Origin of the sequence: Nonomuraea sp. NPDC050536 (assembly GCF_044457685.1) — a bacterium.
Classification (GTDB): domain Bacteria; phylum Actinomycetota; class Actinomycetes; order Streptosporangiales; family Streptosporangiaceae; genus Nonomuraea.
Genome location: NZ_JBITHD010000018.1, coordinates 1 through 110,551, shown reverse-complemented (window position 1 = coordinate 110,551; position 110,551 = coordinate 1). Strand labels below are relative to the sequence as shown.

The 110,551-nt window shown below is 69.5% G+C and carries 113 protein-coding genes and 1 pseudogene (1 of these 114 cut by a window edge); 61 read left to right on the top strand and 53 right to left on the bottom strand.

Annotated elements, in window-relative coordinates:
- The 5 genes from ACIBHX_RS38855 to ACIBHX_RS38835 all read right to left on the bottom strand — a co-directional run.
- A protein-coding gene (locus ACIBHX_RS38855; protein WP_397072453.1) for an Ig-like domain-containing protein crosses the window boundary here: on the bottom strand, positions 1-181 show its 5' end (the start). The gene continues 1,004 nt to the left of window position 1, outside the view; 181 of the gene's 1,185 nt are visible here — the first part of the coding sequence; the start codon lies at positions 179-181; the stop codon falls past the left edge of the window.
- A 72-nt stretch (positions 182-253) separates the two neighbouring features.
- The gene (fahA, locus tag ACIBHX_RS38850) at positions 254-1,357 is read right to left on the bottom strand and encodes a fumarylacetoacetase (protein ID WP_397072452.1); all 1,104 of its coding nucleotides are present in this window, start codon (positions 1,355-1,357) and stop codon (positions 254-256) included.
- A complete protein-coding gene (locus tag ACIBHX_RS38845; protein ID WP_397072451.1) occupies positions 1,354-2,109 on the bottom strand; it encodes a hypothetical protein in 756 nt (251 codons plus the stop codon). Before ACIBHX_RS38845 ends, fahA begins: the two co-directional genes overlap by 4 nt.
- Positions 2,106-3,266, bottom strand: a complete 1,161-nt coding sequence (locus ACIBHX_RS38840) for a homogentisate 1,2-dioxygenase (RefSeq protein ID WP_397072450.1) — start codon at positions 3,264-3,266, stop codon at positions 2,106-2,108. Before ACIBHX_RS38840 ends, ACIBHX_RS38845 begins: the two co-directional genes overlap by 4 nt.
- Before the next feature lie 77 nt (positions 3,267-3,343).
- Positions 3,344-3,973 (bottom strand): IclR family transcriptional regulator, encoded by a 630-nt coding sequence (locus tag ACIBHX_RS38835; RefSeq protein ID WP_397072449.1) that lies wholly within the window; start codon positions 3,971-3,973, stop codon positions 3,344-3,346.
- Positions 3,974-4,083: 110 nt separating this feature from the next.
- Between ACIBHX_RS38835 and ACIBHX_RS38830 the strand changes: the two genes are divergently transcribed.
- From ACIBHX_RS38830 to ACIBHX_RS38820, 3 genes are all read left to right on the top strand, one after another.
- Positions 4,084-4,683 (top strand): hypothetical protein, encoded by a 600-nt coding sequence (locus ACIBHX_RS38830; RefSeq protein ID WP_397072448.1) that lies wholly within the window; start codon positions 4,084-4,086, stop codon positions 4,681-4,683.
- 39 nt (positions 4,684-4,722) lie between these two features.
- The gene (locus ACIBHX_RS38825; protein WP_397072447.1) at positions 4,723-5,832 is read left to right on the top strand and encodes an NAD(P)/FAD-dependent oxidoreductase; all 1,110 of its coding nucleotides are present in this window, start codon (positions 4,723-4,725) and stop codon (positions 5,830-5,832) included.
- A 71-nt stretch (positions 5,833-5,903) separates the two neighbouring features.
- Positions 5,904-6,335 carry a hypothetical protein gene (locus ACIBHX_RS38820; RefSeq protein ID WP_397072446.1) on the top strand — a complete coding sequence of 144 codons (432 nt, stop codon included), beginning with the start codon at positions 5,904-5,906 and terminating at the stop codon, positions 6,333-6,335.
- Here ACIBHX_RS38820 and ACIBHX_RS38815 read toward each other — a convergent pair.
- On the bottom strand, positions 6,322-7,557 hold the full coding sequence (locus ACIBHX_RS38815) for an MFS transporter (RefSeq protein ID WP_397072445.1): 1,236 nt from the start codon (positions 7,555-7,557) through the stop codon (positions 6,322-6,324). The two genes, ACIBHX_RS38820 and ACIBHX_RS38815, sit on opposite strands and share 14 nt — an antisense overlap.
- A gap of 149 nt (positions 7,558-7,706) precedes the next feature.
- Between ACIBHX_RS38815 and ACIBHX_RS38810 the strand changes: the two genes are divergently transcribed.
- From ACIBHX_RS38810 to ACIBHX_RS38795, 4 genes are all read left to right on the top strand, one after another.
- Positions 7,707-9,107, top strand: coding sequence for a fatty acyl-AMP ligase (locus tag ACIBHX_RS38810; RefSeq protein WP_397072444.1), 1,401 nt, complete (start codon positions 7,707-7,709; stop codon positions 9,105-9,107).
- Positions 9,100-12,558 carry an MMPL family transporter gene (locus ACIBHX_RS38805; protein WP_397072443.1) on the top strand — a complete coding sequence of 1,153 codons (3,459 nt, stop codon included), beginning with the start codon at positions 9,100-9,102 and terminating at the stop codon, positions 12,556-12,558. Before ACIBHX_RS38810 ends, ACIBHX_RS38805 begins: the two co-directional genes overlap by 8 nt.
- Positions 12,559-12,585: 27 nt before the next feature.
- Positions 12,586-12,774 (top strand): hypothetical protein, encoded by a 189-nt coding sequence (locus tag ACIBHX_RS38800; protein ID WP_397072442.1) that lies wholly within the window; start codon positions 12,586-12,588, stop codon positions 12,772-12,774.
- Positions 12,775-12,870: 96 nt separating this feature from the next.
- Positions 12,871-14,148, top strand: a complete 1,278-nt coding sequence (locus tag ACIBHX_RS38795; RefSeq protein ID WP_397072441.1) for a hypothetical protein — start codon at positions 12,871-12,873, stop codon at positions 14,146-14,148.
- A 33-nt stretch (positions 14,149-14,181) separates the two neighbouring features.
- Here ACIBHX_RS38795 and ACIBHX_RS38790 read toward each other — a convergent pair whose 3' ends face one another.
- From ACIBHX_RS38790 to ACIBHX_RS38780, 3 genes are read right to left on the bottom strand one after another with little or no spacing between them, the layout of a single operon-like run.
- On the bottom strand, positions 14,182-15,336 hold the full coding sequence (locus ACIBHX_RS38790; protein WP_397072440.1) for a helix-turn-helix domain-containing protein: 1,155 nt from the start codon (positions 15,334-15,336) through the stop codon (positions 14,182-14,184).
- Positions 15,337-15,387: 51 nt separating this feature from the next.
- On the bottom strand, positions 15,388-15,588 hold the full coding sequence (locus tag ACIBHX_RS38785) for an EF-hand domain-containing protein (protein ID WP_397072439.1): 201 nt from the start codon (positions 15,586-15,588) through the stop codon (positions 15,388-15,390).
- A gap of 29 nt (positions 15,589-15,617) precedes the next feature.
- The gene (locus tag ACIBHX_RS38780) at positions 15,618-16,460 is read right to left on the bottom strand and encodes a LysR family transcriptional regulator (RefSeq protein ID WP_397072438.1); all 843 of its coding nucleotides are present in this window, start codon (positions 16,458-16,460) and stop codon (positions 15,618-15,620) included.
- A gap of 68 nt (positions 16,461-16,528) precedes the next feature.
- Between ACIBHX_RS38780 and ACIBHX_RS38775 the strand changes: the two genes are divergently transcribed.
- The 3 genes from ACIBHX_RS38775 to ACIBHX_RS38765 are packed head-to-tail and all read left to right on the top strand — an operon-like array spanning position 16,529 to position 20,177.
- The gene (locus ACIBHX_RS38775) at positions 16,529-17,509 is read left to right on the top strand and encodes an aldo/keto reductase (RefSeq protein WP_397072437.1); all 981 of its coding nucleotides are present in this window, start codon (positions 16,529-16,531) and stop codon (positions 17,507-17,509) included.
- 44 nt (positions 17,510-17,553) lie between these two features.
- On the top strand, positions 17,554-18,486 hold the full coding sequence (locus tag ACIBHX_RS38770; RefSeq protein WP_397072436.1) for a nucleoside hydrolase: 933 nt from the start codon (positions 17,554-17,556) through the stop codon (positions 18,484-18,486).
- A 29-nt stretch (positions 18,487-18,515) separates the two neighbouring features.
- Positions 18,516-20,177: an alpha-amylase family protein gene (locus ACIBHX_RS38765; protein WP_397072435.1), complete on the top strand. Its 1,662-nt coding sequence runs from the start codon at positions 18,516-18,518 to the stop codon at positions 20,175-20,177.
- Here ACIBHX_RS38765 and ACIBHX_RS38760 read toward each other — a convergent pair.
- Positions 20,164-20,754: a TetR/AcrR family transcriptional regulator gene (locus ACIBHX_RS38760; protein ID WP_397072434.1), complete on the bottom strand. Its 591-nt coding sequence runs from the start codon at positions 20,752-20,754 to the stop codon at positions 20,164-20,166. The two genes, ACIBHX_RS38765 and ACIBHX_RS38760, sit on opposite strands and share 14 nt — an antisense overlap.
- Before the next feature lie 67 nt (positions 20,755-20,821).
- On the opposite strand from ACIBHX_RS38760, the gene ACIBHX_RS38755 reads away from it, so the two are divergent.
- Entirely contained in the window at positions 20,822-21,556 is a 735-nt protein-coding gene (locus ACIBHX_RS38755; protein ID WP_397072433.1) for an SDR family NAD(P)-dependent oxidoreductase, read from the top strand.
- A 281-nt stretch (positions 21,557-21,837) separates the two neighbouring features.
- Here the strand turns inward: ACIBHX_RS38755 and ACIBHX_RS38750 are convergent, their stop codons facing one another.
- Positions 21,838-22,755, bottom strand: a complete 918-nt coding sequence (locus tag ACIBHX_RS38750) for an NADP-dependent oxidoreductase (RefSeq protein ID WP_397072432.1) — start codon at positions 22,753-22,755, stop codon at positions 21,838-21,840.
- Between the two features lie 80 nt (positions 22,756-22,835).
- Here ACIBHX_RS38750 and ACIBHX_RS38745 point away from each other — a divergent pair, with 80 nt between their 5' ends.
- Positions 22,836-23,195 carry a winged helix-turn-helix transcriptional regulator gene (locus tag ACIBHX_RS38745; protein WP_397072431.1) on the top strand — a complete coding sequence of 120 codons (360 nt, stop codon included), beginning with the start codon at positions 22,836-22,838 and terminating at the stop codon, positions 23,193-23,195.
- On the opposite strand, the gene ACIBHX_RS38740 is transcribed toward ACIBHX_RS38745, so the two are convergent.
- From ACIBHX_RS38740 to ACIBHX_RS38720, 5 genes are all read right to left on the bottom strand, one after another.
- Positions 23,177-23,587: a VOC family protein gene (locus tag ACIBHX_RS38740; protein WP_397072430.1), complete on the bottom strand. Its 411-nt coding sequence runs from the start codon at positions 23,585-23,587 to the stop codon at positions 23,177-23,179. The genes ACIBHX_RS38745 and ACIBHX_RS38740 overlap by 19 nt on opposite strands.
- Positions 23,588-23,600: 13 nt before the next feature.
- Positions 23,601-24,341 (bottom strand): cytochrome d ubiquinol oxidase subunit II, encoded by a 741-nt coding sequence (locus tag ACIBHX_RS38735; RefSeq protein WP_397072429.1) that lies wholly within the window; start codon positions 24,339-24,341, stop codon positions 23,601-23,603.
- Between the two features lie 10 nt (positions 24,342-24,351).
- Positions 24,352-25,599 carry a cytochrome ubiquinol oxidase subunit I gene (locus tag ACIBHX_RS38730; protein WP_397072428.1) on the bottom strand — a complete coding sequence of 416 codons (1,248 nt, stop codon included), beginning with the start codon at positions 25,597-25,599 and terminating at the stop codon, positions 24,352-24,354.
- 97 nt (positions 25,600-25,696) lie between these two features.
- On the bottom strand, positions 25,697-26,365 hold the full coding sequence (locus ACIBHX_RS38725; protein ID WP_397072427.1) for a response regulator: 669 nt from the start codon (positions 26,363-26,365) through the stop codon (positions 25,697-25,699).
- Positions 26,362-27,507, bottom strand: a complete 1,146-nt coding sequence (locus tag ACIBHX_RS38720) for a sensor histidine kinase (RefSeq protein WP_397072426.1) — start codon at positions 27,505-27,507, stop codon at positions 26,362-26,364. Before ACIBHX_RS38720 ends, ACIBHX_RS38725 begins: the two co-directional genes overlap by 4 nt.
- 46 nt (positions 27,508-27,553) lie before the next feature.
- Between ACIBHX_RS38720 and ACIBHX_RS38715 the strand changes: the two genes are divergently transcribed.
- On the top strand, positions 27,554-27,763 hold the full coding sequence (locus ACIBHX_RS38715; protein ID WP_397072425.1) for a hypothetical protein: 210 nt from the start codon (positions 27,554-27,556) through the stop codon (positions 27,761-27,763).
- Here the strand turns inward: ACIBHX_RS38715 and ACIBHX_RS38710 are convergent.
- Both ACIBHX_RS38710 and ACIBHX_RS38705 read right to left on the bottom strand, forming a co-directional pair.
- Complete coding sequence (locus tag ACIBHX_RS38710; protein ID WP_397072424.1) at positions 27,760-28,776, bottom strand: fatty acid desaturase family protein; 1,017 nt, start codon at positions 28,774-28,776, stop codon at positions 27,760-27,762. The two genes, ACIBHX_RS38715 and ACIBHX_RS38710, sit on opposite strands and share 4 nt — an antisense overlap.
- A 64-nt stretch (positions 28,777-28,840) precedes the next feature.
- On the bottom strand, positions 28,841-29,314 hold the full coding sequence (locus ACIBHX_RS38705) for a MarR family winged helix-turn-helix transcriptional regulator (protein ID WP_397072423.1): 474 nt from the start codon (positions 29,312-29,314) through the stop codon (positions 28,841-28,843).
- A gap of 211 nt (positions 29,315-29,525) precedes the next feature.
- Here ACIBHX_RS38705 and ACIBHX_RS38700 point away from each other — a divergent pair, with 211 nt between their 5' ends.
- Positions 29,526-30,824: an FAD-dependent monooxygenase gene (locus ACIBHX_RS38700; RefSeq protein WP_397072422.1), complete on the top strand. Its 1,299-nt coding sequence runs from the start codon at positions 29,526-29,528 to the stop codon at positions 30,822-30,824.
- On the opposite strand, the gene ACIBHX_RS38695 is transcribed toward ACIBHX_RS38700, so the two are convergent.
- Genes ACIBHX_RS38695 through ACIBHX_RS38685 form a run of 3 tightly spaced genes read right to left on the bottom strand, consistent with a single transcriptional unit; the run spans position 30,743 to position 35,708 of the window.
- Positions 30,743-33,541, bottom strand: coding sequence for a BTAD domain-containing putative transcriptional regulator (locus ACIBHX_RS38695; protein WP_397072421.1), 2,799 nt, complete (start codon positions 33,539-33,541; stop codon positions 30,743-30,745). The two genes, ACIBHX_RS38700 and ACIBHX_RS38695, sit on opposite strands and share 82 nt — an antisense overlap.
- Before the next feature lie 9 nt (positions 33,542-33,550).
- Positions 33,551-34,693, bottom strand: coding sequence for an amidohydrolase family protein (locus ACIBHX_RS38690; protein WP_397072420.1), 1,143 nt, complete (start codon positions 34,691-34,693; stop codon positions 33,551-33,553).
- Between the two features lie 49 nt (positions 34,694-34,742).
- Positions 34,743-35,708, bottom strand: a complete 966-nt coding sequence (locus ACIBHX_RS38685; protein WP_397072419.1) for a LacI family DNA-binding transcriptional regulator — start codon at positions 35,706-35,708, stop codon at positions 34,743-34,745.
- Between the two features lie 102 nt (positions 35,709-35,810).
- Here ACIBHX_RS38685 and ACIBHX_RS38680 point away from each other — a divergent pair, with 102 nt between their 5' ends.
- The 4 genes from ACIBHX_RS38680 to ACIBHX_RS38665 are packed head-to-tail and all read left to right on the top strand — an operon-like array spanning position 35,811 to position 39,206.
- On the top strand, positions 35,811-36,692 hold the full coding sequence (locus ACIBHX_RS38680; RefSeq protein WP_397072418.1) for an ABC transporter substrate-binding protein: 882 nt from the start codon (positions 35,811-35,813) through the stop codon (positions 36,690-36,692).
- Complete coding sequence (locus ACIBHX_RS38675) at positions 36,689-37,762, top strand: amino acid ABC transporter permease (protein ID WP_397072417.1); 1,074 nt, start codon at positions 36,689-36,691, stop codon at positions 37,760-37,762. Before ACIBHX_RS38680 ends, ACIBHX_RS38675 begins: the two co-directional genes overlap by 4 nt.
- A complete protein-coding gene (locus ACIBHX_RS38670; RefSeq protein ID WP_397072416.1) occupies positions 37,759-38,505 on the top strand; it encodes an amino acid ABC transporter ATP-binding protein in 747 nt (248 codons plus the stop codon). Before ACIBHX_RS38675 ends, ACIBHX_RS38670 begins: the two co-directional genes overlap by 4 nt.
- Positions 38,502-39,206, top strand: coding sequence for a type 1 glutamine amidotransferase (locus ACIBHX_RS38665; protein ID WP_397072415.1), 705 nt, complete (start codon positions 38,502-38,504; stop codon positions 39,204-39,206). Before ACIBHX_RS38670 ends, ACIBHX_RS38665 begins: the two co-directional genes overlap by 4 nt.
- On the opposite strand, the gene ACIBHX_RS38660 is transcribed toward ACIBHX_RS38665, so the two are convergent.
- Positions 39,184-40,434, bottom strand: a complete 1,251-nt coding sequence (locus tag ACIBHX_RS38660; RefSeq protein WP_397072414.1) for an FAD-dependent oxidoreductase — start codon at positions 40,432-40,434, stop codon at positions 39,184-39,186. The two genes, ACIBHX_RS38665 and ACIBHX_RS38660, sit on opposite strands and share 23 nt — an antisense overlap.
- Positions 40,435-40,498: 64 nt before the next feature.
- On the opposite strand from ACIBHX_RS38660, the gene ACIBHX_RS38655 reads away from it, so the two are divergent.
- From ACIBHX_RS38655 to ACIBHX_RS38630, 6 genes are all read left to right on the top strand, one after another.
- On the top strand, positions 40,499-41,086 hold the full coding sequence (locus ACIBHX_RS38655) for a TetR/AcrR family transcriptional regulator (protein WP_397072413.1): 588 nt from the start codon (positions 40,499-40,501) through the stop codon (positions 41,084-41,086).
- Between the two features lie 82 nt (positions 41,087-41,168).
- Positions 41,169-41,765, top strand: a complete 597-nt coding sequence (locus ACIBHX_RS38650) for a sulfite oxidase-like oxidoreductase (RefSeq protein WP_397072412.1) — start codon at positions 41,169-41,171, stop codon at positions 41,763-41,765.
- Positions 41,765-42,475 (top strand): ferredoxin reductase, encoded by a 711-nt coding sequence (locus tag ACIBHX_RS38645; protein ID WP_397072411.1) that lies wholly within the window; start codon positions 41,765-41,767, stop codon positions 42,473-42,475. Before ACIBHX_RS38650 ends, ACIBHX_RS38645 begins: the two co-directional genes overlap by 1 nt.
- A gap of 1 nt (position 42,476) precedes the next feature.
- Entirely contained in the window at positions 42,477-42,740 is a 264-nt protein-coding gene (locus ACIBHX_RS38640; protein WP_397072410.1) for a DUF6510 family protein, read from the top strand.
- Positions 42,737-43,405, top strand: coding sequence for a YoaK family protein (locus ACIBHX_RS38635; protein WP_397072409.1), 669 nt, complete (start codon positions 42,737-42,739; stop codon positions 43,403-43,405). Before ACIBHX_RS38640 ends, ACIBHX_RS38635 begins: the two co-directional genes overlap by 4 nt.
- Positions 43,406-43,415: 10 nt before the next feature.
- Positions 43,416-43,916 carry a GNAT family N-acetyltransferase gene (locus ACIBHX_RS38630; protein ID WP_397072408.1) on the top strand — a complete coding sequence of 167 codons (501 nt, stop codon included), beginning with the start codon at positions 43,416-43,418 and terminating at the stop codon, positions 43,914-43,916.
- Here the strand turns inward: ACIBHX_RS38630 and ACIBHX_RS38625 are convergent.
- From ACIBHX_RS38625 to ACIBHX_RS38605, 5 genes are all read right to left on the bottom strand, one after another.
- The gene (locus ACIBHX_RS38625) at positions 43,913-44,125 is read right to left on the bottom strand and encodes a hypothetical protein (RefSeq protein ID WP_397072407.1); all 213 of its coding nucleotides are present in this window, start codon (positions 44,123-44,125) and stop codon (positions 43,913-43,915) included. The two genes, ACIBHX_RS38630 and ACIBHX_RS38625, sit on opposite strands and share 4 nt — an antisense overlap.
- A 72-nt stretch (positions 44,126-44,197) precedes the next feature.
- A complete protein-coding gene (locus ACIBHX_RS38620; protein WP_397072406.1) occupies positions 44,198-44,857 on the bottom strand; it encodes a response regulator in 660 nt (219 codons plus the stop codon).
- The gene (locus ACIBHX_RS38615) at positions 44,854-46,092 is read right to left on the bottom strand and encodes a sensor histidine kinase (RefSeq protein WP_397072405.1); all 1,239 of its coding nucleotides are present in this window, start codon (positions 46,090-46,092) and stop codon (positions 44,854-44,856) included. Before ACIBHX_RS38615 ends, ACIBHX_RS38620 begins: the two co-directional genes overlap by 4 nt.
- A gap of 16 nt (positions 46,093-46,108) precedes the next feature.
- Entirely contained in the window at positions 46,109-46,693 is a 585-nt protein-coding gene (locus ACIBHX_RS38610) for a hypothetical protein (protein WP_397072404.1), read from the bottom strand.
- Positions 46,694-46,778: 85 nt separating this feature from the next.
- Positions 46,779-47,348 carry a TetR/AcrR family transcriptional regulator gene (locus ACIBHX_RS38605; protein ID WP_397072403.1) on the bottom strand — a complete coding sequence of 190 codons (570 nt, stop codon included), beginning with the start codon at positions 47,346-47,348 and terminating at the stop codon, positions 46,779-46,781.
- Positions 47,349-47,395: 47 nt separating this feature from the next.
- Between ACIBHX_RS38605 and ACIBHX_RS38600 the strand changes: the two genes are divergently transcribed.
- Both ACIBHX_RS38600 and ACIBHX_RS38595 read left to right on the top strand, forming a co-directional pair.
- Positions 47,396-48,541, top strand: a complete 1,146-nt coding sequence (locus ACIBHX_RS38600) for a cytochrome P450 (protein ID WP_397072402.1) — start codon at positions 47,396-47,398, stop codon at positions 48,539-48,541.
- 59 nt (positions 48,542-48,600) lie between these two features.
- Positions 48,601-48,963, top strand: a complete 363-nt coding sequence (locus ACIBHX_RS38595) for a YciI family protein (protein WP_397072401.1) — start codon at positions 48,601-48,603, stop codon at positions 48,961-48,963.
- A 6-nt stretch (positions 48,964-48,969) separates the two neighbouring features.
- Here the strand turns inward: ACIBHX_RS38595 and ACIBHX_RS38590 are convergent, their stop codons facing one another.
- Positions 48,970-49,143, bottom strand: coding sequence for a ferritin-like domain-containing protein (locus ACIBHX_RS38590; protein WP_397072400.1), 174 nt, complete (start codon positions 49,141-49,143; stop codon positions 48,970-48,972).
- A gap of 103 nt (positions 49,144-49,246) precedes the next feature.
- Positions 49,247-50,041 (bottom strand): alpha/beta fold hydrolase, encoded by a 795-nt coding sequence (locus ACIBHX_RS38585; RefSeq protein ID WP_397072399.1) that lies wholly within the window; start codon positions 50,039-50,041, stop codon positions 49,247-49,249.
- 229 nt (positions 50,042-50,270) lie between these two features.
- Between ACIBHX_RS38585 and ACIBHX_RS38580 the strand changes: the two genes are divergently transcribed.
- From ACIBHX_RS38580 to ACIBHX_RS38565, 4 genes are all read left to right on the top strand, one after another.
- Complete coding sequence (locus ACIBHX_RS38580) at positions 50,271-51,017, top strand: GntR family transcriptional regulator (protein ID WP_397072398.1); 747 nt, start codon at positions 50,271-50,273, stop codon at positions 51,015-51,017.
- Positions 51,018-51,201: 184 nt separating this feature from the next.
- Positions 51,202-51,348 (top strand): hypothetical protein, encoded by a 147-nt coding sequence (locus ACIBHX_RS38575; RefSeq protein WP_397072397.1) that lies wholly within the window; start codon positions 51,202-51,204, stop codon positions 51,346-51,348.
- Positions 51,349-51,469: 121 nt separating this feature from the next.
- The gene (gene phoA, locus ACIBHX_RS38570; protein ID WP_397072396.1) at positions 51,470-52,810 is read left to right on the top strand and encodes an alkaline phosphatase; all 1,341 of its coding nucleotides are present in this window, start codon (positions 51,470-51,472) and stop codon (positions 52,808-52,810) included.
- Between the two features lie 169 nt (positions 52,811-52,979).
- Positions 52,980-53,759, top strand: coding sequence for an SAM-dependent methyltransferase (locus tag ACIBHX_RS38565; RefSeq protein WP_397072395.1), 780 nt, complete (start codon positions 52,980-52,982; stop codon positions 53,757-53,759).
- Positions 53,760-53,891: 132 nt separating this feature from the next.
- On the opposite strand, the gene ACIBHX_RS38560 is transcribed toward ACIBHX_RS38565, so the two are convergent.
- On the bottom strand, positions 53,892-55,325 hold the full coding sequence (locus ACIBHX_RS38560) for an MFS transporter (RefSeq protein WP_397072394.1): 1,434 nt from the start codon (positions 55,323-55,325) through the stop codon (positions 53,892-53,894).
- 94 nt (positions 55,326-55,419) lie between these two features.
- Here ACIBHX_RS38560 and ACIBHX_RS38555 point away from each other — a divergent pair, with 94 nt between their 5' ends.
- Entirely contained in the window at positions 55,420-55,998 is a 579-nt protein-coding gene (locus ACIBHX_RS38555; RefSeq protein WP_397072393.1) for a TetR/AcrR family transcriptional regulator, read from the top strand.
- A 182-nt stretch (positions 55,999-56,180) separates the two neighbouring features.
- Here ACIBHX_RS38555 and efeB read toward each other — a convergent pair whose 3' ends face one another.
- From efeB to ACIBHX_RS38530, 5 genes are all read right to left on the bottom strand, one after another.
- Positions 56,181-57,389: an iron uptake transporter deferrochelatase/peroxidase subunit gene (gene efeB / locus ACIBHX_RS38550; RefSeq protein WP_397072392.1), complete on the bottom strand. Its 1,209-nt coding sequence runs from the start codon at positions 57,387-57,389 to the stop codon at positions 56,181-56,183.
- Complete coding sequence (gene efeU / locus ACIBHX_RS38545) at positions 57,386-59,377, bottom strand: iron uptake transporter permease EfeU (protein WP_397072391.1); 1,992 nt, start codon at positions 59,375-59,377, stop codon at positions 57,386-57,388. Before efeU ends, efeB begins: the two co-directional genes overlap by 4 nt.
- A 73-nt stretch (positions 59,378-59,450) precedes the next feature.
- On the bottom strand, positions 59,451-59,693 hold the full coding sequence (locus tag ACIBHX_RS38540) for a hypothetical protein (RefSeq protein WP_397072390.1): 243 nt from the start codon (positions 59,691-59,693) through the stop codon (positions 59,451-59,453).
- A gap of 68 nt (positions 59,694-59,761) precedes the next feature.
- On the bottom strand, positions 59,762-60,292 hold the full coding sequence (locus ACIBHX_RS38535) for a copper resistance protein CopC (protein WP_397072389.1): 531 nt from the start codon (positions 60,290-60,292) through the stop codon (positions 59,762-59,764).
- 47 nt (positions 60,293-60,339) lie between these two features.
- Positions 60,340-60,825 (bottom strand): MFS transporter, encoded by a 486-nt coding sequence (locus ACIBHX_RS38530; RefSeq protein WP_397072388.1) that lies wholly within the window; start codon positions 60,823-60,825, stop codon positions 60,340-60,342.
- Between the two features lie 53 nt (positions 60,826-60,878).
- Between ACIBHX_RS38530 and ACIBHX_RS38525 the strand changes: the two genes are divergently transcribed.
- The 5 genes from ACIBHX_RS38525 (at position 60,879) to ACIBHX_RS38505 (ending at position 64,538) form a co-directional block, all read left to right on the top strand.
- Complete coding sequence (locus tag ACIBHX_RS38525) at positions 60,879-61,088, top strand: hypothetical protein (protein ID WP_397072387.1); 210 nt, start codon at positions 60,879-60,881, stop codon at positions 61,086-61,088.
- A complete protein-coding gene (locus tag ACIBHX_RS38520) occupies positions 61,058-62,371 on the top strand; it encodes a glycoside hydrolase family 1 protein (RefSeq protein WP_397072386.1) in 1,314 nt (437 codons plus the stop codon). Before ACIBHX_RS38525 ends, ACIBHX_RS38520 begins: the two co-directional genes overlap by 31 nt.
- A gap of 9 nt (positions 62,372-62,380) precedes the next feature.
- Positions 62,381-62,686: an antibiotic biosynthesis monooxygenase family protein gene (locus tag ACIBHX_RS38515; RefSeq protein ID WP_397072385.1), complete on the top strand. Its 306-nt coding sequence runs from the start codon at positions 62,381-62,383 to the stop codon at positions 62,684-62,686.
- A 62-nt stretch (positions 62,687-62,748) separates the two neighbouring features.
- Entirely contained in the window at positions 62,749-64,248 is a 1,500-nt protein-coding gene (locus tag ACIBHX_RS38510) for an alpha/beta hydrolase (RefSeq protein WP_397072384.1), read from the top strand.
- Positions 64,245-64,538 (top strand): STAS domain-containing protein, encoded by a 294-nt coding sequence (locus ACIBHX_RS38505; protein ID WP_397072383.1) that lies wholly within the window; start codon positions 64,245-64,247, stop codon positions 64,536-64,538. The genes ACIBHX_RS38510 and ACIBHX_RS38505 overlap by 4 nt, the downstream gene beginning before the upstream one ends.
- A gap of 12 nt (positions 64,539-64,550) precedes the next feature.
- Here ACIBHX_RS38505 and ACIBHX_RS38500 read toward each other — a convergent pair.
- Positions 64,551-65,054: pseudogene (locus tag ACIBHX_RS38500) on the bottom strand (sigma-70 family RNA polymerase sigma factor); the annotation flags it as partial.
- A 93-nt stretch (positions 65,055-65,147) separates the two neighbouring features.
- Between ACIBHX_RS38500 and ACIBHX_RS38495 the strand changes: the two are divergent.
- The 4 genes from ACIBHX_RS38495 to ACIBHX_RS38480 all read left to right on the top strand — a co-directional run bounded on the left by ACIBHX_RS38495 (position 65,148) and on the right by ACIBHX_RS38480 (position 67,839).
- A complete protein-coding gene (locus ACIBHX_RS38495; RefSeq protein WP_397072382.1) occupies positions 65,148-65,966 on the top strand; it encodes an FAD-binding oxidoreductase in 819 nt (272 codons plus the stop codon).
- 172 nt (positions 65,967-66,138) lie between these two features.
- On the top strand, positions 66,139-66,333 hold the full coding sequence (locus ACIBHX_RS38490) for a hypothetical protein (protein WP_397072381.1): 195 nt from the start codon (positions 66,139-66,141) through the stop codon (positions 66,331-66,333).
- A 254-nt stretch (positions 66,334-66,587) separates the two neighbouring features.
- Positions 66,588-67,286: a MarR family transcriptional regulator gene (locus tag ACIBHX_RS38485; protein ID WP_397072380.1), complete on the top strand. Its 699-nt coding sequence runs from the start codon at positions 66,588-66,590 to the stop codon at positions 67,284-67,286.
- A 13-nt stretch (positions 67,287-67,299) separates the two neighbouring features.
- On the top strand, positions 67,300-67,839 hold the full coding sequence (locus ACIBHX_RS38480) for a hypothetical protein (RefSeq protein ID WP_397072379.1): 540 nt from the start codon (positions 67,300-67,302) through the stop codon (positions 67,837-67,839).
- On the opposite strand, the gene ACIBHX_RS38475 is transcribed toward ACIBHX_RS38480, so the two are convergent.
- Positions 67,834-69,180, bottom strand: a complete 1,347-nt coding sequence (locus ACIBHX_RS38475) for a PLP-dependent aminotransferase family protein (RefSeq protein ID WP_397072378.1) — start codon at positions 69,178-69,180, stop codon at positions 67,834-67,836. The two genes, ACIBHX_RS38480 and ACIBHX_RS38475, sit on opposite strands and share 6 nt — an antisense overlap.
- Before the next feature lie 47 nt (positions 69,181-69,227).
- On the opposite strand from ACIBHX_RS38475, the gene ACIBHX_RS38470 reads away from it, so the two are divergent.
- The 8 genes from ACIBHX_RS38470 to ACIBHX_RS38435 all read left to right on the top strand — a co-directional run bounded on the left by ACIBHX_RS38470 (position 69,228) and on the right by ACIBHX_RS38435 (position 76,816).
- Positions 69,228-69,962 (top strand): metallophosphoesterase, encoded by a 735-nt coding sequence (locus ACIBHX_RS38470; protein WP_397072377.1) that lies wholly within the window; start codon positions 69,228-69,230, stop codon positions 69,960-69,962.
- A gap of 18 nt (positions 69,963-69,980) precedes the next feature.
- Positions 69,981-71,033, top strand: coding sequence for a sensor histidine kinase (locus tag ACIBHX_RS38465; RefSeq protein WP_397072376.1), 1,053 nt, complete (start codon positions 69,981-69,983; stop codon positions 71,031-71,033).
- Positions 71,030-71,671 carry a response regulator gene (locus ACIBHX_RS38460; protein ID WP_397072375.1) on the top strand — a complete coding sequence of 214 codons (642 nt, stop codon included), beginning with the start codon at positions 71,030-71,032 and terminating at the stop codon, positions 71,669-71,671. The genes ACIBHX_RS38465 and ACIBHX_RS38460 overlap by 4 nt, the downstream gene beginning before the upstream one ends.
- 75 nt (positions 71,672-71,746) lie before the next feature.
- Positions 71,747-73,621 (top strand): multicopper oxidase family protein, encoded by a 1,875-nt coding sequence (locus ACIBHX_RS38455; protein ID WP_397072374.1) that lies wholly within the window; start codon positions 71,747-71,749, stop codon positions 73,619-73,621.
- Between the two features lie 88 nt (positions 73,622-73,709).
- The gene (locus ACIBHX_RS38450; RefSeq protein WP_397072373.1) at positions 73,710-74,084 is read left to right on the top strand and encodes a hypothetical protein; all 375 of its coding nucleotides are present in this window, start codon (positions 73,710-73,712) and stop codon (positions 74,082-74,084) included.
- Between the two features lie 5 nt (positions 74,085-74,089).
- Positions 74,090-75,256, top strand: a complete 1,167-nt coding sequence (locus tag ACIBHX_RS38445; RefSeq protein ID WP_397072372.1) for a sensor histidine kinase — start codon at positions 74,090-74,092, stop codon at positions 75,254-75,256.
- Positions 75,253-75,882, top strand: a complete 630-nt coding sequence (locus ACIBHX_RS38440; RefSeq protein ID WP_397072371.1) for a response regulator — start codon at positions 75,253-75,255, stop codon at positions 75,880-75,882. Before ACIBHX_RS38445 ends, ACIBHX_RS38440 begins: the two co-directional genes overlap by 4 nt.
- Position 75,883: 1 nt before the next feature.
- The gene (locus tag ACIBHX_RS38435) at positions 75,884-76,816 is read left to right on the top strand and encodes a phosphotransferase enzyme family protein (RefSeq protein ID WP_397072370.1); all 933 of its coding nucleotides are present in this window, start codon (positions 75,884-75,886) and stop codon (positions 76,814-76,816) included.
- Between the two features lie 68 nt (positions 76,817-76,884).
- On the opposite strand, the gene ACIBHX_RS38430 is transcribed toward ACIBHX_RS38435, so the two are convergent.
- Positions 76,885-77,514, bottom strand: a complete 630-nt coding sequence (locus ACIBHX_RS38430; RefSeq protein WP_397072535.1) for a DUF998 domain-containing protein — start codon at positions 77,512-77,514, stop codon at positions 76,885-76,887.
- Between the two features lie 259 nt (positions 77,515-77,773).
- On the opposite strand from ACIBHX_RS38430, the gene ACIBHX_RS38425 reads away from it, so the two are divergent.
- Positions 77,774-78,211 (top strand): hypothetical protein, encoded by a 438-nt coding sequence (locus ACIBHX_RS38425; protein ID WP_397072369.1) that lies wholly within the window; start codon positions 77,774-77,776, stop codon positions 78,209-78,211.
- On the opposite strand, the gene ACIBHX_RS38420 is transcribed toward ACIBHX_RS38425, so the two are convergent.
- Positions 78,199-80,064: a DNA/RNA helicase domain-containing protein gene (locus ACIBHX_RS38420; protein ID WP_397072368.1), complete on the bottom strand. Its 1,866-nt coding sequence runs from the start codon at positions 80,062-80,064 to the stop codon at positions 78,199-78,201. The two genes, ACIBHX_RS38425 and ACIBHX_RS38420, sit on opposite strands and share 13 nt — an antisense overlap.
- A 372-nt stretch (positions 80,065-80,436) precedes the next feature.
- Here ACIBHX_RS38420 and ACIBHX_RS38415 point away from each other — a divergent pair, with 372 nt between their 5' ends.
- Both ACIBHX_RS38415 and ACIBHX_RS38410 read left to right on the top strand, forming a co-directional pair.
- The gene (locus ACIBHX_RS38415) at positions 80,437-80,667 is read left to right on the top strand and encodes an alpha/beta hydrolase (protein WP_397072367.1); all 231 of its coding nucleotides are present in this window, start codon (positions 80,437-80,439) and stop codon (positions 80,665-80,667) included.
- A gap of 228 nt (positions 80,668-80,895) precedes the next feature.
- A complete protein-coding gene (locus ACIBHX_RS38410) occupies positions 80,896-81,684 on the top strand; it encodes a WD40 repeat domain-containing protein (protein ID WP_397072366.1) in 789 nt (262 codons plus the stop codon).
- 103 nt (positions 81,685-81,787) lie between these two features.
- Here ACIBHX_RS38410 and ACIBHX_RS38405 read toward each other — a convergent pair whose 3' ends face one another.
- From ACIBHX_RS38405 to ACIBHX_RS38390, 4 genes are read right to left on the bottom strand one after another with little or no spacing between them, the layout of a single operon-like run.
- Positions 81,788-82,579 (bottom strand): ABC transporter permease, encoded by a 792-nt coding sequence (locus ACIBHX_RS38405; protein ID WP_397072365.1) that lies wholly within the window; start codon positions 82,577-82,579, stop codon positions 81,788-81,790.
- Positions 82,576-83,448 (bottom strand): ABC transporter permease, encoded by an 873-nt coding sequence (locus ACIBHX_RS38400; RefSeq protein WP_397072364.1) that lies wholly within the window; start codon positions 83,446-83,448, stop codon positions 82,576-82,578. The genes ACIBHX_RS38405 and ACIBHX_RS38400 overlap by 4 nt, the downstream gene beginning before the upstream one ends.
- A gap of 7 nt (positions 83,449-83,455) precedes the next feature.
- Positions 83,456-84,664 (bottom strand): ABC transporter substrate-binding protein, encoded by a 1,209-nt coding sequence (locus ACIBHX_RS38395; RefSeq protein WP_397072363.1) that lies wholly within the window; start codon positions 84,662-84,664, stop codon positions 83,456-83,458.
- Positions 84,665-84,701: 37 nt separating this feature from the next.
- Positions 84,702-85,751, bottom strand: coding sequence for an ABC transporter ATP-binding protein (locus tag ACIBHX_RS38390; RefSeq protein WP_397072362.1), 1,050 nt, complete (start codon positions 85,749-85,751; stop codon positions 84,702-84,704).
- A 128-nt stretch (positions 85,752-85,879) separates the two neighbouring features.
- Between ACIBHX_RS38390 and ACIBHX_RS38385 the strand changes: the two genes are divergently transcribed.
- Both ACIBHX_RS38385 and ACIBHX_RS38380 read left to right on the top strand, forming a co-directional pair.
- On the top strand, positions 85,880-86,599 hold the full coding sequence (locus tag ACIBHX_RS38385) for a FadR/GntR family transcriptional regulator (protein WP_397072361.1): 720 nt from the start codon (positions 85,880-85,882) through the stop codon (positions 86,597-86,599).
- A 4-nt stretch (positions 86,600-86,603) separates the two neighbouring features.
- Positions 86,604-87,332: a cache domain-containing protein gene (locus ACIBHX_RS38380; RefSeq protein WP_397072360.1), complete on the top strand. Its 729-nt coding sequence runs from the start codon at positions 86,604-86,606 to the stop codon at positions 87,330-87,332.
- A gap of 24 nt (positions 87,333-87,356) precedes the next feature.
- Here the strand turns inward: ACIBHX_RS38380 and ACIBHX_RS38375 are convergent, their stop codons facing one another.
- Positions 87,357-88,403 (bottom strand): magnesium transporter CorA family protein, encoded by a 1,047-nt coding sequence (locus tag ACIBHX_RS38375; RefSeq protein ID WP_397072359.1) that lies wholly within the window; start codon positions 88,401-88,403, stop codon positions 87,357-87,359.
- Between the two features lie 192 nt (positions 88,404-88,595).
- A complete protein-coding gene (locus ACIBHX_RS38370; RefSeq protein WP_397072358.1) occupies positions 88,596-91,661 on the bottom strand; it encodes a DUF3427 domain-containing protein in 3,066 nt (1,021 codons plus the stop codon).
- 97 nt (positions 91,662-91,758) lie between these two features.
- Here ACIBHX_RS38370 and ACIBHX_RS38365 point away from each other — a divergent pair, with 97 nt between their 5' ends.
- Together ACIBHX_RS38365 and ACIBHX_RS38360 are read left to right on the top strand one after the other, a co-directional pair.
- On the top strand, positions 91,759-92,646 hold the full coding sequence (locus ACIBHX_RS38365) for a phosphorothioated DNA-binding restriction endonuclease (RefSeq protein WP_397072357.1): 888 nt from the start codon (positions 91,759-91,761) through the stop codon (positions 92,644-92,646).
- A gap of 370 nt (positions 92,647-93,016) precedes the next feature.
- On the top strand, positions 93,017-94,579 hold the full coding sequence (locus ACIBHX_RS38360; protein WP_397072356.1) for an alpha/beta hydrolase: 1,563 nt from the start codon (positions 93,017-93,019) through the stop codon (positions 94,577-94,579).
- Positions 94,580-94,606: 27 nt separating this feature from the next.
- Here the strand turns inward: ACIBHX_RS38360 and ACIBHX_RS38355 are convergent, their stop codons facing one another.
- Entirely contained in the window at positions 94,607-94,888 is a 282-nt protein-coding gene (locus tag ACIBHX_RS38355) for a hypothetical protein (RefSeq protein WP_397072355.1), read from the bottom strand.
- A 162-nt stretch (positions 94,889-95,050) separates the two neighbouring features.
- Here ACIBHX_RS38355 and ACIBHX_RS38350 point away from each other — a divergent pair, with 162 nt between their 5' ends.
- From ACIBHX_RS38350 to ACIBHX_RS38335, 4 genes are read left to right on the top strand one after another with little or no spacing between them, the layout of a single operon-like run.
- Positions 95,051-95,656, top strand: coding sequence for a CGNR zinc finger domain-containing protein (locus ACIBHX_RS38350; protein WP_397072354.1), 606 nt, complete (start codon positions 95,051-95,053; stop codon positions 95,654-95,656).
- 10 nt (positions 95,657-95,666) lie between these two features.
- Complete coding sequence (locus ACIBHX_RS38345; protein WP_397072353.1) at positions 95,667-96,281, top strand: beta-ketoacyl synthase N-terminal-like domain-containing protein; 615 nt, start codon at positions 95,667-95,669, stop codon at positions 96,279-96,281.
- Positions 96,248-96,415, top strand: coding sequence for a phosphopantetheine-binding protein (locus ACIBHX_RS38340; protein ID WP_397072534.1), 168 nt, complete (start codon positions 96,248-96,250; stop codon positions 96,413-96,415). Before ACIBHX_RS38345 ends, ACIBHX_RS38340 begins: the two co-directional genes overlap by 34 nt.
- Before the next feature lie 26 nt (positions 96,416-96,441).
- Positions 96,442-97,515 (top strand): branched-chain amino acid aminotransferase, encoded by a 1,074-nt coding sequence (locus tag ACIBHX_RS38335; protein ID WP_397072533.1) that lies wholly within the window; start codon positions 96,442-96,444, stop codon positions 97,513-97,515.
- 350 nt (positions 97,516-97,865) lie between these two features.
- On the opposite strand, the gene ACIBHX_RS38330 is transcribed toward ACIBHX_RS38335, so the two are convergent.
- Positions 97,866-98,732, bottom strand: coding sequence for a S1 family peptidase (locus tag ACIBHX_RS38330; RefSeq protein WP_397072352.1), 867 nt, complete (start codon positions 98,730-98,732; stop codon positions 97,866-97,868).
- A 317-nt stretch (positions 98,733-99,049) separates the two neighbouring features.
- Positions 99,050-99,316: a hypothetical protein gene (locus ACIBHX_RS38325; protein ID WP_397072351.1), complete on the bottom strand. Its 267-nt coding sequence runs from the start codon at positions 99,314-99,316 to the stop codon at positions 99,050-99,052.
- 192 nt (positions 99,317-99,508) lie between these two features.
- Between ACIBHX_RS38325 and ACIBHX_RS38320 the strand changes: the two genes are divergently transcribed.
- Positions 99,509-100,513, top strand: a complete 1,005-nt coding sequence (locus ACIBHX_RS38320; protein ID WP_397072350.1) for an alpha/beta fold hydrolase — start codon at positions 99,509-99,511, stop codon at positions 100,511-100,513.
- Between the two features lie 84 nt (positions 100,514-100,597).
- On the opposite strand, the gene ACIBHX_RS38315 is transcribed toward ACIBHX_RS38320, so the two are convergent.
- The 4 genes from ACIBHX_RS38315 to ACIBHX_RS38300 form a co-directional block, all read right to left on the bottom strand.
- Positions 100,598-101,155 (bottom strand): caspase domain-containing protein, encoded by a 558-nt coding sequence (locus ACIBHX_RS38315; protein WP_397072349.1) that lies wholly within the window; start codon positions 101,153-101,155, stop codon positions 100,598-100,600.
- Positions 101,152-101,496: a hypothetical protein gene (locus ACIBHX_RS38310; protein ID WP_397072348.1), complete on the bottom strand. Its 345-nt coding sequence runs from the start codon at positions 101,494-101,496 to the stop codon at positions 101,152-101,154. The genes ACIBHX_RS38315 and ACIBHX_RS38310 overlap by 4 nt, the downstream gene beginning before the upstream one ends.
- A gap of 1,158 nt (positions 101,497-102,654) precedes the next feature.
- The gene (locus tag ACIBHX_RS38305; RefSeq protein ID WP_397072347.1) at positions 102,655-105,486 is read right to left on the bottom strand and encodes a TrlF family AAA-like ATPase; all 2,832 of its coding nucleotides are present in this window, start codon (positions 105,484-105,486) and stop codon (positions 102,655-102,657) included.
- 1,078 nt (positions 105,487-106,564) lie between these two features.
- Complete coding sequence (locus tag ACIBHX_RS38300; protein ID WP_397072346.1) at positions 106,565-107,107, bottom strand: hypothetical protein; 543 nt, start codon at positions 107,105-107,107, stop codon at positions 106,565-106,567.
- A 930-nt stretch (positions 107,108-108,037) separates the two neighbouring features.
- Here ACIBHX_RS38300 and ACIBHX_RS38295 point away from each other — a divergent pair.
- Positions 108,038-108,328 carry a hypothetical protein gene (locus tag ACIBHX_RS38295; protein ID WP_397072345.1) on the top strand — a complete coding sequence of 97 codons (291 nt, stop codon included), beginning with the start codon at positions 108,038-108,040 and terminating at the stop codon, positions 108,326-108,328.
- A 342-nt stretch (positions 108,329-108,670) separates the two neighbouring features.
- On the opposite strand, the gene ACIBHX_RS38290 is transcribed toward ACIBHX_RS38295, so the two are convergent.
- Positions 108,671-109,354 carry a hypothetical protein gene (locus ACIBHX_RS38290; RefSeq protein ID WP_214325945.1) on the bottom strand — a complete coding sequence of 228 codons (684 nt, stop codon included), beginning with the start codon at positions 109,352-109,354 and terminating at the stop codon, positions 108,671-108,673.
- Positions 109,355-110,551: the final 1,197 nt, after the last annotated feature.

Here is a 110,551-nt window from a genome sequence, read left to right as displayed (position 1 = left end):
CGAGCACCTGGTTGAGTGTGCCGCCTCTGGTGTGCACGACCAGGCCGCGGTCGGGCCTGGCGTGCTTGGCGTCGAAGGCCGGGTAGACCGCGACGACCGGCTGCGAGGGCCGGGGCGCCTCGGCCGACACCGAGGAGCAGCCCGTGATCAGCAGAAGGCCGAGGAGAAGGGCGTGGCGCATCGCTCTCCTGCTCTCTTGGGGACGGGGTCTCCAAGCGTAGCGGTGAGCGACGCTATAAGCACGCTGAGTAACTTATCGGATGGTTCCGGAAACTTCCCCCAACGTGAGGTCGCCGGCGGTGGCTCGGATGGTGACCGTGTCGCCGTCCTGGAGGAAGCCCCGGGTCTCGCCGCTGGACAGCTTGATCGGGTCGGTGCCGTTCCAGGTCAGCTCGATGAGCGAGCCGCGTTCCTCGCGGTTGGGCCCCGAGATCGTGCCGCTGGCGAACAGGTCGCCGGTGCGCAGGGAGGCGCCGTTGACGGTCATGTGGGCGAGCATCTGGTCGGGCGTCCAGTACATGCTCGCGTACGGCGGGCGGGACACGACTTCGCCGTTGAGCGAGACCTCGAGCGCGATGTCGAGCCCCCAGTCGGCCCTGCGGCGCAGGTAGTCCAGCGGCTCGGGGTCCTGGGCGGGCCCGGGCACGCGCGGCAGCGCCTCGAGCGGGGTGATCCACGGCGAGATCGACGTGGCGAACGACTTGCCCAGGAACGGCCCGAGCGGCACGTACTCCCAGGCCTGGATGTCGCGCGCGCTCCAGTCGTTGAGCAGCGTCACCCCGAACACGTGGTCCTCGAACGCGCCGGCGGGCGAGCCGAGCTCGGAGGGTACGCCCACGACGAAGCCCAGCTCGGCCTCGATGTCGAGCCGCTCGCACGGGCCGAACACCCCGGCCCTCAGCTGCCCGTGTGGCCTCCTGACAGGGGTGCCCGACACGACGACGGTGCCCGAGCGGCCGTGGTAGCCGATCGGCAGGTGCCGCCAGTTGGGTGTGAGCGGCTCGGAGTTGGGCCGGAAGATCTTGCCGATGTTGGAGGAGTGGTCGATCGAGCAGTAGAAGTCGACGTAGTCGGCCACCTCGAACGGCAGGTGCAGCGTGACCTGGTCGAGCGGGATCAGGTGCTGCTCGGTGACGGAACGGTCGTCGGTGAGCTTGTTCTGGATCAGCACCCGCGTGTCGTGCCAGGCCTGCCGTCCGCGCGCCATGAAGGGGTTCAAGGAAGGCGCCGAGAACACCTCGTCGTGCAGCGCCGCGGCCAGGTCGAGCACCCGGTCCTCGAACCGCACGCCGACTCGTGGCGACTCCCCCCGCCGCGAGAACACGCCGTAAGGCAGGTTGTCGATCCCGAAACTCATATGACCCCCAATGTCGTCAGATCCTCGATGGGCGTGCTCGTGCTGCACGACCCGTAGCTGACCAGCAGCTGCCTGGCGCGCTTGGTGGTCTCCTCCGGTACGGCCAGCGCCAGCCGTACCAGGTACCCCACATCCGTGGTGCGCAGGACGGTCACCGGGTCGCGTCCCTCGACGGCCTCGCAGACGCCCAGCACCAGGTTGAGGAAGCCGTGCCGGTCGACGCCGAGCGAGGGGTCGAAGTGGCGCACGGCGTGGTGCAGACCCGCGGTGGCCTTGAACGGGATGTCGTTGTCCACGCAGAACCGGATGAAGGCGCCCAGGTGCTCGACCGTCGGGAAGGCGTCGGCGGTCAGCCCGCCGCAGCGCACCTTCAGCCCGGCGCCGTCGGGCAGGCCGGTCACGGGCTCGTCCGGCGGCACCTCCAGGAACAGGCGGACCCCGGCAGGAGGGCGCAGCCCGGGAGTGCGGGTCTCGACGAAGTCGACCGGCAGGTCGGAGTAGTCCGGCAGCTCGGGCGTGTCCACGATCAGCCCGATCCTGTCGGGCACCGGCTCCGAGCGGCGCAGCGAGTCCAGGCGGCTGGCCGGGCACAGGAAGCGGTGGGTGAGCACCGGGTGGGCGCGCTCCTGGTCGCGGCGGTGGCGTTCCAGCGCCTGGTCCATGGGCAGCGACGTGGGCGGGAACAGCCCGGCGTCGTCGACGAGGGCATCGAAGAGGCCGGAGGCCTCGGGAGCGCTGAACTGGGCGCTCATCGGGCCCAGGTCCAGGCGTAGCCGGGGTCCTCGCAGGACAGCGCGCCCTGGCCGAGGTCGAGCGGCCGGAAGGTGTCGACCATGACGGCCATCTCGCTGGTGTCCTTGGCCCCCGCCTCGATGATCGCCTCGACCGCGCCCGGCTGCGGACCGTGCGTGAATCCCGCCGGGTGCAGCGAGATCGAGCCGACGTCGATCCCGGATCCCTTGCGGGCGGAGTAGTCGCCGCCCACGTAGAACATGAACTCGTCGGAGTCCACGTTGTGGTGGTTGTAGGGGATCGGCACCGCCTCGGGGTGGAAGTCCAGCGGCCGCGGCATGAACGAGCACACCACGAACCCGGGCCCCTCGAAGGTCTGGTGGACGGGCGGCGGCGCGTGCGTCTTCTTCACGATCGGCTCGAAGTCGCTGATGTTGAAGGCGTACGGATACAGGTACCCGTCCCAGCCGACCACGTCGAAGGGGTGGTTGCGGTAGACCAGCCGCGTCAGCCCGCCGCGGGTGCGGACCACGACCGGCACCTCCTCGCCCTCGACGGTGAACGGCTCGGCGGGGGTGCGCAGGTCGCGCTCGCAGTAGGGGGCGTGCTCGAGGAACTGGCCGTACTGCGACAGGTAGCGCTTGGGCGGCCTGATGTGCCCGGCCGCCTCGATGGCCAGCACGTTGACCTGCCCGTCGGGCACCCAGCGGTGGATGGTGCCGGTCGGGATGACGATGTAGTCGCCCTCGCCGGCCTCGATCACGCCGTAGGTGGACTCGAAGCGGACGCGGCCGCTCTGGATGTAGACGCACTCGTCGCCCATGGAGTTGCGGTACAGCTCGCTGGGCTGGTCGCTGGTGGCGTACGACAATCGGACGTCGCCGTTGCCGCCCAGCAGCATCCGGCCGCTGACCAGGTCACCGGCGGACTTGAGGTCCTGGGTGCGGAAGTGCCGGGGCGAGAGCGGCAGGTTGGGCTCGAGCCGGGAGTCGGTCGGCGACGTGACGGATTCGGCCTTGATGATCGCCGTGGGCAGGTAGCGGTGGTACAGCAGTGACGAGTCGGACGAGAAGCCCTCCTCGCCCATCAGCTCCTCGGCGTACAGTCCGCCGTCGGGCCGCCTGAACTGCACGTGACGCTTGCGGGGAACCTCGCCGACGACGCGGTAGTACGGCATGAGCCCTCCAGGAACATCCGATTATCGGACAGATATGTCCTCTATATGTACAACCGTCGTCCATCGCCTGGGAGATGTCAACCAAGCGCGACCGTGAGCTCCGCGGCCGCCGCCACCACGCGCGAGCCCGTGGCCTCGTCCAGCGGGCCGAACGTCACCACTCCGACTGAGGCCTCCAGCCACGGCAGCCCGGTCACCGGCGCCGCGATCCCGCGCGCTCCCTCCTGCAACTGCCCCTCGGTGACCAGGTAGTCGGCCCGCCCCTCGCGCAGCGCCAGGATCGCCCGGCCCGCGGCCCCCCTGGCCAGCGGATGGCGCGATCCCTCCCGGTAGGCCACGTGCATGTCGGTCCACGACGGCTCCACCACGGCCACGGCCAGCCCGTCGTCGCCCTCGGCCACGGTCAGGTGCGCGGTCGCCCCCACCTCCTCGGCCAGCCGCCGCAGCGTCGGCACCGCCGCCGCCCGCAGCAGCGGCTGTACGGCTTGCGCCAGCACCAGCAACCCGAACCCGAGGTGCACCCGCCCCTCGGCGTCCCGCCGCGCGAACCCCTCGTTCATGAGCGTGGTCAGCAGGCGGTACACCACCGGGCGGCTCAGCCCCAGCTCGGTGCTGAGCTCGGTGGGCGTGCGCCCGCCCTTGCCGTCGGCGAGGAGCCTGAGCAGTTGGAGCCCGCGTTCGAGCGTCTGAGCGGATTCTGCGGCCATGGCACCAAGTATGTAGTGACGCTCCGAGGTGAAAGGGGTACGTACCGGGTTAGGCAGACCTGGGGGTAAAGATGCGGCAAATGTGGCTCCTCCTACTCGGGGGAATGGCCATGTGCGTGTTGATCCCCGTCTTCCCCACCGTGGGGGCGCAAACCGCATATATGGTGCGGGACACCCCCTTCCAAAGGCTGGATCCCAGCCCGTCGAGCCTGATCGTCCAGGACACCTTCTACCTGACCCAGGGCATAGCGGTGAACGACCGGCTGCTGCCCGTCGAAGCCGACGTCACCTTCCAGCCCGGCGACCTGGCGGCCGGCATCCGCCTGGACGGCAACGGCTGGCTGAGCGGGGTTCCGGCGCGTGCGGGCACGTACTCGGCCCCCGTACGGCTGTGCCGGGCCGCGGAGTGCGTCGATGAGCGCATCACGCTCGTCGTGCTCAGGAACGTGCCGTGGGAGCCGGGCGAGCTGACCTTCCCCGGCCGGGTGGGCAGGCCCTTCGACGGCGAGATCGCGGTCAACGGCGGCCCGCAGGGCGTGCCCGCCACCTACACGGTCACCGACGACCAGGCGCTGCCCGACGGCGTGTCGATCGGCCCCGACGGGCACGTCGGCGGCGTACCCAGGAAGCCCGGCGTGTCCCAGGTGCCGGTCAGGATCTGCGTGGCGGGCAACTGCGCGGGGGTGGTCGTGACGCTCATCGTCGTCTGAGTCTTGCGGCGCGAGCCCCCGACCGGTCACGGTGGTCCCATGAAATCGGTCATTGTGGTCGGAGCGGGCATTTGGGGTTCATCACTGGCATTGCGCCTGGCCGAGTCGGGCTGGCGGGTGACGCTTGTCGAGCAGCACACGCCGGGCCACGTACGGCAGGCCAGCGCGGGCGAGACCCGGCTGATGCGCTGCGCCCACGGCACCGACGACTGGTACGCGCGGATGGCGTGGAAGGCCAGGGACGGCTGGCGCCGGCTGGGCGAGCGGGCCGGGGAGGGCCTCTTCCACGAGGCGGGCCTGGTCTGGTTCGCCGGAACCCACGACGGCTGGGAGAGCGACAGCGCCAGGGTGCTGCGCAAGCTGGACATCCCGTGCGAGGTACTCGATCCCTCCGACGGCGCCCGCTTCTTCCCCGAGTTCCGCGGCGACGACCTGGCGTTCCTGCTGTATGAGCCGCATGCCGGGGTGCTCAGGGCGCGCCGCGCCACCCAGGTCACCGCCCGCCTGGCCAAGGCAGCGGGGGTCGAGCTGGTCAGGGCGCGCGCCACGCCCGCCGACGGCGCGGCCGTGGAGGTCGACGGCGAGGTACGGCGGGCCGACCGGGTGGTGTGGGCGTGCGGCGCGTGGCTGCCCGGGCTGTTCGACGTGCCGATCAGCGTGACAAAGCAGGACACGCTGCACTTCGCGGTGCCGCCCGCCTGGGTCACGCCCGGCACGCCCGCCTGGTGCGACTACGACTCCTCCACTTACGGGCACGGCGACGTCGACGGGGTGGGGATGAAGGCCACCTCGGATCAGGAAGGCCGGCCGTACGAGCCGGAGGACGGCGAGCGCGCCGTGGACGCGGAGAGCGTCGAGCGGTCCAGGGAGTACCTGGCACGCAGGTTCCCGTCGCTGGCGGGGGCGCCGGTGTTGTTCAGCCAGGTGTGCCAGTACGCGCTCACGCCGGACGCCGAGTGGATCATCGCCGAGGCGGCGCCGGGGGTGTGGCTGCTGGGCGGCGACTCGGGCCACGGGTTCAAGCACGCCCCGGTGCTGGCCGAGTACGTGGCGGGGATCCTCGACGGTACTCACGAGCCGGAAGCGCGCTTCGGGCTGCACGAGCGGCTGCCCGCCCGCGGGCTGCGGACGAGCGGACTGATCGGGTAGGGCCTGCCTCACCTGCGATTCGGGGGACGGCGGGCATGATCCGGACGGCCTCGCAGCCGGAAACTTAAGTCATGAAGCAACTCACCGCAACAGCGCCCCCCTCCGTCCAGGCCGCCTCAACGCTGTGGCTGGTCGCGGTCGGGGCAGGGGTCTTCGAGACGCTCCTCGCCGTGACCGGCGGCAACCTCAGCCCCGGCGCGCTGATCACCGGGGTCGGGATCCGGCTGGTCGTGTTCGCTACCGCGATCTTCCTGGCCCTGCGGCTGCGCGTGGGCAAGAACTGGGCGCGCGTCAGCCTGGCCGTCCTGCTGGGCTGCCTCGGCACGCTTTCGCTGGTCATCGGGCCGATCAAGGAGCTGATGGCCGGGGAGACCGTCGGCCAGATCGTGGCCACGATGGGCCCGTGGTTCGCCGGCAGCCGGGCGCTCCACCTGACGGCCGTGCTCGGGGCCATGCTGCTGATGTTCCAGCCGCGGGCCAACGAGTACTTCAGGAGGTCGTGACCGGGGCGCGCAGGTTGCGTACGCCGGGAGACAGCAGGGCCGCCAGCGTGGAGACCACCACCAGCGCGGCGCAGCCGAGCAGGGCGGCCTGGGTACCGACCATGGCCGCCACCGGACCGGCCAGCATCAGCCCGATCGGGCCGAACATCAGCGACCCCAGCGCGTCGTAGGAGCTCACCCGCGACAGCGACTCCGGCGGGATCTCCCGCTGCATCGTCGTCTGCCACAGCACGCCGAACACGTCGAAGCACACGCCCAGCACGAACGACCCCGCCACCAGCAACGGCAGCGGCGCCCCCACCCCCAGCAGCACGTACGGCAGAGCCGTCGGGAAGCACAGCAGCACTCCCACCAGGATCGGCCGCCTGGGCCGCACCCGCAGGGAGACGATCACGCCGACGATCGTGCCCACGGCCTCGCCCGCCAGGAACGCCGACCAGGCGGCGGGACCGCCCAGGCTCTCCTTGGCGATCAGCGGCCCGAGCACGCCGTGCCCGGCCTGCAACGCCATCACCAGGATCGAGAACTGCGCGACGACCACCCAGATCCACTGCCGCGAGGCGAACTCGCGCCACCCCTCACGCAGGTCGGCGATGACCGAGTGCTTCTCGCCCGCCACCTGCTCGCCGGACTCCAGCCGCAGGCACGCGATCAGCACGGTCGCCGTGGCGAACATCAACCCGCTCACCATGAGCGCCCACCCGCCGCCGAACAGCACCACCGTGCCGCCGCTCAGCACCGCGCCCGCCACCCTGGAGGTGTTGGCGCCCAGCCCGAGCAGCGCGTTGCCGGTCTGCAGCCGGTCGGAAGGCACGACCTCAGGAATGATCCCGGTCAGCGCCGGGAACAGCACGGCCATCGACGCGCCGCTGACGCCCGCCGCGGCGGCCAGCGCGGGCAGCGGCGTCCACCCGGATAGCAGCATCGCGCCCAAGGCGAAGAAGGCCAGCGCGTTCATCGACTCGCCGACCATCATCACCCGCCGGCGCGGGAAGCGGTCGGCGATGACGCCGCCCACCAGCATGAACACCACCATCGGCAGCGCCTCGGCGGTCAGCACCACCGACAGCGTGGTCGCATCCGCGCCGGGCAGGCCCAGGATGCCGAACGCCAGGGCGACGGGGGCGAACGCGCTGCCCAGCACGGAGATCGTGCGAGCGGTGAGCAGCAGGCTGAACCGGCGATCCCGGAGCAGCCCGAGATCGCGGACATAGCTGTTCACCTGGCACGCCCCCCTTGCGAATGCCCCCATTCTGGCGGAATCCACGTGGGGTGTCGCCTCAATATCTGTCACACCGGTAACAAGACCGATCGAGCTTTTCGCAGGGGTTTGGCAAGAATCGAGCGCTTTCCTGCCGTAGTTTGCAACGCATGCCTGACGCACTGATCGCCCAGGTGACGCGGTGGGCGCGCGAGTTACCCGACGAGCCCGCCTACGTCTTCGTGGACTATCTGGGCGACGGTATGCGGCACACCCTGACCTGGCGCCAGGCCGACCTCAGGGCGCGGGCGCTGGCGGTACGGCTGCGCGAGCTGGCCGAACCCGGGGATCGCGCGGCCATCATGGCCCCGCAGGGACTGGACTACGTGGTGGCCATGCTCGGCGCCCTGTACGCAGGGATCGTGGCCGTGCCGCTGTTCACGCCCGACCTGCCCGGGCACGCCGAGCGGCTCTCGTGCGCCTACGCCGACGCCGACCCCACGCTCGTGCTGACCACCACGGCCGCGCTGCCCGCCGTCGAGGAGTTCGCCTCGCCCAAGCACGTCGTGCTGCTCGACACCGTCTCCGACCTGCTGGCCGACGAATGGCAGGGGCATCCCGCCGGTCCGGACGACCTGGCCTACCTGCAGTACACCTCCGGGTCCACCAGGTCGCCCGCCGGGGTGGAGATCACCCACGGCAACATGGCGGCCAACGCCGCGCAGCTGTGGGAGGCGTTCCGGGCCAGGCCGCGAACCTCGGTGGCGGTGCTGTGGCTGCCGCTCTTCCACGACATGGGGCTGGTCTCGATCGTGGCCATGCCCATCGTGGGCGGCAACCACGCCGTGTTCATGGACCCGGTGGCCTTCGTCATGCGGCCCGTGCGCTGGCTGCAGCTGCTCGGCGAGCACGCCGACGCCTACACCGGCGCGCCCAACTTCGCCTACGAGTACACCGCCGCCCGCGTCAGCGACGCCGACAAGGCCGGGCTTGACCTGTCGGGCGTTCAGGTCATGCTCAATGGCGCGGAACCGGTACGGCCCGGCACCATCGAGGCCTTCGACGCCGCCTTCGCCGAGTGCGGGCTGCGCCCCCAGGCCCACACGCCCGCCTACGGGCTCGCCGAGGCGACCGGCTTCGTCGCCGCGATGGAGCGTGACGCCCGCCCGCTGGTCACCGACTTCGACAGGGATTCGCTGCGGGCCGGGCACGCCGTGCCGTACACGATCGGCGCGCGCAGCACGCTCGTCTCCTGCGGCCGCCCCACCGGCCAGACCGTGCGGATCTTCGGCGAGTACGGCGAGGCCAGGCCGGAGGGCGAGGTCGGCGAGATCTGCGTCCGCGGGCCGAACGTGGCCCGCGCCTACTGGCGGGACCCGGTGCGGACGGCCGAGGTGTTCGCCGGGGGCTGGCTGCGGACCGGGGACCTGGGAGTGATCCACGACGGGCAGCTGTACGTGACCGGGCGGATCAAGGACCTGGCCATCGCGGGCTCGGTGCCGCGGACCTCCAGCGGGAAGATCGCCCGGCGCGCGTGCCTGCGGGACTACCTGGAGGGCGCGTTTGTTTGAGACGGCCGGCCGTATCGTCTACCGGGGTCGGTGGACGCTGCTCGTCGTGAGCCTGGCCGTCGCCGTGCTGGTCGCGCCGTTCGGGATGGAGCTGTTCGGGCGGATGGCCGACGGCGGGTTCGACGACCCTGCCGCCGAGTCGACCACCGCGGCGCACTGGAGCAAGGACTGGTACGGCGGCAGCGCGCCCGACGTGGTCGTGCTCTACCGGCATCCGCTGGTCAAGGTGAGCGATCCGCGGTTCAAGCGGGCGGTGCACGCCTCGCTGCGGTCCCTGCCTGGGGTTTATGTCGAACAACTGGCGACATATTGGACTACGGGGTCTCATGAGCTGAAATCTCGTGATGAGCACTCCACCTACGCGCTGGTCACGCTGCGCGGCGACAAGCAGGCCTCCTTCGCCGCCATCAAGGACCAGCTGAAACACGTCCAGAACCTCGACGTCTCGGTGGGCGGCTCAGTGCCGCTGACCAAGGAGCTCAACGACCAGACCGCCGCCGACCTGGCCCGCGCCGAAGCGATCTCCATGCCGGTGCTGCTCGTGCTGCTGGTCATCGTCTTCGGCAGCCTGGTGGCCGCCGGGCTGCCGCTGGTCGTGGGGGCGTTCGCCGTCGTGGGCGCGCTCGCGCTGCTGCGGCTGCTCACCGAGCTCACCCAGGTTTCGGTGTTCTCGCTGAACGTGGTCACCATGCTCGCGCTCGGGCTGGCCGTCGACTACTCGCTGTTCGTGCTGAACGCCTTCCGCGAGGAGATCAGGCGCGGATCGACCACCGAGCAGGCCGTGGTGCACACCATGGCCACGGCCGGCCGTACCGTCGCCTTCTCGGGGTTGACCGTGGCCACGGCGCTGCTCGGGCTGTTGCTGTTCCCGCAGATGTTCCTGCACTCGATCGGGCTCGGCGCGGCCGCCGTCGTGCTGGTGGCCATGCTGTCGGCGCTGGTCGTGCTGCCCGCCGTGCTGTCCGTGCTGGGGCCGCGGGTGGACGCGCTGCGGATCACGCCCGACTTCGGCTTCGCCCGCGGAACGTTCTGGCACGGGATCGCGTCAAGCGTGATGCGCCGCCCGGTGCTCTACCTCGGGATCGTCACGCTGGTGCTGGTCTCGCTGGCCATGCCGTTCCTGCACGTGAAGTTCGGCCAGGTCGACCATCGGGTGCTGCCCGTCGCCTCCGAGAGCCGGCAGGTCGCCGAGACCATCGACCGCGACTTCGCCCGCAACTCGATGGCCACCATCGACGTGCACGTGCTCATCGAACGCACCTTCAGCGAGAAACCCGCCACGCCCGGGCCGATAGGCCAGGGCCACACGCCGATCAGCGCCGTCACGACCATCACGCCGCTCGACGCCAAGCCCTTCGCCGACCGCCTGCGCAGGCTCCCCGGCGTCGACGGCGTCGACCTCGCCGGCTTCTCCCAGGCCAACGGCGCGGTACGGCTGGCCGTCCGCTACTCCTACGACCCGACGTCCACCCAGGCGCAGAACCTGGTCACGCTCATCCGGTCGATGAAGCTCGAGCCGAACGTGCGGCAGGTCGTGGTCGGCGGCTCCACGGCGGCCCAGATGGACCTGCTGGCCAGCCTGCTGCGGACGCTGCCGTGGATGGCGCTGGTCGTCGGCGGGGCCACCTTCGTGCTGCTGTTCGCCGCCTTCGGGTCCTTGCTGCTGCCGCTCAAGGCGCTGCTGATGAACGTCCTGTCCATCGGCGCCTCCTTCGGCGTCATCGTCTGGGCCTTCCAGGACGGCCACCTGGCCACGGCCCTCCGCTTCACCTCCACCGGCACGATCGAGCCCACGGTCACGGTCCTCATCCTCGCGGTCGTCTTCGGCCTGTCGATGGACTACGAACTCTTCCTCCTGTCGCGCATCCGCCACGAGTGGCTCCGCACCGGCGACAACACGGTCGCCGTCGCCCGCGGCCTCCAGCAGACGGGCGGCGTCATCACCAGCGCCGCGCTCCTCCTCCTGGTGGTCATCGGCGCCTTCTCCACCGCCGGCATCACGATCGTCAAACTCCTCGGCGTAGGCATGTTCGTCGCCATCGTCATAGACGCCACCCTCGTCCGCGCCCTCCTGGTACCCGCCACCATGCGCCTCCTCGGCCCCGCCAACTGGTGGCTCCCCCCCTTCCTCCGCCGCCTCCACCACCACCTCCCCACCCACACCCCTCCCACCTCCACCCCCGCGCTCGCCACCTCCACCCCCGCCCTAGCCACCCCCGCCGTCGCCACCCCGACTGCCGCGCGTGCCACCCTCACTCCCGCGGTCGCCACCTCCAACCCCGCGGTCGCCACCTCCAACCCCGCCCCCGCCCTACCCGTCCCCACTCCCGCCCGCCGCACCCCGCCCCTCTCCGCTCCACCCCGCCCCCCAGCCCTAGGCGCCACACCAAACTCCGCAACGCCAAGCCCCACCTCCCCAGGCACCCCACCGGCAAGCAGAGGCGCCGCCCCACCAGGCGCCGGGTCGGCGAGCAGGGACGACGGTGAAGGTCGGCGCCCTGCTACGGCGAGCCCCTCGGGACCCGGCGCGCCCGCTCGCGTCGCGCCTGGGGCTACGGACGCCACCGCTGGGGACGCTGCCCCACCCGGCACCGGGGCTGCGAGCAGGGGCGCCGCACCACCGGGCGCCGGGTCGGCGGGCAGGGGCGTCGGTGGAGGTCGGCGCCCTGGTACGGCGAGTTCCCCGGGGTCCGCACCTGGGCTACCGGCAGGGGCGCCGGGCGTCGGGCGCGGTGTCATCGGGGACGCCGCACCGGACCCGAGGGCGCTGGGATCTATGCGCTCCGCGTCATCGGGCGGCGGGGTGGTGAGTGGGGACGTCGGTGATGGTCGGCGGCTGGGTGCGGTGAGTGGTCAGCGGCGCAAGGTGGTCAAGCCGAACCCGAACGGGCCCGGGTGGCACTGGGCCGAGGAGCCTGAGACAGATGCGGATGGCGACACGCCATCGATGCCGAGCAACGCGGCACGTCAGGCGGACGACGCTGTGCGCACGGAGGCCGCAGGGGAGGGTGCGGCGGGGCCGACGGCGCTGGAAGAGGAAGAGTCCGCGCGAGGGCCAGGGGTGACGTGGAATGGGCGGCCGGCCGTGTTCGGGCTGGACACCGACCCGGTGCCCGTCTCCTTCGAAGACACCGAGCCGATCCCGAATGGCCACCCCAAGCGCAGAATCCCATACGCGGCCGAGCCAACCGAACCCAACCCGCCAGAGTCCGTCTCTCTCCCACCCAAGCCCCCAGAGATAGCCACCCCCAAGGAGTCCGGGAGATCCACGCCCAGGACGGCCGGGGGCGGGGGTACTACGCCAGCCGGGGTTGAGGGGGGTGGGCCGGTCGAGTCCCACACGGGCACGGCGGAGGGGAACGGGTGGGTGAAGGTGGGGGTTGGGCGGGCTCGGGTGGTGAAGGCCAATCCTGAAGGTCCGGGGTGGGTGTGGGTGGAGGTGGACTCGTGAGCGCCTCTGTGGTGGTCGGCGGGCGGGATGGTGCTGGTGGTGGGCCTGGCCGGGTTCATCACGACGCTGGACAACACCGTCGTGACCGTGGCGCTGCCGAGTATTCAGCGTGATCTGAGGGCGGAGCTGACCGCGCGGGAACTGGGGGGCGCGGCTGCTTGCCGTACCGGAATATCGCGAGAAGGCGGCGCAACTCGGGAGGCGACTGCGGGTTGAAGACGGGGTGAAGAATGCGATCGACTGCGTTGAACGTAGCTGATCATCCGGATATTGTGCGAAGTGCCCCGCGATCACCCCCTTGGAGTCAACGCCATGCGCTTGAGGCCGATCCTGGTCATCGGACTGACGCTTTCGCTGCTCGGGGTGGGTGTGCCCGCCTGGTCGCAGGACGACCCGAAGAGCTGCAACGACCTGATGGCCGACGGCACCCCGGCGTACGTGATGTGCCGCTGGATGGCCACGCCGGACCAGGTGGAGGACATCGTCCGGTTCTGGAGCAACAACGACAACCAGAACATGCAGGCGGCGAACCCGCCGACGGGATACCACGCGGACTGCTCGGACCCGGCCAACACCTGCCCGAACGACACCCCGGACAGTGAGGCCCACGGCGACGGCGACCCGGACGTGCCGGGCGCCGAGGACGGCGGCACGCCGGAGTGCGCCAACGGCGACCAGTGCTTCGTGGACCCGTCGGAGGTGTCCAAGCAGGACCTGGCCAAGGCGGAGAAGACCACCGGCGGGCAGGCGGTCAAGGCCGCCGCGTCCAACGGCATGCGGGTGTGGATCGACACCGAGCTGGCCGACGACTGGAAGGCCGGCAAGCTGGACGAGGCGGTCAAGGAGCTCGCTCCGCTGGCCTACCAGGACGGGGTCGTGGGGGTTCGCTTCGCCACGCAGCTCGGCTACAACCAGACCTTCACCGACGCGGACGAGCTGGACAAGTTCGTCGCCGAGGCCTCGGCCGCGCTGCGCAAGACGCTGCCGGGTAAGCGGCTGGCGGCGCACACGGTGATGCCGGTGTTCGGGTGCGGGGCCAACGACGCGTGCAAGACCGCGATGACCGAGAAGTACCCGCTGCTCAATCCCGACCGGGTGGGCGCCTGGCTGGCCAAGGGGCAGCTCGACCAGCTCGCGCTCGACAGCGGCACCGACTACTCCACCTGGAAGATCGACACCGCGACCGCGCAGCGCAACCAGTGGATCCAGGTTCGGGCTCACGCCTGGGACGCCTACGCGCAGATCGCCGCGGAGGACGCCTCCTTCGCCGCCGCCCAGCCCTCCCAGGACGCCGCCCAGCCCTCCCAGGACGCCACCAAGGCGATCACCGCCCGGATCGCCACGCCGCTCCAGGACGCGGGCGCGTCGTCGGTGACGCTGTGGACGCGCTGGCAGGACCAGCAGGGTCAGGTCCACCGGGCCTACGGCGAGAAGTGGGGCGCCAACGCCACCTGGGACCAGCTGAAGAAGCTCACCGCGGTGCACGCCCGCCTGGCCACGATCTACGATCCCGCCAACCCCGAGGCCGACCAGGCCACCGACCTGAAGAACCTGTCCGCGGTCTTCGGCCAGGTGCTCATCCACGTCTGAGAAAGACCCGGGCGCGGATCGGGGAGGAGCGGCTCAGGCTGTTCCGTCCATGACCGACTGGCGGGCCCGCAGCACGATCTCCAGCTCGAAGCGGATGTCGGGGTCGGCGAGCTGGTCACCGTACAGCTCCTCCAGCTGGCGCAGCCGGTAGCGGACCGTCTGCGGGTGCACGTGCAGCCTGGCCGCGACCTCGCCCGCGCCGCGGCCGTGCCGCAGCCAGGCCAGCAGCGTCTCGGCCAGCCGGTCCTGCTGGGTGGGCCGCAGGTGCGCCAGCGGCGCGAGCCGGGTCCTGGCCAGCACGCTGACCAGCTCCTCGTCCTTGAAAAGGATCAGCGTGGCCATGTGGTCCGTGCAGCGCACCAGCCCGCGCGGCAGCACGCCGCGCCGCGACAGCTCCAGCGCCTCACCGGCCCACCGCAGCGACGTCGCCGCCTCGAGCAGTGGTACGGCCGGCCCGATCGCCGCCCGCATGCCGTGCAGCGCGACCTCCAGCATCCTGGCCTGCCCGGGACCGGAGGGATCGGGCACGAGCACGCACTCCTGACCGGCCAGCACGTCGGGGGAGAGCGCGAGCTGGCGCTGCGGCCCGTCGAGCGAAACGCACGCCACGGTCTTCGGCAGCCGCCAGTTCGCCGCCTTGGCCATGTCCGCGATCGCCTCCAGCGCGGCGGGCGGGCGGGTCAGCAGCAGGTCGAGCAGGCGGGCACGGCGGCGCTCCATCTCGCCGGCGGCGCGCGCCTTGGCCTCGTCGAAGCCCTCGGCGGCGGCATCGGCCAGCTCGTCCAGGTAGATGAAGATGGCCTCGCCCAGGTCGTAGAGCGACTGGGGAGACAGGCCGAGCGGCTCGGCGAAGTCGGTCAGGCGCCGCCAGCCCACCCGCGCGCCCAGGCGCAGCGCGGTCTGCAACGGCTCCAGGTTGCGTCCCTCGGCCGCCTCGCCCCGGCCGATCATGCGGAACGGCTCAGGGTCCCAGGCGGCGTCGGGGTTCTCGACGCGGTCGAGGAAGCCGTCGATGGCCTGCTCGACGGCCATCCTGATGACCTTGATGTAGATCTCGTCGGACGGGCGGGCGTACTCGGGGATGCGGTTCTGGATCTCCTTGATCACCTCGGCCGAGACCCGTGCGATGCCCGCCCTGAGCGTCTGCACGATGTCAGCAGGTGTCCGGGTGTCGCTCCTGATGCCCATCGTCCCTCCTGCGGCCCATTGTGACCCAGGCGACAGAAGATTTGTATGGGTTCACTTACCGAGGAATGCCGAGAACTCCTCCAGATCGATCAGGCCGTCGCCGTCCTTGTCGAGCTTGCTCACCCCTGCCTGGGCGGCCTCCCGCGTGATCGGCTGCCCCAGCACCTCCATCAACCGCACCAGCTCGTCAGCCGAGATCCGCCCATCGGAGTCGGCGTCGACCAGGTCGAACGTGATCGCGTAGTCGCTCATGCGTCAGACGATAGTGGCGACAAAAGGTGCTATGTCAGTGTTTCGAGGAAGGCGGTTACCTGCGGCCGCCGATCGCCCCTGCGCCAGGCGATCGCCAGCTCGCTCGGCCCCAGGTCGGTCACGGGCCGGTACACCAGACCCGGCCGCTCGTAGAGCCGCGCGTTCCCCTCCGAGACCAGCACGACGCCCATGCCGCCGGTCACGGCCTCGAACGTCTCCTCCGCCGAGGTGACCGTCGTGCCGACCTTGACGTCGCTGTTGCCGAGCCAGAAGTCGCGCCTGGCCCCCGCCGAGGCGGGCAGCGCCACGAAGGGCTCATCCGTCAGCTGCCGGAAGAGCAACTCCTCGTGTACGGCCAGCGGATGCCCCTCCGGCAGCATGACGCCGCGCGGCTCGGTGGACAGCACCCGAATCTCCAGCCCGTCGGGCGCGGGAAGCCACAGGAACGCCACGTCGGAGGTGCCGTCGAGCAGCCCCGCGCTGGCGTCGTCCCACCCGACCAGCCGCAGCGAGACCTCCCAGCCGGGCATCCGCTCGCGGAAGCCCCGCATCGCCCGCTGCTGCAGCCCCCGGCCGACGGCCGTCTGCAGCCCGACCACCAGAGTCCCCGTGGGCGCCGCCGCCCTGGCCTCCTCCAGACCGCGGTCCCAGCGGTCGAGCAGCTCCCTGGCGGTGGGCAGCAGCGTCTCGCCCTGCCTGGTCAGCGCCATGCCGGAGTGGACGCGCTCGAACAACTGGAAGCCCAGCTGCCGCTCCAGGGCACGCAGCTGCTTGGACAGGGCCGGCTGCGAGACGAACAGCCGCTCGGCCGCCCGGGTCACGTTCAGCTCCTCGGCCGTCGCGACGAAGTACCGCAGGTCCCGCAGATGCACCTCCATAACCATCGGTTATACCAAGGGGTCTTGGACCTGGCACTCCATCGAGCCGCACGATGGACCCCATGAAGACACGTGAACTTGGCAACTTGCAGGTGCCGGCGCTGGGCTTCGGGGCGATGGTGCTCTCACCCGGCGTGTACGGCGAGATCGACGACGTGCGGGCCGAGACCGCACTCAAGGCGGCGATGGACGCGGGCGCCACCCACGTCGACACCAGCGACGCCTACGGCCCCGACGGGCACAACGAGCGGCTGGTCGGACGGGCGATCAAGGGGCGGCGCGACGAGGTCGTCGTGGCCACCAAGTTCGGCCTGGCGATCCCCGCGGGCGAGGACAGCAGGTCCTTCCCCGTCGGCTACGAGTTCGGCGAGCTGCGGGTGAACGGCGAGCCGAGGATGGTACGCGGCTACGCCGAGCGCAGCCTGCGCAACCTGGACACCGACGTGATCGACCTGTATTACGCGCACTACCCGGACCCGGGCGTGCCGATCGAGGAGACGGTGGGCGCGATGGCCGAGCTCGTCGGCGCCGGCCTGGTCAGGCACCTCGGATTGTCGAACGTCACGGCCGAGCAGCTGCGCAGCGCGCACGCCGTCCACCCGATCGCGGCCGTGCAGAACGAGTGGTCGATGTGGCGGCCGGTCGACCCTGACCTGCTCGCGGCCGCCCGTGAGCTGGGCGTGGGGATCGTGGCGTGGAGTCCGCTGGGCAACGGCTTCCTCACCGGGACCGTGCGCAGCCTCGGCGCGGGGGACTTCCGGCACCACGCGCCCCGCTTCTCGGCTGAGAACCTGGCACGCAACAACGACCGTTACGCGCCGATCCGCGACCTGGCCACCGCACTCGGCATCACGCCCGCCCAGCTCGCCCTGGCCTGGCTGCTGCACCAGGACGAGCACGTGACGGCCATCCCGGGCAGCCGCACGCCCGCCCACATCGAGGAGAATCTGGCGGCGGCCGACATCACCCTCCACCCCGACACCCTGTCCCGCATCGACGACACCCTCACCCGCTTCCAAGCCCTCGGCGGCACCCTCCTGTGACGCGGGCCGATCTTGGGTACGAAACACGGAGAAAGGGGGATGGGGTGTCTGTACCGGTCATCATCGACTGCGATCCGGGGCACGACGATGTTTTCGCGATCTGGCTGGCGGCCGGGCATCCCCGCATCGACCTGCGGGCCATCACCACCGTGGGCGGCAACGGGCGGCTGGAGCACACCACCTACAACGCCCGGGTGGTGACGGGGCTGGCGGGCGTCACCGGGGTGCCGATCGCTGCGGGAGCCGATAGCCCGCTGGTGCGGGCGCTGGAGCCGGCGGAGTGGATCCACGGCTCCAACGCGCTCGGCGGCCCCGACCTGCCCGAACCCACCGTGGGCCTCGATCCGCGGCCGGCCGTCGAGCTCATCAAGGACACCCTGGACGCCTCCCTCGAACCGGTGACGATCGTCGCGACCGGGCCGCTGACGAACATCGCGCTGTTCCTCCGGGCGTATCCGGACCGCTGGCCGAAGGTCAGGGAGATCGTGTGGATGGGCGGCTCGACCGGGCGGGGCAACGTCACGCCGTACGCGGAGTTCAACAGCTGGTCGGACCCGGAAGCGGTGGCGATGGTGCTCGACAGCGGGCTGCGCTTCACCATGGTCGGCCTCAACGTCACCCACCAGGCGTTGATCACCCCGGCGGTGATCGAGCGCATCGCGGCCATCGGCAACACGACGGCCGCGTTCGGCGTGGAGCTGCTGCGCTACTTCAATGCCAGTTACGAGATCGACCAGGGCATGCCGGAGGGGCCGCTGCACGACCCGGTGGCCGTCGCGCTGGCGGCCGAGCCGGAGCTGGTCGAGACGGTGCACACCCGGCTCGACGTCGAGCTGCGCGGGACCGAGACGGCGGGCGCGACCAGCGTGGACCTGCTCGACAAGCTCAAGCGCGAGCCGAACGCCCATGTCGCCGTCGGTCTGGACGTCGGCCGCTTCTGGGATCTGGTGGTGGACGCGCTCGCAGCGCTGTCATGAGAAGCGCCTGAGCGGGTAGCTGGGGCGCCATGCGACTCACCTGCACCTCGGACCTGTGGTGGAAGAACGCGGTGATCTACTGCCTGGACGTCGAGACGTTCAAGGACGGCGACGACGACGGGATCGGCGATTTCCGCGGTCTCACCCAGCAGATCGACTACCTGGCCGGGCTGGGCGTGACGTGCCTGTGGCTGATGCCGTTCTTCCCGACGCCCAACAGGGACGACGGCTACGACATCACCGACTTCTACAGCGTCGACCCGCGGTTAGGCACACTGGGCGACTTCGTGGAGTTCATGCGGACGGCGCGGGACCGCGGGCTGCGCGTCATCGCGGACCTGGTCGTCAACCACACCTCCGACCGGCATCCCTGGTTCCTGGACGCCCGATCCAGCCGCGACTCCCGCTACCGCGACTGGTACGTCTGGTCTGATCGGCCGGAGCCGGATGACCCGTCGCAGATCGTCTTCCCCGACAAGGAGAACAGCATCTGGCAGTTCGACGACCAGAGCGGCCAGTACTACCTGCACTCCTTCTACCGGCACCAGCCCGACCTCAACGTGGGCAACCCCGAGGTACGCGACGAGATCGCCAGGATCCTCGGCTTCTGGATGGAACTCGGCCTGTCCGGCTTCCGGGTGGACGCGGTGCCCTTCCTCATCCAGAACGTCCATCCCCAGCTGGCCAGCCCGCACGAGTTCCTGGCAGACCTGCGGGCCTTCATGACCAGGCGCTCGGGCGGGTCGGTGCTGTTAGGCGAGGTCAACGTCCCCTACGAAGAGCTGACGGAATACTTCGGCGCGGGGCTCGGCGACCAGCTCACCATGTGCTTCGACTTCATCGGGATGCAGCGGGCATGGCTGGCCATGGCCCGCTCGGAGGCCGAGCCGCTGGCCCAGGCGCTCAGGGAGCGGCCCACCCCGCCCAAGGACTGCCAGTGGGCGGTCTTCCTGCGCAACCACGACGAACTGACCCTGGACAAGCTCACCGAAGCCGAGCGCAAGGAGGTCTTCGACGCCTTCGGCCCCGAACCGCGCATGCAGATCTACGGCCGCGGGCTGCGGCGGCGGCTGCCGGGCATGTTCGGCGGTGACCTGCGGCGGATCAAGATGGCCTACAGCCTGCTGTTCTCCCTGCCCGGCACGCCCGTGGTGTTCTACGGCGAGGAGATCGGCATGGGCGAGAACCTGGATGCCGAGGGCCGCATGGCGGTCCGGGTGCCGATGCAGTGGTCGCGGGAGGGCGGCTTCAGCCAGGCGGAACCCGAACGCGACATGCCCGAGGGCGCCTTCTCCCCGGCCCGGGTGAACGTCGCCGACCAGAAGCGCGACGGCGACTCGCTGCTGCGCTGGTTCCAGCTCCTCATCGAGCGCTACCGGGAGTGTCCCGAGCTGGCCTGGGGCGCGCACACCGTGCTGGAGTCCGGCCATCCCTCGGTCCTGGCGCACCGCTGCGACGCCGACGGCGCCACCGTGCTCGCCGTGCACAACCTGTGCGACACGGCCGCGGAGATCGATCTCACGCTGGACGGGCTGGACGGGCAGATCCTCACCGACCTGCTGATGGACGGCCGGCTCGAGGTCGGCGGCGACGGCGGAGTCCACATTCCGCTGACCCCGCACGGCTGCCGCTGGTTCCGCGCCTCCGAACCGGAGGTGCCGCCGGAGGACGCCTCGATCAAGGCCCGGTAGGCCAGGCGTTCATCGCCAGGTCGGCGACCCGTTCCAGTGACTCGCGGGAGGCGCCGTCGCGGGACTGCTGTGACATGCCCTGGATCACGGTGGCGTAGAAGTCGGACAGCGACACCGGGTCGGTGCCGGCGGGGAGCCGTCCGGCCTGGACGTCAGCCTCGATCCGGGCGCTCAGCCGTGCCCGCGACTTCGCCCTGAACGAGCGCAGCAGCTCCTCGGCCTCTTCCGACTCCGGACCGCAGTTCTCGGCGCCGGAGACGACCAGGCAGCCCGGTGGGTGCCCGGGGTCGGTGAACTCGGCCGCCGTCTCGCGCAGCACGCGCTCGATGGCGGCCCTGGCCGTGGGCTCCTCGGCCAGCGCGCGGTCGGTGAACGAGCCATAGGTGGCGCCGTAACGGGTCACCGCCTCCTCGAACAGGCGCAGCTTGTCGCCGAAGGCCGCGTACAGCGACGGTGGCCGGATGCCCATGACCTGGGTCAGCTCGGCCACCGAGGTCGCCTCGTAGCCACGCCGCCAGAACGCGTGGATCGCGCTCTCCAGCGCCGCATCCCTGTCGAAGGCCCGCTGTCTCGCCATGGACACATTCTATAGCGGTCGCTATGTTACGGTTTCTGTATCAATCGCTAAAGAAAGGTGTGACGCGATGAAGACCGCTCTTGTCACCGGTGCCGGCCGGGGAATCGGCCGTGCGACCGCGCTCAGGCTGGGCGCCGACGGCTTCCGGGTCGCTGTGAACTACGCCAGGGACGCCGAGTCCGCCAAGCAGGTCGTGCAGGCCATCGAGGAGGGCGGTGGCCAGGCCTTCGCCATCCAGGCCGAGCTGGGCGTCGAGGGTGCCGTCGAGTCGCTGGCCACGCAGCTCGAGCAGGAGGTCGACCGGCTCGACGTGCTGGTCAACAACGCTGGCATCGCCGAGCAGCGGCGCCTGGAGGAGGAGACCGCCGAGGGCTTCGACCGGGTCTTCGCCGTCAACGTGCGCGACCTGTTCTTCCTCACCCAGCGCCTGCTGCCGCTCATCCCCGACGGGGGCCGCATCGTCAACCTCACCTCGGGCGTCGCGCGGATCGCCTTCCCTGAGGGGATCGCGTACGCCATGACCAAGGGGGCGGTGCAGACCTTCACCCTCGCCCTGGCCAAGCAGCTCGGGCCGCGCGGCATCACGGTCAACAACGTGGCGCCCGGGATCATCGACACGCCGATGAACGCGCCCTGGCTCCACGACAGCCCCGAGGTCGAGGCCTACGCCGCCGGCCGCCACGCCCTCAACCGCATCGGTCACCCGGACGAGATCGCCGACGTCGTCGCCTTCGCCGCCGGCGATGCCTCCCGCTTCATGACCGGCACCACCATCGACGCGACGGGCGGCGGCAACCTGTAGCTCTCTCTGTCGTGTAGGGCTTCTCCATGAAAGGCTTCCTGATGTACGGCGAGGCCGCCGCCGCCGGCCGCCCGCCGCACTTCGCCTGAGGACCCGCGCCCGGCGCTTCCGGCGAGTCGGTGCCAGTTCCCCGCCGTCACGGCGCTTCGTCCTCGTAGCACCCCGGCCGAAGGTTCCCGCCGTACAGGGCAATCCGTCCTCCTGGCACCCCGGCGGAAGCTTCCCGTCGTACAGGGCGCTACCCCGGTCGAAGCTTCCCGCCGTACGGGGCGCGTGGGTTTCTAGATGCGGACTCCGAGCTTTCCCAGGGTTCCGGTGGTGAAGTCGGCGACGGCCTTGGGGGCTTCGGTGAGGTCGTAGACCGTGGCCAGTGCGACCTTCAGCCGACCGGCGGCCGCCTCGGTGGCCAGGCGGCCGAGGGTGTCCTGGTTGGGGTCGGACATGATGGTCGTGGCCTTGATGCCGGGGACGTCCGGGACGAAGTGGATCGTCGAGGTGAACCGGCCGCCGGGGACGAGGAGCCCCGCCACAGCCGCGCCATCACCGGCGAGGTGCAGGGCCGCGTCCACGCCGGCCGGCGCGACGGCGCGTACCTGCGCCTCCAGGTCGGCGTGGTCCACCACGTGCGTCGCGCCGAGGCCGGTCACGAACTCGGCCTCGGCACCCGCCCGGGCGGTCGCGACCACCGTGACCCCGCGCGCGACCAGGAGCTGGATCGCGATCGAGCCCACGCCACCTGTCGCCCCTGAGACCAGCACGATCTCCCCCGCGGCGGGCGCCACGGCATCGACCGAGTTGAGCGCGGCCGTGCCCGCAAGACCCAGCGCCCCGGCGCGAGCGTGGTCGAGCCCCGCCGGGATCTTCGCGATCCCGTAGGCGGCGGGCACCGCGACGTACTCGGCGAAGCCGCCCTGCCCCAGGGTGGGTCGCGCCACCACGCCGAAGACCTCATCGCCCGGCGCGAACTCCGTCACCTCTGGCCCGACCTCCGCGACCACGCCCGCGAAGTCCTTGCCCATCGTGACGGGGAACTCGTACTCGTAGGCCCCCTGCAGCATCCCGGCGTGCGACGCCAGGTCGAAGCCGTTGACCGACGAAGCGGACACCTTGACGAGGACCTCACCGGGACCCGGCACGGGAACGGCCTGCTCGGTCACGGCGAGAGGTTGGCCGAACGCCTCGAATGTCACTGCACGCATGATTCGGTACCACACTTTCTGTTCGTTAGTTACTCGATGAGAGTGTGGGGCATATGCTGGGTGACGTGGAAGAAGGCACTTTGACCCGCGTAACGCACAACGATGTTCGCTGCGAGCTCCGTGACGTGCTCGACCGCGTGGGCGACAAGTGGAGCGTGCTGGTCATGGACCTGCTCGGCCACGGGCCGCGACGCTACTCCGAGCTCCAGCGCCACATCGAGGGCATCTCCCAGCGGATGCTGACGCTGACGCTGCGGAGCCTGGAGCGCGACGGCCTGGTGACCAGGACGGTCACGCCCACCTCGCCGCCGCGCGTGGACTACGCGCTGACGCGGGTGGGCGAGACCCTGTCGGTCGAGGTCGGCTCGCTGCTTCGCTGGGCCGAGCGGCACCGCGAGTACGTGGCCACCTCACGCACGGCCTACGATTCGTCCTCCTGACTCCCCAGTTCCTGGAAGAGGGTCAATTGGAGCCCTGCGGGCCCCTCGAGGCGGGAGTTCAGCGAGTTCCACGGGGTCCTGGTCGGCGGGGCGACCACGGTCGCGCCCGCCTCCTCAAGCCGGTCCGTGGTGACCGTAGAGTCGTCCACCTCGAAGGCCACCCGGATGTGCCCGGCCACCCTGCGCCCCACCTCGACCTCGTCGATGTAGGCCGCGTGGCGCGGATCGGTGATCTCCAACGTGGCCCTGCCCGCCTCCAGGATCGTCACCCTGCCACCATCGGGCGAGGAGAACGCCCCCCGCTCCGGCATGCCGAGCGCGTCCCGGTAGAACGCCAGCGCTTGCTCGTAGTCCTCGGCCGTCACGACAAGCCGCAGTTCACGTACCTTCATGCAGCGAACGCTCTCACAGGTACGACGGCCCGGTCACCCTGCCCCTGAACGTCCACCACACCCACGCCTGCGAGGCGACCAGGAACGGCACGATCGCTATGATCACCGGCGCCAGCCAGGCCCCCGGCGCCCCCGGCGCCAGCGGCAGCCGGAGCCCGGCCAGCACCCCCACCAGGACCAGCCCCGCGGCCGTCAGCGCGTAGGTGCGCACCTCGCCCGCCCCGCCCGACAGCACGGCGGCCCTGCGGCGCAGCGGCCCCCGCAGGCGCAGCGCCGCGAAGGACAGCCCGTGCACCCCGAACAGTGCGGCCACCACCACCGCGGGCAGCAGCGCGACGGGCCCGTGGATGCCGAGCAGCACGTCGCCAAGCAGCGAGCCGATGCTCAGTGCCAGCCCCCAGCTGCCCGCCACGACCGCGCCGTCCCAGAATCCCTGCCAGCGGGCCCCCGCCAGCCGCCCGCGCAGCCACAGCCCCATGTCCCGCACGACCCAGGCCAGCACCAGCGTCACCACGACGACGAAGTTCTCGCTCAGCAGCCGCCCCTCCAGCTGCGGGAACAGCCCGGCGAGCACGCCGCCGGCGGCCACCAGCCACACCTCGTTGCCCAGGAAGAACGGCGCGATCGCGGCGATCACCTCGCGCCGCTCCGCGGGCCCACGCCCCAGGTACGGCAGCAGCATCCCGACCCCGATGTCGGCCCCGGCCAGCACCAGGTAACCCAGTACGAAGAAGGCCAGCACGAAAGTCTCCATTACGTACTCCTCAGAAGCTCAGCGCCGGAGCCGGCGCCTCGACCTGACCGGTGGTCCCCAGCGCGACGGCGTCGGGGCCGCGGCGCGCCGTACGGGCCAGCAGCCAGTAGTTGACCAGGATCAGCACGCCGAACACTGTCACGAAGCCGGCCAGCGAGAACCCGACAGGAACCCCGGGGGTCATCGCGTCGGAGGTCTTCAGCAGCCCGTAGACGGCCCACGGCTGGCGCCCCATCTCGCGGAACATCCACCCGGCCAGCATGGTGACGAACGGGACGGGGATCATCGCGGTCAGCAGCCAGTGCCAGGCACGGAACCTGCGCACGACCGGCCGGATCAGCATCAGCAGGAAGCTGGGAATCAGCACGAACAGCATCACCCCGAACAGGATCAGCATGGTCATCGACCCGCCCTGCACCCAGCCCGACGGCGGCAGGTAGTCGCCGGGGCCGTAGCGGGCGATCATGTCGGCCTGCGCCTGCGCCATCCGGTCCGCGCTGCCGACGTAGGTGGCCAGCTTGGTGGGCTGCAACGTGTCGAAGCCGATGCCGCCCATGGTCGCGGTGAGCAGCAGCGCGGGCAGCGCCACGCCGATCCCGATCCGCAGCGACTTGCGGAAGAAGTCCTGCTCGGGCGTCCGCTTGCGCAGGTGCCTGGCGCTCACCCCGGCCATGAACAGCCCACCCAGGACCAGCGCCCCGGACAGGATGTGGCCGAAGGCGACCAGCGCCGCAGGGTTGGACACCACGGCGCCGAAGTCGGTCACCTCCAGCGTCCTGCCCGCCACCCGGTAGCCGACCGGGTGCTGCAGGAACCCGTTGGACACCATGATCCAGAAGGCGCTGGCGTAAGCCGTCAGCGTGACGATCCAGATCAACGCCAGGTGCGCCCACCGGTTCAACCGGTTCCAGCCGAAGATCCACAGCCCCAGGAACGTCGACTCGATGAAGAAGGCCACCAGCGTCTCGATCGCCAGCGAGGCGCCGAACACGTTCCCGGCGAACTCGGTCAGCCCGCTCCACGACAGCCCGATCTGGAACTCCATCACCAGCCCGGTCGCGATTCCCATCGCGTAGTTGATCACGTACAGCTGGCCCCAGAAGCGCGTCATCCGCTCGTGCACCGGGCTGCGGGTGAGCGTCGCGCGTGTCTGGATGATCGCCACCAGCGTGGCCAGTCCCAATGTCAGGGCCACGAACAGGAAATGCGCCCCCGCCGTGAGGGCGAACTGCAGACGAGCGAGCTCAAGGGTGTCCATGCCAGCGAGCATCCCGGTACGGCTACCGCCGCCGCGTCATGCCCGGGCAGTCACTACGCGTACTTCCCGGGTGCCGGGGGACCGCCCGCCGTACTCCTCAGGGAGTAAGCCAGCCCGGGGTGATCATGCCCGCCTCGTAGGCCAGCACCACCAGCTGGGCCCTGTCGCGGGCGGCGAGCTTGGTCATGATGCGGCTGACGTGCGTCTTGGCCGTGGCGGGGCTGAGCACCAGGTGGGCGGCGATCTCGTCGTTGGACAGCCCGTTGCCGACCAGGACGAGGACCTCCCGCTCGCGCTCGGTGAGCGCGTTGAGCTCCGGGCCCGGCTCGGGACGCTGCACCCGCCCGGCGAACTCGGCGATCAGCCGCCGCGTCACCGAGGGCGCGATGAGCGCGTCGCCGCGCGCCACCACCCTGACCGCGTGGATCAGCTCGGCCGGCTCGGTGTCCTTGACCAGGAACCCGCTGGCCCCGGCCTTGAGCGCGCCGTAGACGTAGTCGTCCAGGTCGAACGTGGTCAGGATGATCACCCGCACCCCGTCCATCCGCGGGTCGGTGACGATGCGCCGGGTCGCCTCCAGCCCGTCCAGCTCCGGCATCCTGATGTCCATCAACACCACGTCGGGCCGCAGCTCCCTGGCCATGGCCACCGCCTCGCCGCCGCTGGCGGCCTCGCCGACCACGTCGATGTCGTCCTCGTCGCTGAGGATGGACCGGAACCCGGCCCGCACCAGCCTCTGGTCGTCGGCCAGCAGCGCGCGGATCATCGGCTCTCCTTCTGTCGGGTACGGCTGGCCTGTAACGGCAGCGTGGCCAGGACGCGGAACCCGCCGCCGGGGCGCGGCCCCGCCTCCAGGGTCCCGCCCAGCGCGGTCGCCCGCTCCCGCATGCCCTGCAGGCCGAATCCGCTGCCGTCGGCGTAGACGGATCCCGGCCCCTCGTCCTCCACGCTGATCACGATATTCCCGGACTCGCGGGTGATGGCCATCGCGGCGGTGTCGGAGCCGGAATGCCGGGAGACGTTGGTGAGCGCCTCCCTGATGATGCGCACCGCGGCCAGGTCCACCTCGGTCGGCACCCCGTCCAGCGGTCCCGACACCTCGGTCCGCACCTCCAGCCCGCTGGCCGCCACCAGTTCGCTCACCCTGGCCAGGCTGTCGGCCGGCGAGGTGGGGGCGTCCTCGTCCACCTGGCGCAGCACGCCGAGCGTGGTGCGCAGCTCGCGGAGCGTCTCCTTGCTGGCCTGCTTGATCGTCTGCAGCGCCTGCTCGGCGTCCTCGGGTCGCTTGCGCAGTCCGTGCAGCGCGGCGGAGGCCTGCACGTTGATCATGGAGATGTTGTGGCCGAGCACGTCGTGCAGTTCCCTGGCGATGCGCAGCCGCTCCTCGCTCTCGCGCCGCCTGGCCTCCTCCTCCCTGCCGTGCTCGGCCTCGATCGCGCGCTGCTCGACCTCGCGCAGGTAGGCGCGCCGGTTGCGGGTGACCCCGCCGGCCGCGACGGCCGCCACCATCCAACCGGTGATCAGGAGGAACGTGCTGTTGTCCACGTGCCGGACCGGGCCCATCTCGCCCAGCCCCAGGCCGAGCAGGCACACGGCGGTGGTGACGATGGCGGCGACGAGGTGGCCCTTGTCGGCGGCGGTGTACAGGACCAGGAACGGCAGGATGATGAGCGGCCCGTCGAAGACGGCCATGGGGTAGTAGATCATCGTCGCCAGGGACGCGACGATCAGCGCCGTCACCGGGTAGCGCTCGCGCAGCAGCACCATGGTGCAGGCCACCACCGGGAGCACGAAGTCGAGCGCGTTGGCCTGGTTGCCCTCCTGGAGCATGAAGGCCAGCGCGGTGCCGATCACCACGGCCACCACGGCCCCGATGGAGATCAGCATGCTCCACGGCAATCTGCGCATCCCCCCATTGTGCTAGCGGCCCTCCGCGGGCGGGTACATCACGGAGATGAGCACTAGGGACGAACTTCGCCAGGTCGATGAGGACCTGGCCAAGTTGAAGGCCGCCAACCGCGAACTGCGCGTCCAGATCGGGGAGATCGGAGCGACCGACCTGGTCGAGCGCTCCGCCATGATCCAGATGGCCGACGAGCAGGACGAGCTGATCGCCGAACTGGAACGCAGACGAGAAGGTCTGCTCCAGCGGCTCGGTGGCTAGGCCCGCAGCGGGGCCCCGACGTCGTGCAGGTGCCTCAGCGCCTGGCCGTAGGAGCTGAGCAGCCCGCACTCGGCGTAGTCGACGCCCTCCTGCGCACAGTAGGCCCGCACGATCGGCTGGGCGTGCCGCAGGTTGGGCGCCGGCATGTTGGGGAACAGGTGGTGCTCGATCTGATAGTTGAGCTGCCCGAAAGCCACGTCCAGCAGCAGCCCGCCGGTGACGTTGCGCGCGGTGAGCACCTGCTTGCGCAGGTAGTCGAGCCGGTCCGCGGACGTCAGCACCGGCATGCCCTTGTGGTTGGGCGCGAACGTGCTGCCCAGGTACAGCCCGAACAGTCCCTGGTGGACGGCCAGGAACACCAGCGCCTTGCCCGGCGACAGGGTGGCGAACACCACGCCGAAGTAGACCGCGAAGTGGGCCACGAGCAGGGCCGCCTCCACCGGGCGGCGCTTGGCCGACGGCTTCAGCAGCGCCTTGAAGCTGGCCACGTGCAGGTGCCAGGCCTCCAGCGTGAGCAGGGGGAAGAACAAGAAGGCCTGGCGGCGGGCGATGAACCGGGGCAGCCCGGTGCTCCTGGCGGCCTGGTCGGTCGACCAGACGATCACCGCGGGGGAGACGTCGGGATCGTGGTCCTCGTGGTTGGGATTGGCGTGGTGGCGGTTGTGCTTGGTGTTCCACCAGCCCCAGCCCAGCCCGATGCAGGCGTTGCCGAGGATCAGTCCGGCCACGTCGCTGGGGCGGCGCGTGCGGAAGACCTGCCGGTGCCCGAGGTCGTGCGCGACGAATCCGAATTGCGTGAACACCACCGCCAGTAGCGCGGCCACGAGCAGCTGCCACCACGAGTCGCCCACCCACAGGAACAGCGCCCAGGAGCCGGCGTAGGCGAGCGCGGCCAGGCTCAGCCGGACCGCGTAATACACAGGACGCCGGTCGAGGAGACCGGCGTCCTGGATCTTCGTCGCCAGCCGGGCGAAGTCACTGCCCCGGCTTTCGAGCGCTACCGGATCGACCACGGGTCTCCTCACGTCGCTGTGAAACTAGCCCCCAGCGTGGCGCATTATCCGCGAAGAAGGAAGATCATCGCTTACGTGGGCGTTTTTCGCCGACCATCTCCCTGACCCGGGCGACGTGCCGCTCGTACAGCTCCCGCGACCGCCTGGTGAAATCCAGCAGCAGCTCGACCTGCTCGTCGGTGTACGAAGCCGGGATGGAGGAGCCCTCCTGGACGATCGGCCCGTACAGTTCCCAGGACTTCGCGGCGGTCTCCTCGGTTGCCCGCACGATCACCTTGCGCCGGTCGCCCGGATCGGGGGAGCGGGTCAGGTAGCCCAGCTTCTCCAGCCGGTCGAGCATCGCGGTGACGCTGCCGGTGGTCAGCCCGAGCGCCATGCCCAGCTGGGACGGCGTCATCTCCTGGTCCTGCAGCAACACCTCGAGGCACCGCAGGTCGGTCCTGTTGACGCCCAGGTACAGAGCGGCGGCCTCGTCGAAGGCGTCCACGACGGATTGCGAGGCCTGCACCTCCAGTCCCAGCTGCTCGCGAATGTCCATGCATCCCTCTTTCCTTGACTGTCAAGATACATGATTATCGAGGATCGGCCACCCCCGAGGCTGCGCCCATAGCCCGTTTACGGGGCCTCCACCCGGCTTCACAATGGCGGCACGGGGAGGAGGTCCCATGAACGGGACGCTCGTCAGATGGCGGTCAAGGGTGACAGCGCCTGGCAGAGATCTGACAGCGGGATCAGGCACCGTCTGCGGCATGACACACGTGCTGATCGTCGGCTCCGGGCCGACAGGACTGACCCTGGCCATCGAGCTCGCCCGCCGCGGCGTGGACCTGCGCATCGTGGAGCGCTCGCCGGAGCACCCCGGCGGGGTGCGCGGCAAGGGGCTACAGCCCCGCACGCAGGAGGTCTTCGACGACCTCGGCGTCATCGACGAGATCGTGGCCACCGGCTCGGCCTACCCGCCCATCCGCAGCTACCAGGACGGCAAGGTCGTCTGGGAAGGCCGGATGGACGAGGTCAAGCCGGTCACGGACGGCGAGCCGTACCCGAACCTGGTCATGCAGCCGCAGTGGCGCACCGAGCGGATCCTGCGCGACCGGCTGGCAGAGCTGGGACACCACGTCGAGCTGGGCACCGAGGTGACGGACTTCGAGCAGGACGCCGACGGCGTCACGGTCACCCTGGGCACCGGCGAGACCGTGCGCTGCGCCTACCTCGTGGGCGCCGACGGCGGGCGCAGCACCGTGCGCAAGCGGCTCGGCATCGGCTTCGCGGGGGAGACCTTCGACAGCGAGCGGATGCTGCTGGCCGACGTCAAGGTGCGCGGCCTCGACCGCGACCACTGGCACATCTGGGGCGACATGGTGGCCAAGGAGCTGCGCGTCAGCCTGTGCCCGCTGCCGGGCACCGACGTCTTCCAGCTCGTCACGACGCTGGACAGCCTGGACGAGGTGACCGACGTCGAGATCGACGAGGTCGTGTGGCGCTCCGAATACCGCGTCAACATCCGCATGGCCGACCGCTTCAGGGTGGGCCGCGTCTTCCTGGCCGGCGACGCCGCCCACGTGCACTCACCGGCCGGCGGCCAGGGGCTCAACACCGGCGTCCAGGACGCCTACAACCTCGGCTGGAAGCTCGCCTCGGGCGACGAGCGGCTGATCGACACCTACGAGTACGAGCGGATGGGCGTGGCCGAGCACGTCCTCGGGCTCAGCACCCGCCTGCTACGCGACCAGGACCTCAGCCGCGGCGACGAGACCAAGCAGCTCGGCCTGGCCTACTACGGCAGCCCGCTGTCGGTGGGCGAGCGCGGCGGCCAGCGGCTCGGCGCCCTGCTCGCCGAGCAGCGCGGCACCGGCTTCCTGCTGCTGGCCGACACCACGCAGCAGTACGGCGAGCAGATCACGGTGGTGCCCCCGCTTCCCGGCCAGGAGGGCGTCATGCTGGTCCGCCCCGACGGCTACATCGGCTACCACGGCGACGAGGCGGGACTGAGCGCGTACCTCTCGGGGTTCGGCATCCCCGCACCCCTGGCCAGCGCCTCCCGGTAGGCCTGCTCGCCGAGCGCTTCCCGCACGTCCTCGCGATCGACGGCGATGCCGCGCAGCGCCGAGGCGGCCCCGAGCAGCTCTGCGGCCATCGGGGGCGCGCAGAACTCGGCCACGCCTTCCAGCACCGTCGCCCTGGCGGTCCTGTCGGGGCAATCGGCCATCAGCTCCAGCGCCGCCCGCAGCTGCTCGCCAGGCTCGGACACCCGGGCCAGCTCCACGTGCACGGCCGCCATGAACTGCGCGGGCGCGTCGGCTCCCGCCAGCTCAAGCGCCTGCCGCAGCAGCTCGGCGGCGGCCTGGCCGTCACCGGACCGCCTGGCCAGCTCGCCCCTGACGTGCAGCACCCTGGCCAGGGAGAGCGGCTCGTCCGCCCGCTGCGCCGTCTGCCAGGCCCTGTCGAGCAGGGACGCGGCGCCCGCGAGGTCGTCCGTGCCCGCTGTCAGGCGGGCCAGCCGTACCAGGAACAGGATCGGGCCCGCCGGCGTCTCCAGGCCGGAGATCTCGGCGCCGAACCGCTCCGACTCCTCCGCCAGCTCGAGCGCGGCGGCGTAGCCGCCGCGGTTCTCGGCGGCCAGCGACAGCCAGTGCAGCGTGTACGACAGGCCCCACCGGTCGCCCGTCGCCCGGAAGCCGTCGAGCGCCGGCAGCAGCAGGTCCTCCGTGCCCGCCACCGCGCCGTACTCGAAGCGCACGATGCCGGCGATCAGCCCGACGGCCGCCCTGGTCCACGGGTCGGTGTGATCGCCCAGCCGCTCGGCGGCCGACTCCGTCAGCGCGACCGTGCCCTGTGGCGGCCCGGTCAGGCTGGCCACCACGAAGCAGTTGAGCGCGGCTGGATGGTCCGACTCCAGCACCGCCTCGGTGATCTCGCCGGTGACGGTCACCATGCACAGCCCGTGCGCCAGCTCGCGACCGGCCGGGGCCAGCGGGCCGACCCGGCGCAGCACCGCCGCCGCCTGCTCGGCCGCCTCGCGCCGCCTGCCCCGCATGATCCACGGCCACATCCTGGCCAGGATCAGCCGCAGCGGGTCGTCGGTACGCCGCAGCGCCGTGTCCAGGTTGCCCTGCTCGGCGTCCAGCACCGCCAGCCACCTCAGCTGGTCGCCGGTCCGCAGGTACGGCTCGGCCGTCTCGGCAAGCCCGGTGTAGTAGCGCGCGTGCGCCGCCGTCACCTCGGGCAGCTCGGCCGCCGCGTACTGCCTGATCGTCTCCAGCATCGTGTACCGGTCGCCCGCCACGGCGATCAGCGACTTGTCCACCAGCGACGACAGCACCTCCAGCGAGCCGCCGCACACCTGCCGCACCGCCTCGGCCGTCGCGCCCCCGGAGAACACCGTCAACCCGCGCAGCAGCTCCCGCTCCTGATCCGACAGCAGGTTCCAGCTCCAGTCGATCACCGCTCGCAGCGTCCGATGCCGCGGCTCCGAGGTACGGCTGCCGCGGAAGCCCAGCCGGTCGCCCAGCTGCTCGACCAGCGCCGAGACCGGCATCGTGCGCAGCCGGGCGGCGGCCAGCTCGATCGCCAGCGGGATGCCGTCGAGCTCCCGGCAGATCCTGGCCGCCTCCCGCGGCTCGACCTCCAGATCCGGCCTGGCCGCGGCGGCCCGGTGGAGCAGCAGCTCCACGGCCGGGGCCTCGGGCAGCGGCGTCACCGGGTGCAGCGATTCGCCGGGAATGTCGAGCGGCTCCCGGCTGGTGGCCACGATCCGCAGGTACGGCACCTCGGCCAGCAGCCACTGCGCCACATGGGCGGCCTCGTCGATCACGTGTTCGCAGTTGTCCAGCACGATCACCGCCGAGCCGCCGCGCAGCTCCGCCACCGGGTCGGTGACGCGCAGCGTGGCCTCGATGGCCGCCCGCACCGCCGTGGCCTGCGCCAGCTCCACCAGCCACACCGGGCCGCCCCGCGCGGTCAGCGAGTCGGCCAGCTCGACCGCCAGCCGCGTCTTGCCCGCACCGCCGGGACCCGTCAGGGTGACGAGCCTGACCCCGCCCTCCAGCAGGACACGCAGCCGCGCGACGTCGTCGCCGCGCCCGACGAAGCTGGTCAGCCGGGCCGGCAGGTTGGTCCTGGGCTCCGGGTCCCGCACCGCCAGCAGGTGCGCCTGGCGCAGCTCGTCTCCCGGGTCCATGCCCAGCTCGTCGGCCAGCCGTACCCGGATCCGCTCGAAGACCTCCAGCGCCTCGGCGCGCCGCCCGGCCGCGACCAGCGCGCGCATGAGCAGGGCGTGCAGCCCCTCGCGCAGCGGATGCCCGGCGACCAGCCCCTCAAGCTCCGGCAGCGATGGACCGGCGGCCTCCAGCGCCGCGAGCCGCAGCTCCTCCAGCCGCGCCGCCGGGCCCTGCGCGAACGGCAGGCCCAGCGCGTCCGCCAGCGCGGGCCCGCGCCACAGCGCCAGCGCCGCCCGCGACTCGCCGGCCCGCACCAGACGCTCGAACTCCCAGGCGTCCACCTCGTCGGGCGGCACGTCGAGCAGGTAACCGGCCGGATGGGAGGCGATCAGCCCCGGCGCCTGCCGCCGCGCCCGCGACACCAGCGACTGCAGCGCGGCCATGGGGTGCTCGGGCGGTTCCTCCGGCCACAGGTCGTCGATCAGCCGCTCGGCCGTCACCACCCGCCCTGGATCCAGCGCCAGCCGCACCAGCAGCACCCGCACCCGGGCGGCGCCGATGCCGGCCCCCGCCACCTGGAGCGGTCCCAGGACTCCGATCCGCACCCTGGAACCCTAACCCGGCAGCGGCACCCTCCTGCCGAGCCGGTAGATCGCCACGGGAAGCTGCAGTGCGGTGACGTCGGCGAGCGGGTCGCCCCGCACGGCCAGCAGGTCGGCGTCGAACCCGGGGGCGATGCGGCCCTTGGCGTCGTCCACCCGGCAGGCCCGAGCGGCCCGCGAGGTGATCGAGCGCAGCACGTCGACCGGCTCGAAGCCCAGGTCCACCAGCATCTTCGCGCCGAACGGCAGGACCCCGTGCGGCTTGATCGGCGCGATGCCCGCGTCGCTGCCGATGACGAACTTCACCCCGCCCCGATACAGCTGCCGCAGCGCGTCCATCAGCAGCGGCATCCGCTTGGCCAGATTGGGCGGCGGCGTCAGGTTGCGCACCGGGATTATCCCGGCGGTGAGCGACACGATCACGTCCGAGGCGGCCAGCCTGGCGATGATGCCCGCGTCGGGCTCGATGGAGTCCTCGGTCCAGAATGCGCAGTGCTCGATCGTGTCGAACCCGGCCTCCAGCGCGTAGACGATGCCGTCGGGGGCGTGGGCGTGGCCGGCGATGGGCAGGCCGTGCTCGTGAGCCTCTTCGGCGGCCGCCTTCAGCTCGGCCATGCCGTACTGCAGCAGGTACGGCTCGCTGCCCGCGGTCATCTCCCCGCCGGTGACCATCATCTTGACCACCCGCGCCCCGCGCTCGGCCCGCTCCTTGACCGCGGCGCGTACGCCCTGCTCGCCCTCGGCCTCGCCGCCCAGGAACCAGCAGTGACCCTTGGGGGTGGTGATCGGCGGGCCCGCGCCGATGATCTCGGGGCCCTCGGTCACCCCGAGTCCGAGATCGAGGGCCAGATAGTCGCGGTCGCCCAGGTCGCGAACCGTGGTGACGCCCGCGTGGAGGTGCTGTCCGGCCGCTTGGCGCATCCGGTCGGCCAGGCCGGGCGCGTCCAGGTGGCCGATCGGGTCGAGACTGGCGTCGAAGGCCAGGTGGACATGGCAGTCGATGAGCCCGGGCAGCAGCGTGACGTCGTCTCCCAGGTCCAGGGCGTCGGGCGCGTCGTCGGTGACGTCGGCGATCCGCCACCCGTCCACGATCACGACCCGGTTCTCGTGCATGTCGACGCCGTCGAACAGGCGGCGCGCGCGTATGGCGAACATAGCCGCACGATCGCGCCGGAGCGGGGATCGCGCATGAGTACAGGGGTACTCAGATCGTCGAGCCCCGCATCACCAGCCGGGTCGGCACCAGCAGCCTGCCGGGATCGCCGCCGTTCAGCAGGTCGATGAGCGCCCCCGCCGCCAGCGCGCCGCGGCTTTCCGCCTCCAGGCTCAGCACGGTCAGCGGCACGTCCCACTGCTTGTCCTCGGCCGTCTCGCACATGATCGTTACCTGCAGGTCGCCGGGGATCGACAGCCCGAGCCTGCGGGCGGTGCTCAGCAGCGCCTCGCCGTAGGTCTCGTTCAGCCCGTGCACCGCGTCGGGACGGCCGGGACGCGACAGCAGCCGCTCGGCCGCCGCCACGGGCGGCTCGCCGGGCTGGAGCGCCTCGATGATCACCGGGTTGCCCGTCGCCAGGCTCCAGGCGCGGTAGGCCTGCTCGGTGTCGAGGGTGTAGGAGTCGGGATCGGAGCCGGTCAGCAGCGCCACGCGCTCGGCACCGCGGCCGCGCAGGTGGTCGAGCAGCTCGTGCAGGCGCAGGTCGGAGTCGCTCTCGATCACCGGCACGGCGGCGAACCCGGCGTCGAGCGGCCGCCCGTCGGCCACGGTCGGCTTCTCGGTCATGAACGGGTGCCCATGTCCTGGGTCGACGACGATCAGCCCGTCGAGCGGCACCCGGCCCCACAGCTCGGTCGGCAGCACGACCAGCGCGTGGTCGCGCTCGACGGCCAGCATCGTGGCGCCCGAGGTGAAGGCGGCGTAGTAGGGCCGGTAGGTGTGCTCCCACTGCCGGGACCCGATGTGCTCGACCAGTATCCCCAGCACGCCGACCCGTCCCGAGGCCAGCCCGGCCGCGACCGGATCCGGCTGGTAGCCCAGGCGCTCGGCGGCGGCCCGCACGCTTTTGCGGGTCTTGTCTGAGACGCGTCCCTTGCCGCTCAGCGCGTGGGAGACCGTGGTGATCGACAGTCCTGTCGCTTTGGCCACGTCGCGGATGCCGATTCGAGGGGACACGGGCCTCATACTCTCGGTGAGAAAACGTTTTGGCAAACACTATTGACGATGCCAAAACGCTTTTGCAAGAGTTCAGGTCCCCTACCTGGAGAGATGCGCGACATGGTCACCCTTCGTTCAACCGCCGTCGCCACCGCGGGGCTGGTGGCGCTCCTGCTCGCCTCGGGTTGCGGCGGATCCTCCTCCGCCAACACCACCGAGGCCAGCGGCGACTCCTACGGCAACTGCAAGGTCAGCGGCAAGCGCGGCGAGTTCAAGCTCAACCCCGTCGTGGCCGACACGCTGAGCGTCCAGGGCGACCTGCCCTCGCCTGGCTGGTGGAACGGCGACACCGTGGCCCAGATCAAGGACGGCTACGAGTACTGCATGGCCGCCAACATCGCCTACCGGGCCGGCCTGTCCAAGCTGGCGATCGAGAACACCCCGTTCGACGCGCTGGTCTCCGGCCGCACCCAGCACTTCGACATGGCGCTGGCCGAGATCTCCATCACCGACGAGCGCAAGAAGGTCGTCAACTTCTCGGCCCCCTACTTCGCCTCCAACATCGGCGTCATGATCAAGAGCGGCTCCGACGTCTCGGCCGCCAACGTCAGGAAGCTGCGCCTGGGCGTCAAGCAGGGCACGGCCGGCGCGTTGTGGGTCGCCAAGACGCTCAAGCCCGAGCAGCAGCCCAAGGTCTTCGCCAACGACCCGGAGATGAGCGCCGCCCTCCAGGCCGGCCAGATCGACGCCGCCCTCCAGGACGTGGCGATCATGCTCGGCTCCGCGCAGAAGTCCAACGGCCTGCTCAAGGTCGCCGGCCAGTTCGAGACCGGCGAGTCCTACGGCGCCCTCTACCCGAAGGACTCCGCCAACGCCGACACGATCAACAAGATCATCGACCAGATGAAGTCCGATGGCACGCTCGACAAGCTCTCCGCCGACTACCTGAGCAAGGCCTTCGGCGGCGACCCGGCGGCCATCCCGCAGTGGCAGGCTTCGTGAGCGCCGTCACCGTACGGCGGGCCACGGCGCAGCCCGTCCCCCGGCCGGCCCGCGGCCTGGCCCTGTTCGGGCTCGGCGCCGCGACCGTGGCCACGGTGGCGACCTGGCTGGTGGCGGCCGAGATCTTCCAGTCCGCCACCGGGTCGTGGAAGTGGGCCTTCGGCGCCGTGGCCGTCGCGGCGGCGGCAGCCGTACTGCTCGTCTTCAAGCCCGCCGTGGAGGCCTGGCGCTGCTCGGGACGGTGCGCCGCGTGCGGCGACGTCGTGGAGAAGCGGGCGCTGGCCGCGCGCGTGCGCGAGTCGGCGTGGACCGCGGCCGGCACGGCCTTCGCGGTCCTGTGCGCGCTGGCGCTGGTGATGTTCGTGCTGGCCAACGACGCCGCGGTGCAGCGGACGTTCTTCCAGGGCGAGCTGATCGGAACCAGCACCCTCGACATCATCAAGGCCTTCGGCACGAACCTCTTCATCGCCGTCGTGGCGCAGGTGTTCGTGCTGGTCTGGGGCCTGATCCTGGCACTGGCCCGGCTCGCCCCCGGCCGCGTGGGCCGGCCGATCAGGGCGCTGGCCGTCGCCTACATCGACGTGATCAGGGCCGTCCCCGCGATCATCGTGATCTACCTGATCGGGTTCGGGCTGCCCATCGCGCAGATCCCCGTGCTGTCGGGGCTGAGCCAGACCTGGTACGCCATCCTCGCGCTGACCATCGTCTACGGCGCCTACGTGGCCGAGGTGTTCCGCTCCGGCATCGAGTCGGTGCACCCGAGCCAGGTCGCGGCCTCCCGCTCGCTCGGCTTCTCCTACCTGGCCACCATGCGACACGTCGTGGTGCCGCAGGCGACCAAGCGGGTGATCCCGCCGCTGCTCAACGACTTCATCGGGCTGCAGAAGGACACCGCGCTGGTCAACGTGATCGGCACGATCGACGCCTTCAACCAGGCCAAGATCTTCTCCGCCAACCACTTCAACCTGTCATCGGTGACCGTGGTGGCTGGCCTGTTCATCCTGATCACCATCCCGCAGGCGCGGTTCGTCGACCGGCTCATCGCCCGCGACAAGGCCAAGGGGTCATGATGGCCTTCCTCGAGATCTCCGACCTGCGCAAGAGCTACGGCGAGCACGAGGTGCTGCGCGGCATCGACCTGTCGGTCGAGCAGCACCAGGTCATCTGCCTCATCGGCGCCTCAGGCAGCGGCAAGTCCACGCTGCTGCGCTGCGTCAACGCGCTGGAGCCGATCGACGGCGGCCGGGTCACGCTGGACGGCGAGGTCGTCTCCGGCGCCGGGGTCGACGTCGACCTGCTGCGCCGCGACGTCGGCATGGTCTTCCAGAGCTACAACCTGTTCCCGCACATGAGCGTGCTCGACAACGTCACGCTCGCCCCCGTCAAGCTCGGCGGCCTCAGCAAGGCCCAGGCGGCCGAGAAGGGCATGGCGCTGCTCGAGCGGGTCGGCCTGGCCGACAAGGCCAAGGCCTTCCCCGACCGGCTGTCCGGCGGCCAGCAGCAGCGCGTGGCGATCGTGCGCACGCTGGCCATGGAGCCGCGCGTCCTGCTGCTCGACGAGATCACCGCGGCGCTCGACCCCGAGCTGGTCGCCGAGGTGCTCGGCATCGTCAGGCAACTGGCGCAGGAGGGCCTGACCATGCTGCTGGCCACCCACGAGATGTCCTTCGCCAAGGAGGTGGCCGACAAGGTGTGCTTCCTGCACCAGGGCAGCCTGCTCGAGCAGGGGCCACCGTCCCAGATCTTCACCGACCCGGTCGAGGAGCGTACGCGCATGTTCCTGAAGTCGATCATCGCTGCGGGGCGGCTGTGATCCTGGCCATCCAGCACGAGGACGGCACCGGCCCCGGCCTGATCGGCTCGCGCATCGCCGCCGCGGGCATCCCGCTCGACCTGCGCTGCCCGTTCCGCGGCGATTCGCTTCCACAGGATTTGCAGGGGTACGGCGGGCTGCTCGTGCTCGGCGGCACCCCAGGCACCTACGACGTGGAGATCGCGCCGTGGCTGCCGCGGGCCCAGGAGCTGCTGCGCGAGGCGGTGCGCACCGAGCTGCCGACGCTGGGCGTGTGCCTGGGCGGGCAACTGCTGGCCGCCGCCTGCGGGGGAGAGGTTCGGGTGGCGGACCGGCACCAGGTCGGCCTGTTCCCCTTGCGCGCGCATCCCGCCGCCGCCGAGGATCCGCTGTTCGCCGGACTCCCCGCGGACGCGGTGGCCGTGCAGTGGCACTGGGACGAGATCAGCGTGCTGCCGCCCGGCGCGGTGCCGCTGCTGTGGGACGCCGACTTCCCGCACCAGGCCTTCCGCCTGGGCTCGTCGGCGTGGGGCGTGCAGTTCCACCCCGAGGTGCTGCTTGACGCGGCCCGGGCCTGGGCCAAGGACGACTCCGAGCGGCTCGGCCGCGACGTCTCCGAGATGCTCGCGGAGATCGAGGTGGCCGAGCCCGCCCTGCGCGCCCAGTGGGGAGAGGTCGCCGACCGGTGGATCGGCGTCATCAGGAGAACACCTTCGCCTTGAGCCTGGGGAAGCGCTGCGCGACGCGCAGGAAGGTCTTGAAGCCCATCCTGGCCAGGCGGCTGCCGCCGACGAACTGCTCGGACGCCTTCATCGAGTCGCGCACCGCGGCGAAGCCGTACTCCCGCATCCGCTCCTCGTAGCCCGCGATGGCCCGCACCGGGTCCTGGCCGCTGGTCAGGGCCTGGCAGAGCAGGCGGGCGTCGCGCAGCGCCGTGTTGGCGCCGATGCCGCGCATCGGGGTCATGCTGTGGATCGCGTCGCCCAGCAACGTGATGTTGCTCGCCTGCCACGGCTCGATCGGGATCGAGGTGCGGATCGGCAGCAGCGACACCGTGTCCGGGTGCGACAGCTCGACCAGCTTCCGCAGGTCTGGGTGCCAGGTCTGGATCATCCGCACCACGGTGTCCTTCAGCTGCTTGCCTGACATTTCGGAAATGTCGGGCGGGAAGCGGTCGATGGTCGCGCCGAAGGCCCAGAGAACGTAGCTACCGGTGTTGTCCATCAGCGCCCCGGCCTGCTCGGTCGAGCCGATCCCTGCGCGCGGGACGTCGTCGCCGAGCTCGTGCGGGGCGCAGAACAGGCCCATGCCCACGGGCGGGATGACGCTGTTGGGCCCGGCCACGAGCCGGTCGGCGACCAGGCGCTTGGTCTGCGGCGTGAGCGGGAACTTGCCGGCGATCGTGGTGATGTGCGTGTCGACGCGCTGGGCGTGCGGCAGGTACTGCTTGCGTACCCGCGAGTTGCCGCCGTCGGCCGCGACCACGATGTCGGCCGTCTCGCTGGTGCCGTCCTCGAAGAACAGCCTGACGCGCCCGTCGGCCAGGCGCTCGTACCGCTCGAAGGTCTTGCCGAAGCGCACCACGTCCTCCATGCCCGACAGCAGCACCTGCCGGAGCGTGATGCGGCTGACGGAGTGGTGGTCGTCGGCCGGGTCGGCCGCCTTGGCCGTCTCGATGAGCAGCAGCCGCTCCATCCGCTCGGTCAGGAAGCCGAAGTCCTGGCCGCTGACCCCGGCCGTGTCGAGGAAGGCCTGCCACAGGTGGCCGGGCAGGCAGTCGCGCAGGGCGCGGGCGCCGTTCGGATCGATGTGCACCCGGTAGCCCTGCAGCCGGTCGCCGGAAGTGCGGTCCCGCTCGTAGACGGTGACCCGGTGGCCCGCCTTCTTCAGTCCCTGGGCCAGGCACAGCCCGCCGATTCCGCCGCCGATGATCGCGATGTGAGGTCTCATGCCGCAACTATCACCCGTCTGGATGATTCTGTCAACCATCCGGATGGTTGATAGTATGGACAGCATGAGACGAGCACCCGAGGAGAAGCAGCGGGACCCCGAGCGCACCAAGGCCCGGATCCTGCAGGCCGCCGTGGCGGAGTTCGCGGCCAAGGGGTTCGCCGGCGCCCGCGTCAGCGAGATCGCCGACCGCGCGGGCGTCAACAAGCAGCTGATCTCCTACTACTTCGGCGGCAAGGAAGGCCTCTATCGCGCGCTGACCAGCCGGTGGCAGAGCGAGGAGAGCATGTTCGCCGACCGGTCGGCCTCGCTCGGCAAGCTGGCCGCCGGCTACGTGCGCGCCAACGCCACCTACCGCGACTTCGGCAAGCTCATGCTGTGGGAGGGGCTGTCGGAGTCCGAGCCCGACCCCCGCTTCACCGAGGAGATGCGGCGCAACGTTGAGGAACTGCGCAAACGGCAGGAAGACGGCGAGTTCCCCGCCGACCTCGACCCCGCCGCGCTGCTCGTGGCGCTCTTCGCGGTGGCCGCGGCCGGCATCTCCTTCCCGCAGCTCGTGCGCGCCGTCTTCGACCAGGACCCCGCCTCGCCCGAGTTCGCCGACCACTTCGCCACGCAGATCGAGCGGCTGGTCGACCACCTGCGCGGCTGATCTGGCGCATTCACGCGATGCCCCGCGCGCGCCTGCCCGTGTTCGCTGATCTCGGCCATGCACAATCGGTCTGGAGGCACACATGGGGATCATCTCCCGCGGATTTCGCGGCAAGCACAGAAGTGACGAGCGGCTACCACCCGGCCAGTACCTGACCGAGGACTTCCCCGTCCTGTCGGCCGGGCCCACGCCGCACGTGCCGCTCGACCGGTGGGAGTTCACCATCGACACCGAGACGGACCAGGTGCACCGGTGGACCTGGCAGGAGCTCACGGCCCTGCCGTACGAGACGCCCACCGTGGACATCCACTGCGTGACCACCTGGTCGAAGCTGGACACCAGCTGGCAGGGCGTCTCGCTGGACGTGCTCTTCGAGAACGTCGACAGCGCCGCCGAATACGCGCTCATCTACTCCTACGGCGGCTACACCACCAACCTGCCCGTCGAGGACCTGCTGGACGGCAAGGCCTGGATCGTCTACCGCTACGACGGCGAGGAACTGGCGCCCCAGCACGGCGGGCCCGCCCGGCTGCTGGTGCCGCACCTGTACTTCTGGAAGTCGGCCAAGTGGGTGCACGGCATCCGGCTGATGGATCAGGACTGGCCGGGCTTCTGGGAGACCGCCGGCTACCACAACTACGGCGACCCGTGGCGCGAGCAGCGTTACGAGGGCGACTGATGGCCCGGCTGACCTGGCGGGAGGCGCGCCTGGTCAAGGTGCGCGACGAGACCGCCACCGCCCGCACGCTGGTTCTCGAGGCTCCCGGCTGGCCCGGGCACCTGGCGGGGCAGCACCTGGACGTGCGGCTGACCGCTGACGACGGCTACCAGGCACGCCGCAGCTACTCCCTGGCCGCGCCCGCCGACGGCGACCGCATCGAGCTGACCGTGCAGCGCGTGGCAGACGGCGAGGTCTCGCCGTACCTGACCGAGGTCATGGAGCCGGGTGACTCGCTCGAGCTGCGCGGCCCGGTCGGCGGCTGGTTCGTCTGGCGGCCCGCCGCCTCCGCGCCGGTGCTGCTGGTCGCGGGCGGCGCGGGCATCGTGCCGCTGATGGCCATGATCAGGCAACGCCGTACGGCCGGCCCGGCCACCCCGTTCCGCCTGGTCTACTCGCTGCGCGACCCGGGGCAGCTCTACTACGCCGGCGAGCTGCGCGACCCGCCCCGCGAGCTGGACGTCACGCTCGCCTACACGCGCGCCACCCCTGATGGCTGGGCCCGTACGGCAGGCCGCCTCACCGCCGCCGACCTGGGCCCCTACCGGGAGGCCGACTGCTTCGTGTGCGGCCCGACCGGGTTCGTCGAGGCGGCCGCCGAGCTGCTCCAGCAGCTGGGCCACGATCCCGCCCGCATCAGAACAGAACGCTTCGGCCCGACGGGAGACTGACATGACCGCTGACTACGTGGACGGCAACGCATTGGCGGGCCCGCTGGGCGAGATCTTCGCCGTCGACGTCTCCGCCGCGGTCGGCAGGTGCGCCTCGTGCGGCCTGGCCGGGCCGGTCGCCTCGCTGCGCGTGTACGGCCCCGACCCCGGGCTGGTCGCGCGCTGCCCCGGGTGCGAGGAGGTCGTCCTGCGGCTGGTCCGCGGGCCCGACGCCGCCTGGCTCGACCTGCGGGGAGCGGTGTCGCTGCGCATCCCGCTCGGGTGATTCGGCGCTGGCTGTTCCCCGATCTGCCGGAGCGTCACGGCCACCTGCTGGTCATGCTGACCGTGGTCACCGGCATGGTCGACGCGGTCAGCTTTCTCGGGCTCGGCCAGGTCTTCGTGGCGAACATGACCGGCAACGTGGTCTTCCTCGGCTTCGGCCTGGCCGGTTACCAGACCTCGGACGCGTGGGCGTCCCTGCTCGCCATCGCGGCCTTCGCCGTGGGCGCCTGGGCGGCAGGCCGTCTCACCCGCAACCTGCCCGCGCCCACCGGCCGCCGGGCCCGCGTGTTCGAGGTCGCCGTCGGCACACAGACCCTGCTCGTGGGCGCCGCGCTCGTCGTGACGCTCACGTTCGGTCACTCCCACCCGGCGCCGAGGATGGTGCTGATCGCCCTGCTGGGGTTCGGCGAGGGCCTGCAGATGGGCACGGTCCGCGCTCTGGCGGTCCCCGACCTGGCCACCAACGTCATCACCACCACGCTGACCGGCCTGGCGGCCGACCCACCGGGCCCGCCGAGCAGACGCCGCCTGGTGTCGATCGTCGCCATGTTCCTCGGCGCCTTCGTCGGCGCCGCCCTCCACCTGCACGTGGCCGTATGGGCGGCTCTGCTGGCAGCGATGCTCCTCCTCGCCTTCACCACCGCCCTCGCCTTCCGCCAGACCTAGAGTGATCTCCATGGATTTCACGACGTTCCAGGCTTCGGCGGCGGATGCCGACACGATCGGCGAGATCCACGCCTCCTCGTGGCTGGCCGCCTACGGCCCCTTCTTCGCGCCGGAATTCTTCGCCCAGGCCGTGCGGCATCGCCGCACGAAGTGGCCCGCGGTGCTGGCCGAGCGCAAGGGCGCCGTCCTGCTGGGCGCGCTCGGCGGGCGGCCGCTGGCCTTCGCCTTCATCGGTGAGTCGCCCACCCGTCCCGGATCGGCCGAGATCCACTCCTGCTTCGCCCACCCCGACGGCTGGGGTACCGGTGTCACGGCGTTCCTCATGGCGGCCGCGATCGACCGGTTGAGGGAGGACGGATACCGGCACGTCCATCTGTGGACGTTGCGGGACACGGCACAGTCACGCCGCTTCTACGCCAAATGCGGGTTCGCCGAGTCGGGTGAGACCCGCGGCTGGGACTTCGGCGATGGGAACCTGCTGCCGCAGGTCGAATACGGGCGCGGGCTCTAGCCGGCCGCCAGGCGCTCGAACAGGTCGAGGGCCGCTTGCCGTACGTCGTCGGGTGAGACGCCGCCGAGTTGCTGCCTGGCCTGGTCGACGTCGCGCGTCGTGGCCAGGGTGATCGCCACGGACGCGGCCGCGGCACGGTCCAGTGACCCGGCGGGCGCGTTGTCGGCCAGCTGCTGCGCGCTCGCGGCGAGGTCGAGGTTGTCCTTCAAACGATGCTCCTCGAATGGTAGGGCCCGACCATTGCATCACCTGTCGCGCCCGACGATCCACCGATCAGTGAATTAGTCACTACCCGGAATGGTGACACCTGATTCGTAGGCCAGGATCACTGCTTGCACCCGGTCGCGCAGGCCGAGCTTGGTGAGCAGGTTGCTGACGTGGGTCTTGACCGTGTGCTCCGTCACCACCAGGGTTTCCGCGATCTCCGCGTTGGACAGGCCGCGGGCGATGAGCTGCAGCGTCTCGCGCTCCCTGGCTGTCAGTACGGCCAGCTCCCGCGTGGGCCTGGGCGCGGGCCTGGCGGCGAACTCGGAGATCAGGCGGCGGGTGACCGCGGGCGCCAGCAGGGCCTCGCCGCCCGCCACCACGCGCACGGCGTTGACCAGGTCGTCGCGGCGCACGTCCTTGAGCAGGAACCCGCTGGCTCCTGCCCGCAGCGCGTCGTAGACGTAGTCGTCGTGGTCGAACGTGGTGAGCATGAGCACCTTGCAGCCCGTCTCCGCGCACACGATCCTGGCCGCCTCGATGCCGTCCATCCTGGGCATGCGGATGTCCAGGAGCAGCAGGTCCGGGTCGTGCTCGCGGACCGCGGCCACGGCCTCGACGCCGTCGCCCGCCTCGGCCACCACGTCGATGTCGGGCTGCGCGGCCAGGATCATCGCGAACCCGCCTCGCACCAGTTCCTGGTCGTCGGCCACGACCACCCGTACCGTCGCCGTCACGGTCGGGCCAGCGGCAGCCGTACGGTGACCCGGAAGCCCCGGCCGTCGGCGCGGGGACCGGCGGTGGCGGTGCCGCCGCAGGCGGCGGCGCGCTCGCGGATGCCGATCAGGCCGTTGCCTCCGGAGGGCAGCGCGCGGGCCGCGCCGTGGCCGTCGTCGGTGATGTCGATCATCAGGGTGTCGTCCTCCCAGGTGAGCGTGATCTCGGCGCGGTCGGCGCCGGAGTGCTTGACGATGTTGGTGAGCGCCTCCTGCGTGATCCGGTAGGCGGCCACCGCGGTGTCCGGTGGCAGCGTTCCCGGGATGCCGGAGACGGTGTAGTCCACCTCGAGCCCGGTCCCGGCGATCAGGGCGGGCAGGTCGTCGATGGTCGGCTGGGGCGCGCGGGGCGACTCTTCCTTGTCCTTGAGCACGCCCAGCATGCGGCGCAGCTGCTCCATCGCGTCGCGGCCGGCGGCGGCGATGGCGTCGAAGGCGGCCTCGGCGCGGTCCGGGTCGCTGCGCACGACCACGGGTCCCGCTTCGGCCTGCACGACCATGAGGCTGACGGCGTGGGCGAGGATGTCGTGCATGTCCCGGGCGATCCTGGCCCGCTCCCGCTCCGCCGCCCGCTCGGCCTCCACCGCCCGCTCCCGCTCCAGCCGCTCGGCCCGCTCGGCTTCGAGCCGGCGGGCGCGGTCGAGGTGGTCGGCTCGCTCGGCTTCGAGCCGCCGCGCGAGGTCGAGATGCTCGGCCCGCTCGGCGAGGGTGGCGGCGTGGGCGCGGGAGGTGGCGGTGGCGCGGCCGATGGCGTAGGCCGCGATGGCGCCGAGTATGCCGCGGATCGCCGTGGTCGAGGAGCCCACCAGGAGCAGCATCCCCCCGATGGACAGCACCACGACGATGAGCCGCGGCCACCGCCTGCTGTAGACGGCCACCGTGTAGAGCCCGATCAGGCTGGAGTACCACACCGGCTGCGAGGGCACGGGCTCGGTCACGTCGTAGAACGAGATCGCGATCAGCGAGACCAGCAGCGTGGCGATCGGCGCCCGCCGCCGCCACACCACCGGCACCGACGCGACGACCACGACGACGTACCCCAGCCGGCTCCACGCCACGCTCTGGTCGTTCTCCTGCGTCAGGAACGGCCACATCTGCGCCACGAGTACCAGTACGGCCAGCGCCCCGTCCACCCAGAGCGGAGGGAGCGCCCGGACCCACCGACGCGCTCCCTCAACAACCGGCAGATCGGACATAAGGCCCCATCTTTCCTCACACATGGGCGAGCGCGTGCCGCGCCCCAGACTCCGTACGGCGGATCAGCGGCACGAAGGACACCAGCAGGCACAGCGCGCCGACCGGGATGAGGTCCTTCTCGAGCACCGGAATCACGAGGTCGACCAGCACCAGCACCGGCGTCCACGCCTTGACGCGGCGGGCGACCGCCAGCTGGACGACCAGCGCGAGCTGCCCGGCGTAGAACAGGAAAGGCCCGGCGACGTAGACCGCGAGCGACACCCCGGGCACGGCCTTGACCTGGTCGAACAGCGGGCCCATGGCCTCGTGCGAGGACGCCGTGAACCCGACCACGATGTCGATCGCGAACTGCGCCCCGGCACAGGCGATCCCCACGACTCCGACGATGACGGAGAGCGTGGCCAGCCTGGTCCGGCCCAGCATCCTCCGCATCTCCAGAAATATCGGGATAAAGAGTGCCAGCGCGCCGAGGAAGGCCAGATGTCCGGTGGTCCAGGCGATCCCCGGCCCGCGGCTCCCGTCGAGCCCGTCCACGATCCGGATCAGGCCATAGGCAAGCACGAGCAGGGGAGCGACGACGAAGGCGGCGCGATTGTTCATGAGTGGTCTCCTTGAGCAGGGGCAACGCACTCATCGTGGCGTTCCGCACCCGGCGCCGTGATCGCCGCCGCGACTGAAGTTCACCTCACTCCTGAGAGTGAGAAGCCGCCTCGATCACGCCGCGCAGGGCCAGCGAGATCCGCTCGGCCGCCGTCTCGGGGTCGGGCCTGCCGTTGTCGAGCCAGGCGATGACCCCCTCGATCGTCACGGCGAAGGTGAGCTGGGCGGCCCAGCCCAGCCACGCCGGGTCCGGGATCCGCTCGGCCAGGTTCACCCGGGCGATCTCGATCGACTCCGTGGTGAACACGTCGACGAAGTCGCGGAACTCCGGCTCGCGCGCCGCGTAACGGAACAGCAGCCGGAACCCGTCCGGGTCCTCGCCGGCCGCCCGCACCAGCGCGGGGATCGTCTCGCCCGAATATCCCGCCGAGCTCACCCGTTCGGCCAGGCGCGTGCAGGCCCGATCGAGGATGGCGCGGTAGAGCTCGTTCTTGGACTCGAAGTGCCGGTAGAGGATCACGCGGCTGATCCCGGCCTCGGCGGCCACGTCGTCCAGGCTGGTCGCCGCGTAGCCCCGGGAGGCGAACGCGCGGGTCGCGGCGCCCAGGATCTGCTCGCGCCGCTCGGCTCGGCGCATGCGCCGTACGGTTTCCATCCACGCTCCTCTTGTTAACTCCAAAGTCTACAAGTAGCTTTGTTTATATGCGAGTAAACAACTTGCCGCTCGGGCCCGAGCTTCAGCGCGAAGGTCCCATCCACCGGATCCGTACCCGGGTGGGGCACGAGGCCTGGCTCGTCACCGGTTACGAAGAGGTGCGCGCCCTGCTCGACGACCCGCGCCTGGGACGCTCACACCCGGATCCGGACAACGCCGCACGGATCGGCGACTCCGCCCTGTTCGGCGGCCCCTTGGGCGACTTCGCCACCGAGCACGCCGACCACGCCAGGATGCGCGCCCAGCTCCAGCCGCACTTCTCCCCGAAGCGCATGCGCGCGCTGCGCCCCCGTGTCGAGGCGCTGGCCGACGGCCTCCTCGATGACCTGGCCGAGCACGGCTCACCTGCCGACCTGCAGGCGGCGGTCGCCACGCCGCTGCCGATCCTGGTCATCTGCGAGCTGCTCGGCGTGCCGTACGAGGATCGCGAGCAGTTCCGCGCCTGGACGCAGGCGGCCGGCAACACCCGCGACAACGAGCTGTCCATGCGCGGGCTGACCGAGCTCTACGAGTACGGCAAGCGCCTCGTGCACCGCAAACGCGACGAACCCCGCGACGACGTGATCACCAGGCTGCTCGACGTGCCCGGCACCGACGACGACGAGATCGCGATGCGCGGGATGAACCTGCTGTTCGCCGGGCACGAGACCACGGTCGTGCAGATCGGTCTGGGCGCGCTGCACCTGCTGGCCAACCGCGACCAGTGGGAGGCGCTGCGGGCCGACCCGGGCCTGATCCCGCGGGCCATCGACGAGATCATGCGGGCGCCGCGCACGAACATCGGTGGCGGCGGCATCCCCCGCTATGCCAGGACCCGCTTCGAGCTGGGCGGTGTGGCGATCGAGGCGGGCGAGCTGGTCCTGCTGGACGTGGGCGCGGCCAATCACGACGAGAAGGAGTTCGCCGACCCCGACCGTTTCGAGGTCACCAGGCAGGCGGCCGGGCACCTGTCCTTCGGCCACGGCTCCCGCTACTGCATCGGGGCGCCGCTGGCCAAGATCGAGCTGGAGGTGGTCTTCTCGCGGCTCATCCCGCGCTTCCCCGGCATGCGGCCGGCCGTACCGGTGGAGGAGCTGCGCCAGCAGGAGGACACGCTCACGGGCGGGCTGCTCGAACTTCCCGTCATCTTCTGAGCCGAGCGGGTAGAGAACGCGCCGCCCGCTCCGACCCAGGGGTGAAAGGAGCGAATCAGATGAAGTATTTGCTGGTGATGAACCTGAACCCCAAGCAGTTCGAGTCGCTGACGGAGGAGCAGCGCGACGAGATCTACCGCGGTCACGAGGAGCTCATCGAGACCATCATCAAATCCGGCGAGATGGTCACCACGGTCGCCCTGGCCGACCCGTCGCAGACGGTCACTGTCCGCGTGCGCGACGGCCGGACCGTCGGGACCGACGGTCCGGCCCAGGCCTCGGAGGAGTTCTTCTGCGGTTACTACGTGGTCGACTGCGAGTCCAAGGAGCGGGCGATCGAGCTGGCGGCGCTGATCCCCGACGCCCGCCACTCGGCTGTCGAGGTCCGGCCGGTCATGCACGAAGGCGGGCCGGAGGCGTAGCGAAGGTCAGGAGGGGATGCGCTCGAGGAGGCTCTGCATGTCCTCGGCGTGCTCCTCCTCCTTGGCCAGCAGCTCCTCGAAGACCCGGCGGGTGGTGATGTCCTTGTCGCCCAGCCATTGGATGATCTCGGTGTAGCTGGCCACGGCGACCCGCTCGGCCACCAGGTCCTCCTTGATCATCTCGATCAGTCCGAGGCTGGCGTCGTACTCGGAGTGGGAGCGCGCGGACAGCGTGTCGGGGTTGAAGTCATATGCCCGAGAGAAGCCAAGGCAAAAGCCTGCATCAGCCGAAGAAGCGCTCAAGGACCGGAGCGAGCGCCTCTGCCTTGACGATGTGGGTCTGGCCGGGCAGCGTCACGTAATCGGCGTTGGGCAGGTGCTCGGCCAGCGTCCGCACAGCGGTGCGCATCCAGGCCGGGCTCTTGCCGCCGTCGATGGCGATCGCCGGGATCGTCACGTTCGCCCAGGCATCCGCGGGGTACGGCCGGCCCTGCTCGTAGTCCGCCACGAAGGAGACGTCGTACGGCAGCGTGTGCGCGACCGCCTTCAGCCCGGACCAGGCGGGCATGAGCGGCATCAGGGCAACCACGGGCGCGGGCAGCTTCACCCCGGCGCGCATGAAGTACTTGACCGCCTTGCCGCGCCGGCCGGTGGCGACCAGTTCGTCCATGTGGCGGACGTAGTCGGCGGGGATCGGCGGGCGGGTCGCGTCGACGAAGAACGGCGGCTCGAAGACGGCCAGCTTCGTGATCGGCAGCCCGCTCTCGGCGGCCTCCAGCGCCAGCGCGGCGCCCGAGGAGATCCCGTACACCCTGGCGTAGCCGCCCGCCGCGTCGATCACCGCGGCCAGGTCCTCGATCTCGCGCTCGGGCGCGAACGGGAGGGTGTCGCCGCTGTCGCCGCGGCCCCTGCGGTCGTAGGTGTACACGGTGAAGTGCTTGGCCAGGGCCTGGGCCAGCGCGCCGTTCGGTCCTGCCTTGCGGTGGCACAGGGCGCCGTCGACCAGGACCACGGAGGGTCCCTCGCCCAGCCGGTCCAGCGCGATCGGGGTGCCGTCCTTCGACGTGATCCTGTCCATGGGTTCCTCCTCTTAGGGTGATCCCAGAGTGCTACCGACAAATAAATTTGTCAAGACTGAGTAGGGGGTACTCATGTGGGCCGCCTGGCCGCGGGCGCAGGGTGGAGTCGGCTGCCGCGAGGAGGGGATCGCACGTGCCGCGGATCGAGGTGCATCCGGATCTTCGGCACGTGCGACGTTCCGGCGCCCGTAAGGTACGTACCTTTTCTTGGCCGGGTATGGTGGGGCGGTGATCGGGCCGCTGGAACTCGACGAGGCGCGCGGGCCGCTGTACGCGCAGATCGCCGACGCCGTCGTGGCCGCGATCGCCTCCGGCGAGCTGAGCCCCGGCGACCGGCTGCCCGCCGAGCGGGAGCTGGCCCGCGAGCTCGGCGTCAGCCGCGACACCCTCCGCCAGGCGCTGCGCGACCTGCAGCGGCACGGCCACGTGTCGCGGACCGTGGGCAGGGGCGGCGGCACGTTCGTGGCCGAGCCCAAGCTCGACCGCAACCTGTCGCGCTTCTCCGGCCTGGCCGACGAGCAGCGCGAGCAGGGGATAGAGATCGTCGCGCGGGTCCTATCGGCGACCGCGCGCTCCGCCGGCCCCGCTGTCGCCGCCGCGCTGGCGATCGAGCCGGGCGAGCCGCTGCACGAGATCGTCCGGGTACGGCTTGCCGAGGGCAGGCCGGTCGCCCTCGAGCACACCTACTACGCGGCGGAGCGCTTCCCCGGCCTGCTCGACCACCCGCTGGAGGGGTCGATACACCAGTTGCTGCGCTCGCTGTACGGCGAGACGCCGATCAGGGCCGTGGAGTACCTGGAGCCGATCCTGGCGGGGCCCGACGAGGCCTCGGCGCTGGAGATCGAGGAGGGCGCGCCGCTGATGTTCGTCGAGCGGATCGCCTACGACGAGGCCGACCGGCCGGTGGAGTTCGGCCGCGACGTCTATCGCGGCGACAGGACCCGCATGGTGGTCTGGGGATTGCCCGAAAGGTAGCCAACCATTACCGTCGTGGCATGGCGGAGATCGTGATCATCGGATCCACACCATGGTCAACGGGCCGATCCCGTTCTCGCCGGATGCCGAGCCGCTGATGGGGCCGGACGCCGGGGTGGCCAACCTCTTCCACTGCTGAGGGTTCTCCTCCGGGATCGCGGCCTCCGGGGGTGCGGGGCTGGCGATGGCGGGGTGGATCGTGGACGGGGATCCCGGGATGGACCTCGCGCCCTTCGACGTCCGTCGCTTCGGGCGGGTCGCCCCGGAGGCCCTCTACGCGCGGGCGACCGCGGCCTATGCCGGGTACTACGCGATCTCTGCCGGGTCGTGACCTTCACGCGCCGTACATGATCTCAGTGTTCACCTGGGGTTCACGGGAGTGGTGGGAGTGGGTCATGGGGGTCTGGTGGTCTTCTCCCTGTTTGTACGAGTTTGATGCGAGGAGATCCGACGTGTTGGGGATCAAGGGGCGCCGTAAGGCGCTGACTGTGGTGGCGGCGGGACTGCTGGCCGCCGTGGCGGTGCCGAGCCTGGCGGGGGCCTCCGACGGGGATCGGACGGACGAGATCAGGTCCGCGTCCTACGGCGGGCATGCGCGCAACGTCATCCTGCTGATCGGCGACGGGATGGGCGACTCGGAGATCACCATCGCCCGTAACTACGCCAAGGGGGCCGCCGGGCGGCTCAACATGGACGCGCTCCCGTTCACCGGGGCTTACACGACGTATGCCGTGAACAAGGACGCTCCGAACAAGCCCGACTACGTCACCGACTCCGCCGCCAGCGGGACGGGCTGGGCGACGGGCCACAAGACCTACAACGGTGCCATCTCCGTCACGCCGGACGGCGCCCCGCAGTCGACGCTGCTCGAGCTGGCCAAGCAGGCCGGGTACCGCACCGGTGACGTCACGACCGCCGAGCTGACCGACGCGACGCCCGCCGTACTGGCTTCCCATGTCGTGGACAGGACCTGCCAGGGGCCGGCCGACATGGCCAAGTGCCCGGCCAACGACAAGGCCAAGGGTGGCGCCGGGTCCATCGCCGAGCAGGAGGTCGTCACCGGCGCCGACGTGTACCTGGGCGGCGGCAAGCAGCGCTTCGACCAGACCGTCACCGGCGGCGGCTCGGTCATCCAGCAGGCCCAGGGTGCCGGCTACAACGTCGTCACCGACAAGGCCGGGCTCGCCGCGGCCAAGCCCGGCGCCAAGCTGCTCGGGCTGTTCGCCGCCGGCAACATGCCGCAGGAGTGGACGGGCCCGCTGGCCAAGGTCGGCGGCACGGCACCGGGCAAGTGCACGACCAACACGGCCTACGACCCGAACGCGCCCCACCTGTCGGAGATGGCGACCAAGGCGATCTCCCTGCTCGAGGGGCGTGGGCGGCGCGGCTTCTTCCTGCAGATCGAGGGCGCCTCGATCGACAAGCGCGACCACGCCGCCGACCCGTGCGGGCAGATCGGGGAGAACGTCGAGTTCGACAACGCCGTGAAGGTGGCGCTCGACTACGCCCGCGGCCACCGCGACACGCTCGTCGTCGTGACGGCGGACCACGGGCACACCAGCCAGATCATCCCGCTCGAGGCGCAGAGCCCCGGCCAGACGGCCACCCTCATCACCGCGGACGACGCGCCCATGAAGATCAACTACGCCACCAACACTCCCGGCGCCTCGCAGGAGCACACGGGCACCCAGGTGCGCATCGCCGCCCAGGGCCCGCAGGCCTCCAACGTCCTCGGCGTGACGGACCAGACGGACCTCTTCCGCACCATCTCCCGAGCCCTCTCCCTCCGCTGACCACTCTCCCTCAGGGGCGCGCACCTGCTTTCTCCGGTGCGCGCCCCTTTCCTCTTTGCCACGTGTGGTGGGGTGGCGTGGTGGCTTGGTGAGGGGCGGGCGACATATGCTCCTGTACTTCGGCAAGCCGTAGATCATCGCCGCTCCCACCCCGAAGGAGGCCTGGGCCTTGACGCGATCCAGCATCGACGGGCAGACCGCCTCCTCCGCAAGGGTCTACAACTACCTGCTCGGCGGTCCCGAGCACTTCCACGCCGACCGGGAAGCGGTGCGCATCCTGATGTCGCGGTTCCCGACCGTGCAGGCGTCGGCCAAGGCCAACCGCGGTTTCGTGCTGCGGGCCGCCCGCGTCATGGCCGAGGCGGGCATCACCCAGTTCCTCGACATCGGCTGCGGTCTGCCCATGAGCCCCAACACGCACGAGGTGGTCCGGGAGGTCAACCCGGACGCGCGCGTGGTCTACGTGGACAGCGATCCGATCGTCGTCGTGTACGGCAGGGCGTGGCTGGACCGGCCCGGCGTGGTCACCATCGCCGGAGATCTCCGGGAGCCGGAAGCCATCCTCGCCAGCCAGGAGGCGGCTCTCGACCTCACCCGTCCCATCGGCGTCCTCACGGTCGCGGTCCTGCACTTCATCGTCGAGAACGACGCCGGTCAGCATGTCGCGCGGCTTCGCGACGCGCTGGCTCCCGGCAGCCACATCGCCCTCACCCACGTGTGCGCCGACACCATCCCGCGCGAGGAGCTCGAAGTCGGCCAGGCCATCTACAGCCGAAGCACCCACCCGGTACGGGTCCGTACCCGGCAGGAGATCCGCGCCCTCTTCGACGGCCTCGAACTACTGGAGCCAGGCCTCGTCCCCGTCGCCGACTGGCGCCCCGTCCCCGGCACCCTCTTCCCCGAATCCGCCCCCGAAGCCCTGGGCGGCATCGGCCGCGTCCCCCACTAACCCCTCCCACCCGCAGTCCCCGCGACCTTGGCATGGGCCCGCCGTTCCCCCTGGCCTTGGTGGGGGCATGCCGTTCCTCTGCTTGGCCCTGGGCGGTCAGCTGCGAGGAGGCATGGATATGAGCGTCGGGCGTTATCGGGTGAGTTGTTCCGTGGGTGCGGGTTCGGCGACGGGAGGTTGAGGAGTCCTCATGGCCAGGGCGAGCAGGATCGTGCAGGCGGTGAACGCCGACCCGACGGTGAAGGCCGTGGTGATCCCCCCTGTGAGGACCTCGTGAGCCGTCCCGCGTGAAGCGCGGGTGGCGGCGCCGAACACGGTGACGAGGATGGCCAGCCCCAGCGCGCCGCCGATCTGCTGCATGACGTTGAGCAGGCCGGAGGCGGCCCCGGCGTCCTCGGCGCGAATATCGGAGGACAGCACGGTGGTGGCCCCCACCAGCAGGACGCCCATACCGAGACCGGCGATCAGCATCGGCCCGAGCAGCGCCGCGGCGTAGGCGGCCTGGGGCGTCAGCCGCGTCATCCACAGCAGGGCCACGCTGATCGCCGCGGCGCCGACGGCGATCAGCGCCTTGGCACCCACGCGTGGCAGCAGCCTGGCCGCCACGCTGGAAGAGACCAGGATCAAGACGGCCAGCGGCACGAAGGCGAATCCCGCCTGCAGCGGGCCGTACCCCCGGACCTGCTGCAGGAACTGGGTGAGGAAGAAGAACATCCCGTTGCCGGCGGCCAGGACGAACAGCAGCACGAGGTAACCAGCGGCGCGGTTGCGGTCGGAGAACAGCCGCAGCGGGACGATCGGCTGCCGGGCGCGAGACTCGACGGCCACGAACAGCACCAGCAGGACGGCGGCCGCGCCGAGCGCGCCAAGGGTGATCGCGTCGCCGAAGCCCTGCTCGGCGGCGCGGATGAAGCCGTAGACGAGCGCGGTCATGCCGAGCGTCGAGGTCAGCGAACCGGCCAGGTCGAAGCGCCCCGGGTTGCGACCGGTCTCGGCGATGAACAGCGGGGCCAGGATCAGCAGGACGACACCGATCGGCACGTTGATGAACAGCACCCACCGCCAGGAGATCCAGTCGGTGAGCATGCCGCCGGCGATGAGGCCGATCGCCGCGCCGGAGCCTGACACCGCCGCGTAGGCCCCCAGCGCCCGCGCCCTGCGTGCGGGTTCAGGGAAGCCGACGGTGATCAGGGCGAGCACGGTCGGTGCGGAAACGGCGGCGCCGATCCCCTGAGCCGCGCGGGCGGCAAGCAGCATCCCGGCCGAGGTGGCCAGCCCGCCGGCCAGGGAGGCGACGGTGAAGACCACGACCCCGCCGATCAGGGCCCGCCGCTGGCCGAGGATGTCGCCCGCGCGACCGCCGAGCAGCAGCAGTCCGCCGAAGGCGAGCATGTAGGCGTTGAGCACCCAGGACAGGCCAGGCGCGGAGAAGCCGAGGTCGCGCTGGATGTCGGGGAGGGCGATGTTCACCACGTTGGTGTCCAGGATGAACATCGTCTGGCAGATCAGCACGATGGCGAGCACCAGGCCGGGGTGGCGCTGGCGGGCGGGCCGGGGTTCGTTCATGGCTCTCCTCAGCGGACAAAACGAGGAACCTCCTCGGTTCTGGTGAGCTAAGATATGAGGAGGTTCCTCGTTTTGGCAAACGTGTGGAGGGTCCATGGCGGCGGGGCGTAAAGATGCGCGACGGAACTACGAGCGCCTGCTGACGGCCGCCCAGGCGGCCTTCGCCGAGCACGGCGTCGGCGCCTCCCTGAACGACATCGCGCGCAACGCCGGGGTCGGCAACGTGACCCTCTACCGGCATTTCCCGACTCGTCAGGCGCTGCTGGAGGCATTGCTGGGCGAGAGCCTGCGCGGCCTGCGCACCCGCGCGGATGAGCTCCTCACCTCTCCGGCGCCGGACGAGGCCCTGAGCACCTGGCTCGACGGCGCGGTCGAGCACGCCATGACCTACCGCGGTCTGGTCGACGCCCTCGTCGACAGCCTCGACGACCCCGCGTCCGATCTCCACGCCACCTGCCAGGCCGTCAAGGACGCCGGTGCGCAACTACTGGCCAAAGCCCAGCAGGCGGGAGCGGTCCGGCCCGATCTCGACGCTTCCGTGCTCTTCTCCCTGATCGCGTCGGTCGCCTGGGCATCGGAGCGGACGCCCGCGCATCGTGACCAGCTGCTGGCCGTCATGCTCGACGGGCTCCGTAAGGGGGCGAGCCCCGCCACGATCGAGCGGGCCAGCTGATGCCGGCGATGTCCGTGCGGGTGCCGCGCGGATTCGCATGTCTCGTGGCAGGGCAAGGGGTGGACCTCGCGCCGGAGGGCGACCGCCAGCGCGAGGGGAGGGGTGGGGCGTCGCGTGCGGCGCCACGGGTGCCGGGCGAGCCCGGGAGCTGGATGGGCCCGCGTAGTGGACAGGTCGAAGGGCTAGGCGAGGAGGGTGCGGCCGAGCCAGTCGTTGGCGTTCTGGATGCCGGGGAGGACGTAGAAGTAGCCGCCCCCGGTGGGAGTGATGTAGTCCACGAGGGGTTCGTCGATGAGGCGTTCCTGGGTGGCCTCGAACTGGCGGACCACGTCCTGCTGGTAGGAGCAGAAGGCCAGGCCCATGTCGAGGTTGCCCACCTTGTCGATGCCCCGGTCGTAGTTGTAGCCACGGCGCAGCATGCGCTGGCCGTCCGTCTGCGCCTGGCGGGGGTTGGCGAGGCGGATGTGGGCGTCCAGCGGGATCGCCTCGCCCTCGGGGTCCTTGCCGTAGTTGGGGATGTCCCGCTCCGTGGCACCGTCCAGGGGCGCGCCCGTGTCGCGGCGACGGCCGATCATCTTCTCCTGCTCCGACAGCGACACCCTGTCCCAGAACTCCACGAGCATCCGGATGATGCGGATCACCTGGTACGTCCCGCCGGCCGCCCAGGCCGGTTCGCCCGCGGCAGCCCAGATGAGCTTGTCCTGCTCGGTGGAGACGGGGTTGGAGATGCCGTCCTTGAAGCCGAGGAAGTTGCGCTGGGTGCCCGTGGGCCTGGCCGGGTTGGCGAAGCCGTCGATGCGCCACTTGATCTGCATGCCGCCGCGCGTGTGGCGGCAGATGTCGCGCAGCGCGTGCAGCACGGTGTCGGCGTTGTCCGCGCACAGCTGCAGCGACAGGTCACCGTGGCACTCGGCCGGGTTGAGATCGTCGTTGGGGAACGTGCGCATCGGCTTGAGCTTGGCCGGTTTGAGCGCCGACAGCCCGTAGCGGGAGTCGAAGAGCGAGTCGCCCACGCCGACGGTGACGGTGAGGTTGTCGGCGGGGACCTCGGGCCCGAGGGTGCCGCTGTCGGAGGGCGGGGCGCCGACGCCCAGGTCCTCGGGCGCGCCGCCGGCCGTCAGGAAGCGGGCGCGAGCGGTGATGGTCTTGAACAGCTCGGCCAGCTCCGCCTTGTTCGCCGCGATGACGTCGAAGGAGACGAACGCGGCCGCGCGCTGGGCCGGCGTCACCACGCCCGCCTGGTGCGGCCCGTGGAAGGCCACGGCGGACGCGACGGCCGCCTCGGCGGGGGAGGAAGCGGTGGAGGAAGCCGTGACTGCGCCGGTGGCCAGCATGGCTCCGGTCCCGAACACGGCCTTCATGAAGGACCGGCGGTCCGTCTGGGATGTCATCCGGCTTTCCGAATCTCGAGCAGGTCAGGGATGGGGGCGAGCTCTTCGAGCAGCTGGCTCACGGTTCCGTTGAGCCTCTGGCGCTCGGGCTGGGTGAGCTCTCCGAGCGGCTTGGGGTCACGCAGCAGCTCCGCCGTACGCTTCATCCAGGTGTCGACCGCGGGGGTGACCTTGGGGTTGCGTGCGTCGACGAGCGGGCGCAGCAGGTCGAGCAGCACCTGGGTGCCGTCGAGGTTGGCCTTGGCGGTGGCCAGCGTGCTGCCACTGCCGTAGTCGGTGGATCCGGTCAGGTCCTGGTGCAGGGTGTTCTCCAGGATCTCGTGGGTGCGCAGCGCCAGGTCGCCGGCGTCGAAGTCCTGCTTGGGGAAGTCCTTGCGCAGCGCGGTCACGTCGTCCGACAGCTGCTTGGCCACCTTGGCCAGCGACGAGGCGGACTCGTCGTGCCACAGGCCGTACTCCAGGCGGTGGAATCCGGTGAAGTCCTTGTCGTCGACGCCGCCGGGCAGGCCCGCCGTACGGCCGTTGATCTTGCCGTCGAAGTCGGCGAACGTGCCGTAGGCCGCGCCGAGCGAGGCGTAGCGCAGATGCGCGGTCAGCCAGTCCTTCTTGGCCTTCTTGACGTCGCCGTCGGCCAGGTCGGAATGCAGGCGGGAGGTATCCCCCTCCAGCTCGGCCAGGCCCTTGTCCACGTAGGCCTTGTAGGCCGCCAGCGGCTGCTCCAGTTCCTTCTCCGGCACCGGGATGACCGCGGTGCCGGTCGAGCCGCCGCTGACGCGGACCGCCGCCGAGGTGACGGAGGCGCCGCCGTTGGGCACGCAGCGCCAGGCGTAGGAGCCGTTGCCGATCGTGGCGACCAGGCTCCGCGTCGTGCCGGGCGCGATGCCCTCCACCTCGCCGTAGACGGCGTTGGTGGCCGGGTCGATCAGGTAGACCTCGGCGGTACGGTCGCCCGTGTTGCGCACCTGGAACACCTGCCGCCCCGGCTTGGGCGTGGTGAAGCCCTTCCCGCAGTTCTGCGCAGACACCTGTACGGCTGCCGCCACGTTCTCCTGCTTCTTGCCGGACACGGCGATCACCCCGACGGCGATCACGGCGGGAACCGCGACGACCGCGACGGGAACGCTCCAGGCCGGGACCCTGCGGGCCTTCTTCTCCTCGGAAGCGGGGGAGGCGGCGGGAGCCGCGGGGCCCGGCTGGCGCAGGAAGATCGTCATCGTGATGACCGCGTAGGCCACGTAGGCGATCACCTGCAGCCAGGTCATCTTCGGCTGGAGGTTCAGCGTGCCCTGGACGAGCGTGGCGTACCAGGTGCCCGGGTCGATGGGCAGGTTGAAGGCGAAGGATTCGCCGCCGGGCAGCAGCCCGCTCTCCTGTAGGTCGCGGAAGCCGTAGGCGAGCACGCCCGCGGCGACGACGATCAGGACCGTGCCGGTGATGGTGAAGAACCGCGTCAGGTTGAGCTTCAGCACCTTCCGGTACAGGCCCCAGCACAGCGCGGCGGCCAGCACCAGGCCGACGGCCGCGCCGATCAGCGGCCCCACGGACTCGCCCGCGGCCTGGGCGGTGGTCCACAGGAACAGCGCGGTCTCCAGCCCCTCGCGGCCCACGGCCAGGAAGGACGTGACGATCAGCACGCCCGCGCCCATCTGCAGGGCCGCGGTCACCTTCTCCTTGAGCTGACCGGAGAAGCTGCGCGCCGAGCGGCGCATCCAGAACACCATCGCTGTGACGAACACCACGGCGATCAGGCTGAGGATGCCGCCGAAGGCCTCCTGCGCCTTGCCCGGCAGGTTCGCCGAGGTGAACGTGAGCACCGCGCCGAATGCCAGCGACAGGCCGATGGCCGCAAGCACGCCCGTCCACACGTGTGGCAGGCGGGCGCGCTGATCGGATCGGACCAGCGTGGCGACCAGAACGGAGACGACGAGTCCCGCTTCCAACCCCTCACGCAGGCCGATCAGGAAGCTGGGAAAGACGTTGTCCCACACTGGTCCGCTCCTTCTGCTGTGACGGACTTAGTGTAGGCAAACCTAATTTCGGGTCAAGAGGCGGCCCGGGGACTTACCACTCGTCGATCGGTACCTCCACGCCATGACCGGGGTCGAACAGCATCTGCCCGTCCTTCAGCCGCACGACGTGCACGCCGGTCGCCCAGCCGCCTTCGTGCAGCTTGCGCGCGGCCTCGCGCGCCCAGGTCGGATAGCTGTACGCCTCGCTCTGCACGCCGCCGTCGGGTATCTCCCAACGCACCTCGTACCGGTTCGGTGGCCACACCAGGTAGTCCCCATTCGTTTGCTCTGCCACATCGACCAGCCTCCTGGCGAATGGCCCCTATCATCCCCCTCTGCACTCCAGGATCCGCCCACTTATCCCTATTGTTGGGACAAATCCTCAGATTTCCTGGAACGCCTGGTCAGGAGTGCCGTGCCTGCCCCGAGGATGACGAGAACCACCAGACCCACCCAGACCCACACGGGAACCCCGGTGGATGCGGCGGTCTGGGGCGTGGCGGCCGGTTGGGAGGCCACGGGTGCGCCGTTCGGGCCGGCGAGGGTGAAGGGAATCTCCCCCTCGATCGGGTGGCCGTCGGAGGAGACGACCCGCCAGGCGATGGTGTAGGCACCAGGCGCCGGCGGCTGCGGGACCCGGGCGGTGACCTTGTCGCCGACGGCCTCGGGCGGGTCGAGCGTGACCTGCTTGCCCTGCGCGTCGTGCAGGACGACGGTCGGGAAGCGGATGCGGCCAGAGAACACCAGCTCGATGCTCTCGATCTTGGTGACCTGGGCGTTCTTGGCAGGCGAGCTGCTCTTGAGCGTGTCGTGCGCGAGCGCGGCGGTCGAACTGAGGGCCAGGAACAGCCCGCAGCCCAAGGCCGCCGCAACGAGGTTGCGGAAGGTTTTCACGTGTGAGCTCCAGATGAGAACTGATGAGTGGTTCGGGATCCGGAGCGTCAGGGAGGGCCTCGGCGGCCGATCGGCGTCGCCACCCAGCGGGTCACGAAGGGGGCATAGGTGCTTTCCGCCGTGGCCGGCCGTACCGGCGTCGGAAGCGGTGTGAGTGGCAGCAGGCGCGGCAGGCCGTTCAGCCAGAGGCGGAGCATGAGCCAGAACGCGCTCTCGCCGCGGTACAGCCACCAGCCGGTCAGCAGCGCGATGGTCAGGTGCGCCAGCGGCATGCCGAGCCCGAAGTGCGCGTGCGCGCCCATCGGCGTGGCGAACAGCTCGTGCAGCGCGAGCTGGGCGCAGGCCGTCGCGGCCAGCACTACCTCGGGGCCGCGCTCGCGCTTGCCGAGTGCCCAGGCGAGGCCCAGCGGCAGCAGTCCGCCCGCGGCCAGCGTGCCGGGCGCGACCGCGGCGCCGCCCGCCAGCGTGTGCCCGGCGGCCGTGACGGCCACGCACGCCATCGCGAAGACGATCGCTCGGGCCAGGCGCAACATACTTGCTATTTTGCCAGTTGTACGGCCTGCGTCACGCTACGTACGGTCGGGCCATGTGCGATCTGAACCCGCGGGAAAGCCATGACATCGTCAGCGCCCTGACCGAGCTCAACGCCCTTGCCGAGCAGGTGGCGACGCACAGTGCGGCCATCGAGAAGACCGCGTACATGGACCACGAGAACCTGGCCGTCGCGCTGGAGGCGCTGCGCGATCGGGCCGAGTCGGCGCGCGCATGGGTGGTGGCCAAGCCCATGCACCATTAGAGTCCCCAATTGTGAACGATGCTCATGATTTTCTCTGGGGCGTGTCCGCCTCCGCATTCCAGATCGAGGGGGCCGCCGACCTGCGGGGGCCCTCCGTCTGGGACGCCTTCACCGCCCAGCGGGACCGGATCAAGGACGGATGCGACGCGTCGGTGGCCACCGACCATTACCACCGTTACCGGGAGGACGTCGCGCTCATGCGCGAGCTCGGGGTGGGCGCCTACCGGTTCTCCGTGTCGTGGCCGCGTGTGCTCTCCGGCGACCTCGACTTCTACGAACGCCTGGTGGACGAGCTGCTCGCGGCCGGGATCAAGCCGGTCCCCACGCTCTACCACTGGGACACGCCCGTCGGGCTGGACTGGGTCGACCGCGACACCGCTTTCCGGCTCGCGGACTACGCCTCGATCGTGGGCGCCAAGCTGGCCGACCGGGTGCCGATGTGGATCACCATCAACGAGCCCGCCGAGGTGACGCTGCTCGGGTACGGCCTGGGCCAGCACGCGCCCGGCAAGCAGCTGCTCTTCGACGCGCTGCCCGTCGCGCACCACCAGCTGCTCGCCCACGGCCTGACCGTCCAGGCGTTGCGCGCGGCCGGCGCCGGGAACATCGGCCTCGCCGTGTCGCACACGCCCGTCTGGACCGCCGGCGACGCCCAGGCCGACCGCGACTCGGCCGGGCTGTACGACCTGCTGATGAACTGGCTCTTCGCCGACCCGCTGCTGCTCGGCCGCTACCCCGAAGGGTTCGAGCTGGGCTCGGCCGAGGACATGGAGATCATCTCCTCGCCGCTCGACTGGTACGGCATCAACTACTACAGCCCCACCCTGGTCGGCGCGCCCGGCGCGGGCGTGGAGTCCTTCTCCGGCTTCGACCTGCCCGCCGACCTGCCCTTCGGCATCAGGGAGATCGAGGGCTATCCGCTGACGGGCTTCGGCTGGCCGGTCGTGCCCGACGGGCTGCACGAGATCATCACCCAGCTTCGTGACCGGTACGGCGAGCACCTGCCGCCCATCTACATCACGGAGAACGGCTGCGCCTACCCCGACGCCGTCGACGACCCCCGGCGGATCGAGTTCCTGGACGGGCACGTCAAGGCGCTGCGCAGGGCCATGTCCGAGGGCGCGGACGTGCGCGGGTACTTCGTCTGGTCGATCATGGACAACTTCGAGTGGATCGAGGGCTTCACGCAGCGGTTCGGCCTCGTCCACGTGGATTTCTCGACGCTTCGCCGTACCCCCAAATCCTCATATTTCTGGTATCGCGATCTCATCAGGGGCGCCTAGATTCGAGGCATGATCGCGAGAATCTGGAGAGCCACCGCGACACCCCCAGGCGCCACCGCCTACCAGGCGCACTTCGACGACGATGTCCTGCCCGGCCTGCGCGAGACGGACGGCTTCGTGCGCGCCCACCTCCTCCGGCGCGAGGCAGGACACGTCGTCGAGATCCAGGTCATCACCTGGTGGGAATCCCTGGACAAGATCCGTAACTTCGCCGGCGACGCCCTCGGCACCGCCGTCGTCGAACCCGCCGCCCGAGCCGCCCTGACGGACTACGACACCACCGTCACCCACTACGAGGTCACCACCGAGTCCTGATCCGGGGTCCCTGTGGGGGTTTCCCCGATGTTAGGGGCGCGCCGCGAATTCACACTCCGAACGTGAGAAGACTCTGGTTACTGACGGCCGCCCTGGCGCTTGCCCTGCCGGTGGCCCCGGCGGCCCCCGCGGCCGCGCGGACTCCCGCGGCGGAGTTCGCCCCCTGCGCGATCCCCGGGTTCGAGAATCTGGACTGCGCCAAGATCGACGTCCCCATGGACTACCAGCGTCCCGGCGGCCCGAAGATCAAGGTCTCCATCGCCAGGCGCAAGCACACCGTGCCCGACGACCAGTTCCAGGGTGTGCTCCTGGCCAACCCCGGCGGGCCGGGCGCCTCCGGGCTGGCGTTCGCCCGCGGCGTGCGCGGCATGGACCCGGCCGTGGCCGCCTCCTACGACCTGATCGGCTTCGACCCGCGCGGTGTCGGCACCAGCGAGCCGGCGGTGGCCTGTTCGGGCGACTACCTGACGCCGGTCAGGCCGGACTACGTCCCTGCCAACAGAGCGGCGGAGCGGGTCTGGGTGGACAGGGCGCGCCGGGTGGCCGAGCTGTGCGAGCAGAAGTACGGCAGGCTGCTGCCCCAGCTGACCACCGTCAACGCGGCCCGCGACCTGGACGTCATCCGGCAGGCGCTGGGCCAGGACCGGATCAACTACCTGGGCTTCTCCTACGGCACCTACCTCGGCGCCACCTACGCCACGCTGTTCCCCACGCACGTGCGGAGGCTGGTGATCGACAGCATCGTGCGCCCGAGCGGCGTCTGGTATCAGGACAACCTCGACCAGAACCACTCCTTCGAGGCCCGGATGCACGACTACTTCGCCTGGGTGGCCCGCTTCGACGCCACCTACCACCTGGGGACCACCGAGGAGGTCGTGGAGAAGGCCTACTACGACCTGCGCGCCAAGCTGACCGCCGCTCCCGCGGGCGGCGTGGTCGGGCCCGACGAGCTGGACGACACCTTCCTGGCCAACGCCTACCGGACGGCACTCTGGCCGGTCCTCACGCCGGCGTTCGCGGGCGGCTCGGCCGACGCGCTGGTGGCCGCCTTCCAGAACTTCGGCGCGCAGGACGACAACGCCTACTCGATGTACCTGGCGGTCGAGTGCTCCGACGCCAGGTGGCCGCGGGCGTGGCCGGTCTGGCACCGGGACATGACCGAGTCGTTCAAGACCGCGCGCTTCGCCACCTGGACCAACGCCTGGTTCAACGCGCCGTGCGCGTTCTGGCCGGTACACGGGCAGCAGCCGCTGCCGGTCAGGGGCCGTCCGGGGCTGCCCGACGTGCTGTTCCTGCAGGACGTGTCCGACGGGCCCACGCCGTTCCCCGGCGGGGTCGAGGTGCACGGGCTGTTCCCCAGCTCCCACCTGGTCGTCGAGCAGGGCGGCAAGTCGCACGGCCTGATCGGGCGGGGCAACGCGTGCATCGACGGCGCGTTCAACGCCTACATGCGCGACGGCACCGTGCCCGGTGACGGGGCGACCTGTCCGGGGACGCCGGAGCCGCAGCCGGTCGCCGTACAGGGGCTCGATGTGCCGGAAAGGCTTACCATCCGTCCATGACGCTCGATGAGCTGACGATCTCGGTGGATCGCCGTCCCGACGGGATGGTGATCCACCTTGGCGGAACCCTCGACACCCGCACCCACCACCTGCTGGACGACGTCGAGGTGGCGGGCGAGCAGGTGATCCTGGACGCGGGCGGGCTCGACTTCTGCGACTCCACCGGTATCAGCGCCCTGCTCGGCCTGCACAAGCGGGCAGGCACCCTGACGCTGCGCGGGGTGCACGGCATCCTGGCCCGCGTGCTGAGGGTCACCGGGCTGGACGCCCTCTTCGAGATCGAGAGCTAGTCAGTCGAGCACCGGCACCGGCGCCGCACCCTGGACGCGGCGGCGTGCCCTGCCGGCCAGCTGCCGGGTGGCGATCGCCGAGCGCCCCACGACGGGCGCGATCTCCTCGAACGGCATGGCGAACATGTCGTGCAGCACGAACGCCAGCCGCTCGGCTGGCGTCAGCGATTCCAGCACCACCAGCAGCGCCAGCCCGACCGAGTCGGCCACCAGCGCCTCCTGCTCGGGATCGATCCCCTCGGGCGGGCCGACCACCTGATTGGGCACGGGGATCTCTCGCCGCCTGGTGCGTGTACGCAGCATGTCCAGGCACACCCGCCCCACCACGGTGGTCAGCCAGCCGCCCAGATTCTCCACGTCGCCCGCCCCGGCGCGGCTGAGCCGGATCCAGGCCTCCCGCATCGCGTCGTCGGCCTCGCCCAGCGAGCCGAGCATCCGGTAGGCGACCCCCTTCAGCTGCGGGCGGTGCGCCTCGAAACGGTCCGCCAGGTACTGGTCCACGTCGCGTTCTCCCATCAGGTCCTTCATGGATTACTGACGGTTGCGCGCGGACCGATGTGACAGGTCAGCGTCCTGTCACACTTTCCCCGGCCGTGACGTCATAGATTCATGGGGCTCGCGGTCACCGCGCAGGCCGGAGGGCACGGCGCCTCCGGCGACGTGGACGGCGTGATCCTGCTGCGCACCAAGGCGCTCGACAGCGTGACCGTGTGGCCGGACAAGCGGGTGGCCCGCGTCGGCGCCGGCGCGCCCTGGGGCAAGGTGCTCGCGGAGGCGGGCCCGCACGGCCTGGCAGGCCTGGCGGGCAGCTCCCCGATCGTCTCCGTGGTCGGCTACACGCTGGGCGGCGGACTGAGCTGGTTCGGCCGCAAGTACGGCTGGGCCGCCGACAGCGTGCGCGCCCCCGAGGAGGGCGCGGAGGCCACCCGGATCCTGGACGGCATCGGCGGCGCCATCGCCGACGAGCGCGGCCCGGTGGCCGTCGCCGACCTGGGCGACATCACGTCCGAGCCCACCGATCCAGGGCCCGGGATGGGCCGGGCCGAGCTGCTCACCGGCCTCGACGACGCGACCGCGGAGACGCTGCTGGCCGCGCCGATCGATCCGCTGGTCGGCGTCCAGGTCCGGCACCTGGGTGGCGCGCTGGCCGAGCCCGGCGGCGGTCCCACCGGGCCGGTGGCCGAGCCGTACCTGCTCTACATGCTCGGCCTCGCCCTCAACCCGCAGCTCGCCCAGGCGGTCCGCGGCAAGCAGGCGGAGCTGACCGGCGCGCTCGGCGCCGTGGTCAGCGGGCGCAAGCCGTACACCTTCCTGAGCCCGGGCGAGCAGGCCACGGCCGCCTTCCCCGCCGAGACGATCGCCCGGCTGCGTGCCATCAGGCAAGCCGCCAACCCGCATGGGGTGATCCGAGCCAACTACTCGGTATAGAACCTGGAGCATGACGCTCGTCGCCGGATTTGATTCGTCGACTCAATCAACTAAAGCAGTGCTGTGCCGGGGCCGTGCTGCTGTGGAACGACACCCGCTCGGCGCCGCAGGCCGCGGCCATGGCCGCCGGGCGGGGCGGGATCGGTGAGCGGGGCTGGCGGGCAGCGTTCCCGTGGCCTCGTTCACTGTGACCAAGCTGCGCCGGCTGCGCGAGAACGAGCCGGACCACGCCGCGCGCACCGCCTCGGTGATGCTGCCGCACGAGCCCGCCGTCCCGCGCGTGGCCGGGCCGTCCGAGATCGTCGGCCGCACCACCTGGGGCGCCGCGCTGGCCCCCGGCACGGGCGACGGGCCGCCTGGGCCCTGACCGGGCGCTTCCCGAGTGGCCCGCCGCACGCGCCGCCGAGTACACCGCTGAGCCGCGGCCCGGCGGTGAGTGTCGTGCTCATGTCGATGGCTTCCAAACGAGATAGTACGTGTTCATGCAATCGAAAAAGCTACGTTGCCTTCATGAATCCGTCAACACATTCTCTTGTCTGTTGCAATGAGTTTGTGGTTGAATGCAACACAGGGCCTTGCAATGAAATGAAGGCGAAAGCAAGACGTGGAGGCGGATCACCGATGCCGGGCGGCAGGTTGACCGAGCAGGAGCGGCAGGACATCGCCAGTGGACTGGCCGACGGGCACACCTACTCCGAGATCGCCCGGCGCCTGGAGCGTCCGGTGTCGACCATCACCCGCGAGGTGCTGCGCAACGGCGGCGCCTCCGGCTACCGGGCCGACCGGGCGCAGCAGGCGACCGCGGTGCGCGCCCGCCGAGGCAAGAGCGCCCCGCAGCGCCCCGCGCCCGCCGTCGCGGACGCGCACGGGCGGGATCCCGAGGCGGTCCGCGCGCTGGAGGAGCAGTTCACCGACATCCTCGTCAGCACCGGCCTTTCGCGGATGACCGCGCGGGTGCTGGCCTGCCTCTACATCACCGACGGCGGCAGCCTCACCGCCGGCGAGCTGGTCCAGCGCCTGCGGGTCAGCCCCGCCTCGATCTCCAAGGCCGTCGGCGAGCTCGAGCAGCACGAGCTGATCAGGCGCGAGCGCCACCCGCGCGGCCGGCGCGACCGCTACGTCATCGACGGCGACATCTGGTACCAGTCCTGGCTGGCCAGCGCCCGCAGGAACGCCATGCTGGCCGCGTTCGCCCGCGACGGCGGCGAGACCCTGGGTCCCGGCACTCCGGCCGGGGAGCGCCTGGTGGACATGGCCCGGCTCCTGGAGCAACTCGCGCAGGACATGATCCAAGCCGCTGAACGCGTCCGGGCCGGCTAGTACGGTGGCCGGCATGGGATTCGGGGTGCGCCAGTTCGAGCTGACCTTGATGCACCGCATGCGCGACCTCAACCCCGAGCGGGTCGAGGACGCCCTGGCGGAGATGCGCGCGACCCGAGCCGAGCTCCGCGCCGCGCACTCCCTGTGGACCCGCATGTCCTACTCGCGCAGCGCCCCCAAGGGTGTTTCCGCACTCCGCATGGCGCTCGGCCCGCCCACCTACCGCGGCGCCAAACCGGCGGGCAGCCTGACCTGCGAGCTGGCCCGCTGGCACCTGCCGTCCTGGCCGGGCCTGGAGTTCGAGGCCCTCCTCGGTCCCGGCGGCGACCTGTGGAACCAGTGGTTCGTCCGCCCCGTCCCGCTGCGCCGCCTCAGCTTCGCCGCCCTGGTGCCCTGGCGGTGCGTCGTGGGCGACGTCGCCGCCGCCTTCCCCGACGCCACCCAGCTGGAGGGCTCGGCTCCGCACCACTGGTCCGTCGACTTCACCCACGACGGCGCGCCGCACCGCGCCCGCTTCATCTACGGCCTCCTGCAGCGCGTCGACCGCCTATAGCCGAAGGACGTCGGTGAGGAGGGTCAGGGCGGTGGGGTAGGTGGAATCTGACGGGGCGGCGTAGCCGATGAGCAGGCCTTCCGGGCGGCCCGTCGGGTCGTGGTGGAGTTCCGTGAGGCCGCGGAGGGCCAGGCCGCGGCGGGCGCAGGCCTTCAGCGCCTCGGCTTCGCCCTCCGCGAGCAGGAGAAGGGCGGACAGGCCCGCCGGGACGCCTTCCAGGGGAAAGCGGGAGGCCAGCAGGTCGCGGCGGCGGCGGTAGCGCAGGCGGGACGCGCGGACGTGGCGGTCGTAGGCGTGGGTGGCGATCAGGTCGGCCAGGACGAGCTGGTTGAGCGTCTCGGTGTAGAGGTCCGCCTCCTCCTTGGCACGGACGACCGGCGCCACCAGCCAGGGCGGGAGGACCAGCCAGCCGAGGCGGAGGCCGGGGCCGAGGGTCTTGGAGACCGTGCCGCCGTAGACGACGTGCTCGGGGGCCATGCCCTGCAGAGCGCCGACCGGCTGGCGGTCGTAGCGGAACTCGCCGTCGTAGTCGTCCTCCACGACGATCCCGCCCGTGGCGCGGGCCCAGGCGCAGGCGGCCTGGCGGCGGGCCGGGTGCAGCGGCACGCCCATCGGATACTGGTGCGCCGGGGTGAGGAAGGCCGCCCCGGCATCCGCGGGGAGCTCCTCGATCCGGGCGCCACGGGCGTCGACCGGCAGCGGGACCACGGTGAGGCCGGCCCGCCGTACGGCGTCCCGATAGACCGAGTGACCGGGATCCTCGAAGGCGGCGACCCCGACGCCCGAGGACGACAGGACGCCGCTGAGCAGGACCAGGCCCTGGTGGTAGCCGGAGGTGACGACGACCTGGGCGGGCGTGGCGCGCACCCCACGCGTGCGGCCGAGATAGTCGCAGAGCGCCGTGCGCAGTTCGAGCGTGCCCTGGGGGTCGCCGCGGCCGACGGCGTGGCCGCCGAGCACGCGGCGGGTGGCCGCCAGCCAGGCCCGCGCGGGGAAGGCGCTGACGTCGGGGCAGCCGGGGCGCAGATCGTGCAGCGGCTCGTCCGCGATGCCGGAAACCTCGTCGAGATCCGGGCCGGGCGGCACCTCCGCCACGCGCGTGCCCGAGCCGGCGCGGACCGAGAGGTACCCCTCGGCGGCCAGTTGGTCGTAGGCGGCCACCACGGTCCCGCGCGCGAGCTCCAGCTCCCGCGCCAGCCCGCGGGTGGACGGCAGGAGCGTCCCCGCCGCCAGCCGCCCGTCCCTGATCGCCGCGCGCAGCGCGGACTCCAGGCCGGACCGTCGTGGCCCGCGCAGATCGAGCAGGAGGTCCACTCGCGAACTGGACCAGGAATTCTCCATGGAAGTGGACCTTACCCTTGGTCCGATCCTGGCGTAGGTTCGCAGGCGTGATCGTGATCGCCCATCTCAGTGACACCCATCTCGACCTGACCGACCGCAGCACCGAGCGCACCAAGGCCGTCATGGACTACCTCGACGGCCTGTCGTACGACCTGGACCTCGTGCTGGTCACCGGCGACATCGCCGACCACGGCCTGCCCGCCGAGTACGCGCAGGCCCGCGGCCTGCTCGCCTCCCGCCACCCGACCCTGATCTGCCCGGGCAACCATGACGAGCGCGCCGCCTTCCGCGAGCACCTCCTCGGGCAGCCACCCGCGGCGGGCCCGGTCAACCAGGTACACCGCGGAAACGGGTTCACGCTCGCGCTGTGCGACTCCTCGATCCCCGGCAAGGACCAGGGCGAGCTCGACGACGAGACGATCGCCTGGCTGGACGGCGTCCTCGACGACCCGTCCCCGGTCCTGGTCGGCTTCCACCACCCGCCGGCCAAGCTGTGCACGCCGTACGTCGACGGCATCCGCCAGTACGGCGAGCAGCGCCTGGCCGACCTGGCAGCCCGCCACCCGAACCTGGTCGCCTTCCTGGCCGGGCACGCCCACACGCCCGCGGCCACGACGTTCGCCGGGAAACCCCTGCTCGTCGCACCGGGAGTCGTCTCGACCATCACGCTGCCGTGGGAGGAGACCGACGCCCTGATCCACCTGGACCTGCCGCCCGCGCTGGCCTTCCACGTGCTGGACGACGACAACCGGATCACGACCCATTACAGGCCCGTGGTCTGACGCTACCGTGGACCCCTGATGAGGGTCCCCGCGACAGTCACCGACCTCGCCATGGCGGGCGCCACGACCGCCCTGGTGTCGGCGGCGATCGCCTCGGGCGTGGAGCCCGGCTCGCGCCCCGGCGACGTCTACGCCTACGGGCTGGCCCTGGTCATCGGCGGGCTGCTGCTGGTCAGAAGGCGCTGGCCGCTGGGCGTCCTGGTGGCGACCACGGTGGCGCTGCTGGTGTACTACAGCGTCGGATACGTGGGCATCGCTCCGGTGCTGCCGCTGGCCGGGGCGCTCTACACCGCGGCCGAGGCGGGGCGGCTCCGCTGGACGATCCCGGTGATCGCGTTCTTCGTCGCCGCCGACGTGTACGTGCCGCTGGTCAACCGGCACGAGCCGGCGCTGCCGCTGCTGACGTTCGTGGCCGAGCGCGCCCTGGCCATGGTGGCGCTGGTCCTGCTCGGCGACACGGTCAGGAACCGCAGGCTCCGCCTGGCCAGGGAGACCGCCCGCCGCCTGGTCGAGGAGCGGCTGCGCATCGCCCGCGACGTGCACGACACCGTGGGCCAGTCGATCTCGGCCATCACGGTCCAGGCCGCGCTCGCCGACGACGTCATGGACCGCCGCCCCGACCGCGCGCACGAGGCGATCCAGGAGATCCGTACGGCGGGCAAGCAGGCCCTGGCCGAGCTGCGATCCGTGGTCGACGTGCTCAGGGACGGAGAGCAGCGCCCGATCGGCGGGCTGCTCGAGGCGGCGGAGAAGGCGGGCCTGCGCGTGGAGCCCGCGGTCCCCGACGGCCCGCTGCCGGTGGGTGCGTACCGGATCGTGCAGGAGTCGCTGACCAACGTGATCAGGCACGCCCACGCGAGCACGGTGTCGGTCGAGATCCGCCGCGAGGCAGGCGACCTGGTGATCGACGTGACCGACGACGGGCGCGGCGGCCAGGCGGTGCCGGGCAACGGCATCGGCGGGATGACCGAGAGAGCCGCGGCGCTCGGCGGCGAGCTGACGGCCGGGCCCGCGCCGGGCGGCGGGTTCCGGGTGCACGCCAGGCTGCCCGTCCGGGAGGGTGAGCCATGACGATCCGGGTGCTGCTGGCCGACGACCAGCGCCTGGTGCGGGCCGGATTCCGCGGCCTGCTCGACGCCGCCGACGACATCGAGGTCGTGGCCGAGGCGGCCGACGGCGCGCAGGCCGTGGTCATGGCCAGGGAGCTGCGGCCCGACGTGGTGCTGATGGACATCAGGATGCCGGGCATGGACGGACTGGAGGCCACCCGCCTGGTCACCGCGATGGGCACCAGGGTGGTCGTGCTCACCACGTTCGACCTGGACGAGTACGTCTTCGAGGCGTTGCGCGCGGGCGCCGGCGGCTTCCTGACCAAGGACGTCGAGCCCGAGGACCTGCGGCAGGCGGTCCGCGTGGTGGCCGGGGGTGAGGCGCTGCTCGCGCCGCGCATCACCGCCCGCCTGATCACCGAGTTCGTCAGGCGCGACGCGCGCAGGCGGGCCGACCCGGAGCGGCTGGCCCGGCTGACCGAGCGGGAGCGGGAGGTGATGGCGCAGGTGGCCAGGGGGTTGAGCAACGAGGAGATCGCCCGCGAGCTGTACATGAGCCCGGCCACGGCCCGCACGCACGTCAGCCGCGCCATGATCAAGCTCGACGCCCGCGACCGGGCGCAGCTGGTCGTCATCGCCTACGAGACAGGGCTGGTCTGATACCGGGATTTACGTAGCAGGCCGTCGTAGCCGGACGGATTCGCGACCCCTCGCCTCGTCCGTAGCGTCCGGGCCATGTGGGAGCTCGCGACGAACTTCACCGAGGTGCTCGGCGCCGTGCTGGCGCTGCTGTGGGGGCTGGCCGCCCGTTGGCCAGGCCGGGTCCTGGTCGGGCTGGGCCTGTTCGCGGTGGTGATCCAGGTGGGGCTGGTGGGGCTGACCTGGCCGACGGGCTGGGATTTCGTGTCCAACCGGGTCGTGCTGGCCCTGCCGCTGATGCTGGCACCTTCGATCGCGGTGGTCGTGCTGTGCCTGCCCCGGATGGAGCCACGCTGGCCCATCCAGGCGGCCGCGGTGGGTGCGCTGCTCGACTTCTACGTGGTCTTCGTGGATCGGCCCGCCCCGCCGTACACGGTGAACGTGATCGTGCTCTGGGCGATCCTGCTCGGTGCCACGGGGCTGCTGTGGTGGAGGCAGGGCAGGATCAGGACGCTGCCGGTGCTGGCCGTGGTGGTCGTGGTGCTCGGCGGGGCGGTCTTCTACCTGCAGCGCGCCAGCGTGCTGCCCGACCGGCTGGACATGGCCTCGATGACCAACCTCGACTGGGGCGGCGGACCGGTGGGCATGGGGCACGACCACGCCATGCGCAGCGTGACCGATCTGGTGGGGCCGGTGGGGCGGGCCGATGCGGCGTTCACGCTGGTGGCGCAGGAGAAGCGGATCACGCTGAGCTCCGGCGCGACGGTGGACGCGTGGACGTTCAACGGGCAGGTGCCCGGCCCGGAGCTCCGCGTCCACCAGGGCGACCTGGTGCAGGTCACGCTCGTCAACCAGCTGAAGAACGAGGGCGTTACCGTGCACTGGCACGGGCTGGACGTGCCCAACGCCGAGGACGGCGTGGCGGGCGTCACCCAGGACGCGGTGCGGCCGGGCGGGACCTACGTCTACCGCTTCCGCGCCACGCAGGCAGGCAGCTTCTGGTACCACACCCACCAGGACTCCTACCAGGCCGTCGACCGCGGGCTGTTCGGGCCGCTGACCGTGCTGCCACCCGAAGAGGTCAAGGGGCTGGACATCCCGGTCATGGCGCACGAATGGACCACATCGCAGGGCGTCAGGACCGCCTTCGGCACGTCGGACACGCTGCGGCGGGTGGCGGTCGCGCCGGGCACGCCGGTGCGGCTGCGGCTGGTCAACACCAGCGACAACACCGTGTGGGGCGAAGCCGACAAGGATCCCCGCACCTTCGTGCTCACCGGCACGCCCTTCACGGTCGCCGCCATCGACGGCACCGACCTCGCGGGCCCCACACCGCTGACGGACGTGCGGCTGCCGATGGGCGTCGGCGGGCGCTACGACCTGACGTTCACCATGCCCGACCATCCCGTCCGGCTGACCGACCTGGCCGACCCCGGCGGCGGCCTGCTGCTGGGCGACGGGCCCGCGCCCGCGGTGCGCTCCGACCTGCCCGACTTCGATCCCGCCGGCTACGGCGCGGGCGTGCCCAGCCCGTTCAAGGCCTTCGACCGGCGCTTCAAGCTGATCCTCGACGACGGGCCCGCCTTCTACGACGGGTCGCTGAGCTTCCCCTCCACGATCAACAACCTGCTGTTCCCCGACACGCCCATGCTCATGGTCAAGGAGGGCGACGCCGTCGAGACCACCTTCGTCAACCGCGGGCACAACGACCATCCGATGCACCTGCACGGCCATCACGCCCTGGTGCTGTCGCGCAACGGCGAGCCGGTACAGTCGTGGTGGACCGACTCGCTGGAGATCCTGCCCGGGCAGACCTATACGATCGCCTTCCGAGCCGACAACCCCGGCGTATGGATGGACCACTGCCACAACCTGAAGCACGCCTTCCAGGGGATGGTCATGCATCTGGCCTACGAGGGCGTGCACTCGCCCTTCCAGATGGGCCACCAGACGATCAACCGGCCGGAGTAAATCCACCGATCGGTGGATCTTCGGCTCATCCCCCGCTCCCTGCGATCGGGCGATGTGCCGGTGGGGCCCCGGTTGCCAGGCTTGCTTCATGCGAACCGTGAAGCTTCTCGTGGGCGCCTACGTTGCGCTCAGCGTCCTCACCCTGGTCGCGATCTTCGTGCTGCGTAACGATCACTCGATCGTGAACGACGCCGTGTGGGTGCGGGCGACCATCGTCGTTCTCAGCTCCCTGCTGACCCTGATGTTCACCCTCCAGGCCGGCCGCGGTTCGCCCCGTGGCTTCCTCCGGCTGCGGATCGTCTCGGCCGTCATGCTGGTGGCCATCGCCGTCATCATCTGGCTACCAGGCCTGTTCCCCCTCTGGCTGCGCATCGAGCAGGGCGTGTGCGGCCTCGCGCTGCTCGGCGTCGTCATTCTGGTGAACGGTACGCAGCTGCGATCCGAGTTCCGCCAGTTAAATTGATGGACATGGAGCGGCAGTGGCATCCGGTGTTCGCCAGCGGACCCTACGTGCTGCTGGTGGTCCTGGTCGGCTACACCATGCTCACGAAGTGGTCGGACGGGAGGTCCCTGCTCGTCGACCTGGCCCTGTGCGGCCTGGCGGCGGCCGCGATGGCCCTGGCCCGGCCTCTGCCGGGCTTCTTCTGGGCGCTGCTCGGAATCATGCTCGTCCTGGTGGTCAGGGACCCCTGGTTCGGGTGCCTCACGCCCGCCGGGTTCATCTACGCCTTCCGCGTGCTGCGCTGGCCGTGGCAGCTGGTCGGTGTGGCCGCCGTCGCCGTGATCGCGGGCACCGCGCAGGCCACCATGGTGGACAAGAGCACGCTGTTCGGCCTGCTGTCGTACGTCGGGGTGCTGGCCGCGAACGTGGCCCCGATGTGCCTGTTCGCGTGGTTCGTCCAGCGCGGCGCCACGCTGGACGACGAGCGCGAGCGGACGCTGCTCGAGCTCAGCGAGGCCAACCGCAGGCTCGAGGCCACGCTGGCCGTCAACGCCGACCTGCACGAGCGGCTGCTGGCCCAGGCCAGGGAGGCCGGCGTGCTCGACGAGCGGCACCGGATGGCGCGCGAGATCCACGACACCCTCGCCCAGGGCCTCACCGGGATCATCGCGCAGCTGCAGGCGGCCGAGGATTCCGACTCCTGGCAGCGGCACGTCTCCCAGGCCGTCGCGCTGGCCAGGGAGAGCCTGTCCGAGGCGCGCCGCTCCGTCCACGCGCTGCGGCCCGCGCCGCTGGAGACCGGCCGCCTGGCCGACGCCCTGTCCGGGGTGACCGTCCGCTGGTCGGCCCTGCACGGGTTAGAGGTCACGCTGACCACGACGGGCACGCCGCGGCCGATGCCGCCGGAGGTCGAGGTCGCGCTGCTGCGCACCGCCCAGGAGGCGCTGGCCAACGTGGCCAAGCACGCCCGGGCCGGCCGGGTCGGGGTGACGCTGTCGTACATGGAAGACTCGGTGGCTCTGGACGTGCGTGACGACGGCAGAGGGTTCGATCCGGTGATCGGGTCCTCGGGCTTCGGCCTGATAGCGATGCGCCAGCGGGTCGAGGGCCTGTCGGGCACGCTCCAGATCGAGTCCGAACCCGGTGCGGGCACGGGGATCTCGGCCAGCGTCCCCGCGGAGGCACTGTCATGACCCGGATCAAGCTGCTCATCGTCGACGACCACCCGGTCGTGCGCGACGGGCTTAGCAGCATGCTGGCCCGCGACCCGGAGTTCGAGGTCGTGGGGGAGGCCGGCGACGGCGCCGAGGCCGTCCAGCTCGCCGAGACCCTGCGCCCCGACGTCATCCTCATGGACCTGCGCATGCCCGGCATGGACGGCGTCGGCGCCATCACCGAACTGGCCGCCCGCGGCAACCCCGCCCGCGTCCTCGTCCTGACCACCTACGACACCGACAGCCACGTCGTGCCGGCCATCGAAGCGGGCGCCACCGGCTACCTCCTCAAGGACGCCCCCCGCCCCGACCTCCTACGCGCCGTCCGCTCCGCGGCCCGCGGCGAAGCCGTCCTGTCGCCCGCCGTCGCGGCCCGCCTCATGAACCGGGTCCGTACTCCCGGCACGGGCCCCCTCAGCCAGCGCGAACTGGAGGTCCTCGCACTCGTCGCGGCCGGCCACACCAACCGCGAGGCGGCCACCAAACTCTTCATCACGGAGGCGACGGTCAAGACCCACCTCCTCAACATCTACGCCAAACTCGGCGTCAGCGACCGCGCCGCGGCCGTGGCCGAAGCCTTCACCCGCGGCCTCCTCAGGTCCTGACATGGACCTCGACTTCGTGCGGGAGGCGTACGGCTGGGCCTCGGGTGTCGTGGTGGCCGAGGGGCCGCGGGGGGCGCTGGGGCGGATCTGGCGGGTGGAGATCGGGGCGGCACGGTACGCGCTCAAGGAGATCTTCTTCGAGCCGCCGACCCAGGCCTTGATCGAGGCGGAGCTGGCGTTCGCACGGAGGGCGGCCGGGGCTGGGGTGCGGATGCCGGGTGCCCACCCCGCTCGGGAGGGGCGCTACTTGGTCGAGATGCCCGATGGGACCTGGGCGCGGCTGTACGACTGGGTTGATCTGCGGGCTTCCGGGGCTGAGCCGGAGGACGTCGGGGCGTTGCTGGCGCGGATGCATCGGTGCGCGCCCGCGCTCGGGCGGGAGATCGAGGGTGGGACGCCCGCACGGTGGTATGACCGCGTTCCTGCGGAGCACGAGTGGGCCGAGGCGGCGGAGTCGGGTGCCGAGTGGGCGCCGAGGTTGACCGAGCGGCTGGCCACGTTGCCCGAGTTGTGCGCGGCCGTTACGCCGGTGGATCCCGCTGGGCTGATTCTGTGCCATCGGGATCTGCATCCGGAGAACGTTCAGGCCGATCCGAGCGGTGCGCTGGTGGTGCTGGACTGGGACAACCTCGGCCCCGCCGAGCCCGGCAGGGAGCTGGGGCGGGCGCTGTTCGACTGGTTCGGCGACGATCTGGATGGCATGCGGCGCATGTACCAGGCCTACGTGTGCGAAGGCGGGCCGGGGCGCATCGCCACGCCGGCGGATTTCAGCATGATGCTCGCGTGCCGGTTGAACTTCCTGCTGGTTCAGACGCGCGCCGTACGGGATCCGCAGCACCGCGAGTGGGCGGAGCGGGAGATCGACGAGGCGCTCGACACGCTGCCGACCCCGCGCCGCCTGGCGGAGGTGCTGGTCACGCTGACTCGCGAATGATCAGCCCCGGACTAGCGGATCTTCCTGGGGGAGCGGCTCCGCTTGCCGTCAGCGGGATCCATGGCACCTCACTCAGGCACACGGCGTAGTTGTCGTACTGCCAGCAGGGTGAGCCAGATCCATCCTGTCGTCACCGCGATCCGCTGGAAGAGGCCGCCGTAGGCGACCAGAGACGGGTTCTGGCTGAACGCCAGGGTGGCCAGGACGAACGCGGTCAGGAACACCGCCCCGGTGGCCGCCGAGTAGACGGCCCATCCGGGCTGTCGTATCCGGACGAAGCGTACGGCGAACACGATGCACGCGATGAAGAGCGCGATGAAACCCGGCAGTGAAATGAGATCGTGCAATGCTGCGTGCAGGCTGCTGTACTCCGCTCGCATGGCCACGGTCCCCGGTGGATACCCACTGACCGGGTCGGTGGTGAAGGTGCCTGCGCAGATCAACATGACACCCCAGGCCCCCACCAGGATCGGCCCCAACAGGGTGCCTCTGGCCGTGCCGCCCTCTCTCTTGAGTGCCCGCCGCATCCCGATGGCGAAGGCGACCGTCAGGAGCCCCGCGAGGATGAAGTTCACCGTCTGAGTCCAGCCATACTCTCCGAGCGCAAGAGAGCTGACCGGATGACGCAGCGGGTTGTAGTGGGCGCGCGTGGCGCCCTCGACGAGAAACGCGACGACGAACAACGGTCCTGCGACCATCCCGCAGCGCAGTAACCACTTGCCCTTGGAGTCCGCCCCCGACGCACCGTTCCCAGATGCCGGATTGGGCGGTAGTAGAGTCCGCATGCCTGTCAAGCTAGCCTGACAGAACGATCTGTGTCAATCTAGCCTGACAACGCCGACCAGCTCCTAAGACAAGATCTCGGATCCCTGAGCGACGAGCTGGCGGGCCTCCGAAGACACATGAAGGAGGCGATGGATTGTCGCATTACGCACTGAGTGAGAGGATTGGTGTGAGATGGCGACGGATGTCACAGTGATTCTGAGTGATCAACCGGGTGAGCTCGCCCGGCTAGGGGAGGCTACGGGTCATTTCGGGGTGAACATCCAAGGGTTCGCGGCTTTCACGGGCGATGGAAAAGGCGTCATCCACGTGCTCGTCGACGACGCGAGCGTGGGCAGGTGCAGGCAGGCTCTCGAGGCCGCCGGGATGGGGATCGCCGATGAGCGGCCCGTGCTGGTGGTGGATGTCGAGGACCGGCCGGGGACACTCGGCGAGCTGGCCCGTCAACTCTCCGAAGCGAACGTCAACATCGAACTCGCCTACACCACGTTCGGCGGTGTGAAGATCGTCATCGCCACCGACGACATGGACAACGCGCTGTCGGCCCTCGATTGGCCCGTCTCAGGTCACGAGGACTCCGTGCCGCCCAGCATCTGGGATCAGCCCGCCTGATCAGATCGCACGAGCTCGGCGAGGAAGGCTCGGAGCTCGGGATTCACGGCGTAGATCACGGTTCCGCGCATGCCACGGGTGAGCAGGACCTTGTAGACGTTGCGGACCAGCTGGTCGAAATCATCATCAGGAACGCTCTTCCGGCTCTTGAAAGCCGGGTCCTTGTTCTCCTCGCGAACCGTGACCAACCGCCCGTCACGGACGGTCAGGTCAGGGCCCAGGATGACGCCGTTCCAGTCGTACTCGAAGCCCTGGGCCGTGTAGATGCAGCCCACCTGGCCGAAGCCGTTCGGCTCGCTGGCCCAGAGCATGCTCGGCGGGTAGTCACCGACGGCACGGTCCTTCTTGACGTTCCACGGCCGGGCCCAGTCGCCGATGACGACGTCGTTGACCAGGGTGTCGTCGGCCCGCGGGTCGCTCCAAGGCCAGCAGAAGCCCGCGGTCATGCGCGCAGTCCCGTCCTGCGCACGCAGGAAGGCCTCGAGCTCGTACGGCGAGCCGGCGAGCCGTACCTCGAAGTCCCCCTCCCAAGACATGGGCCCGCCCTCGGCCAAGCCCAGCAGGCGGATGACCCACTGCTCGTACATGCGGCTGCCGCCGCAACGGAATTGCTCGTCGAGGGAGACGAACCGGACGTCGTACCCCTTCGTCCGGGCGTAGCGTTCGATGCTCGCCACGGTGCCGAGTTCGCCCGGCCGTACCACCTGGTGTTCGTCCAGGAGGAAGACCGGCACGCGGGCCGCGGACAGCAGCTCGTCGAGCTGGCTGCGGCCGTTGCGCCTGGCGGCGGGGGTGAAGCGGTTGGTGGAGGTTTCGCGGATGCGGTGGGCTTCGTCGCAGATCAGCACGTCGAGGCCGTTCTGCTCGGCGTCGGTGAAACTGTTGAAGTACCGGAAGAGGTTCTTGATCCGAGTGCTGCCCCGGCCGGGGTAGCGGCGCATGGTCTGGGTGAACGATTGCGAGCCGGTGGCGTGCAGCGCCGTACGGCCCTGCCTGTAGAGCTCGCCGAGCAGGGACAGCGCGATGACGCTCTTGCCGCTGCCCGGGCCGCCGGTGACGATGACGATCTGCTTGGAGTCCGCGCGGCGTGCCCGGTCGACGGCGCCCATGACCAGCTCGTAGGCGACCTGCTGGTCGTCGAGCAGGGTGAACTGCTCGCGCTCGCGGATCTCCCTGGAGGCGTAGGTCATGAGCTGCTTGCTCGGCGCGACCAGGCTGCGCAGCAGGCGATCGGCCGCGTCGGCCCCCGGCTTGTCGGACAGCCGCTCGGTCAGGTAACGGAGGAACTCGCCGCGCCGCTGCTTGGTGAACAGGCGGCTGTGCTCGTCCCTGACCTGCTCGGCCAGGCCGTCGACGTCCAGGTCCATGGCGTTGTGCAGGTACGCCGCGCCGTACACGCTGTCGGCCCTGCCGTTGAAGATCCCGAGGAAGTCGCGCATGTACTCGCAGTAGCGGCGCACCTGCTCGGCAGGGTGCAGCCGCTCGCCGCCCGGCATGCCGTCGACGATGACCAGGTGCTCGCCCAGTTCGGAGGGCTCGGCGCGGCTCCACTGTTTGAGCTCGACCACGACGTAGGAGTCCTGGCCCGTGCGCGGATGCACGCCAGCCAGGACGACGTCGGCCCGCTTGCTGGTCAGGGGGAGCTTGTACTCCACGAGCATCTCGACCCTGTGCAGCCCCGCGTCGGCCAGATCGCGGGCGAGGGCCGGCAGGCTGCGCTGCCAGGACCTGATCTCCGGGGGAGAGGGGCGGCGGCCGGTGGTGGCGCGCACGTGCTCGGCGATCACCTCCGCCAGGGCGGCCTCGTTGGGAGACGCGAGCAGGTTCTCGACAGACAGCCGCAGCGCCGTCACAGACTTCCCCCAGGCAGCACGAGATAGCTCGTGCGGGTGGGGGCGTATCCGCTGGACAGCGCGGAAGCCCGTCGGGCCGCATCACATGGTCATCAAAAGGTTAGTCATGGCGCTTTGCTCGGGGAAGGTGATCGCCGGGACCGGGTCGTTTTGCCAGATTTCTCAACATTGCTCCGGCTCACCAGCGATGATCAAGATCGGCCGCCTGTCACGGGAGCGAGGCGGCTGACCTCATGATGATTCGAGCAATGTGCGAAGGAGATTGTCTCTGCTCGCCGCTGCCTTCGTGGTGGTAGCGGGCTTGCTGCCCGTCTCGACGGCCAGCGCGGAAGGCCTCGTGTGGGCGCCCTGTGAGGAGGAGCCGAGCGCCGAGTGCGCGATGAGGGCTGGGGGCACCGCATCTACGGCAAGGACGAGTGCAGCACCAAGCACTTCGACGACTACCTGATCTCGCTCACAGTCCCTGCCCCCGGCACCCGCTGCTCCGTCGGCGGACCGGAGGCCACGCTCAAGAAGCTGCAGCCGCAGCCGTGGCCGTCAAGCCAGCTCCACTGGGCCGCCATGCCCGGCGTCCGTTATGGGATCGCGATCAACCTTGGGTGAGGATGAGTGGTCCAACCCCGTGTGAAGATCCTTTGCGGGGCGCTCGCTGTCCTGTCGGCCCTCGTGGCCGTTCCTGGTACTGCTCGCGGGGACGTTCCCGCGAGCGGGACGTCCGCCCCGATCCGGTACGCCGCCATTTCCGACTGTGCCAAGGACCCGCGCAACGCTGAGTACTGTGGCCCCTGGTGGTACCGGACGACCGACGGTAAGCGCCACCGGCTCAACGGGGTGGCAGACACGTCGCAGCCGGTCGCGGTCAGCGGGGACGGCCGTCGCTTGGCCTATATCAGGGCCAAGGGCGCCCGGCTTGTCATTCGCGACCTCGACGGCCGGACGCGGGTCTCGCGGGCCAAGGCGTGGCCGTCGACGACGGAGCTCGATGTCACCCGGGTGACGATGTCGTATGACGGCTCGCTTGTGGCGGTGGACTGTTGCTGGGCCGGCTACACCGAGCATCCGGCGCGGGTGTACGACGCCAAGACCGGTGCTCTGCTGGGCAAGGTGGCGGGGGTGACGGTGCATGACGACGCGCTGAGCTTCAGCGGCGACGGCGATCAGATCCTGGTCCGTACGGATGACGACAAGGGTGGCACGTTCAGTGTCCACGATCTGAACGGCAGGCGGACCGCCCGCGTGGTGCCGCCGCGCCTCATCAGGCGCAACGGGGCCGACGCGGCGCTGAATGCCGACGGGCGCACCGTGGCCGTCTACATCGCCGGGCGCACACCCAAGATCGCCCTGTACGACCTGGAATCTGGGCGGATCACCGCGACGTTCCCCGTACCGGCGTCGGGACAGAAGCTGGAGCGGGATCCTGCCGACGACAGGATCGCGGAGGTCGACACGGACGTCCGGCTCGACTGGACGGGCGAGTCCACCCTGCGGATGGTCAGGAAGGTCGGGTTCAAGCTGGTGCGGGTGAAGGTCTACGACATCGACGTCGCCACCGGATCGGTGGACCTTCAGCGTGCCTACGCCATCGCCGGAACCACTGATGAGGCGGTCAGCGGCCAGTGACGCCGGGACGATCCTTCAGACCGATTTCTCGGACAGGCGCCACCGCCGGTCGATGTCGTTTCGATACCGTGAATCGACTCCTGAGGAAGTGAACCAGGAGGCTTCAGTGCCGTTCGCCCGACAGTCGCTGGGCCAGATAGATCGGGACCACGGACAGCAGGATCAGGGCCGCCGCGACCACGTTGACCACCGGGGCCTGGTTGGGGCGGAAGAGGTTCTCGAAGATCCAGATGGGCAGGGTCCTGACCCCGGCGCCCGCGGTGAACGTCGTCACGATGATCTCGTCGAAGGACAGCGCGAACGCCAGCAGGCCGCCGGCGAGCAGCGCGGAGCGCATCATCGGGAACGTCACCAGCCGGAACGTGGCGAACGTGTCCGCCCCCAGGTCGGCTGAGGCCTCCTCGATGTTCATCCCCATCCGCCGCAGCCGGGCGAGCACGTTGTTGTAGACGGTCACCACACAGAATGTGGCGTGGCCCACGATCACGGTGAACAGCCCGAGCGGCAGGCCGAGCACGGAGTGGAAGGTGTTGCTGAGCGCGATGCCGGTGACGATGCCCGGCAGCGCGATCGGCAGCACGATCAGCAGGGAGACCTTGTCCCTGCCGAAGAACCGGTAGCGCTGCACGGCGAAGGCCGCCATCGTCCCGAGCAGCAGTGCGATGGCGGTCGCGCCGAGCCCGGCCTGCACCGAGATCCACAGCGCGTCACGCACCCCCGAGGAGCTCCACGCCGCACTCCACCAGCGGAAGGTGAAGCTCGGCGGCGGCCATCCGAAGGTCCTGTCGGAGTTGAACGAGTTGAGCACCACGATGGCCAGGGGCAGATAGATGACGCCGAGGCCCCCTGCCAGCGCCGCCCACAGCATGGCGCGCGCCGTACGTGACAGGTTCACAGATTCTCCAGAGCTCCTGTACGGCGGACCGCCGCCAGGTAGACCAGCATGATCACGACCGGCACGGTCGCGACGGCGGCGGCGAAGGGCAGGTTGTTGGCGGCGCCGATGTTGTCGTAGACGACGTTGCCGATGAGCTGGGACTTGCCCCCGACGATCTTCACGGTGATGTAGTCGCCGAGCGACAGCGAGAACGTGAAGATCGACCCGGCCACGACAGCAGGGAAGCTGAGCGGCCAGACGACCGTCCGGAACGTCCGCCAGCCGCGCGCGCCGAGGTCGCCGGCGGCGTCGAGCAGCGAGTTCGGCAGCCGCTCGAGGCCCGCGTAGATCGGCAGGATCATGTACGGCAGCCACAGGTAGGACAGCGTGGCGATGGTCGCCGTCAGGCCGTATCCCCAGCCCAGGATGCCGTCCGACGACAGCATCACCCGCCAGGCGTACGCCTTGACCAGGTAGGACGCCCACAGCGGGGTGAGCACCATAATGACCAGCCAGCGCTGGGCCCTGGGCGAGGCGAGCTTGGCCATCGCGAACGCCATCGGGAAGGCGACGACCAGGTCGATGAGGGTCACCGCGACCGCCACGCCGAGGGAGCGCAGCGTGATCGTCCGGTAGACCTCGCTGGTGACCAGGTCCTGGAAGTTGGCCCAGGTGAAGGTCCTGACGAGGTCGCCGGTGAAGGTGTCCGTCGACCAGAACGCGGTCACGAAGAGCGCCGCCAGCGCCCCCAGGTAGGCCAGCCCCAGCCAGGTCAGCGGCGCGGACAGCAGCAGGGAGAGCCGTACGCCCGCCCGCCGGTGGAGGAGCGCCGCCAGCCGGTGCCGGGGACCGGTGCGGCTGACGGCGGCAACCGAAGTCGTCGTCATGCGGGGATCAGCCCTTGATCTCGGTCCAGGCGCGGGTCCATTCCGAGTAGTCCGTGCACTTCACGTCGGTGCGGCCGTCGAGGCACTGGGCGATCGGGGTGGTCCAGAAGCGGACCTTCGAGAAGTAGCTCTCATCCGTGGCGTGGAAGGTGTCGCAGAAGGTCTTGTCCGCGGTCTTCTCGCACGCCTTGGCGTTGGCCGGGGCCTCGCCGAACCACTCGGCCACCTGGGCGTTCGCCGAGGGCGAGATGATCCAGTCGAACCACTTGTAGGCGCAGTTCGGGTGCTTCGCCTTGGCCGCCACCATCCACGTGTCCGACCAGCCGGTCGAGCCCTCCTTCGGCAGGGTCGCCTCGACCGGGGCCTTCTCCGACTGGGCCAGGTTGGCGATGACCTGCCAGGTGGTGCCGAGCACTGTGTCGCCGCTCTTGAAGGACTGGATCTCCTTGGTGTAGTCGGACCAGTACTCCCCGATGAGCTGCTTCTGCTGCTTCAGCAGGTCGACGGCCGCCTGGAACTGCTTGGCGTCCAGCGCATACGGGTTCTTGATGCCGAGCTCCGGCTTGGCCGACATCAGGTAGACGGCCGCGTCCGCGATGTAGATCGGCGAGTCGTACGCCGTCACCTTCCCCTTGTACGGCGAGGCCGGGTCGAAGACCGCCCCCCACGAGTCGGGGGCCTGGTTCACCTTGTCGGTCCGCCACATCAGCAGGTTCGCGCCCCGGCCGTGCGGCACGCCGTACGCGACGCCGTTGACCGAGTTCCACGGCTTGAGCTTGAGGCCGTCGAACACGTCCTTGTAGTTCGGGACGAGGTCGGTGTTGACCGGCGCGACCGTGCCGGAGGCGATCAGCCGCAGGGAGGCGTCGCCTGAGGCCGACACGGCGTCATACTCGCCGGTCTTCATCAGGTTGACCATCTCGTCCGAAGTGCCGGCGGTCTTGGTGTTGACCTTGCACCCGGTCGCCCTCTCGAAGGGGTGCACCCAGTCGACCTTGGGGTCGTTGGAGCCGTCCTCGGCGTAGCCGGCCCAGGCGACCAGGTTGACCTGGCCCTCGCCGGCGCCGAGGGACTTCAGCGCGTCCAGCTTGGGCGGGGTGAAACCGCTCTGGCCGGGTGCCTTGGCCGTGCCGGTCGTGGTGCCGCCGCCGCAGGCGGTGGCGAACGCCAGCGCCGCCGTGGCGACCAGGGCGCGCTTGACGAGAGTGGACCGCATGCTGTCTCTCTTTCTCACGTACATGCTTCGGGGGGTTTCAGCCGGCGATCGCGAACTCGTGGCGGCGGTGCCAGACCAGCCGCACCCGGCTGCCGCGCATGGCCATCACGTCCATGGAGGAGACCTCCAGGTTCTGCTGGAGGGCGATGAGCCGGCCGCCGGCGTCGAGGTCGACGACGAACCGGGTGGCGGGGCCCGCGTACACGACCTCGGAGACGGTGCCCGCGGCGCTGTGCTCGTCGGGCGCGAGCTCGGCACCCGCGTCGCTGCCGGCGACGACCACCCTGAGCTTCTCCGGCCGGACGCTGAACGTGCCGTCCTTGCCGAGCACGACCTGCGCGGCCGGCCCGGAGATGAGGTTGGAGGTGCCGACGAAGGAGGCCACGAACGCCGTCGCGGGCCGTTCGTAGATCTCGGAGGGGGTGCCGACCTGCTCGATCCTGCCCTCGTTGAACACCGCGACCCGGTCGCTCATGGTGAGCGCCTCTTCCTGGTCATGGGTGACGAACAGGAAGGTGATGCCGACCTCGCGCTGGATCGCCTTCAGCTCGACCTGCATCTCCTCGCGCAGTTTGAGGTCGAGCGCGCCGAGCGGCTCGTCGAGCAGCAGTACGCGCGGCCGGTTGACCAGGGCACGGGCGAGCGCGACCCGCTGGCGCTGGCCGCCGGAGAGCTGGGCCGGGCGGCGCTTGCCGAAGCCTTCCAGCCGGACGGACTTCAACGCGTCCGTCGCCCGCTCACGCCGCTCGTCCTTGGACACCCTCTTCACCCGCAGGCCGTACTCGACGTTCTCCTGCACGGACATGTGCGGGAACAGGGCGTAGTCCTGGAAGACCGTGTTGACGTCCCGCTCGAACGGCGCGAGCCGGGTGACGTTCCGCCCGCCGAGCTCGACGACGCCGTCGCTGGGTGACTCGAAACCCGCGATCATCCGGAGCACGGTGGTCTTGCCGGAGCCTGACGGCCCGAGCATGGCGAAGAACTCACCGTCGGCGATGTCGAGGTCCACCCCGGTCACCGCGTGCACGTTTCCGAAGCTCTTCTTGAGCCCGCGCAGGCGGACGGCGAGATCTCCTTGGTCTGGCATGGCGGAAAACATATGAGGTTAAATGTTTTTTGTAAAGGTTAGATCCGGTATCACTGTGTAGAGCGGACCGAGGTGACCCGAGAAGCGGGGGGCAGCATGATCGAGGTGGTCGCGCGGGGGGAGTGGCCGTGAACGTCGCGCGCCTCGCCGTCTTCGCGCCGGTCGACAGCACCGCAAGGGTGGACGCGGTGGTGCGGCGCCTGGCCGACGCCATCGCACTCGGCGTTCTGTCCGACGGCGAGCAACTCCCCAGCGAGAGCGAGCTGGCTGGGCAGCTCGGCGTCTCGACCGTGACGTTGCGCGAGGCGCTCATGGCCCTGCGCCAGCAGGGACTCGTCGAGACCAGGCGCGGCCGCGCCGGGGGCAGCTTCGTGCGGGTCCCCGCCGAGCTCGACGTCACCGTGAGACTGCGCTCCTTCGCCGTTGACGAGCTGCGCGACCTGGGGGACCACTACGCCGCGATAGCCGGGGCGGCGGCGCGGCTCGCGGCCCAGCGGTCACTGCCCTCCGACATCGCGCCGCTGCGGCGCTCGCTCGACGAGATGGCCGCGGTGGAGTCGAGCGCGCAGCTGCGGCGGCTGGACGGGCGCTTCCACATCGAGGTCGCGGCGGCCTCGCAGTCCGCCAGGCTCACTCAGGAGGAGATCCGGTTACAGGCTGACATCGGACCCTTGCTGTGGCTTTCGCACGACGACCTCGGCGGGCAGTATGGGATAGCCGCGCAGCACCGCGCCATCGCCGAGGCGATCGAGCAGGGCGACGGCGACCTGGCCAGAGCCCTCGCCGAGCGGCATGTCCTCGACGCTATAGACCACCTCATAGAGCTTCGGCTGGGGCTCCAGGAGTAAGGCGATGATCACCAGAACGGAAACGCAGCCGCCCGCGGCCGGACAGGATCTCGTCGGCGAGGCGGTCACGCGCGTGCGCGACACCGCGGAGGAGGTCTTCGCCGTGCTCCGCGAGGTCCGCTGTGCCACCCTCGCCCAGGCGCACGCCGTCCGGCAGAGCGGGCGTGACCTGCGCAGGTCGGATCTGGCCGCGCTACGCCCGCTGCTGACCAGCCGCCTCGGCGTGCTCATCGTCGGGATCGGTTTCATCGCCGCCCCTGGCCTGCTGTCCGACGCCCCCTGGTATCTGGAGTGGTGGCAGGAGAACTCGTCAGGAGCGCCGGCGCAGCTCCTGCGCGACCTCGACCCGTCGAGCAGTGCGTTCTACGACTACACCCACTGGGATTGGTACACCGGTCCTCAGTCGGGCGCGGAGCGCACCATCTGCGGGCCGTACGTCGACTACCTGTGCACCGACGAGTACAGCCTCACCTTCTCCGTCCCGGTGACGCTCGACGGGGTGTTCCTCGGGGTGGCTGCTGCCGACGTGTTCGTACGCCGGTTCGGCGCCTCCGTGGTGCCCGTGCTGCGGGGGATCCCCGGCCAGGCCTTCCTGATCAACGGCCAGGGGCGGGTCGTCGCGTCCAACACGGCCCGCTGGATCGCCGGATCGGTCTACCGCGAAGCGGACGGCTTCGCCGTACGACCGCTGGCGGACCTGCCCCTCTCCCTCGTGACAGCGACCGAATCCTGAGCTCCTACTGACCAGGCTCGGCACTCACAGCCACCCACGTCGTTTGAACACCCAGTAGAGCACCGTGGACGCGAGCAACATGAAGAAGACCGCCATCGGATAACCGAAAGCCAGCCGCAACTCCGGCATGTGCGTGAAGTTCATGCCGTAGACGGACGCGATGAATGTGGGGGCGAAGAAAATGGCCGCCCACGCGGATATCTTCTTCACGTCCTCGTTCTGCGAGTAGCTGGCCTCCGTGAGGCGTTTGACCTCCGCGTTCTGCGCCTGGCCCACCAGTGCGGCCTTGATGGTGAGAACGGTCTGATAGAACTCGATGACCCCCTGGAGATACTCTCGTTCGCCGTCCGCCACGGCGCGGATCCGATCGAACTGGTCCGCGATGTCGACCACCAGCCGCTGCCCTTCGGGCGAGATACGGGTGAGGTTGGTCATCCTCCCGTAGATGGCGCCGCTGAGCGCGCCCATGGTGCGCACAGAAAGCAGCCCGTGACGGGTGCGGAACAACTCGTTGAGGAACTCCTCCGGGTCTCCGACTTCTCCGCCCGTGACCCGTTGCTCCAGGTTCCACACGTCGATGGTCGCCGTCTCCACGTACGCCTCCTGGTTACGGATGAGCGCGGAGACGATCGCGTACGACAGTTCGAACGGCGTGGTCGGCCGCAGCCGGCCCGCCTGGATCCTGGTGAGCACCGCGTCGGTGTCACGCAGGGTGCACTCCTGCTTGACCGCCGGATTGACCGGCCCGTGTACGGTCACCAGATAGTGCTTGCCGACGAACTGGTCGAGCTCGACGAAGTGCACGTGGCCCCGCTGCCCTCGTTCGGGGGCGTGCAGGACGATGAACACGTGATCCAGGTAGGCGTGCACCTTGGGCACGCGGTTGCGCTGGACGCAGTCCTTGATCGCTATCGGATGGAAACCGAACACGTCCGACAGCACCTGCGCGGCGTCCCTGTCGCAGCTGGGGATGTCCACCCAGACCAGGCAGTCCTCACGCTTGAGCAGCGTCGGCAGTTCTTCGACGGAGTGTTCTTCGACGCCCGTACTGTCGATCAGACGAATGTCCATCCGACTCGCCTCCCCAAGGGTGCCCCCTCCCTCCGAGTATCCGCCCAGGAGCCCCGCCAACGCTCTCCTGCGGTTCGGAACGGCGGGCCGTGATCCCGGCCACGAGGATGGTCGGCCCGCCCCACCTCGACTCTCGGCGAGCAGCGGAAACGCGCCTCAGGAAGGCCTCCCATGGCCAACTTTGCTGTCGGCTCAGCCCGCAGTGACCTTGGCGTAGTGGAACACCTCGGGCGGTAGCGGGTGGTCCAGGCGCCAAACGAACCTGATCGGTCGTTCACCATCGTGGCTCGCATATCGCATGGGACCTGCATAGGTGTACGGCGGAGCCCCCAGCCCTTCGTCTCGCTTGGACTGTCGGATCAGCAAATGAACCGTTGACGCACCCGTCAGGTAGCGGCGAGCGGTAGCGGTAGAGGAGCGCAGGGTGCTCTGCGACTCCCATTGGAACAGCTCTTCACTGATCGCCCGATCATGGTAGAGCGTGGAGGGAGAGTAGTGGTCCTCGGACTTGTCGATGGTGACGAAGAACAGGTCCGCCCGGTGCTCCTCCACGTACTTGACCCCTTCCCGCATATGCGCGGGCTTGTCGATGCCGAAAGCGGCCAGCACCTCGTTCTTGCTGTATCGCGCATGGACATGCAACGGCACGACAGGATCCAGAGGCGGGGCCACGTGACGGATTCCCGAGCGCAGGATGTCCGCCAACTCCTCAAGCTCTGCGGCGCGAGCACCCGTGAGCCGCGCGAGCCGGGTTTCCATCCCAGAGATAGGCTCGCTGCCACCCCACAACATCGCATCCAGCATGGCCATGAGGCGCAGTTCGCGCGGGGACTGCGGAGTTCGGCCGGCCAGCACCTCGGTCAAGAAGGCGAGACGCTCGACGTCGTCAATATGCAGCATTCTGCCGAAAGCTCGCCCGAGCCCTTCGTCAGGGGATGCGGCTTCTAGACCCGCGGTATGCCGCAGGGAGGCCCAGCCCTGACGGCGCCGGTAGAGATCCTCCACGTCCAGCCCTGTCTCCTGCAGGAACTTGGGCATACTGACGTCCCCGAGGTCGCGGAGCTCGCGCGCCAGATCCCGCCAGTTCAGGCCGAGCGCTTGCCGTACGTTCTCGAGGACCAGTCGGCGCACATCACGGTCCAGGTCGATCACGCAGCCAGCGGGCAGGGTCGGGAACCCCTGCTCGATCTCTCGTGCGATGCCGGTACGGCTGGCGCCGGTGAGCGCGCGATAGCGCCGGTCGAAGCGGAATTGCTTGTGCTGATGGCCGACGAAGTCGAGCACGGTCAGGCACGGCTTGTCGTCGGCCAGTCGCAGGCCACGCCCGAGCTGCTGCAGGAAGACGGTGGCGCTGTCGGTGGGGCGCAGGAAGAGCACGGTGTCGATCTCCGGAACGTCGACTCCCTCATTGAAGAGGTCGACGGTGAACACCGCGTTGATCTGCCGGTCTCGCAGGTCTTTTAGCGCCTGGGAACGTTCGCCCGCCGGACTATGCGCGGTGACAGCCACCGAGGGAAGCCCGGCTCGGGTGAAGCGGTCGGCCATGAACCGGGCGTGGTCGATGCTCACGCAGAAGCCGATGGCCCGCATCCGCCCCACATCGCCGATCTTGCGCTGCAACGTCTCCAACACCACGGCGACGCGGCGGTCGTTGCCCGTGTAGACGTTTGAGAGCTGGCCCGTGTCATAGCCCTGGCCCCTGCGCCAGCCGACCTGGCGCAGGTCAGTGCCGTCGTGGACGCCGAAATACTGGAACGGGGCCAGGAGCCCACGCTCCAGTGCTTCCCACAAGCGCAGCTCGGCAGCGATCCGGCCGTCGAACCAGTGCTTGATGTCCTGACCGTCGGCGCGTTCCGGCGTCGCGGTCAGCCCCAGGAGCACCTTCGGCCGTACCGCCGACAGCAGGCGCCGGTAGGTCGAAGCCTCGGCATGGTGGAACTCGTCCACGATCACCATGTCGAACCTGTCCGGCTCCGGCAGAGGGTTGGCGTGCAACGACTGGATAGAGGCGAACACGTGCCGCCATTGCTCGGGGCGAGCGCCGTCAACGTACAGCTCGCCGAAAGTCTCATCCCGCATCACCTGCCGGAAGGTGAGCAGGCTCTGCCGCAGGATCTCCGCACGGTGGGCGACGAACAACAGCGAATCCGCCTGCCCGGCCGCACGCAGACGCCGGTAGTCCAGCGCGGCGACCACGGTCTTGCCGGTGCCCGTGGCCATGACGACCAGGTTGCGCCACCGATCGTGAATCTGCCGTTCGGCGTCGAGCTCGTCGAGGATCTCACGCTGGTAGGAGTAGGGCAGGACGTCGATGTGCGCGAAATCGAGCACGACCGCCCGGCCGCCGGCCCGCTCGGCGGACAGGGCACGGTCGAGCCGCTCGGCATCCTGCGCCGGATCGTAGGGCTCGAAGGACGGATCGCCCCAGTAGTCGTCAAACGTAGCGGTGAACGTGTCGATCAGGTGGGGCTGCTCGGCCTGAGCGAGCCGTACGTTCCACTCCAGTCCATGGCTTAGGGCGGTTTGCGACAGGTTGGAGGAGCCCACATAGGCGGTGGACAAGCCGCTGGCCCGATGGAACAGCCAGGCCTTCGCATGCAGTCTCGTCATCCGGGTGTCATAGGAGACGCGAATCTCGGCGCCCATGGCCGCCAGCCGGTCCAGCGCGAGGCGGTCGGTGGCGCCGATGTACGTGGTGGTCACCACCCTCAGCCGGCCGCCACGCGCCAGAAATTCCTCGATCGCCTCCGCCAGTACCCGTACGCCGTTCCACTTCACGAACGCGCAGAGCAGGTCCACGTGATCGGCGGAGGCGAGCTCGCGTTTGAGCTCGTGGCCGATCTCCGGCTGCCCCCTGCCGTTGACCAGCAACGCGCTACTGGCGAGAGGGATCACCGGACGCGCGGGAAACCGTACCTGTCCGGCCGCGTCCCGGCTTCTGGCGACGCCCAGCAGTTCCTCGGCGGCCTCCACGAGTTCCTCGGGCGAGGCGGCCTCGGGCACCAGGTCGCCGATGAGGTCGGCGATTCGGTTGACGATCTCTACCTGCCGCGCCAGCCGTACGGCATCGCTGTCACCCCGGACGGAACGCAGCGCACGGCGGGTGAGCGCGGCAAGATGCCGCGCCAGGGTCTCGTGCGAGTCGGCGATGTCCAGTGACCGCCGGTCGATCAGCTTGCGATCGGATACCGCTTGCAGGAGGGCGTCCACTTCACGGGTGATCAGATGTTGGTAAACGCCCGGCTGAAGATCGCTCACTTCGGCGACTATAAGGTGCGGCCGGCTACGGCGATATGCGAACGTCGACAACCGTATGTCCTGACGTGGCCGGAAGATCGTCCTACACTGGCCGACCGTGGACTGGGTTGGGCGGGTCGCCGAGATCCGGCGCTGGACCAGAGGCGGCGAGCGGGCACCGCACAAGCCGCTCCTCCTCCTGTACGTCCTGGGCCATTTCCAGCGGCACGGTAACCGGCCCATCCCGTTCAGCGCCGCCGAGGCCGAGCTCAAGAAACAGCTCAAGGAGTACGGCCCGCCCCGCGACACCAGCCCGGGCTACCCGTTCCACCACCTGACGAACGACGGCCTGTGGTTGGTCGACACCCGCCACGGCCCGGGCAGCCCGGGCCCGGAACTGGGCCGGTTGCGCGACAGCCAGGCCAGCGGCCGCCTCCATCCCGATCTGGCCCGCGCGCTGTCGGATGAGCAGGGGCTGCTAAGCCGGATCGCCCGCTACCTCCTCGACGCCAACTTTGCCCCGTCTCTTCATACGGACCTGTGCATGCTTGCCAGCCTGGACCTGGAGACGCCGGAAACCGGCCGGGAGCTCAGAACACCGCTGGCCGTACGCCGTGATCCGGGCTTTCGCGACCGGGTACTCATGGCGTACGAGTACTGCTGCGCGTTCTGCTCCTACGACGGCTGGCTGGACGGCGCTGTGGTCGGCTTGGATGCTGCGCACGTGCGCTGGTGGGCCTTTGACGGCCCCGACGAGTTGGCCAATGGACTGTGCCTGTGCGCCATCCACCACAAGCTGTTCGACAAGGGCGTCCTCGGACTGACTACGGGCCCGACCATCGCCGTCTCGGCCAAGTTCGTGGGCCGATCGGAGGCCTCCCGCGGCATGGTCCTCTCCCTGGCCGGACGCCGGGCGCGCGAGCCCCAGCCGGGCCTGGACGCCGTCGATCCGGCCCACATCGACTGGCACGGCCGCCAGGTCTTCCGCACCCCCGCCCGCGGCTGAGGTATACACCGTCGTGTCGGCCGAAGAGCCGTAGCGGCCCGCTGGCGTCCTGACGCGCGGAGCATGATCTCGACGCGGGTTCGGCGGCGCCGTCTCAGGCGCCTTCGACAATGCTCCACAGCATGCGTGGCCGCCCGGCGACCACCACGCCTGCACCGGGGTGCAGACCATTCACAGCGCCGGTACGGCGAGCGGTGGCACCGAGCGGATCGGCGCCGGTGCGCATCGGGAGACCCGACGAACGCCTCCGGCTGGAGACGGACGAGGGAATGTCCATACGGTCGATCTCGGTCGACCATATGGCCGATAAGGATCAACCGCGCGGAACCCTAGCGTCGGTGACGACATCATCCGACAAGGGGGGCTTTCTGTGCGTGCACGAAAGATCGCCACGGCCGTCGCCACGAGCGCGACGCTGATGGCGGGGATGGCGGTCACCGGCCAGGCGTCGGCAGGCGTCACGGGTGACGCCGGGACCGACGGGCCGGCCCGGTTTCACCACCGGACGCTCAACTGGCACGGCTGTAAGACCGGGCCGAACGACGAGACCGGTGGGGCACTGGACGCGGCGGGCGCCCAGTGCGCCGAGGTCACCGTCCCGCTGGACTACCGCAGGCCCCAGGGCCGGAGCATCACAGTGGCGATCTCACGGATCAAGGCAACCGACCCCGCCAAGCGCCGGGGCGTCCTGCTGATCAATCCCGGAGGCCCGGGCGGGAGCGGGCTGCAACGGGCGCTCCTCGGCAAGTTCATGCCCGCCGTCGCGGCCCGCTACGACCTGATCGGGATGGATCCGCGCTTCGTCGGCCGCAGCACGCCGATCCACTGCCGGTGGATGACCGACACTCCCACCCGGTCGGCCGGCCCGACCCGCCGCACCTTCAACGAGAGCGTGGCCCTCATGAAGGAACTGGCGGCCGGGTGCGTCCAGGGCAACCGTGACCTGCTGCCGTACGCCACCACCCGCAACACCGCCCGCGACATGGACGTCATCCGCGCCGCGCTCGGCGAGCCCAAGCTGTCCTACCTCGGCTACTCCTACGGCACCTACCTGGGCGCCGTCTACACGCAGATGTTCGGCGCCAGGGCCGACCGGGTCGTGCTGGACAGCGCGGTCGACCCGGACGTCTACGGCCCCGATCTGCTGTCCGGGAACGGCCCGGCGATCACCGCCGCGCTGAAGCACTGGGCCTCATGGGCCGCCGCTCACGACGCCGAGTACGGCCTGGGCGCCACCGAGGCCGAGGTCCTGGCCACCGTGGAGCGCGTCAACCAGGCCGCCACCCGGCGCCCGCTGCGGGTCGGCGAGTACCGGATCGACGCCCACCACGTCCCCTACCTGCTGTTCATCCGCCTCTATGACGACAGGGCGGAGGCGTACGCCGGCTTCGCCGCGGAGGTGCAGGTGCTGGCCGACGCCGCCCGCGGCGACGCGGTCACCGTCCCGGCGTCGCTGAAGGAGACCCTCGACGGCCTGTTCACCGGCTCGGGGGCAGCTGAGGACCGGGCGGGAACCCCGATCCTCTGCGCCGACCGGGCCGCCTCCCGCGACCTGGAGACCTACTTCCGCGACATCCAGGCCCACCGCGCCGGTGAGCCGCTGTTCGAGCCGATGACCCGCAACATCAGTCCCTGCGCCTTCTGGCCGGCCACACCGGTGGAGGCGCCCACCACGATCGGCAACGACGCCCCGATGCTGATCGTCGGCGCCGATGGCGACCCCGTCACCCCCAACCCTGGCCAGCGAGCCATGCACCGCGCACTGGCAGGCTCCCGCATGATCACCCTGCGCGGCGCCTTCCGCCATGGCGCCTACCTCGCGGCGGGCAACGCCTGCGTCGATGCCACCGTCAACCGGTATCTGGTGGACGGCGTCCTGCCCGACGGCGACACCACCTGCGACAAGGACAGCGCCCCGGCCAGGCGACGCTGAGCCGTACCCGCGTCCCATGGTGACCCGTCACCATGGGACGCGGGCATCAGTCTCGGGCAGGATCGCGGTGGCTGAACCTGTCTGCCGTACCTGAGCGAGGGCGGATTCGGTGGCGCGGTGCGCTCGGGCGCTCGCTGCGATCTTCACGGCGTTGTCGCGCAGGTATCTGAACGTGAAGCCCGGCGGGCCGCCAGCGATCGTCACGGCCCTCATCCGTTCGAGGCGACACAGCACCCCGGTCAGCGGCAGCGCGACCTCGGTGACCTGTGAGCATGCAAGGGAGAATCCCTGACCTGCCCAGAACTTCATGAACTCGGGCTGGCGCCTCAACGGGACTGTGGGTGTCGGGCTTCCGGCTGCCCTGGGCGCACATCCACGGTTGCCTCACCGGTAAACGCCTCTAGCAAGTGTTAATCACACCTTCTATCCTTCTGTGCTGGTGACGTAATTTGCGGAGGAACCTTGGTAGACGTGAGTGCGCCCGAGGGTGCCGAGCCGGGTGCCCGGCGTGCCGCGCCGGGCACGCTGCGGCTCGTTCAGGCCTTCGTGAACACCTTCGACTGGGAGGCGCGGCGTGATGCCCTGTCCTCCCTCGACGGCCTGCACGGTTGGCTGGCGGACGAGCACCTGGTCGAGCCGGAGACCGAGATCGGCATCCTGGCGCTCCGGCAGGCCGCGGCGGTGCGGGAGGGCCTGCGCGCGATGGCCCGCGCCAACAACGGCGTGCCACTCGATCAGGAGGCACTGGCACTCATGGACATGACGATCCAGGAACTCCGGATCGCCATGTCCCTCACCTCCGAGGGCTCGCTGACGCTCGTCGCGCCGTCACCCTTCGGGCAGGCGATGGCTGAGATCCTCGATGTCGTGCGCACCGCGATGGACGACGGCCGCTGGCGGAGGATGAAGGCGTGCCGGCGGGATGTCTGCAGGTGGCTCTTCTACGACGGCTCCAGGAACCAGTCGAGCCACTGGTGCACGATGGACATCTGCGGAAACCGGGAGAAGAGCAAAAGCGCCTATCACCGTCGCAAGGACCGGCTGGCAGGTGAGTCGGTAAAGGCTCCGAAGGCCTGAGGACTTCGCAATGGCACACGACATCGGCGATATCGCGATCATCGGGATGTGCGTCCGTCTGCCCGGCGCCCGCGACTACCGGGAATACTGGCGAAACCTGTGTGCGGGCCTCGAATCCAGCTCGTCGATCACCGTCGAGGAGTCACTGAGGGACGGGGTCGATCCGGCGATCCTCTCCCACCCCAACTACGTCAACAGGAGCGCGCTTCTCGAGACCGCGGAGCTGTTCGACGCCGGCTTCTTCGACATGACTCCGCGCGAGGCGGATGTCCTCGACCCGCAGCATCGCCTCCTCCTGGAGTACGTCTGGGAGTCCTTCGAGGACTCCGGGTACCTGCCAGTGACCTTCGACCGCGACGTGGGCGTCTTCACCGGCCGTACGGCGAGCAACTATAAGGACTGGCTGCTCCTCAACCACGAGGACGTGGACATGCCCAGCGCCTACTCCCTGCACCTGGCGACGGGACCCGAGTTTGCGGCGACCCGGATCTCCTACAAACTCAACCTGCCCCGCGGACGGCGTGCTCGCGCACCTCCGCTCCCTGGTCGGCTGCTCGGCGTCGGCCCGACGACGTCGGCGCGCATACGTCACTGTTCGAGCTCGGGTTCACCTCCTACTCGGTGATCGAGGCGAACGAGGGGATCAAGCGTGACTTCAGGATCGAACTGCCGCTCAGGCGGCTGTATGAGGACCTGACCACGGTTCAGTCACTGGCCAAGCACATCGCTGCTGAGAAACAGGAGGTTGGCGCGGAATGAAAGTGGAAGTCGAGTTCAGGCGCACCATGAACCCCGAACCCGCCGGCGCGGAGCGGGTGGCGGAGATCCAGCGCGATCCGGGGTTCGGCAGGTATTTCACCGATCACATGGTCACCGTGGCCTACGACCAGGACCGCGGCTGGCACGATGCGAGCTTACGCCCGCACGAGTCGTTGGGCCTGCCGCCGGGGACCGCGGTCTTCCACTATGGCCAGGCCGTCTTCGAGGGGCTGAAGGCCTACCTCCAGCCGGACGGCTCCATCGCCAGCTTCCGGCCCGAGGCCAATGCCGAACGGTTCCGCGCCTCGGCACGGCGGCTGGCGATGCCCGAGCTGCCGGAGGAGGTCTTCCTCGCCTCGCTCAGGGAACTGGCCGAGACGGACAGGCACTGGGTGCCGGCCGAGAACGGCAACTCCCTCTATTTCCGTCCCTTCATGATCGCGACCTCCGTTGGACTCGGGGTGACACCGTCCACCGAGTACATCTATGTCCTGATCGCCTCGCCCGTCGCGTCCTACTTCACCAGCGGGGTGAAGCCGGTGAGTGTGTGGCTCTCGGAGGAGTACGTGCGGGCCGCTCCCGGCGGGACCGGCTCGGCCAAGTTCGCCGGCAACTACGGCGCCGCGTTCATCGCGCAGGAGGAGGCGGTATGGCACGGCTGCGACCAGGTCGTCTGGCTGGACGCGGTGGAACGCCGGTGGGTGGAGGAGATGGGGTGCATGAACCTCTTCTTCGTCTTCGGCTCGGGACCGACGGCCAGAGTCGTGACACCGGAGCTGAGCGGCTCGCTGCTGCCGGGGATTACCCGGGACTCGCTGCTGCGGCTGGCCAGGGACGCCGGTTATCGTGTCGAGGAGCGGAAGATCTCGGTTGACGAGTGGAAGCAGGCGAGCGCTTCGGGAGACCTCACCGAGGTGTTCGCCTGCGGGACGGCGGCCGTGGTTACACCCGTGGGCACGGTCAGACACGCGGGGGGCGAGCTGGTCATCGGGGAAGGAGAACCCGGCCCCGTGACCACCCGGCTGCGCCGGCGGCTGACCGAGATCCAGACCGGCGTGGCACCCGACCCCCACGGGTGGATGCACACGCTGCTGCCCTGAGCCGAAGGCACGGATCATCGCGCTGTGGAGCGCACCCGGGTGCTGCTCCACGGCGTTCCTCAGGATGATGCAGCAGCGCGGGGACTGCCGGCGAGTAACCACGCGTCCTTGACCCGTGGTTCCGCCCGGCTGGGCCGCCCTGACGACGCCGTCCACACCCTCCCTCTGGTGTGCGCCTTTCCTCTTTGGTGGTGTGGAGGAGTTCGTGATGGCCAAAGCGTGCCGGTCGCCCGGTGTGGATCATCGTCGGCTCGGCAGGACTGCGCTAGCGGCGAATCTGCGGACCCGTACTCCAGAGGTCGCCGCAGCGAGACAGATGGGCCTGGAACGTCGCCAGGCCCTCCTGATGCCTAGTAGATGTTGACGCCGTAGGCCGACAATGCGGCCCTGACCGGCTGGAAGTAGGTGATCCCGCCCGATCTGCAGTCGCCGCTGCCACCCGACGTCAGGCCGAGTGCTTTGGTGCCGTCAATGAACGGGCCGCCGGAGTCGCCGCCTTCAGCGCATGCGTTGGTCTTGGTCAAGCCCCGTACGGTGCCACCACTCTGGTAGTGGACTGTCTGGTTCAAGGCCAGGACCGTGCCGCTGCGCGTGCCAGTGGTGCTGCCGCAGCGCTGTACGCTCTCGCCGACGACGGCGTCATTGGCTGTTGCGACGTCCTTGCCGCACGCGGTGCCCGGCTTGGAGATGCCGGCATTGTCGTAACGGACGATCGCGTAGTCACTGCCAGGGAACGTGGCGCCGGTGACCGAGCCGAGCAGGGTGTTATGGCCGGCGTCGGCATACCAGGTACTAGCCGCCTTGCCGCAGTGACCGGCGGTGAGGAAGGAGTAGGTGCTGCCGCTGACCACGTTGAATCCGAGCGAGCAGCGGTACTGGCCACCGTAGATTGCATCGCCGCCGGCGATGAATTCCGTGAGTGTGCCCGGCATGTATTCCACTCGGACCGCCGCGCCGAATCGGGCGACCACGGCGCGGAGCCGGCCGAACGTGGAGGCGGCGACCACGTCGTCGTAGTTCACGACGACCTGGTCACCATCGACGCCGTAGGCGGTTCCCGGGATGGCGGCGTGGTCGAGCGCGGCCAGGATCTCCGTGGGGTTGGGAGCGTTGGCCGCCTGGGCGGAGGTCGTGGTGGCGACGAGCGTGCCTGCAGCGAGGATGGTGGTCGCGAGGATTCGGAGGATGCGGCGGGGTAAGAGGGGTGTCAACCTCACTCAAGCCTCCTGGGAGGAGGGCGCTTTGGCGCCCTACGACGTATGGGCAGGGGTCCCCTGTGCGCGCATGTTCCCATCGAGGCAGAGCCCTGGCAATAGCCGACAAAGCCTCCGAAATATCACGTAATTGGCAATATTCCGGCACTGGCGACTCACCATGAGCGATGCTGTCGCGCACGCGGTCGCCGAGCGGAAGGCCCGATGCGACGATCAATCTCTCGGTGAGTATCTGTCATGGGTCTGGCCGAGATACGGACGACTGCGCCAGGCGGGGAGCAGAACCTTTTGCATGGCTCGGCCGATCACGCCGGCCTGGTCTACCGAGTCGTCGGGGAAGATCCCTGAAGCGGCGATGACGGTGTCGCCCGCGCTCTGGAGCAGACGGCGAAACTGATCCGGTCCATGTCCAGGCCCGTTCGGGTGAAGGCGATGTCGGCGGCGGCGCGTATCAGTGCCTGGTAGGTGACCAGCAGGGCGTAGACCTCCTGCTCGATGCCGGGGATGGTACGCAAGCAAGGACGCATGGTGGCTTTGATCGAAAAGTAGGTGGTCTCGGCTTGCCTGCGCTCGTAATAAAGCGCCACCAGCCCGGCGGTCGGTCAGGCTGGTGAGCAGCCCCACTGCTCGCTTCGGACGGTGCCGTCCGCGAGGGTGATGGTCGCACCGCCTTATGGCTTCCGCGCCGAGCCTGTGATTGACGACACGCAGGCTGACTGTCACGTGGAGTCCGGCAGGCCCGTCCTCTCTCCGAACAGTAGAGAGAAGAGGGCGAGCCAATGCTCACTGACGACGAGAATCCCGCGAAACAGCCGGAGACGACTCCACAGAGGCGAGGACCGAGCCGCGCGCTGAAAGGGGTCGCCGCGCTTCTGGCCGGGTTGGTCGCGGCGATCCTCACGCTGGCTTACGCGTGGCAGCCCCCCGAGGAACGGGATTTCCACTCGTCCTGGTCGGTGGATTCGCACTTTGTCGACACGCCGGTGGCCCGCTTCCACTACACCAAGGCAGGGAAAGGCTCGCCCGTTGTGCTGCTTCCCGGCGGCACACTGTGGAGCTACACCTATCGCGACACCATCCCCGCCCTTGCCAAGGATCACACCGTGTACGCGGTCGACCCACCCGGATACGGATACACGACCGTCCATGACGAGGACTTCGGCTACGACGTGCAGGCGATGGCCGATGCCCTTTCCTCGTTCATGGATGCCGTCGGCGTACCGCGGGCGTCCATCGTCGCCCATTCACTCAATGGTTCCGTGGCTTTGTATCTCGCTGAGACCCGGCCCGAACGTGTGGACAAGCTCGTCCTGATGGCGCCCCTGGGGTTGAACGCGCCGGTCAACTTCAATCTCGAGCTGATGCGCGTGCCGGTGATCGGTGAGGCGGTGACCAAGCTGATGGGCCGATCCACTTTCGCCTCCGGCCTGTCGGGCGCCTACGCGCGAGGTGAACGGATGACCTCCCGAGTCGTCGATGAGTATTGGGCGCCACTGAGCCGCCGACCCAACCGTAAGGCAATGTGGAAGCAGGTCCGTATGATCGATCTGTCGCTCGTCGATCGGAAACTTGGCGACATCCGCGCTCCCACACTGATCCTCTGGGGCGACAGGGACGAGTTCGTCTCCCCTGAGCAGGCTGACCGGCTGCGGCGGAGAATTCCTGGATCTACGCTCCGACTGTTCCCCGGCCTGGGGCATGTCCTCCACGAGGACGCGCCGGCTCTCGTCAACCTCGAACTACTCGCCTTCCTGGACACCGACGGCGTCAGGCCGAAGCGTTAAGGGGGACTGTACGGTTTTCGCGTGACGCTGCGAGCCGCACCGTCACCACCGAATCTGCGACAGTGCCCTAACTGGACACACCCGTTAGAGCTCCAGCCGTCCTGGCGTGGCGGGTGGAGTATAGACAGCGAGCGTGGGCCATAGAGGAGCAGGGCCGCTCACGCTGGCCATGTTGGCTATTAGCTCATTGTCCTCAGTAGGTCCCATGGCGCCACCCAACGCCCTCCCGCTGTAGCAGCAATCAAGGATCACAATCCTATTGCGTGCTCTGCTTGAGCGGAGTTCGTTTCTTACATGCTCGTAAGCCACGGCATTGTAAATGCGGTCGAGGTCGGCAGTGGGTGTCGTGAGATAGAGGTCACTGCCGTTCATTCCCAGTAGGCCGTGTCCTGCGAAGTACACGATTAGGGTGTCTTCTGCGGCAGCTGCTGCCGTCTTGACGGGCCTGATCATCTCCTCGGCGACGGTCGGGTTTGAGATTACAGTGCAGTGATCTGATGGGAGCCCCCATAGTTCTTCATCCTGCAGCAGCCCGCTCAGAGCGCGTAGATTATTCTCCACTGCTGGTAATCGGGGCATGGCGTCGTACTGGCTCGTCCCGATCAGAACTGCACGGGATTTTGCGACATTGGAAAGCCTCAATCTTCACTCTCCAGAGCCTTCGCCATCTTTATAGCATCATCAATACTCATGCCAGTAATCTCTACCCGCACGTCTTCGCGCTTTATGACTACAGTCGGCCTGCTACGCCGTGTTGCGGCCCACGAGGCAACCGTCTGGATGAAGCCTGGGAGTGCTAGGCCGCTCGTCACTAGCAGGGTTATGAGGTCGAGGGTGTCTCCCATATCTCCTGGCTTGACCTCTTGCTCGCTCAGGCTTATTTGTGAACTCTGGCGAATGACTGGTTCGTCCCGTAGCCATTCATAAAGAGAGCGCAGCTCTTGGTCTGCCTCGGGTGCGATTACAGAGAGTTCTAGCTTCACGTATTGGCCTTTCGCGGTCGGGGTGGTAAGTATGGCAACCTGCTACTAGACAGGCAAATCCCCAGCAATGGTGCAATGGCTACGAAATGTTGCACACCGGGTGTTACTGGGTCGAATAAGTCGGGGATCACCTGGGTGGAGCGTTGAGCAGTCGCTCCGGGTGCAGGGTTGCCCGGTGGAGGTCCCAAGGGCATACATGCGATCAGGGGTCGCTGGCGCGGCCTGCAGTGTGTGCGGGCAACGGAGGGCGAAGCGTTGTCGCTTCCGTGTACCTCTCTCTATGGGCTACCCGTCGGGCTGTATGGAGGGTGCGCATAGGCCTCACACTCACCAGCGTCCCCAAGCTCGCCCTTGACTACAAGCGGCAAGCTGCCCCAGGTAGGGGGCAATGGCGAGATGCCCCGAGCGCCTACGGGATCGGGTGGTAGAGGCACGTCCGCCCTCACGTTGGCGTCCGAGGGCTCCGAGGCAGCCGTCATGCGAGCCCCATCGACACAGGATGGGGATGCGTCTCTGGGCCTTTTGCTGATGCGGTGAAGGTCAAGGATGGCTGTTCGGCCAGGTCCAGACCTGTTTGAGCGGCACAAGATCGTCCCGCAATAGTCCCGCGATCTTCGTCCTAGGGCTGCATTTGGCTGCCTCTGGTGGCCTGGAAAGCAAGAGAGCTGCGGCTGAGAAGCCGCAGGTCAGAGGTGTTTTCGATGGTGCCCCCGGCGGGGTGCAGCGCAGATGGGCAGCAAGGCTCTCACGTCGTCGGTCGACAGAAACTCACGATATCCGAGAGCTTCCAGCTCGGTAGGACCCGCTGATTATGAGTCAACGACCTATGTGTCGGGCGCGGCCTCAACGTCCGTCTTCGTATCGCTACGCGCATCAATGCCGGTTCCGGAATGCCGAGGTATGACGCCCTGTAATCCGGCGTACCGGTAGCCGAAGAGCAACCACCGAGCAACCCCGGGTGCGACAGAACGGCCTTGACCATTCAATAACGATCGGCCTAGCCCTTTGATCTCCTCGCAGAGGAGGCACTTCAGGCCAGGCTCCGCACAGTGGGTGTCGGCAGCGCTGAAGGAGTCTAGCGAGGGCCGCACCAGCGGATCTAGCGCACGCGTCGAGTACTTTGAGCTCCCGACGCCGCTGGAGGCGGATCGCCGGGCCCTACTCCAGAGCTTGGACGGTCGATGGGCCGAGACGCAGGCGCACCGCTGCTTGCTGGTACATGCTGAGCTCGTTGGAGTACTGCTTTCCTCTACGGACGAAGGCGTTTACGCCACCTTCCATGACATTCTGGACGTCTACCCGGACTTCCGGGACGTCGATGGGACCGATGTGTGGACGACCAGTCGATTTGACGCGAATTGCGCCCTCTATATTCTCAAGGACGATGATCCGGTCGGCGTTCCCCAGCACGGGGATGTTGGGATTGTGCGTGATGACGATCAGTTGACGCTTCCATCGGCTTTCTCGAAGCTGCGTGACGATCAGTTCGGAGATCAGCGACGTGTCGAGGTCGTCTTCTGGCTGGTCGAGGACAAGCGGCTCGCCGCCGTGATGCAGGACGAAGCTGAGCATCGCAGCGCTACGCTGTCCGGGTGAACCGTGCGCCACATCCTGCCAATCGTCGTCCTGATGGGGGTCACCGTCGTGCTTCAGGAAGCGCATGGTGACCACGTCGTCGGCCATGGTGGTGGCGACCCTGATGCGCAGGGCTCGGTCCATGCCGCTCCACTTGTTCCACCAAGCCGTGCGCGGGCGTTCTCCCGTGTCTTCCTGAATTCGCCGCGCCACCGCGGTGTACGAGTTCGACATGAGGGCCCGCCTCCAGAGGTCAAGCCGTTCCTGAAGTGCATCGCTCGGCCCTTGCCACAGCCACCTAGCTAGCATTCGGGCATCCTCGATGTACCCGTCCGACCGTAGGTTGAGAAGCTGGCGAACAGTTTGCTCCCACCCATACCAGTCAGTCTTCGGACGCAGATGGAACTGGAGGGTATGGCTATTGGCCCGGATCCGATCGACGAAATGCAGGCGTCTCTGGCTGCGTCGGGTGTAGACGAGATCGAGTGCGTTCCAGCTTTCCCGCACGCGTAGCTGGAGATCGGGCACGCTCGCGGCGAGAGTGGCAAGTTGCTGCAGCCGCCGTGAGAGCGTGACGTGCTCTTCTCGAAGAGACAGATACTGCTCCGGGTTCACCCCGATCTCGCGGAGCTCGGCCTGGTAGGCCGCGTCGTCGGTTCGGGCTGCCTGCACTGTGTCGGCCCAGGCTCCTTCCCGCCGCGCTGCCTTAGTTTGGGCCGCTTTCCCTCGCGCGCGTGTGAGCGCGGAGGCCAGTTCCTCCCGGAGGTCTCGCCGGATGGCGATGACGTCTTGATGGTGTGGGTTGCTGATGCCGTCTTCGTCGATCCATAGGTCGCGCTCGACCGTCTGGAGCAGTTGCTCGATGGATCGCTCCAAATCGGCCGCCGCCGCTTCCACGAACTCGTGCTCGCGCAGGACGGCTTCATTGGCCTGACGCCGTTGAACAGTTGCCGGATTGTCGAGGTGGGCAACCTGCCGGCCCAGTTCCTCAGATCGCGCCTGCAGCTCTGGCTGCTGCTGGAGCTCAGCCTCTACCTGAAGTTGCCGGCTGACGAGGTTTTGGCAGTCGTTCTCGGCTTTCGTGAGTTCGGTGCTGAAATCGGCCTGTCTGCCATCACCGGAGGCGTCCAGTCCCTCATCGATCAGAGCGAGCAGGTGACGTGAGGAGGCGTAGGGATCCTCGACTTCGGGAGCGACACGTTCATACAGTTCCTTCTGGCTGAACACGCGGACGGGGAAGCGGGTGGGGGTGTCACCCGAGTCACGGCTTGTGATCCCCCCGCCTTCCTGTGTCCAGCGGGCGGTCTGGCGCTCGCCGGAGACGGGAAGGCGGTGGACGGCTTCAAGCTCTGCGTCCGCGAACACTCTCCGATAGAACTCCTCGAGATCAGTTTTGACCTTATCCGGCAGGCTGGCCGTTTCTCCGTAGAGCCGTCGAATCCCGGAGACAACCGTGGACTTGCCCGATCCGCGCCCTCCGATCACGACGTTGAGTCCGGGAGAGAATTCCAGGCTTAGGCCTTGGGTGGAGTTTCCGAGCCGACCACCGAGGGAGACGAACTCTAGCCATGGATGGGTGACCAGGTTCGGATCGCGTTCGGGGTACTTCTTGAGCCGGTCATCCCAATCGCAGATGATCCGCGAGTCGTAGTCCAGGAAGGCCTGGCGAAGTCCCTCCAAGGATGGCTCGGCCATCCGAATCCAGGTGAATCTGGATCCGAGCGAATCCAGACTGTAGGCATCGGACGTACTGATGAACGCGAGCCGGTCGAGGCAGGGGAAGTCATCGAGTTCCCGATTTCGGAATCGCTGATTCCAGGCAAGCTGTGATTTGTCAGCGGAGTATCGGCCAACGTCTATGGCAGAGAGGTTCTCATCATGCAGTGCCTGCCACCGACCAGTCCCTCTGACGGTCTTCTTCGAGGCGAGTCCGTTGTCGTTGAAGGCATGCGGGGCGACAGCGATCCACCCGGGTGGCAGCTCATGAAGGATCTGGTGAATGGTCCGCGGGGCAGGAGCGGGCGTCTGATCTGAGGGGTTGAACCTTGGATAACGGTCGTCGAAGCCGCAGACCTTGGCGAGGAGAATATCTATGTCGAGTGCCGTCTTGTCGAGGTTCCCGATGAGGAGGAGGTGCGCGCCGTCCGAGCCGGTTCCGGTAGTGATCTCCACACCGGGGAAGACGACGATGCCGACCTTAGCCCCTGCAAGCTGCATCTCCTCCGTCCATGCCCCCGTGTGATGATCGGCGAGGGCGACGACCTGGATCCCACGCTCCTTGAGCCTCGCCATGTAAAGATCGGCGAAGTCGCGTCTGTCCGCCTCGTTATTCAGATTCCCTGACCAGCCGGGAGGCATCTTGAAGTTCCATCCGGGGGTAGCGACCTGAAGATCACACTTGAACCATTGAGACATGTAGTTCCCTGAGGGAAATGTGGGGGCGATCGGAGTGGAGTAACGAACGAGGCTACACGTCCAAGGGAGCCACATCAGGCCAAATGGCTGGAGGGAGGCAATTCGCCCGGTCTTAAGTTTGCAGATTCGTCGCAAAGCCCATCAAAACACTCTTTCCGGACTTTCCGGACTATTAAGCCACTCGGGAGATTCTGACGTGCTACGTGGAGGCTGCAGCGATCTCTAACACGACACCCACAAGCGTTTCGTTAAGCAGGGCGAGGATGGAGGATCCTATGAGAGGAGAGCAAACGATCACGCACGGACCCCGCTCGGGAGAGCGGAGGGTCAAAGCGGCGCCGCTTGCGCCGCAGTGGAGCATGCGCCACGGCATAGGTCGATCGCTTCTTGGCCAAGACTGAAACGAATCCCCAGGCATGATGCCTGTCTTGAGCTCGCTGGCGTAAGCCCGTGTGTCTCGCGAACGCGGGCGCTAACGTCCCGGTCGCCGAGCCTCGGCCCGCCCTCGTCGGCCATGTCAGCGCGGGGTTGCCTGGTAGCTGCGAATCGCGATCAGGTCCAGCGGGAGCCAGCGTGCACTGATCTGGCGAAGGGCCACCGCTCGGTCTTGGTCACGAGGAGGACGCTCTCGATCCGGTAGAAGCGACTGGCGAGTGATCGAAAAGTCCAAAATTGTCGGCGGCTCCAGGTACAACTAGTGCTGTGACGTTCAGTAACGGCCCCCTTGAGGACGAGACCTGTAAGACCTTCGTCCTGCCCGCCCTGATAGATGACTCCTCCTGGCCTCGTGAACGGGTCAAGGCCCAGTATCCGATCAACAGGGGTAGGATCCAGCCGACCGCTCGCCGTCACCGTCAGGGTCGGCCCTTGATTGCCGACTATGCGGAACCGTGTTCCGGCTTAACGCGGTCGGCGGCAGGCCGTGGGTTCAGCTCTGGCCTGGCCCGGGGAGATCCTCGCCGTCGTTGCCGCAGAGGAGGAAGGCGAAGCGGTCCAGGTTGTCGGCGTACCGCTCGACGTGTAGAGACACCGGTGTGGGTAAACGTGCAGAGCTGTAGCCGGAGACCTTCCGTGCCGGTCACCGATCCTGAGGACCGGGGGGTTCGGCGCGGGCGAGGATCGTGTCGATGATCGACTGAAGCGAACCGGTGGCGTCGACGATATTCACCCCAAGCGCCCGCATTCGTGCCTGATAGGCCGGCAGCCAGCGGGGAAGCTGGATGCGGATGTCGCCAGCGCGGCCGAAGTCGTTGTCCCGGGTGGGGTCATCGAGCCGCCGCAGCGTGGGCTCGTCGATCTCCAGCAGGAAGATGTGGCGGAAACGGTCGAAGAAGTCGGCTTCGTTGTTGGCGTTGCCGCACATGTACAAGGTCGGACCAGTGCGATCGGCGGTGGTCAGGATCTCTTGCAGCCGGATCGGGTCCCACTCCCACCGGTGCCGGCCCAGCCAGTCGAGGTCGGGGACGTCCGGGCGGCGGACGACCTGCCCGGCGTGGTCGACCCAGCGGGCCAGGGTCTGATCGGCGTCCGCGTCGATCGACCATTTGCCGCGCCGGGCAAGCTCGGCGGCGATTGTTGTCTTCCCCGACCCGGAAAACCCGGTGATCAGCACCGCAGGCATGGCGGTCACGGTAGAGCATGCTCCGAAACGACGTCCAACGGAATTTCGGAGGGCGTCCTGTCTGTTGGCGGGGTGGCCAACGTAGGCCAGGAGCGATGGCGACAACCTGGCAGGGTCTGCGGCGAGTCGATGGCGTCGGCGATGACGAGCAGGATGTCGGACCAGCACCGCCCCTTCGAGGTCGGTGAGGATCGCAACATCTTGTTCGTCCCGCAGGAGGCGCCGAAGGTCTGCGTGTCACGGGCCTCTGAAGGTCGGCGACGGTCGCAAAACGATGCGGAGGCCGCATGGCTGCGTCGCGGCCGCGAACCTCCTATGGAGGCGATCAGGACCTATCGTCCTGCCTCAGGCCTTCCATCGAAGAAAAATCAAACTTTGGGATCGACATCGTGACCGTTGGCCGACGTTAGTGCATTCGTCCAACATCGATGTTCACGGGTCGGACGAGGCTTTGCGGATTGGGAGCCGTATGGGTGTTGAAGTGGTCAACCCGCGTGGCCATGTGTCCAAACTCTGGGAGGGGATCTGGCTGCTTGGTGGCTGAGGCTCAGATTCGGTCACCGGCTCGGAGGTGTCGTCGGTGGGTATCCCAGTGGACAGTGGCAAGCCGACCCGGAGCGCAGGGCCGTCAGGCCCGAGACATCCGATCGGCGGCGGTGTCAAGCGTGTTCGGTCCGTGGTGGCCGGTGACGCTTGCGGCGGGCTCTGATCAACGAGATGGGGCGTCGACGGCTGCCGCGGTTCGCGGGGGTCTGGGGGCGGTGGAGCCCTCAGGGCTTGGGGCGGGGAAGGCGATGTGCTCGTTGTAGGGCTGGCGGGTGGTCAGGCAGTGGAACAGACAGCCGAGGAAGCGGTTGTAGAGGTTGCGCAGTGCCGCGGAGTGCCGGTCACCGCGTTCTTTGCGCCGGTCGTAGTGGGCGCGGGCGCCGGGTGAGGCGGTCAGGCCGGCAAACGCCCTACTCCAGCTCGGCCTACTCCTACGTCTGGCAGGAAGCCCGCCGACAAGCCTTCACCACGGCTCAGGTCGCCTCGTCCCTGGCATCCCGGCCGTACGACCTGCGCCACGCGGCGGTCTCGCTCTGGCTCAACGCGGGTGTCCCGGCCCCCGAGGTTGCCAAGCGCGCTGGTCACAGCGTGGATGTTCTGCTCCGCGTTTACGCGAAATGCATCGACGGCCAGCAAGACCACATCAACGGCAAGATCAACGATGCCCTCGACTGACTTATCCATGTCCGCCTCGGCCCCGGCCTCACCGCTGGGGCCTTCTGCTTTGCCGTACCTCTCCCGGCCATTTCTCTCCCGATCCTCGACGGGACTTCAGAAGCCGTTGTCTTACCGAATGTAGTTCCTGCGTTTCCGCTGGTGAGCCCAGGGGTGTTCGCAGCGAACGCGGTTTACGTCCACGTCGCTGGCCCACAATTGGGCGCCGGAGTGCGGGCGTTCCTTCCGCACGACCATCCCCGTCCCACGCGTCCTCGCCGACGGTGCCGTCGGCTTCGACGGTCGGGGTCCACGCGCTCGCGGGAACCCCGAACCGGCACAACAGCGCGCCTGGGCGGGTGCCTACCGCAGGACGGGCCTGCCCTCAAGTACCGCCTTCAGGATCTTCAGGCTGTCGCAGATTCTGTCCTCTTCGAGGAACTCAGGGAGGACCGCCTCCGCCACGCTGGCGACCTTGCCTTCCCCGCCGAGGTAGACAGCGGCATTGGCTCCCTCGGCGTACTCGTCCAGGTGCCCGCGAACACAGGTGTCGGTCGTTGGTTTGCCGGCGAAGTAGATACAGCCCCGGCCGCCCATCTCAAGCCAGGTATGTGCAGACACCGGCCCTTTGACGACGAGGGCGGCCGGGTCGTACAGCGAAGTCGCGAGAAGGTTCCGGACGGTCAAAGACCGGCCGACGAACAGGCAACTGTCCCAGAGGCACACCAGATCCTGTGCCACGACCGAGCCGGTGACGTAGAGCGAAGTGTAGACGTCCGCGTTGCAAAAGGTGATGGGACCGCTGACGGTTAGATCGCCATCGATGACGTAGACCGTGTCCTCGTCCTCGCAGGGCGTGTTGCCCAGCGCCAGCGCACCGTCGATCGTCAGGTCACCGCGGTGGACGTAGAAATGCTCGGGTTCCTCACCGAAATAGTCGTCGACATCCCAACTGGTGCGGTTGCTCGCTTCGGCCATGTCGTACTGCTCCAGCGCCTCCTCAACTGGCACGGCATCCCAGTTTGCGGCGGGCGATTCGAGAAACATGCCTCTCCCTTTCGACAGTGGGGTCATCGGCGGTTGGTCGCCGCCGCAGCGTTCGATAGCTGCCGTGATCCTCCCTCACAGCTACGACAGCATGCTGACGGGCGATCCGAGTGAAGGTCACTTCTCCGAGTTCCTTCATCCGAGCGTCGCCCGTCGCAGGTCGCGATCCGTCCGAGCCCTGCTGCCGAAGGCGTCGATCCCGAGGTCCAGACCTGTCGCGGCGTTGTCAGACGCAGGACGTAGGCTCCCGGTCCGATGAGGTGCGACTACAGGCGTGGCACATGCGAGATGACGGCTGGCGACGGGACTGTGAAACTGGCGGCGTTGTGGACCGGGGCCAGGCCCAAACTGCGCGCGGACCTGTTCGCGGTGCTGGAGGGGTCGCTGCTCCGGCGCAGCTCGCAGGCCAACACCGCATTTACCGACACCGATCAGTTCGTCCGTCACCTTCGGCGGGACTCCGCGAAATCCAGTACCGCAGCGACCTGATCGACGGATGCCTTCAACCGCTGGGCTGAGGAGTCGGTCCGGAGCCGATGTCTGAGCGAGCCGGGTTCTGTATCAAGGCTGAATTCGGCTCGCTTGGGGCGAAGAGAGGTGGGCACGGCCACCGGTGCCGTGGGGCCGACGAAAGGAGGCTCTGCGGCGGCGATCGCCCCGGCCGCGTACGGTCCTCGGCCACCGCCAGCGATCGTCACGGTCTCACGAACCACCGACGAAAAGGGTCCGGTGACCTGGGCAAACAGCCTTAAGATCGGTTCGCATATGGTTCGCGATCAATGGCGTACGGCTGCATTTGGCTGCCTCTGCCCTGTCATCGAGCGCTGTCAATGGACATCAATAAATGCAGGTCAGAGGCCAAAACGCCTGGTCAGATGCGTGCCCCCGGCAGGATTCGAACCTGCGGCACCCGCTTTAGGAGAGCGCGGACGATGCTGCTTGCGCGCGAAGGGTGACCTGCAGGAACACGGTGCTGGGCACCTTCGGTGCGTATGATCATCCCGCGCATGTCCCGTGAGCCTTGCTGACGACGGTCGCCACGTCATCCGATGGCAAGCCGACCCGGAGCGCAGGGCCGCCAGGCCCGAGCACCGGAAGCGGTGCGGCGTGCGCCACGAGGCGCTGTTTGACCGTGCGGAGGTGAAAGGCCTTCGCCGATGGCCCGTCGTAGCGGGTCGTGTGAAGTGGGAGGCAGCC

Coding starts and splice junctions, on each gene's coding strand:
- ACIBHX_RS38610 (WP_397072404.1), bottom strand. CDS start 46,693: ATGAACAATCGCGCCGCCTTCGTCGTCGCTCCCCTGCTCGTGCTTGCC.
- ACIBHX_RS38465 (WP_397072376.1), top strand. CDS start 69,981: ATGAGGGTCCCCGCGACAGTCACCGACCTCGCCATGGCGGGCGCCACG.
- ACIBHX_RS38560 (WP_397072394.1), bottom strand. CDS start 55,325: ATGAACGAACCCCGGCCCGCCCGCCAGCGCCACCCCGGCCTGGTGCTC.
- ACIBHX_RS38750 (WP_397072432.1), bottom strand. CDS start 22,755: ATGCGTGCAGTGACATTCGAGGCGTTCGGCCAACCTCTCGCCGTGACC.
- ACIBHX_RS38585 (WP_397072399.1), bottom strand. CDS start 50,041: ATGGACAGGATCACGTCGAAGGACGGCACCCCGATCGCGCTGGACCGG.
- ACIBHX_RS38680 (WP_397072418.1), top strand. CDS start 35,811: ATGGTCACCCTTCGTTCAACCGCCGTCGCCACCGCGGGGCTGGTGGCG.
- ACIBHX_RS38335 (WP_397072533.1), top strand. CDS start 96,442: ATGAACCCCGAACCCGCCGGCGCGGAGCGGGTGGCGGAGATCCAGCGC.
- ACIBHX_RS38740 (WP_397072430.1), bottom strand. CDS start 23,587: ATGAAGGTACGTGAACTGCGGCTTGTCGTGACGGCCGAGGACTACGAG.
- ACIBHX_RS38495 (WP_397072382.1), top strand. CDS start 65,148: ATGGGGCTCGCGGTCACCGCGCAGGCCGGAGGGCACGGCGCCTCCGGC.
- ACIBHX_RS38300 (WP_397072346.1), bottom strand. CDS start 107,107: ATGCCTGCGGTGCTGATCACCGGGTTTTCCGGGTCGGGGAAGACAACA.
- ACIBHX_RS38840 (WP_397072450.1), bottom strand. CDS start 3,266: ATGCCGTACTACCGCGTCGTCGGCGAGGTTCCCCGCAAGCGTCACGTG.
- ACIBHX_RS38390 (WP_397072362.1), bottom strand. CDS start 85,751: ATGCCAGACCAAGGAGATCTCGCCGTCCGCCTGCGCGGGCTCAAGAAG.
- ACIBHX_RS38320 (WP_397072350.1), top strand. CDS start 99,509: ATGCTCACTGACGACGAGAATCCCGCGAAACAGCCGGAGACGACTCCA.
- ACIBHX_RS38720 (WP_397072426.1), bottom strand. CDS start 27,507: ATGCGCAGATTGCCGTGGAGCATGCTGATCTCCATCGGGGCCGTGGTG.
- ACIBHX_RS38660 (WP_397072414.1), bottom strand. CDS start 40,434: ATGAGACCTCACATCGCGATCATCGGCGGCGGAATCGGCGGGCTGTGC.
- ACIBHX_RS38395 (WP_397072363.1), bottom strand. CDS start 84,664: ATGCGGTCCACTCTCGTCAAGCGCGCCCTGGTCGCCACGGCGGCGCTG.
- ACIBHX_RS38345 (WP_397072353.1), top strand. CDS start 95,667: ATGGCACACGACATCGGCGATATCGCGATCATCGGGATGTGCGTCCGT.
- ACIBHX_RS38755 (WP_397072433.1), top strand. CDS start 20,822: ATGAAGACCGCTCTTGTCACCGGTGCCGGCCGGGGAATCGGCCGTGCG.
- ACIBHX_RS38800 (WP_397072442.1), top strand. CDS start 12,586: ATGGTGCTGGTGGTGGGCCTGGCCGGGTTCATCACGACGCTGGACAAC.
- ACIBHX_RS38450 (WP_397072373.1), top strand. CDS start 73,710: ATGCGAACCGTGAAGCTTCTCGTGGGCGCCTACGTTGCGCTCAGCGTC.
- ACIBHX_RS38605 (WP_397072403.1), bottom strand. CDS start 47,348: ATGGAAACCGTACGGCGCATGCGCCGAGCCGAGCGGCGCGAGCAGATC.
- ACIBHX_RS38735 (WP_397072429.1), bottom strand. CDS start 24,341: ATGGAGACTTTCGTGCTGGCCTTCTTCGTACTGGGTTACCTGGTGCTG.
- ACIBHX_RS38430 (WP_397072535.1), bottom strand. CDS start 77,514: ATGGTCGCAGGACCGTTGTTCGTCGTCGCGTTTCTCGTCGAGGGCGCC.
- ACIBHX_RS38670 (WP_397072416.1), top strand. CDS start 37,759: ATGATGGCCTTCCTCGAGATCTCCGACCTGCGCAAGAGCTACGGCGAG.
- ACIBHX_RS38445 (WP_397072372.1), top strand. CDS start 74,090: ATGGAGCGGCAGTGGCATCCGGTGTTCGCCAGCGGACCCTACGTGCTG.
- ACIBHX_RS38835 (WP_397072449.1), bottom strand. CDS start 3,973: ATGGCCGCAGAATCCGCTCAGACGCTCGAACGCGGGCTCCAACTGCTC.
- ACIBHX_RS38630 (WP_397072408.1), top strand. CDS start 43,416: ATGGATTTCACGACGTTCCAGGCTTCGGCGGCGGATGCCGACACGATC.
- ACIBHX_RS38485 (WP_397072380.1), top strand. CDS start 66,588: ATGCCGGGCGGCAGGTTGACCGAGCAGGAGCGGCAGGACATCGCCAGT.
- ACIBHX_RS38830 (WP_397072448.1), top strand. CDS start 4,084: ATGTGCGTGTTGATCCCCGTCTTCCCCACCGTGGGGGCGCAAACCGCA.
- ACIBHX_RS38425 (WP_397072369.1), top strand. CDS start 77,774: ATGGCGACGGATGTCACAGTGATTCTGAGTGATCAACCGGGTGAGCTC.
- ACIBHX_RS38530 (WP_397072388.1), bottom strand. CDS start 60,825: ATGTTGCGCCTGGCCCGAGCGATCGTCTTCGCGATGGCGTGCGTGGCC.
- ACIBHX_RS38825 (WP_397072447.1), top strand. CDS start 4,723: ATGAAATCGGTCATTGTGGTCGGAGCGGGCATTTGGGGTTCATCACTG.
- ACIBHX_RS38615 (WP_397072405.1), bottom strand. CDS start 46,092: ATGTCCGATCTGCCGGTTGTTGAGGGAGCGCGTCGGTGGGTCCGGGCG.
- ACIBHX_RS38480 (WP_397072379.1), top strand. CDS start 67,300: ATGGGATTCGGGGTGCGCCAGTTCGAGCTGACCTTGATGCACCGCATG.
- ACIBHX_RS38775 (WP_397072437.1), top strand. CDS start 16,529: ATGAAGACACGTGAACTTGGCAACTTGCAGGTGCCGGCGCTGGGCTTC.
- ACIBHX_RS38380 (WP_397072360.1), top strand. CDS start 86,604: ATGATCACCAGAACGGAAACGCAGCCGCCCGCGGCCGGACAGGATCTC.
- ACIBHX_RS38655 (WP_397072413.1), top strand. CDS start 40,499: ATGAGACGAGCACCCGAGGAGAAGCAGCGGGACCCCGAGCGCACCAAG.
- ACIBHX_RS38555 (WP_397072393.1), top strand. CDS start 55,420: ATGGCGGCGGGGCGTAAAGATGCGCGACGGAACTACGAGCGCCTGCTG.
- ACIBHX_RS38305 (WP_397072347.1), bottom strand. CDS start 105,486: ATGTCTCAATGGTTCAAGTGTGATCTTCAGGTCGCTACCCCCGGATGG.
- ACIBHX_RS38520 (WP_397072386.1), top strand. CDS start 61,058: ATGGGTGGTGGCCAAGCCCATGCACCATTAGAGTCCCCAATTGTGAAC.
- ACIBHX_RS38725 (WP_397072427.1), bottom strand. CDS start 26,365: ATGATCCGCGCGCTGCTGGCCGACGACCAGAGGCTGGTGCGGGCCGGG.
- ACIBHX_RS38705 (WP_397072423.1), bottom strand. CDS start 29,314: ATGGACATTCGCGAGCAGCTGGGACTGGAGGTGCAGGCCTCGCAATCC.
- ACIBHX_RS38375 (WP_397072359.1), bottom strand. CDS start 88,403: ATGGACATTCGTCTGATCGACAGTACGGGCGTCGAAGAACACTCCGTC.
- ACIBHX_RS38475 (WP_397072378.1), bottom strand. CDS start 69,180: ATGGAGAATTCCTGGTCCAGTTCGCGAGTGGACCTCCTGCTCGATCTG.
- ACIBHX_RS38820 (WP_397072446.1), top strand. CDS start 5,904: ATGAAGCAACTCACCGCAACAGCGCCCCCCTCCGTCCAGGCCGCCTCA.
- ACIBHX_RS38355 (WP_397072355.1), bottom strand. CDS start 94,888: ATGAAGTTCTGGGCAGGTCAGGGATTCTCCCTTGCATGCTCACAGGTC.
- ACIBHX_RS38440 (WP_397072371.1), top strand. CDS start 75,253: ATGACCCGGATCAAGCTGCTCATCGTCGACGACCACCCGGTCGTGCGC.
- ACIBHX_RS38810 (WP_397072444.1), top strand. CDS start 7,707: ATGCCTGACGCACTGATCGCCCAGGTGACGCGGTGGGCGCGCGAGTTA.
- ACIBHX_RS38435 (WP_397072370.1), top strand. CDS start 75,884: ATGGACCTCGACTTCGTGCGGGAGGCGTACGGCTGGGCCTCGGGTGTC.
- ACIBHX_RS38400 (WP_397072364.1), bottom strand. CDS start 83,448: ATGACGACGACTTCGGTTGCCGCCGTCAGCCGCACCGGTCCCCGGCAC.
- ACIBHX_RS38575 (WP_397072397.1), top strand. CDS start 51,202: ATGGCGGGGTGGATCGTGGACGGGGATCCCGGGATGGACCTCGCGCCC.
- ACIBHX_RS38715 (WP_397072425.1), top strand. CDS start 27,554: ATGAGCACTAGGGACGAACTTCGCCAGGTCGATGAGGACCTGGCCAAG.
- ACIBHX_RS38790 (WP_397072440.1), bottom strand. CDS start 15,336: ATGGGCATCAGGAGCGACACCCGGACACCTGCTGACATCGTGCAGACG.
- ACIBHX_RS38460 (WP_397072375.1), top strand. CDS start 71,030: ATGACGATCCGGGTGCTGCTGGCCGACGACCAGCGCCTGGTGCGGGCC.
- efeB (WP_397072392.1), bottom strand. CDS start 57,389: ATGACATCCCAGACGGACCGCCGGTCCTTCATGAAGGCCGTGTTCGGG.
- fahA (WP_397072452.1), bottom strand. CDS start 1,357: ATGAGTTTCGGGATCGACAACCTGCCTTACGGCGTGTTCTCGCGGCGG.
- ACIBHX_RS38650 (WP_397072412.1), top strand. CDS start 41,169: ATGGGGATCATCTCCCGCGGATTTCGCGGCAAGCACAGAAGTGACGAG.
- ACIBHX_RS38690 (WP_397072420.1), bottom strand. CDS start 34,693: ATGTTCGCCATACGCGCGCGCCGCCTGTTCGACGGCGTCGACATGCAC.
- ACIBHX_RS38505 (WP_397072383.1), top strand. CDS start 64,245: ATGACGCTCGATGAGCTGACGATCTCGGTGGATCGCCGTCCCGACGGG.
- ACIBHX_RS38595 (WP_397072401.1), top strand. CDS start 48,601: ATGAAGTATTTGCTGGTGATGAACCTGAACCCCAAGCAGTTCGAGTCG.
- ACIBHX_RS38455 (WP_397072374.1), top strand. CDS start 71,747: ATGTGGGAGCTCGCGACGAACTTCACCGAGGTGCTCGGCGCCGTGCTG.
- ACIBHX_RS38730 (WP_397072428.1), bottom strand. CDS start 25,599: ATGGACACCCTTGAGCTCGCTCGTCTGCAGTTCGCCCTCACGGCGGGG.
- ACIBHX_RS38765 (WP_397072435.1), top strand. CDS start 18,516: ATGCGACTCACCTGCACCTCGGACCTGTGGTGGAAGAACGCGGTGATC.
- ACIBHX_RS38290 (WP_214325945.1), bottom strand. CDS start 109,354: ATGTTTCTCGAATCGCCCGCCGCAAACTGGGATGCCGTGCCAGTTGAG.
- ACIBHX_RS38590 (WP_397072400.1), bottom strand. CDS start 49,143: ATGATCAAGGAGGACCTGGTGGCCGAGCGGGTCGCCGTGGCCAGCTAC.
- ACIBHX_RS38845 (WP_397072451.1), bottom strand. CDS start 2,109: ATGAGCGCCCAGTTCAGCGCTCCCGAGGCCTCCGGCCTCTTCGATGCC.
- ACIBHX_RS38640 (WP_397072410.1), top strand. CDS start 42,477: ATGACCGCTGACTACGTGGACGGCAACGCATTGGCGGGCCCGCTGGGC.
- ACIBHX_RS38760 (WP_397072434.1), bottom strand. CDS start 20,754: ATGGCGAGACAGCGGGCCTTCGACAGGGATGCGGCGCTGGAGAGCGCG.
- ACIBHX_RS38645 (WP_397072411.1), top strand. CDS start 41,765: ATGGCCCGGCTGACCTGGCGGGAGGCGCGCCTGGTCAAGGTGCGCGAC.
- ACIBHX_RS38600 (WP_397072402.1), top strand. CDS start 47,396: ATGCGAGTAAACAACTTGCCGCTCGGGCCCGAGCTTCAGCGCGAAGGT.
- ACIBHX_RS38525 (WP_397072387.1), top strand. CDS start 60,879: ATGTGCGATCTGAACCCGCGGGAAAGCCATGACATCGTCAGCGCCCTG.
- ACIBHX_RS38785 (WP_397072439.1), bottom strand. CDS start 15,588: ATGAGCGACTACGCGATCACGTTCGACCTGGTCGACGCCGACTCCGAT.
- ACIBHX_RS38515 (WP_397072385.1), top strand. CDS start 62,381: ATGATCGCGAGAATCTGGAGAGCCACCGCGACACCCCCAGGCGCCACC.
- ACIBHX_RS38700 (WP_397072422.1), top strand. CDS start 29,526: ATGACACACGTGCTGATCGTCGGCTCCGGGCCGACAGGACTGACCCTG.
- ACIBHX_RS38795 (WP_397072441.1), top strand. CDS start 12,871: ATGCGCTTGAGGCCGATCCTGGTCATCGGACTGACGCTTTCGCTGCTC.